The following is a 115,343-nucleotide window of genomic DNA, read 5'->3' on the forward strand; positions in this document are numbered from 1 at the left end:
GGACTGTGTGGAGACCTACCCTGGCCAGGTCTGGCCGGTCCAGGTGCAGCGGGCGCTGCGCGGCCTGGTCCACGAGGCCAACCTCGCCCGCGCGGCCGGCCGACGCGCGGTCCCCGCCGAGCGGCGCGACCCGCTGCTCGCCGAGTTCCGCGGCGCGGTCCGCGTCGGCCTGGCCGCCGTCGCGCCGGCCGAGCGGGGCACGAAGCAGCCGGTCGGCCGGTRCCTGCTCGAATGCCTGCGTGACCGGCACGACGACGTGCTGYGGTTCGTGTTCGACCTCGACGTGTGGCCCACGAACAACCTGTCAGAGCGCGATCTTCGGCCTTTCAAGACCCAGCAGAAGATCAGCGGGCGGCTCACCTCCGCGGCCGCGACCGCCTGCCGCCTCCAGGTCGCCAGCTACCTCTCTACCGCCCGCAAGCACGGCGTGTCCGCCCTGCAGGCCCTACGGCTCGCGTTCCGCGGCACCCCCTGGATGCCGCCCCCAGCGATCACTGCCACCTGACCAACCACCCGCCTGACCCCGCCGCGCCGACCCACCGGCACGGCCCACAGCCACGCCCCCGAACCGCCACCCACAGCAAGATCCCTAAACCAGGTGAATGTTTACGAACCCGGAGGGCTCCGGCGTGCCGGGAATCTGACTGGTCGATGCTGGTGGTGCCGAGCTTCGGGATCTGGTGGGATTTTCGGTGCTGACACTACGGAAATCCCGCCAGATCACGAGCGGCTTGTGGCGCGGCGGCTCAGCCGCCCCCGCCGATGGCGAACGTACGCAGGGCGAGGTCCGGGGCGCTCTTCGTCGCGTTCTCGGGGGGCTCGCCGCAGACGAGGACTGGAAGGTCGCGGGCGATCTCGACCGTGGCGGTCGCGCGCCCCGGACCGGACGGGCCGTCCCAGGTCAGCTCGACGGTCGCGGAACGGCCGCCGGGCGCCACGTCGGTCGTCGCCGATGTGAGCCGGTGATCCAGCCAGGCCCAGCCGAAGCGTTCGAAAAGCTCACGCTCGGCGACCTGGCCCCACATTCCCAGCGCGGTGCTGCCGCGGTAGTGGCCGTGCAGCGGCGGCCTCCCGGCTCGGCGGACGATCGTGTCGAGCACACCGGTGTCGAGATAGCCCCAGGCCAGCCCGTCCGGCAGCGTGAAACCGGTGGCGGCGAAGCGGTGGCCGCCGGTGTGGCTGCAGCGGCGGACGCGCACGTCCGGCCACGCGCCGGCCTCGTCGAGAGCCAGCCGGGTGCCGAGACGCCCGCAGCAGGCGTCCCGCGCGCCGTGCCCGCAGATCAGTACCTCCGGCGGCGCGGGCCACCCCTGGCCGCCCGGTGCCTCGACGAGCCGGGCGATCTCGTCGACGACGTTCCCCTGGTCGACGACGTGATCCGTGCCGGTGAAGCCGCCCGCCGGGGAACGCCGCCAGATCGTCACGCCCACCCGGKCGCGTACGCCGGCTGTGAGCTGGGCGGGCGAGGCCGGCGCCGGCGGCGGCGGACCGTCGATCGGCGGGCGCACGGCCAGCAGCCGGGCCGGTGGCAGCCCGCGCCGGGCGAGCTCGGCGAAGACCGGCAGCTCGCCGACGTCGCGCGGCCACGGCGGCGGCGTCTCGACCAGGATGAACAGGTCGCAGCTGAGCGCCGAGCCGATCGGGTCCGCTCCCTGTGCCTGGGTCCAGGGGGCGCACCGGAAGGACGGGGCGATCCCGGGGGACGTCGCTGGTGACGAGGGGCCGACGGTCACGGTGGTCACCTTCCGTTCAGCCGAGCCCGGCCCGGACGACGGTGTCTCGGGTCGCGGTGCCTCGGATGGCGGTGTCCCGGACGGCGGCGTCCTGGGCCTTGGTGCCCGCGAGGGYCGTGGCGACGCGGCCGCCGCGGTCCTCGGCCCCGCCGGTGCCGGTCACCTCTCGGAACCTACTCACCCAGGGGGTGAGGTAGTCCTCCGCCGCGGCTGTGTCATCCGGCACTGGCAGCCGGAGGCGTACGTCGGTGACTCCGGCCGCGAGCAGCGCGGGAAGGCCGCCCATCGTCGCGTCCAGGTCCGGCGTCCCGTCCGGGCCGGCGACGTTCGCGAGCTTGCCGGCGATCCCGAGCTCCAGCGGGTCGCGGCCGAGCGCGGCGACGGCGTCGCGCATCCGGGGGATCGTCTCGACCAGGTCGGTGGCGCGGTCGGACGCCGGCCCCCATGGGATCCAGCCGGAGGCGAACCGGGCCAGACGGCGCATCGCGCCGGGGTTGACCGTCCCGCTCACCCAGATCGGGACGCCGCCAGGCTGGACCGGTTTCGGGTTGAGGTGGATGTTCTCGAAGGACAGCTCGGGGGAGTGGTGGCTCGCCCGGTGCTCCCGCCACAGCAGCTGGCAGACCTCCAGGGTGTGGTCGAGCAGCCGGCCGCGGCGGGAGAAGTCCAGCCCGGCGGCCTCGTACTCCTCGCGCTGCCAGCCGATCCCCACGCCGAGGTCGAGCCGGCCACCGGAGAGCACGTCCAGCGTGGCGGCGCTCTTGGCCAGCACGACCGGCCTGCGCAGCGCGGCGAGCAGGATGCTGTTGGTCAGGCGCACTCGCGACGTCATCCCCGCGAGGAACGACATCGCCGTCATCGGCTCGAGGAAGTGACCGTTCGGCCCCGTCGGCTGCCCGCCGCCGGCCCGGCCGCCGATCTCGGGCCGCGCGTAGTTCTCCAGGTGCTCGCCGAAGACGACGTGCTCACCGGAGAGCACCACCCGGTCGACGCCGGCCCGGTCGGCGGCGACGACCCGGTTGAGCAGCGGGCGCCACGAGCCGGGGTCCGTCGGCGCCAGGGCCAGGTAGCGGATCGAGAACTGGGCGGCACTCACGCGCCGCCTCCAAAGGCGGCCGGCGTCGCTGACGACCCTGGCGTCGCTGGCGTCGCTGACGACGCCCCGAGCGAATCCGCCAGCGATGCCGGGAGGCCGATGCTGCGCGGCTCCAGGAAGCTCGCCAGCCCCTCCGGCCCGAGCTCGCGGCCGATGCCGGACTGCTTGAAGCCGCCGAAGGGCACCAGCGGGAACGGCGGGAAGTCGGCGTTGATGTTCACGGCGCCGGTGCGCAGCCGGCGCGCGACAGCGAGCGCGCGCGCCGGGTCGGCGCTCCAGACGCCGCCGGCCAGCCCGTACGGCGAGTCGTTCGCGATCCGGACGGCCTCGTCGGCGTCGTCGAACGGGATGACGCACAGCACCGGGCCGAAGACCTCCTCCCGGGCGACCCGCATCGCGTTGTGGACGTCGCCGAGGATCGTCGGCTCGACGTACCAGCCCTTCGGCGGGTCGATGGGCCGTCCGCCGCCGGTGACGACCCGGGCGCCATGCCGCGCGGCGTCGCCGATGTAGCCCTCGACCCGGGCACGCTGCCGCTCGGCGACCAGCGGGCCGATCACCGTCGCCGGGTCGTGCGGGTCGCCGAGCGGGATGGCCGCCGCGGTGACGCCCGCGGCCTCCAGCGCCTCGGCGTAGCGGGACCGGTGGACGAGGATGCGGGTCTGGGCGGCGCAGACCTGGCCGGAGCGGTTCATCCCGATGCCGACGACCATCGGCACGACCGCCGCCACGTCGGTGTCGTCGAGCAGGATGCAGGCGGACTTGCCGCCGAGCTCCAGCGACACCCGTTTGATCTGGTCGCCGCACAGGCTCATGATCCGCTTGCCGGCGGCGGTCGAGCCGGTGAAGGCGATCTTGTCGGTGCCGGGGTGGGTGACGAGGTGCTCGCCGACCTCCCGGCCGCCCGGCACGACGTTGACGACGCCGGGCGGGACGTCGGCGTCGCGCAGTGCCTCGGCGAGCACGAACGTCGACAGCGGCGCCTCCGGCGGAGGCTTGACCACCACCGCGCAGCCGGCGGCCAGCGCGGGCGCCGTCTTCCAGGCGGCCAGGGTGACGGGCGCGTTCCACGGCACGATCGCGCCGACGACGCCGACCGGCTCCTGCGTGACGAGGCCGGCCCGGGGGCCGGCGGTGACGGTCCGCTCGAACGGGAACGCCGCCGCCAGGCCCGCGTAGTAGTCGAACACCGGCCCCACCAGTCCGGTCTGCGACGCCGGGTTGCTCACCGGGCAGCCGATCTCGTCGACCGTCACGGCGGCGATCTGGCCCGCGCGCTCGGCCAGCAGCTTCGCGGCGCGGGCGAGGACCTCGCCGCGTTCCGCCGGTGTCATCCGCGGCCACGGCCCGTCGTCGAACGCGGCCCGGGCGGCGGCGACCGCTCGGTCGATGTCGCCGCCCGTCGCGAGCGGAACCTCGCCGACGACGTCCTCGCTCGACGGCGAGATGACGCCGAACCGGTCCGGCCCGCTCGGCGCGGCCCAGCCGCCGTCGATGAAGAACGCGTCCCGGTACATCAGTCGCTGGTCCACGCCTGATCGCTTCCCCTCGTCGTTCGCCTGGTCAGCCGAGCATGTTGATGCCGCCGTCGACGATGATCGTCTGCCCGGTGATGTAGCTGGCGCCCTCCGAGCACAGGAAGCCGACGACCGGGGCCAGGTCGGCCGGGTGGCCGATGCGCCGCAGCGCCGCGTTGCCGAGGCCCTTCTCCAGGACCTCGCGCGGGACCACCTTCAGCGTCGCCTCGGTGTCGATGACGCCCGGGGCGATGGCGTTCACCGTGATGCCGAACGGGCCGAGCTCGCGGGCCAGCGTCTTCGTCATCGTGATGACGGCGGCCTTCGACATCGAGTAGTGCAGCGAGCGGGGAACGGTCGCGTAGACCGAGGCCGAGCTCTGGTTGACGATGCGACCGAAACTCTGCCCCTTCATGTGCGGAATCGCGGCCCGGCACATGTAGAAGGTGCCGCTGACGTTGATGTCGATCATTTTCTGCCACATGCCGAGGTCGATCTCCTCGGCGATCGCGAAGTCGCGGTTCGCGTAGAGCGCCGCGTTGTTGACGAGGAAGTCGATCGACGAGTGCTCGGCGACGACTCCGTCGACCGCGGCTCGGCAGGCGTCCGCGTCGGAGATGTCCAGGACCAGGGTGCTGGCCGATAACCCGGCCGATAAGAGCTCCTTGGTCATGGTCTCGGCCGCCGGACCGTCGATGTCAGCGACGACGACGTGGGCGCCGCGACCGGCGAAGTGCCGCGCGTACTCGGACCCGATGCCGTGCGCGGCGCCGGTGATGACGGCGACGCGCCCCGTGAAGTCAGTCAATGGGAACCTCTCTCGCTGCCGGCCAGACAGAATGCAAGGGTAACCTTGCATAGAATCCGCCCGCAAGGGATGATGCGTCCCGGCGGACGACGCGAACCACTGACGCCGCGCGGTCACCGGCCGCGCCGGCCCGACCCGGATCCTCGTCCAGCCCAAGGAGACCGTCCCCGTCTCCACCACCCCGCTCGCGCTGATCGAAGGTGACTGATCGTGACTGTTCTTGAGGAGTCGGGGAACGTGGCCGAGCCCGGCCGCGGGCGGGTCGCCGGCAAGGTGGCGATCGTGACCGGCGCGGGCCAGGTGCCGGGGCCGGGAGTCGGCACCGGCAAGGCGACCGCGCTGTTGCTCGCCCGGCACGGCGCCGCCGTCGTGCTCGTCGACAACACCCCCGACCGCGCCGAGGTGACCCGCAAGGAGATCGAACAGGCCGGCGGCCGCGCGGTCGTCGTCGCCGGCGACGTCACGGTCGCGGCGGACTGCGAGCGCTTCACCCAGGCGGCGCTCGACGCGTTCGGCCGGCTGGACATCCTGGTGAACAACGTCGGCGTCTCCCGTCCCGGCAGCGTCCTCGACACGGCCGAGGACACCTGGGACGACCTGCTGCGGATCAACCTGAAGTCCGTCTACCAGGTGTCCCGGTTCGCCATCCCGGCGATGGCCGCCACCGGCGGCGGGTCGATCGTCAACATCTCCTCGATCGGCGCGCTGCGCGCGATCGGCTTCGCGGCCTACTCGGCGGCGAAGGGCGGGATGATCTCGCTGTCCCAGGAGATGGCCGCGGCGCACGGGCCGCTGGGCGTCCGGGTCAACGTCGTCGTTCCTGGCTCGGTGCGGACGCCGCGCACCCAGGGCGCCGCCGAGAGGCTCGGCCAGGACCTCGGCGAGATCCAGAAGACCGCGGCCTCCGTCCTGCCGCTCGGCGCGGTCACCCATGGCACCGGCTGGGACGTCGGGTACGCGGCGCTGTTCTTCGCCAGCGACGAGTCCAGCTGGATCTCCGGCCAGGTGCTCGCCACCGACGGCGGCGCGAGCGTCACCCTGCCCGCCGTCGCCGGCCTGCGCCTCGGGGGTGGGCGGTGACTCCCGAGGAACTGTTCGCCGAGTGGACCGCGGCCTGGGTCACCCGTGACCCGGCCGAGCGGCTGCGTCGTTTCGAGGCCTGCTGCGTCGACGAGGTGGAGTTCGTCCCGCCGGACGAACGGCCGGTCGTGCGCGGGCGCCGCGCCCTCGCCGACCACGTCACCGAGCACACCGCCGCCTGGCCGGACGGGGTGACCGCGGTGCTCGCCGGGCCACCCGTGGGAGACCACGACTGGAGGCGGGCATACGTCCGCTGGATCTTCCCGTCCGCGGTCCTCGTCGGTCTCGACATCATCCGGGTCGAGAACGGAAAGATCGCCACCATGCTCGTCTTCGCCGAGGGGGCCCAGCCGTGACCGGTCAGCCGACCAGCGCCAGGCGCCTCCGGGAGGACCTCGGCCACGTCATCATCGACGCCGACGCGCACCACGTGGAGATCAGCGTCGCGTTCGCCGACTTCGTGCGGGACAACGGCGGCGGGCACCTGCTCGACGACCCGGCGGTGAAGGCACTCGGCCTCGCCGACGGGTCCGGTGAGCGCGTGCCGTCGCTCGCCGAGCGCCGTCGGCTGCACCTGTCGGCCCGCCCGGTCTGGTGGACGCCGAGCGACACCCTCGACTACGCGACCGTCGCCATGCCGTCGCTGTACCACGAGCGGCTCGGCGAGGCCGGGATCGACTTCGCCGTCATCTACCCGTCGCGCGGCATGGTGCTGCTGTCGCTGGAGAACCCCGAGACCCGGGTCGGGCTCGCCAGGCTCTACAACGCCTACGTGGCGCAGGCCTACGCGCCCTACCGGGACCGGCTCGCCCCGGTCGCGGTCATTCCCGCGCACACCCCGGACGAGGGGATCGCGGCGCTGGAGCACGCGGTGTCGCTCGGGCTGCGGGCGGCGCTGATGCCGTCGTTCGTCTGGCGGCCGATCCCGGCGTTCGCCGACGCGCCGCCGCAGTACCGGTCGCGGCTGCAGCGGATCGACAACTTCGGGCTGGACAGCGACCACGACTACGACCCGTTCTGGGCCAAGGCGGTCGAGCTCGGCGTCCCGCTGTCGTGCCACTCGAACGGCTTCAGGTTCACCGGGCATTTCTCGCCGTCGAACTACTCCTACGCCGCCGGGCATTTCGCCGCGGTGGGGGAGGCGACCGCCAAGTCGCTGTTCCTCGGCGGGGTCACGACGCGGTTCCCGGGCCTGCGGGTCGCGCTCCTCGAGGGGGGTGTGGCGGGCGGCGTGCGGGTCTACGGGGACCTGGTGTCGCGGTTCGAGAAGCGCGGCAAGGCCGGGCTGGGCCGGCTGGACCCGGCCCGGCTCGACCCGGCGGAGCTGGCCAGACTGGCGACGAGGCACGCTCCCGAGCTCGCCCACTACCGGCCGGAGCAGCTCGTGCCCGGCGTGTCGGCGGTCGACGGGCAGGTCGACGACTTCGCCGCCAGCGGGGTCACGTCGGTCGAGGAGATTCGGGACGCGTTCGTCCGCGGCTTCTACTGGGGATGCGAGGGCGACGACCCGCTGGTGGGCCTCGCCTATGACGGGCGGGTGAACCCGCTCGGTGCCCAGCTGCGCCCGATGATGGGTTCCGACCTCGGGCACTGGGACGTCCCGTCGTTCACCCACCCGCTCCTCGAGGCCCACGAGCTGGTCGAGGACGGCATTCTCACGCCCGCGCAGTTCGAGGAGTTCACCTGCGTGAACGCGGTGCGGTTCTACGGCGGCACGTCGTCCGAGTTCTTCGCCGGGACCGCCGTCGCCGCCGACGCCGAACGGATCCAGGCCAGGGACCGGGCCGCCGGCGAGCCGGGCGCGCGGGAACTGGAGCACACCGCGTGAACGCGCGGCTCGGCGGACCGCTGGCCGGGCGGGTCGCCCTGGTGACGGGCGCGGCGCAGGGGGCCGGGCGCGGGTACGCGCGCGCCCTGGCGGCCGCGGGCGCGCAGGTCGTCGTCGCCGACCTGTTCGCCGACGCGGGCGCGGAGACGCTCGACCTCATCGAGAAGGACGGCGGGACCGCCCGGTTCTGCCATCTCGACGTCACGGACGAGGGCAGCGCCCAGGGAGCGGTCGCGTTCGCCACGGAGGAGTTCGGCCGGCTCGACGTGCTGGTGAACAACCCGAACCGCTACCGGGACACGACGTACACGCCGCTCGCCCAGATGACGGTCGAGCACTGGGACACGACGATGGCCGTGATGGTGCGCGGGACGTTTCTCCTCTGCAAGGCCGCCGTCCCGGAACTCGCCAGGTCGCCATGCCCGGCGATCGTCAACCACACCTCGTCGGCCGCCTACGGCGTGCGCAACTGGCTCGACTACGGGACGGCCCGCGGCGCGGTCATCGCGATGACGAAGTCGCTGGCGAAGGAGCTGGCCCCGCTGGGAATCCGGGTCAACGCCCTGTCGGTCGGCTCGATGGCGGCCGAGGCGATCGCGCTCGGCGTGCTGGAACGCGAGGAGCAGATGACGGGCACCCCGGAGTTCCGCATGCAGCTCATCGGGCGGGTCGCGACCGAGGACGACGTGGCCGGCCCGGTCGTGTTCCTCGCCAGCGACGCCTCCCGCTACATGACCGGCCAGACCATCTCCTACGACGGCGGCAAGTTCCTCCTGGGTTGAGGCGGGAGGCCGCCTGGCCGCCGGGCCGGCCGAGGACGGAGGGAGGACGTCTGTGGAGCTGACGCCGGCGCGGGTGATGGAGACGCTCGCGGCGTCCTGGAGACCGGACGCGATGAGCGATCCGGTGACAGCCGAGCGCTGGGCGACGCTGTTCGCGGACGACATCGTGCTGGTGGAGCCGGAGTCGCTGCCGCACGGCGGCGTCCACAGGGGGCTCGACGCGTTCCGCGCCGTCCAGGCGGGCATGCGGGAGCACTGGGAGCAGCGCATCGAGGGCACCGAGTACTGGCGGTGCGCGGCGGATCTCTACGCGCTGCGGATCGTGATCCGATGGACGGCGCGGGCCACCGGCCGATCGGTCGTCCTCCCGATGATCGACCTGATCCGGATCCGTGGCGGACAGATCATCGAGGTCGAGGCCTTCGTCCACGACACGAAGGCCCTGCTGGACACGCTGGGATAGCGACCCACCRCATCGCGTGCTGCCCGGCTGGGTCCTCGCCTGCTGGGCGAACGCTAAACGAGCGCTCACTTATTGCTATTCTTCTCGCGGAATGGCCGAGGACCTGTCGGTAGTCCAGGCCACTGACGCTCGTACTGACGCTCGTGAGGTGGAAGATGGACGTGACGGCGACGCCGCCCGGYCCGGCCGAGACCGCGATCGACGACGACTGGGTCGAGCACCACTTCGACCACGAGTCGCGCGCGTTGGCCCAGGACTTCCACCCGACGCTGGCACGTGCCCGGTCGCTGAGCCCGGTCGCGCACAGCGACCAGCACGGCGGCTTCTGGGTCACCACCAGCTATGAGCAGGTGCTCTCCGTCGCCCAGGACTGGGAGACGTTCAGCTCCGCCGATGGCATCACGATCGCGCAGACCGAGAAGCACACGATCCTTCCGGTCACGATCGACCCACCGCTACAGCGCGAGTTCCGCCGCGTCATCAACCCCTCCTTCCGGCCTGTCGTCGTCGCCGAGTGGGAGAAGCAGACCCGTGACCTGGTGAACCGGCTGATCGACGGCTTCATCGAGCGCGGCGAGTGCGACTTCATGGAGGAGTTCGCCCGGCCGCTGCCGGGGCTCGCCTTCTTCGAGTTCGCCCTGCACGCGCCGACGGAGGACCTCGCCCAGGTCAACGAGTGGGCGATGACGACCTCGAAGCCCGTCCCCGAGGCACGCGAGTGCATCTTCAAGCTCGCCGGCTGGATCGTCGAGCGCATCGCCGAGCGGCGTCAGACGGGACCGCGCGGCGACGTGATCGACGCGGTTCTCGCCGCTGAGATCGAGGGCCGGCCGATCACCGACGCGGAGGCGATCGGCACCATCCACCTGCTCATTCTCGGCGGTCTTGACACGACGGCCGGTGCCCTCGGCATGTCGATACTGCGGTTCTGCGACCACCCCGAGATTCCGGAGCTGCTGCGCGCCCGGCCGGAGYTCATCCCGAACGCGGTGGAAGAGCTGCTGCGCCTTGACAGCTCGTTCGTCTCGGTCGCGCGCACCGCCCGCCGCGACACCGAGCTGAACGGTCAGCAGATCAAGGCGGGCGAGCAGGTCCTGATGTACTGGGCCGCGGCCAACCACGACGAGAACGAGTTCGAGGACGCGGAGACGTTCGACGCCGAGCGGCCCCGCAACCGGCACATCGCCTTCGGTGCCGGCCCGCACCGCTGCGCCGGCTCGAACCTCGCCCGGATGAACCTGCGCATCGCCGTCGAGGAGCTCGTGGGCCGTCTGCACGACATCCGGCTGGCGCCCGGCGCCGAGGTCGAGTACCACTCGACCTACAACCGCACCCCCCTCACCGTCCCCATCACCTTCACCCCGGGTGCCCGGCTGTCGCCCGCGCAACCCGAGTAGGCGGGCTTCGGTCAGCTTTGGTCAGCTCCGGCTGGCCCGTCGCGGCGGCGTCGCCGCGGGCGATCAGTTGCCCGCGGCGGAGGGCGGAGCAAGACTCCCCTTGCGCCCGCTGGGCGAGCGCACTGTGACCCGGCTCGGCGGACCTGGTTCGGCGACGCGGTTCGGCGACCGGGTGGTCGCGGCTGGGTCGTGAAAGGTGGATGCGGCGTGAGTGAAGCGTCCGAAGAGCGTGCCGGGCAGTCGAACGACGGGCACTCGAACGACGGGCACTCGAACGACGGGCACTCGAACGACGGGCACTCGAACGACGGGCACTCGAACGACGGGGTGCCCGGAGACGGTGCGCGGATGTTCTTCTACGACTCGAACACGTTGCCGTACCGGAGCAACCAGGAACTCTCGGAATGGTTGCCGGAGGAACAGCGGGAGGTATTCCTCGACGCTGTCGGGCGCGACATGGTCTCGACCACGGTCCTGCTCTCGCCGACCATGACGGTCGTCCGGTCACGGGTCGGTCCCGGTGCCCAGGTCCGGCCGCACCGGCACGGCACGAACCAGCTGACCTATGTGCTGTCCGGCGAGCTCCGATACGGAAGGCGGGTCACCCGGGCGGGCGAGGGCGTCTTCACGCCGAACCAGAAATACACCTGGGTCGCCGGCCCGGAAGGCGCCGAATGGATCGAGATCCACGACGGCGTCCCCAAGCCGTACGACCTGGACTGAGTCACCGCCGTCACCGCCGCGGTGTTCGCGCGCGGCCGGCCTGATCGAACGGACCGCGCGCGAACACCCGGCCCGGCCACCGGCGGCCCGCGCCGTCGGCCTTGGCGCCGGCCACGGATTGCCGTTGACCGGGTCGAAACAGGGGCGCTACTTTTCCTCCCGTCGAATGCAAGATTACCCTTGCATCGTTGCCTGGGAGGCCTGCATGGCGCCGTACCCGACCTCGACGTTCGACCACCTGTCGCCGGCGGTCGCCGGCCCGGCGTACTGGGACGCGGTCCGGGAGCTCGCCGGTCTCGGCCCGCTGACCTGGGTCGAGAGCGGTCACGGCTACTGGGCGGCCACGTCCTGCGACCTGGTGCTCCGCATCGCGCAGGACTGGGAGACGTTCACCTCGACGGAGGGCGTGTCGATCACCCGCCCGGGGTTCGACCTGATGCCGCGGCTGGTCCCCATCGAGCTGGACCCGCCGCGCCAGCGCGCCTATCGCCGCCAGGTGAACCCGCACCTGACGGTGACGTCCCTCGCCCACCTGGAAGACCCGATCAGGGACGTGGCCGACGAGCTGATCGACACGTTCGTGGGCGCGGGGGAATGCGACCTCGCGGTCGACTTCGCCCGCAAGCTGCCGGGCACCATCCTGTTTCGGCTGCTGTTCCACGCGACCGACGAGGACTTCCGCGCCGTCGAACCCGCCGCGCGCGCCATCAGCTTCGAGTCCGACCCCCAGAGGACCGCCGCGGGCGCGGCGACGTTGCGGGCCTGGGCCGCCAGCGTCTTCGAGAGCCGCGACGGCCAGCCGAGGCGCGACGACGTGGTGAGCGCCGTCCAGTGCCTGAACGACTCGGGTGAGACGTTCGTCGACCACGAGTTCCTGTCGGGCCTGCAGCTGCTCATCCAGGGCGGGATCGGCACGTCGGCGAGCGCCATCGGCGCGACCATGCGGATCCTCGCCGAGGACCCGCGCCTGCAGGCGGCCGTCCGCGCCGACCTCTCGCTGGTGCCGGCGCTGGTGGAGGAATGCCTGCGGCTGGAGACCCCGCTCCCGCTGATGTTCCGCACGGCGACCAGGGACGTCGAGATCCTCGGCCGGCCCATCAGGAAGGGCGACAAGGTCGGCCTGTTCTTCGGCGCGGCGAACCGCGACCCCGAGGTCTTCGAGCGCCCGGACGAGGTCGTTCTCCACCGGCCGCGCAACCGGCACCTGACGTTCKGCGCCGGGCCGCACCGCTGCGTCGGCTCGAACCTCGCCCGGCTGCAGGTCCGGGTGGCGGTCCGCCGGCTGCTGGAAAGGCTCGGCCCGTTTCGCGTTCCGGGCGGCGCCGAGATCACCTACTTCAGCCTGCAGGCCCGGGGGCCGGCGTCCATCCCGCTCGTCTTCGAGCCCGCGTGACGCGCGACCATGTGTGCACGGACGGCACCCGCGGGGCCGGCGCCCGCGCCCCGGCTGCGTACGCTGGCGCCGTGACGGCGAGCCAGGGGACCGCGAATCAGGAGACCTCGCGCCCAAAGGCCACGAGCCCAAAGGCCGCGAGCAGGGCCACCCGGCCCGCCGGGTCGCGGCGGACGACCCGCGACCGGATTCTCGAAGCGGCGATGGATGTGTTCGCCGAGGTCGGGTTCACCGGCGCCACGATCAGCGAGGTGGAGCGGCGCGTCGGCCTGGCGGTGGGCACAGGCAGCCTGTACCGGCACTTCCCGTCCAAGGAGGCGCTGCTGACGGCGGCCGTGGACCGCGAGGTCGGCCGCCTGCGCGCCGAGATGGCCGAGAGGCGCGCGGCGATTCCCCCGTCGACGGACGCGGTGGAGCGCCGCCTGCACGTCTACGAGCAGCTGCTCGCGGACATCCGCCGATTCGACCGGCTGTTCCGGCTCATGCTCAACGAGGGTGACCGCGTCCCCGAGCTGCGCGCGGCGATCTGGACGGCGCTGCAACGACCGGTTCTCGCCGAGCCACGGGACGAGGATGTGGTCGACGCGATCGCGGTCGCCGCCCTCGGCGGCTACCACCTGTTCTCGACGATGCAGGGGCACCCGTTCAACGGCGTCGGCCAGGAGCAGTTCCTGCGCACCCTCGTCGACCTCACCCGGCAGCGTGTGCCGGACGCGCCGCACGCGGCCGTGCCCGCCGCCGAGCGGGCCGAGTAGCCAGGTCACCGGGTACCGGGGCATCCCCGGTCCGTTCCGGCCGGGGACATCCCGGCCGTCCCCGCCGGGGATGTCCCCGACGGGGACGGCCTCCGTCAGGCGGAGACCGTGATCGCGCGCTCGGGGCAGTTGTCGGCGGCCTCGCGCGCCTTCGCCTCGAACTGCGGCGGGACGTCGGGGATCGGGACGAAGCCGTGGCCCTCCTCGTCGAGCGAGAAGACCTCCGGGCAGATGTCCCAGCAGCGGGCGTGCCCCTGGCACAGGTGAGGGTCGACCTCGGCCTTCATGGGAGCCTCTCCTTCGCTTTGTCTTCGGCTCGTCGCGTTCTTCGCTGGTGGCGTCCCCGGCCGGCTCGGTCGGGGACGCAGGGTCAGAACGTAGCGGACACGGCCCACGGACCGTCCGGGAAGGCACGGTCGAGCAGGTCCCGCCGCGACGCGGCCAGCCAACGAACCCACGTGGACCTCGCGATCGACTCGGCGGGCCGGTATGACCCGGCCAGGGCTCACCAGCACGGCCGGTGGGCCTCATGCTAACAGAGCGCTCACATACTTACCCTCGCTGTCGCCTGGCCGTGACCACTGTGTGCGACCACCGTCGCCCTGTTGTGCGGTCCTCTTGTAAAGATGGTTTCGGGTGGACGCGACCCGCACCGGGGGCATGCTGGTGGACGTGCTTTTGGTTGTGGAGTGAGCAGTTACTGAGCTAGTGTCCAGCCACCGGCCGGGCGCGCCTGGCGTGCCGCTCGTCGGCGGCCGGCGGCGCGGCACCGCGCCACCGCGCCACCGACAGCGCACGTCATCCGGCGTCGCGCGTCGACGGCGGGGCACGTCACCGGCGGGGCGCACCCGGGCAGGCCACCGCGGCGCGCCGCGCCGCCAGCACGGACAGGAGATGGGCCTCGATGAGGGTCGCCGTCGCGTACGAGCCCGGCAAGCCGCTCGTCCTCGAGGACCTGCCGGTCCCCGCGGTCGGCCCGCGCGACGTGCTCGTGCGCATCACCGCCAGCGGCATCTGCCACACGGACCTCAACGTCATCGAGGGCCGCTCCGCGCTGCGACTGCCGATCGTCCCCGGTCACGAGGCCACCGGGATGGTGGAGGAGGTCGGCGCCGAGGTCCGCCGGGTCCGGCCGGGCGACCGCGTGCTCGCCTCCGTCTCCCCGGCCTGCGGCTCCTGCTGGTGGTGTCAGAACGGCATGACCAACCACTGCGAACGCGGCCCGCTCGTCCAGGCCGCGGCCCGGTTCGACCTCGCCGACGGCCGCACCGCACGCGCGGTCTGCGGCTGCGGCTCGTTCGCCGAGGCGATGGTCGTCGACGAGGCGAGCGTCGTCGCGGTCGAGACGGACCTGCCGGACGAGCAGCTCGCCCTGCTCGGCTGCGGCGTGACCACCGGCGTCGGCGCCGCGCTGAACACCGCCCAGGTCGCCCCGGGCTCGACCGTCGCGGTGATCGGCTGCGGCGGTGTAGGGCAGTCCGTCATCCAGGGCGCCCGGATCGCCGGCGCGGCCGTCATCATCGGGATCGACCTGGCGGCGTCGCGCCGCGAAGCCGCGCTGCGCGCCGGCGCGACGCACACCGTCGACCCGACCGACGCCGACCCGGTCGACCAGGTCAAGGCGCTCACGGGTGGGCGCGGAGCGGACTACAGTTTTGAGGTCGTTGGCTTCCCCAAGCTGATGGAGCAGGCGTTCGCGCTGGCCCGGATGGAGGGGACGGTGACGCTCGTCGGCATGCCGGCTATGGGCGCCACGATCACGCTGCCCGCGATCGGCGCGGTCTTCTCCGGCAAGAAGCTGGTCGGTTCGCCCGTCGGCGGCTCGCAGATCCTGCGCGACTTCCCGCGCTTCATCCGGCTCGCCGAGAGCGGCCGGCTCGATCTCGGGCAGATGGTCTCCCAGCGGATCAAGCTCGAGGAGATCAACGAGGGCATCCGGCTGACGGCTGGCGCCGAGGGCACACGCACCGTCATCGTCTAGAAGAGGTCTGAAAAGGGCGAAGCCGTGAAGGGGCGAGCGGTCATGGCCGCGAGCGGCCGGCGGCGGCCCACGGCCCGGCCCGGCACGCCGGCCTGGCAAGCGGCCTGACAAGGAGGAGCGCATGACCGCGCGGACACTGATCAGGAACGCATCCGTGCTCGCCTGCACCGGCGACGCGGGCGAACGGCCGTTCGACGGCGACATCCTCATCGAGGGCAACCGTGTCGAGCTGGTGACGCCCGGCCGCCTGGACCTGGACGCGGTGTCGGCCAGGGTCGTCGACGTGCGCGGGGCCACCGTGCTGCCCGGTCTCGGCGACGCGCACACCCACATCAGCTGGCCGCTCGACTTCGTCTTCGACCACGCCGGCGTCGCCGCGTCACCGCCGGCGGAGCACGCCCTGGACGTCGCCGCCGTCGTGCGCACCTTCCTGGAGAGCGGCTACACGCTCATCGTCAGCGCGAGCGTCCTGCAGCCACAGGACGACGTCGTCGCCCGCGACGCGATCGAGCGGGGCCTGATCCCCGGCCCGCGGATCGTGCCCGGCAACCTGCTGGTGACGTCCCCCGGGGCGATCAGCGACGGCACCCCGATGTCGGTGGTCGCGGCCGACGCCCRGGAGCTGCGCGCGATCGTCGCCCGGCAGTGCGACGCCGGCGCCCGGGCGATCAAGCTGTTCATCTCCGGCGACGGCATCGTGCCCGAGTTCCCGTCCGACGACGTCTACATGAACGACGAGATGCTCGAGGCCGCCGTCGACGAGGCCGCGAAGTACGGCGCCTTCATCACGGTGCACGCCCGCGGTTCGGCGAGCGTCGCCATGGCCGCGCGCACCGGTGTGCGGCTCATCCACCACGCCTGCTTCCTTGACGACGAGGCGGTGCGCGCGCTGGAGGCCCGCCGCGACGACGTCTGGGTCTGCCCGGGGCTGCACTACCTGTACGCGGTGGTCAACGGCCACGCCCAGCCGTGGGGACTCTCGCCGGAGAAGGTCGAGCTGTCCGGCTACCGGGACGAGCTGAAATCCCAGGTCGAGGGGATACGGCGGCTGCGGGAGTCCGGAATCCGGATCGTCGCCGGTGGCGACTTCGGCCACCAGTGGACGAGGCACGGCACGTACGCGGCGGAGCTCGAACGCTACGTCGACCAGGTCGGCATGACGCCCGCCGAGGCCGTCCACACCGCCACCCGTGACATGGGCCCGCTGGTGGGTCTGGAGACGGGCCAGATCCGCGAGGGCTACCTGGCCGACCTGCTCGTCGTCGACGGCGACCCCACCGAGGACATCTCGGTCCTGCGTGACCCGGCCCGCCGTCGGCTGGTCTTCAAGGACGGTGAGGTCGCGTACGTGAACCCCTCGGTGTACCCGTGAGCGGGGCCATCACCGCGCAGGCCGGCGGCCCTGGCGCCGCCGGGCCCGACCAGGCGGCACCGGCGCCGGTCGCCGCCGAGCCCGCGCTGCTGTCCGGCGTCGAGGCGCTCGCCCGGCTGCTGGTCGTGCGCGCCGAGCTGGACGCGCGCGCCGGCCTGACGACGGCGACCATGGTCTCCGGCTACCCCGGCTCGCCGCTGGGCACCTTCGACCTCACCATCGAGCGTTCCGCCGCCCTGCTCGCCGAGCACCGGGTGCTGCACCGCCCCGGCCTCAACGAGGAGCTCGCGGCCGCCACCGTCTGGGGCAGCCAGATGGGCACCGGCCGGTCGCTGCTGGCCCCCCGGAGCGGCGAGGCGGGCCCAGGGGAACCCCCCGCGGCCAGCATCCCCGGCGCCACCGGCGATCTCGCCGCTGACGTCTCCGCCGGGGACACCCCCGCCGGGGACGTCGGCGCGCTCGACGGCGTGGTGGGCGCCTGGTACGGCAAGACCCCGGGCCTGGACCGCAGCGGCGACGTCCTCAAGCACGCCGGCGCGATGGGCACCGGCCCGAACGGCGGCGTCGTGATGTTCTGCGGCGACGACCCGTCGGCGAAGTCGTCCACCCTCGCCTGCGACAGCCAGTACACCTTCGAGGACGCCTGCATCCCGGTGATCGTTCCCGGCGACCAGCAGGACATTCTCGACCTCGGCGTGCACGCCTTCCGGATGTCGCGCTACAGCGGCGCCTGGGCCGGCCTGAAGATCGTCACCGCCGTCGCCGACGGCATCGGCACCGTCGACGCGGGCGTGGACCGGCACACCCCGAGCGACCCGACCGACCACGCGGTCGACGGCCGGCCATGGCGGCACATCCCGTCGACGGCGGTCGGCCCGCACGCCGCGCCGGGCCAGGAGGAGCAGGTCATCGACCTGCGGCTGCGCGCCGCCGAGGCCTACGCCCGGCACAACCGGCTCGACCGCGTCGTCGGCGCCCCGGCCGGTGCCCGCCTCGGCGTCGTCTGCGCGGGCAAGACCTACTTCGACGTCGCCCAGGCGTTCGCGGACCTCGGCGTCCGGGTGGACCGGCTCGCCGACGCCGGCGTCCGGGTGCTCCGGCTCGCCGTCACCTACCCGCTCGGGCGCGAGACCGTCCTCGAGTTCGCCCGCTCCGTCGACGAGATCGTCGTCATCGAGGAGAAGCGGCCGTTCGTCGAGACCCAGCTGCGCGCGATCCTGCACGAGGCCGGGCTCACGACCCGGGTCGCGGGCAAGCGCGCGACCTCCCGGATCGCCGACCTCCCGGATGGGCTCCGCCCATCCGGCAGGGACCCTGCCGCCGATCCGGCAGGGACCCCGCGCGACGGCCGCCCGCTCGTCCCCACGGCCGGCGAGCTGGACGCGTCGAAGGTCGGCGCCGTCCTGAAGCGGGTGCTGCCCGACCTGGCCGCCGCCCGGGCGGCCGCGGCGACGGCGAACGGCGCCCCGAACGGTTCGCCGAACCGGCGGCTGCTCCCGGTCGTCACGGCCTCGGCGCCGAGGCCGGTCATCACCCTGCCGCTCGTCGACCTGCCCGCGCGCCCGCCGGGCTTCTGCAGCGGCTGCCCGCACAACCGCTCCACGGTCTTCCCGGAGGGCGCGCTGGTCGGCGGCGGGGTCGGCTGCCACGGGATCATGTACTTCGAGGCCCGTCACCTCGGAATGAACAGCATGCCGCCGACGCCGATGGGCGCCGAGGGCGTGCCGTGGCTGGGGCTGTCGCCGTTCGTCGACGATCCGCATCTCATCCAGAACCTCGGCGACGGGACGCTGTCGCACTCGGGCACCCTCGCGATCCGCGCGAGCGTGGCCGCCGGCGTCAACGTCACCTTCAAGATCCTCTACAACACCGCGGTCGCGATGACCGGCGGCCAGGACGTCGTCGGGCTCATGGACGTCCCGGCGATGACCAGGGCCCTGGACGCCGAGGGCGTCGCGCGGGTCGTCGTCTGCGCCGAGGACCCGAAGCACTACGGCCGGCGCRCCCGGTTCGCCCCCGGCACCCGGGTGCTCGGGCGCGACCACCTGGAGGAGGTCCAGGAGGAGCTGCGCTCCGTCCCCGGGGTGACCGTGGTCATCTACGACCAGCGCTGCGCCGCCGAGTCGCGCCGGCTGCGCAAGCGCGGCCTGCTGCCCGAGCCGCCTCGGCGCGTCGTCATCAATGAGGGAGTCTGCGAGGGCTGCGCCGACTGCTCGGTCAAGAGCAACTGCCTGTCGGTACTGCCGCACCAGACCGAGTTCGGCGAGAAGCGCCGCATCGACGACCTGTCGTGCAACCGCGACTACACCTGCCTGGAGGGCGACTGCCCGTCGTTCGTCACGATCACGCCCCGCGGGCCGGGCCTGTTCGCCCGGCTCCGGCCCGGGGGCCCGGCGGCCCGGCGGCCCGGCAAGAAGACCGCCGAACATGTCCGCCCGCACCTGCCGGCCGGCGGCCTACCGGAGCCGGACGCCCAGCCCATCACGGAGAGCTTCGGCGTCTACTTCACCGGCGTCGGGGGCACCGGCGTCGTCACCGCCAACCGGGTGATCGCGTCGGCGGCACAGGCCGCGGGGCTCGCGGTCGCCGGCGTCGACCAGACCGGCCTGTCGCAGAAGGCCGGCGCCGTCGTCTCCCACCTGCGGCTCTCGCCGAAGGGCGCCAGGGACGCCGGGGCGGCAGGCGCGTCCACGGTGGGCGAGGGCGGGGCTGATCTGTACCTGTCCGGCGACATCCTGCAGGCCGCCGCGGCCAAGCACCTCGCGACGGTCCAGCCCGGCCGGACGATCGCCGTCGTCGACGTGACGGTCACGCCCACGGCGAGCATGCTGCAGCGCGACATCGCCGCGCCCGACGAGGCGGCCATGCGCGCGTCGATCTCCGAGCGCGTCGGCGACGACCGGGCCCTCTTCCTGGACAGCAAGCGGATCGCCGAGCAGGTGTTCGCCAACCAGTTGCTGGGCAACATCGTTCTGCTCGGCGCCGCGTACCAGCTGGGCGGCCTGCCGCTGCCGCTGGCCGACCTCGAGAAGGCGATGGGCCGCACCGGCAAGGCGGCGGCCGACAACCGGGAGGCCTTCGCCTGGGGCCGGTGGGTCGCGCACGACCTGGCCGCGGTCGAGGCCGCGCTCGCGGCCGCCGCCACCGCCGGCGCCGTCGAGACCGCGAAGCCGAGCATCTTCGGCCCGTCGCCCGCCGCGCTCGAGACCGCCGGCAGGCTCGTGGCCGAGCGCGGCCTGCCGGCCGGCCTGCCCGACGACCTGCGTGCCCTGCTCGTCCGCCGCGCCGCCCAGGCCATCGACTACCAGGACGCCGGGCGGGCGGCCCGCTTCCTCGGCCTGGTGGCGACCGCCGCCGGGCAGGACGGCGCCGAGCACGGCTGGGCGCTCACCCGCGCGGTGGCCGAGAGCTGGTACAAGCTGCTGACCTACAAGGACGAGTACGAGGTCGCCCGCCTGCACCTGCTCGCCGACCACGCCCAGACCGCCGCCGACCTCGGCATCGACGGCCCGTACAAGGTGACCTACCACCTGCACCCGCCGTCGCTGCGGCGCATGGGGCTGAAGCACAAGCTGCCCGCCGGGCGGCCGTGGGCGGTCATGTTCCACGGCCTGCGCAGGATGCGCCGGCTGCGCGGCACCCCGTTCGACGTCTTCGGCCTCGATCGGGACCGCCGCCTCGAGCGGGCCGTCATCGGGGAGTACGAGGCCCTGGTGACCGGGAGCCTGACCGCCGGGCGGCCCTACGCGGATCTGGTCAGCCTCGCGGAGTCGGCACAGATGATCAAGGGCTATGAGTCGATCAAGGCGGCGGCTGTCGAGCGCTGGCGCGCCCAGGTCGCCGAGCTCGGCCAGCTCGACCAGCCCACGCCGGCCGCCGTCGGCGCGGACGCATGATCAGGCTGTTCCGGCTCGCTCACGAGGACACGGCGCGCGCGGACTGACCGGCGCCCCGCGGGCCGGGCACGGACCACTCGGCACGGACCACTCAGAAGGACGAGAGACACGGAGGCGTTGATGGCCCAGGAGACGGGGACGGCGGCGTTAGAGGTGCGTGGGCTGACCGCGGGCTACGGGGCGCTCGCGGTGATCCACGACGTCACGTTCACCGTCGGCAAGGGTGAGATCGTCGGCCTGCTCGGCCGCAACGGCGCCGGGAAGACGACCACCCTGATGGCGATCGCCGGCTTCCTGGGGAAGTACACCGGCGAGGTGCTCGTCGAGGGCGCCCCGCTGACTGGCCCGTCCTACCGGCGCAGCCGCGGCAAGATCGGGATCATGGTCGAGGGCCGCAGCGTGTTCGGCACGCTGACGGTCCGCCAGAACCTGCAGATGGCCGGCGTCGACGTGGACGAGTCCGTCGAGCTCTTCCCCGAGCTGCGCCCGAAGCTGCCGCTGCGGGCCGGGGTGCTCTCCGGCGGCGAGCAGCAGATGCTGGCGCTCGCGCGCACCGTCGGGCGCCGCCCCTCCGTCCTGCTCATCGACGAGCTGTCGTTCGGCCTCGCGCCCGCCGTCAGCGAGCGCATCCTCGAACGGCTGCGCGCGGTGGCGACGGCGCTGTCCGCCGGTGTCGTGCTGGTCGAACAGCACATCCACTTCGCCGCGAGCTTCGTCGACCGGGCATTGATCATGAACGAGGGCCTGGTGCGCGCGGAGATCCCGGCGTCCGAGCTGGTCGCCCGCGAGTCCGAGATCGAGCGCCTCTACCTCGGCGGCGTCGACGAGGCCGCCTAGCAGGCATCGCGCCAGCTGGTCACAGGCCGCGTTCGCGCATGTGCGGCTGAACGGGCCGCTGAGGTACTGAGCCGGGTGCACCGGATAGATGGCCTCGCCCCACCAGTGTGGCCTTGGCGGCCCGCCCAGCCGGAATCTCAAACCGTGGCGGATAAGCGCGCCTATAGACAGGCTCATCTGACGCACTCCGAACCATCGGGTGCGACCTGTGTCGGATCAGCCTGCTCATAGACGTGCTCATCCGCCACGGTTCGATGTTTTGGCCGGGCTGCGGCGAGCGGCCATCGGCGGGGCCGTGATCCGACCAGGCCCGAACAGCTCCGGCTCCACGGAGTCCGGTCTTCCTGTGTGTGACTGATAACTGTGAGTGCGACGAATGAGCCTTGCGGCCCGCCGGGTGCCGACGCGTAGTCGCCCGGCSTCACGCTCATGAAGGTGCGCCGTCGCCGACGAACACGCGGCCGAGGCCGTCGTCGCCGCGCCTCACCCGCACGGTGGCGTCGCGGTACCTGGCCTCGATGTGGCGCGAGAAGCAGTCGTCGGGCTCGTAGTAGTGCCCGTCCGCGTCGATCGGCGCGTAGTCCACGGCGCCCACCACTCCCGATCAGCAAATAAATAAATGAATACTCATTTACTACAGCCGGTATGTCGCCCGGTCAAGCCGGGTCGGTCGCCGGGTGGAGCGGATCGCGCCCGTCGCCGAGAGCGGATCGCCCCGATGGGTCGCCTCTCGTCCGGTTGCGGCCTCATCCGGCTGCTTATGGTAAGTGAGCATGCACTTTGTGATCGATGATCTTTGAAGGCCGCCGGGCCGGCCAGACGGTCCAGATGGCCTGTCCAGGACCAGGAGGAGCGCCCAGTGGATGAGGCGGTCATTGTCTCGACGGCGCGGACGGCGATCGGGACGGCGAACAAGGGCACGCTCACCGAGGTGAGCGCGTTCGAGCTCGGCACCCGGGCGGTGGCCGAGGCGCTCGACCGGTCGGGGATCGACCCGGCGCTCGTCGACGACGTGGTGCTCGGCGAGTCGCTGTACGGCGGCGGGGACATCGCCCGGTACGCGGCGGTCAACGCCGGCATCCCCAATGTGCCGGGCGTCGCCCACAACCGGCACTGCGCGTCCGGGCTCGCCGCGGTGCAGAGCGCGGCGGCGTCGATCCGGTCGGGGATGGACCGGGTGGTCATCGCCGGTGGCGTGCAGTCGGCCTCGACGAAGCCGCGCGCGCGTTGGCGGATCCCGGGCACCGACGACTGGGACGAGGACTGGCTCGCGTACAGCCACCCCGAGACGCCAGACGCGCCATGCCGGGACATGTCGATCACGGTGGGCTGGAACGCCGCGGTGAAGGCGAACCTCACCCGTGAGGAGATGGACGAGTGGGCGCTGCGGTCGCATCAGCGTGCCGTGGCCGCCATCGACGCCGGCAGCTTCGCTGAGGAGATCTTCCCGCTGGACGTGCCGCGGCGCGACGGCACCACCGTGAGGTTCGCCGTGGACGAGCACCCGCGGCGGAACACCTCGCTGGAGCGGCTCGCCGCGCTGAAGCCGATCCATCCGGAGATCGACGGCTTCAGCATCACGGCCGGCAACGCGTCCGGCGTCAACGACGGCGCGGCGGCGATGGTGCTCGCCGAGCGCCGGGTCGCCGAGCGGCACGGGCTCGAGCCGCTGGCCGTCATCCGCGCGTGGGCGTCGGTGGGCGTGGCGCCGGCAGACACGGGCATCGCGCCGACGATCGCCATCCCGAAGGCGCTGGAGCGGGCCGGGCTCACGATCGACGACATCGCGCTGTGGGAGATCAACGAGGCGTTCGCCTCGGTCGCCGTCGCCACCACCCGCATCCTCGGGCTCGACGACACTCTGGTGAACGTCGCCGGCAGCGGCTGCAGCCTCGGTCACCCGGTCGCGATGACCGGCTCCCGGATGATCATCACGATGGTGCACGAGCTGCGCCGTCGCGGTGGCGGCACCGGCGTGGCCGCCATGTGCGCCGGTGGCGGCATGGCCACCGCCGTCGTCTTCGAGGTGCCCGCTGCGGCCTGAGCTCGGGGGAGTGATCGCCGCGCCGGTCCGGGTGCCCTCCGCGCCCGGACGCGGGCGGTGTCGGCGGCGTCTCCCCGTCCTGGTGGAGTGAACGCACGCTTATCAGGGATACTGAGGTATGACCGGGGCACTCAGCGGATACAAGGTCGTCGAGCTGGCCGGCATCGGGCCCGGGCCGTTCGCCGCCATGATGCTGTCCGACATGGGCGCCGAGGTGCTCCGCGTCGACCGGGCCGACGCCGTTGGCCTCGATGCGCCGCTGTGGGACGTGAACGCCCGTGGTCGCCGCTCGGTGGGCGTCGACCTGAAGCACCCCGACGGGCGGGAGGCCGTGCTCCGGCTGGTCGAGCGGGCCGACGTGCTCATCGAGGGGTTCCGTCCCGGGGTCACCGAGCGGCTTGGGCTCGGGCCGGACGACTGCCTGGCACGCCAGCCGCGGCTCGTCTACGGGCGCATGACGGGATGGGGGCAGGACGGGCCCTACGCGCAGACGCCCGGCCGTGACATCAACTATGTCGCCCTCGCCGGCACCCTCGGCATGATCGGCCCCGCGGGGGCGCCGCCGGTGCCGCCGCTCAACGTCGTGGGCGACTTCGGCGGGGGCGGTCTGCTGCTCGCCTTCGGCATCGTGTGCGCGCTGCTCGAGGCCGGCGGCTCCGGCCGGGGCCAGGTGGTCGACGCCGCGATGGTCGACGGCGCGGCCCTCCTGGCCGGGATGATCCATGGGCTGCGGGCGGCCGGCGACTGGGGCGGGCGGGGGACCAACCTCCTCGACGGCGGCGCCTGGTTCTACGACGCCTACGAGACGGCCGACGCCAGGTTCGTCTCGCTCGGGGCGATCGACCCCCGGGCCCGCCGGCAGCTCGCCGAGCTGACCGGGGTCGATCCCGGCCCGGACGACGACCGCTCGTCGTGGCCGGCCACGAAGACCCGCCTCGCGGCGGTGATCCGCACCAGGACCCGGGATGAGTGGTGCGCCGCGCTCGAGGGCACCGATGTCTGCTTCGCCCCGGTCCTGGATCCGGACGAGGCCCCGGCTCACCCGCACAACCGCCACCGCGGGACCTTCACCGAGGTCGGCGGGGTGGTGCAGCCGGCTCCGGCACCCCGTTTCAGCCGGACCCCGCCGGCGGTCGCCGGCCCGCCCCCCGCCCCTGGGCAGCACACCGAGGAAGCCTTGGCCGACTGGGGATTCTCGGCCGAGGAGGTGGCCCGCCTGCGGGCCGCTGTCGCCATCCAGTAACTCGCTGCGAGGGCTAGCGCCTGATCGGCCTACCGTATAAAGTGAGCGCTCATGCACATAGGACTTGGCCTCCAGTTCGCGGCTCTTGATCGCGACGTGGCTGACGCGGACGTGTACCGGACGGAGCTGGGCCTCGCGTCCCGCGCCGAAGAGGTCGGTTTCGACTCGGTCTGGCTGTCCGAGCACCATTTCTCCGACTACCAACTCACCTCGCAGCAGTCGATGGTGTTGGCCTGGTTGGCTGGTCAGACCAGCCGAGTGAAGCTCGGCACGATGGTCACCGTCCTGCCATGGAACGACCCGGTGCGGGTGGCGGAGAAGTTCTCGGTGCTCGACCACCTTTCCGGCGGACGGGCCATCCTCGGCCTCGGGCGCGGCCTCGGGCAGAAGGAGTTCGTCGGCTTCCGAGTCCCGATGGGCGAGTCCCGCCGCCGGTTCAAGGAGTACAGCGCCGCGCTCCTCACCGCCCTGGAGACGGGCGTGATGGAGTACGACGGCGAGCTCTACCAGCAGCCGCGGGTCGAGATCCGGCCCCGGCCCCTGGCCAGCTTCAAGGGCCGCACGTTCGCCTCCGCGGTGTCGCCGGAGTCGATGGAGATCATGGCCGGCATGGGCGTCGGGCTGATGGTCATCGCCCAGAAGCCCTGGCCCACGGCCATCGAGGAGCTCAAGAAGTACCGCRAGCGCTACTTCGAGCTGAACGGCCACGAGGCGCCGAAGCCGGTCCTCGTGATCGTCGCCGGCGTGAGCGACAAGCAGGCGCAGGTCGACAGGATCCGTGACGTGTACCTCCAGCGCTGGGCCCGGTCGACCGTCGAGCACTACGAGTTCGACAACGTCGGCTTCGCCCAGGTCGAGGGCTACGAGTACTACGCCGGCCTGGCCGCCAACATCCAGAGGCACGGCCTCGAGAAGTTCAACGGCTTCCTCGCCGACCTCCAGGTCTGGGGCAAGCCGGCGGAGGTCACGGAGAAGCTGCTCGAGTACGCGACCATGACCGACGCCGGCGGCATCGTCGTGCCGATGTGCTTCGGCGGCATGCCGGCCGAGGAGGCCCAGGACAGCTTCGAGCTGTTCGCCTCCGAGGTGCTCCCCGAGCTGCGGCGCCACGACGTCGGTGGCGACATCGGCGTCACCTACGACGTCGCGCCGACGACCGTCTCCTGAGAGCGCGCCGTCATGGGTCTGTGTGATGGACGGGTGTGTCTCGTCACCGGTGCCGGCCAGGGAATCGGCCGGGCCTACGTCGAGGCACTCGCCGCCGAGGGTGCGCTGGTGGTGGTCAACGACGTCGCCGCCAGCGCGGTCGACGACGTCGTCGCCGCGGTGCGGGCGAAGGGCGGCGGGGCCGTCGGACACGTCGGTGACGTGTCGACGGCCGCCGGCGCCGACGCCCTGATCGCGACCGCCACCGACACCTGGGGCGGCCTCGACGCCGTCGTGAACAACGCCGGCATCGCCCGCGACAGGATGCTGGTGAACATGTCCGAGGGCGACTGGGACGACGTGCTCCGCGTGCACCTCAAGAGCACGTTCCTCGTCACCCAGCGGGCCGCCCGCCACTGGCGGGAGCGGTCGAAGGCGGGCGACGCCATCGACGCCCGCGTCATCAACACGGTCTCGTCGGTGGGCCTGTACGGCCACGTCGGCCAGGCCAACTACGCCGCCGCCAAGGGCGCGATCGCCTCGTTCACCCTCGTCGCCGCCATGGAGCTCGCCCGCTACGGGGCGACCGTCAACGCCGTCTGCCCCACGGCGCTGACACCGATGACGGAGGCCGTGGGCCTGGGCGAGAGCGACGCCGCCCGTGAGGGCCGGTACGACCCGAAGTGGGTGGCCGCCGCGCTGGTGTGGCTCGCCTCGCCGCTGGCGGCCGACGTCACCGGCCGGGTGATCGTCGCCTCGGGCGTGCGCCTCGCGATCGCCGAGGGCTGGCACCGAGGGCCCACGGGGACGCCGGTGGACGATCCCGCCGCCGTCGACGCCGTCATCCGTCCGCTGCTGGCCGCCGCCGCCCCGAACGCCGACGTCCAAGGAGACATCCCACGATGGTCGAGCGCACTTTCCTGAAGCACCCCGCCGTCGGCGCCCGCGCCGAGAACCCGGCCGGGCGGCCCGCCGGCCGCGGCGACCTCGTCGAGGACGTGACGTGGCCCGGGCTGGACGAGCGATGACCACCTCGGGGCTCGTCGCCTACGGTGCCGAGGCCGACGATGTCGACCCGGGCACCTTCCGCAGGGTGCTGGGCCACTTCTGCACCGGGGTGACGATCGTCACGAGCCTGGATGACTCGGGGTCTCCGGCCGGGCTCGCCTGCCAGTCGTTCACCTCTCTCTCCCTCGACCCGCCCCTGGTGCTCATCTGCCCGGGTCGGAGCTCCACGAGCTGGCCGCGCATCCAGCGGACCGGGCGGTTCACCGTCAACGTCCTGGCCGAGGACCAGCAGGATGTGTCGGTCGCCTTCGGCTCCACCAGCGCCCGCAAGTTCGACGCGGTCCCCTGGCACACCACCGACCGCGGCGCGGTCGTCCTGGACAACGTCCTCGCCTGGGTCCACTGCGACATCGAGGCCACGTACGACGGCGGCGACCACCAGATCGTCGTCGGCGCCGTCCGCCAGATGCACATCCTGCGAGACCACGGGCCGCTGCTGTACTTCCGCGGCGACTACGGCCTGCCGACCCTTCCCGCCCAGAACGGCGCCTCCACCGTCCCGGCGGTGGAGAACCGGTCGGCGTGACCGACCGGAGGCCCGCACCATCCCGACCGCGCCCCGACCGCCGCTGATCTTCCCGGCCCACCATGACCGAGGCGGAGATCCGGGGCGACTAGGGTGGGCGAATGGTGGCGTTGACCAGGCCGGAGGCGGCGCGGCGGGCGGATTCGGTCGACGTCGACCGCTACGCGATCGAGCTGGATCTCACCGAGCCGGGTGAGTTCTTCACCTCCACGACGACGATCGCCTTCACCGCCCGCGAACCGGAGACGTTCGTCGAGCTCTTCTGTGAGGAACTGCTCGAGGTCGTCCTCGACGGCGTGGTCCAGCCGGCCGGGTCGTTCGACGGCGCGCGGCTGCCGGTGCGTGGCCTGGGCGGGCGGCATGAGCTGCTGGTCAGGGCGCGCCTGCGCTACTCGCATGACGGTGAGGGTCTGCACCGGTTCGTCGACCCGGCCGACGGCGGCGTCTACCTGTGCGCGACGTCGTCGGTGGACAACGCCAGGCGGTGGTTCGCCTGCTTCGACCAGCCGGACCTGAAGGCCCGCGTCAGCATGCGGGTCCAGTGCCCGCCCGACTGGACGGTGGTCGGCAACGGCACGGCGAAGCGGACCGGCCCGGGCGCCTGGGAGCTGGCGGAGACCAGGCCCATCTCGACCTACCTCGTCACCCTGGTGGCCGGCCCGTGGCATTCGGTGCTCGGGGAACACGACGGCATCCCGCTCGGCCTGCACGTCCGGCGCTCCCTGGCGGCCGAGCTCGACCGGGACGCGGCCGAGCTTCTGCGGCTGACCGCCGACTCCCTCGACGCCTTCCACGAGCTGTTCGAGGTGCGCTACCCGTTCGGCGAATACCACCAGGCGTTCGTCCCGGAGTTCAACTGGGGCGCGATGGAGAATCCCGGCTGCGTCACCTTCCGCGACCAGTTGATCTTCCGGTCGCGGCCGAGCGAGGCGGAGCTGCTCGGCCGGGCGAACACGATCGTCCACGAGATGGCGCACATGTGGTTCGGCGACCTGGTGACCATGCGCTGGTGGGACGATCTGTGGCTCAACGAGTCCTTCGCCGAGTACCTGTCCCGCCGCGTCACCCCGCTGGTGACGGGCCTGCCGGCGGGACCGGACTTCGCCGCGTGGCGCAAGAGCTGGGGCTACGCCGCCGACCGCCGCGCGACCACCCACCCGGTCGCCGGCAACGGCGCCGCGGACGCCCGCGCCGCGCTGGACGACTTCGACGGCATCTCCTACGCCAAGGGCGCCAGCGTGCTGCGGCAGCTGGCCGCCTACCTCGGCGAGGACATGTTCCTGGGCGGGCTGCGGGAGCACGTCCGCTCGCATGCCTACGGCAACGCCACGTTCGCCGACCTGCTCGCGTCCTGGTCCGCCCACGCGGGCCCCGGGACGCCCACCGGCGCCGACCTCTCCCGGTGGGCCCACGAGTGGCTGCGTCTCGCCGGCGTCGACATCGTCGCCGTCGAGACCGGGCCGTCCGGGGCCGTCGTGCGCCGTCAGCCGCCGGTGTTCGGGCCGGCGGCCGACCGGCCCCATGCCATGACCGTCGCCGTGCTGCCCGGCGGTGGCGCGCCGGCCGATATCGTCCTCGGCGGCACGCCGGTCCCGGTCCCGGCGGCCGGTCCCGGCGAGATCGTGCTTCCGGGTGCCGGCGACGAGACCTGGGCGACGATCCGGCTGGCCGCGGACCAGTGGGAACGCCTGCCCGCCGTCCTGGCCGTGACCGATGACGCCACKGCCCGGTCGGTGGCGTGGAACGCGCTGCGTACCGGCCTGGCCGACGGGCTGGTGTCGCCCGGGCTCGCGGTGCGGACGGTCGCGGCCGGCCTACCGACCGAGCTCGACGTCGTCACCGCGCGACTRCTGCCGTGGATCACCGCCGCGGTCCCCCTGTACGTCGCGCCGGGCCCGGAGCGCGCGGCGGCGATCACCGTCCTCACCGACGCGACCCGGGCGCTGCTCGCGGGCGCGAAACCCGGCGGCAGCGGTCAGCTGACGGCGGCCCGCGGCTGGGTCGGGCTCACCGACGACCTCGACGCCCTGCGCGCCTGGCGCCCGGGCGGCGAGCCGTTCGCGGGCCTGACCGTCGACGACGAGCTGAGCTGGCTGGTCCTGGAACGGCGTGCCGCCCTCGGCGACCTCACGCCCGACCAGATCGAGGCGGCCTACGCCGCGGACCGCACCGCGTCCGGCCTGGTGCACGCGACCCGCTGCCGGGCGCTGCGCCCCGACCCGGACGCGAAGGCGGCGGCCTGGGCGGAGCTCCTCGACCCGGCCAGCGCGCTGTCCCACTACCAGCTGTCCGCGCTGGCCGGCGGGATCTGGGTGGCCGGCCAGGAGGACCTGGGGGCGCCCTACGCGCGGCGGTGGTTCGACGACCTGCCGGCGACCGCCGAGTTCCGGGGCACGATGTCGCTGGTGAGGCTCGCCGAGCTGTCCTTCCCGGCGCTCGCCGTCACGCGCGAGACCCTGGCCTGGGCCGAGCGGTTCGCGACGCGCGCCGACGTCCCGTCCGGCCTGCGCCGAACCGCCTCCGACGGCGCCGACGACCTGCGCCGAGCCCTCGCCGTCCGCGTCGCCGCCAGCGGGGCCTGATCACGCGTCGCGGCGCCGGCGCTGGCCCAGGGGTCAGAGCCGGCGCCGCGCCCATGCCACTAGGCGCGCAGAAGGCGGCCCGGGGCGGTGCCGGGGATCTCCTCACCGGCGGTGCGGGTGGCGACGCCGTTGACCCAGAGGTGCTCGACGCCGGTGCTGCGGACCAGCAGGCGGTCGGCGCCGCCCGGCTGGTCGTGGGCCCGCCGCACGGGAGTCGTGCCGACGGTGTCCGGGTCGAAGGCGACGAGGTCGGCGTAGAAGCCGGGCTGGACGAGGCCGCGGTCGGCGACGCGGAAGACCTGGTGGGGGTGCCCGGTGAGCCGCCAGACGGCGTCCTCCAGGCTCAGCGCCTTGCGCTCGCGCACCCAGTGGCCGAGCAGGTGGGTCGAGTAGCAGGCGTCGCAGAGCTGGCTCGCGTGCGCGCCGGCGTCCGACAGGCCCAGCAGGGTCCGCTTGTCGGCGAGCAGGTCGGCGAGCTCGGCGTCGCCGTCGTTCTCCAGGACGACCCGGAAGCGGGTCGTGCCGGTGTCGGCCAGCGCCAGGTCGAGCATCAGGTCGAACGGCGTGGTGCCGCGCTCGCTGGCCAGCCGGTCCAGCGGGACGCCGACGAGGTCGCGGTGGGTCTCGGTCTCCTCGACGTCGATCTTGTGCCAGCGGTGGCCCCAGGCCGCCAGCGTCGCCGGCCGGGCCCGGTCCCGCCAGGAGGCGTCCCGGTACAGGTCCGCCCGCCGGTCCCGCGGCAGCGCGAGCACCTCTTTCCACTCGTCCACGGCGGCGAGCGGGGTCGGGTCGTCCATGGTGGTCTGCATGACGATCGGCCGGCAGGCGATCTGCGGGTAGACCTCGCCGGGCAGCGCGGCGCCGCGCTCGACGGTGCGCAGCGCGGCGCCCAGCTTCTCCGGCCGGGTGACCAGCGCCGTCCACGTGACCGGGATGCCGTAGCGGGTGGCGATCTCGGAGAACTGGTCGACGAAGAGGCCGGGCCCGATCGAGACGGCGAGCACGCCCTTGCCCGCCTCGCCCAGGACCTCGGCCAGCTGGTAGACCTCGTCGACCTCGGCGAACCGGCTCGGCACGGGCCGGCCGTAGGCGCCGGAGTGCGCGGGCTGGCGGGAGGTGGAGAACCCGATCGCGCCGGCGTCGAGCGCCTCCCGCACGAGCCGGCGCATGGTCGCCAGCTCGTCGTCGGTGGCCGCGCGCTCCTCGCCGCCGGTGACGAACAGGCGCAGCGGGGAGTGGCCGATGAAGACGCCGACGTTGAGGCGCTTGGCCCGGGCGTCGAGCGCGGCGAGATATTCGGGGAACGTCTCGAAGCACCAGTCGATGCCGGCGTTCAACGCCTCCATCGACATGCCTTCGACGTTCTCGAGGAGGCGGACGATCAGGTCGCGGTGCTCCGGGCGGGTCGGGGCGACGCCGAAGCCGCAGTTGCCCATGACGACGCTGGTGACCCCGTGCCAGCTCGACGGGGTGAGGTCGCCGTCCCAGAGGATCTGGGCGTCGTAGTGGGTGTGCACGTCGATGAAGCCGGGCGCGAGCACCAGCCCGCCCAGGTCGACGACCTCGGTGCCCGCCTCGGGCACGAGCTCGCCCGGTTCGGCGACGGCGGCGATCCGGTCGCCGATGACGGCGACGTCCGCCGGCCGGGCCGGCGCCCCGCTTCCGTCGATGAGCGTGGCGTTGCGCAGCAGCAGGTCCATCGAGGCTCCATCGGTCATCCGGCGAACCGAGCACACACAAATTAGCAAACACTCGCTCACTTATCGACCGATGTGCGCTCGTCACCAGTCGGCGGTGCTTTCGGCCGCTCTGCCGGCCGTGCTCTGCCGGCCGTGCTCTGCCGGCCGTGCTCTGCCGGCCGCGCTCCGTGGCCGCGCGTTCAGGATCCGCCGACACCGGCCGCTAACGGGACGGTTCGTGCGTTCTGATGTACCGCCGGCGACAGTTTTCGACTTCTTTACCGCGCCCCGCCATACGGTCCGGACCGCTGACGGGGGTCGCGGTATAGGAGATCTGACATGACGCAGGAACCCACGCCACCGCCCGTCGAGCCGCCGGTGCTCACCCGCCGGGGGGTCTCCTCGCTGGCGCTCGCCGCGGGCGTGTCCGGCCTCGTGCTGGCCGCCTGCGGCGGTGGCGACTCGGCCGCGACGGCCACGGGGAGCACCTCCTCGCCGGCGACGAGCGGCACCCCCTCGAACACGCCGTCCCCCACCGCGACGAGCCCGTCGCCGTCGCCGTCGCAGAGGCCGTCGGCGAGCCCGGCCGGCCAGCCCCAGGGCGGCGGCGCGCAGCCACCGCCCCGCCAACAGCAGCCACCGGCGCAGCAGCAACCGCCCGCCCAGCAACCGCCCGCCCAGCAACCGCCCGCCCAGCAGTCGCCAGCGCAGCAGCCGCCACCGGCGACGTCGGCGAAGCCGGCTGGCACGCGGCTGGCCAGCGTCGGCGACGTCCCCTCCGGCGGCGGCGTCGTGCTGGGCGGCCAGAACATCGTGCTGACCAACACCGGCGGCGCGATCCACGGCTTCTCCGCCACCTGCACCCACCAGGGTTGCACGGTCGGCGGCGTCTCCGGCGGCACGATCAACTGCCCCTGCCACGGCAGCCGCTTCGACGCCTCGTCCGGCGCGGTCGTCAGCGGCCCCGCCTCGCGCGCGCTGCCCGCCGTCCGCGTCGTCGTCCAGGACGGCGCCGTCTACAAGCCCTGAGTCGAGCGGGTGCTGTACGTGCCGCCCCGGCCCCGACCTCGGGTGATCGCTTTCTATGCCCTCCCGTGGTTACCAGCGGGCCAGATCGTGACCAACCGGGAGGCACGAACACCGATCTAGACCAGGCGACGGGCGTCGGCCATGGTGCGGACGGCCGGTACGCCGGTGGTCGCGAGCCAGCCGCCCGCGGCCAGCATGCAGACCGCCGCGGCCACCAGCACCGGCCTGGTGCCGAGTGCCACAGCCAGAAGACCGCCGAGCAGGCTGCCGACGGGGAGCGTCCCCATGACGATGGTCCGGGCGCAGGCGTTGACCCGGCCGAGCAGCTCGCGGGGCACGATGGCCTGCCGCAGGCTGATGTGGTTGACGTTGTAGAGCGGCACCACCACGGCGCCGACGGCCATCCCCGTTCCCGCGGTGACGAGGGCGAGCCAGCGCGGCCCGCCGGCCAGGGAGAACAGCAGCGCGCCCGCGCCCTCCGCGATCAGCCCGAGCACCAGCGCCCAGCCGAGGCCCGTCCACCGCGTCAGCCGGCCGACGAACAGGGATGTGGCGATCCCGGCGAGGCCCTGGACGGCGAACAGCAGGCCGATGGCGGCGGCGGACAGCCGCAGCTCGCGGGCGAGGAAGATGACCTGCAGCGCGGCGCCGACGCCGGAGAACAGGTTCAGCGTTCCCCCGGCGATCGCCACCCGGCGCAGCATGGGGTGCCGCAGCAGGAACCGCGCGCCCTCGGCGATCCCGAGCGAGCCGGCCGCGGTGCCGGTGCCGGTGGCCGGCTGGCGCCGGGCCGTACGCACACTGAGCAGGATCAGCGCGGCGGCCGCGAACGAGGCCGCGTCGACGCTCATCGCCGTGGGCGCGGTGAGCGCGACGACGAGGAAGCCGGCCATGGCCGGACCGGCGGTCTCGGCGAGCCCGCGCAGGCCCATGCCGTCCGATGGAGCGGCCGACTGATCGGCGGAATCCAGGAGATCAACGTGACCTGGTGACAACCCCGCTCGCCCGCTCGCCGGCTCGCTCGCTCGCCCGATGCCGCCCAACCGGCCATGGGATCGGCTCACAGGGCTGGCACCCTCCCCGCCAACAGTCGAGCGTCGGCACGGGATGGTAGATCACCGCCACCGTGTCGTCGCGGTCGCGAATCCGGCCAGATCGCAACCGCGACGACACGGTCTCGGCGATCATGAATGCTTCTGGGCGAGGCGGACCGGCGCCACGGGGCTAGAGCTGGCGGACGATCTTGGCGGCCAACAGGGCGTCGACGTCCTCGGTGGGGAAACCGAGGTCGGACAGAACGGCGACGCTGTGCTCGCCGATGCCGGGAAGCGCCAGGGTGGGACCATCCGGCGGCGGCTGGCCGAGGCGGGGGAGCGGGCCGATCTGCTCGAAGTGGCCCCACTCCGCGACCTCGTAGGCGGCGACGCGGCCGAGCTGCCGGTTGAGCGGGTCGTCGAGGACGCCGCGGCGGAACTCGTCCCGGCTCAGCGGCCTCACCACCTCGGCCAGCAGGCCCTCGGCGCGCAGGCGGGCCACCCAGGCCGCGGCCGTGTCGCCCGCGAACGCCTTCTCCAGGAGCGTCTCGGCCTCGCGGGCCGCCGCGTCGTGGGCGCCGCCGCGCAGTGGGGCGTACGTCGCCAGCCGGCCCCCGGCGGCCGGCGGCTCGCCCCCCGCGAGCAGCGCGCGCAGACGGGTCCAGGAGTTCTCGTCCGGCAGCACCAGCGCGAACCAGTCGCCGTCGCCGGCCTGGTAGAGGCGGTAGCCGGGGCCGTAGCCCGTCTGCGCCTGGTCCAGGGCGGGGCCGGCGACGAGGGCGCCGTCGCGCAGGAAGGACCCGCTCTGCAGCAGCATCCCGGCCCCGAGCAGGCTGGTCGCGACCTGCTGCCCCTCGCCGCTCACGGCCTGGGCGTACAGGCCGGCGAGAATCCCGTCCGCCGCCACCCAGCCACCGGTCACGTCGATGGGGATCCAGGTCGCCGCGATCGGCTCGTTGCCGTCGCCGCCGATCGCCTGCTCCAGACCGGTCACGGCCTGCATGAGCGCGTCGTTGCCCGGCTGCCTCGCCCGCGGGCCGGTGGGCCCGAAGGCGCTGGCGTGGCAGTAGACCGCGCGGGGGTTGAGCCGGGCGACGTCGGCGGCGCCGATGCCGAGCCGCTCGGCGACGCCGACCCGGAAGTTGTGCAGGACGACGTCGGCCTGGCGGATCAGCCGCTCGACCACGGGCCGGGCCTCGGGGGCGGTGATGTCGATCGCGATGCTGCGCTTGCCGCGCTGGCAGGCCGCGACGGCATAGGCGGCGGCGCGCATCGCCTCGCCCTCGGGCGGCTCGACCTTGATGACCTCGGCGCCGAGGTCGGCGAGCACCTGGGCGGCGAGCGGCCCGGCGACGAACGCGGAGAAGTCGACGACCCGCACGCCGCGCAGCGGCGCCGCGTTCCCGCCGGTGCCGGTGCCGGTGCCGGTGCCGGTGCTGGTGGCGTCCGCGGCGCCGGTGGTATCGGCGCCGATGGCGGCGGCGGCACCCTCGGTGGAGTCCTCGGGCGTCGTCTCCGGCGTGGCCCGGCCCGTCGTGGCCGGGATCTCGGGCGACTCCCGCGTCCACGCCTCGGAACCGGGCAGCGGGCCGACCGCGATCGGGGAGCCCAGCATGACGTCGGAGCGACCGTCGTGGTCGCGGGCGACGGCCAGGCCGATCTCGGCGAGGTGCGGGTCGCGCAGCGCCTCGCCGGGGCCGAGGACCGGCTCGCAGGCGATGCCGGCGCCGCGCAGCCGCTCGATCCAGACATCCCTGGGCTGGAGGGCGAACGGGGCTCGCCAGCGCTGGGCGCGGTCCTGCAGCTTCCCGGTGGCCTGGTCGGTGTAGTAGCCCTCGACGCTCGGCTCGTCGCCGAGGACCTCGATGAGCTTGGCGTACATGCCCTTGCCGCCGAACCAGACCTGGATCAGCTCGCCGTCCGCGCAGCGGTACAGGAAGTTCGGGAAGGTCGAGCCAAGTTCCCAGTAGCTCTCGATCTCGGGCCGCGCCCGCTCGGAGCGCCCGATCATGCAGCCCAGCGTCGCCAGCATCCCGTCGTAGAGCGACGTCTCCGCCCAGCCGCCGACGCCCGTCGTGACGCGGCGGCGCAGCAGCGCGAGCACGGAGGCGGTGAGCAGGGTGGCCGTCCCGATGCCGGGGGCGCGGACGTCGACGAAGATCGGCCCCGGTCGGTGACCGGCGAGCTGGGCGCAGAAGCCGGACCGGGCCTCGACGAGCAGGCCGTAGTCCTCGACGGTTCCCGTCGAGGTCCGGCTGGGGCGACAGCGGGCGTAGACGAGGCCGGGGTTGGCGGCGCGCAGGCCGAGGTGGCCGAGCCCGCGGCCCTCCACCAGCCACTCGGGGCCGTAGACGAGCGCGGCGTCGGCCTCGGCGAGCAGCGTCCGCACCGCCTCGGCGTCGTCGGTCCGGACGATCCGCTTGTCGCGGTGCCAGGCCTCGCCCCAGGGCACCTCCGCGTCGATCTCCGGGCTCGCCTGGCCGACGACCCGGACGACGTCCGCGCCGAGATCCGCGAGCAGCCTGCCCGGCACGCCGCCGGCGAGACCGAGGCCGAGCTCGCTGGTCCCGACCGCGACCTCGACGACCCGCAGCCCGGCCAACGGGCCGGCGGCCTCTGTCCCAGCGGTCACCGAGGTCCGGGTACCCGCCGTCGTCACGGCGACACCGTCCCTGAAGCCGCGGCGACGGGACTACCCGAGCCGGCCGGCGCAGGCGGCGCGGTGGGCAGGGTCAGGCGGGGGAGGACCTCCTCGGCGGCGAGCTGAACGACCTCGAGAGTGTTCTCGTGCGTCGCCGGCGAGATGATGATGTGGCGCACGCCGACGTCGACGTACTCCTGCAGCCGGGCGGCGACCTGCTCCGGCGTGCCGGCGGGGGCGATCCGGTCGAGCATCGCGGACGGCTTGTCGCCGTAGGCGCCGCCGAGGAACGAGGCGACGTCGGCGCGGGCCTGGTCACCGTCGCGGCGGACCGAGCAGTAGACGTACATCATCCACTCGAAGCCGTCGAGGTCGCGGCCCGTGGCGGCCGCCTCCGCGTTGATCGTCTCCACCGACCGGGCGTACGCGTTCGGTGACATGAGGTAGGGCATCCAGCCGTCGCCGAGCCGGGCCGCGCGGCGCATCGCCGGGGCCTTGCGGCCCGAGACGAGAAACGGCGGTCCGCCGAGCTGCCCGGAGGTCGCCATCCGGTCGCCGGGCGGCGGGGCGACCGGGCGCAGCGTCACGTTGTCGACATCGAAGAACTTCCCGTGGTGGCTGACCTCGTCGCCCTGCCAGAGCTTGCGCAGCAGTGTCATCGCCTCGTCGGTGCGCGCGCCCCGCTCCGCGATCGGCACCCCTACCGAGGCGAACTCGAGCGGGAACTCGCCGCCGACGCCCACCCCGACCGACACCCGCCCGCCCGAGCGGGCGTCCAGGTCGGCGAGCTGCTTGGCCACCACCACCGGCTGGTAGAGGGGCAGCACCAGGATCGAGGTGCCCACCCGGACCCGCTCGGTCCAGGCCGTCATCAGCGCCAGCCGGGTGATGACCTCGCCGGTCCCGGTGGGCGGGAGGATGTGGCCGCCCTGCCAGACGGACTCGATCGGCAGGCGCTCCACGGCCTCGAGCCAGCCTCGCTCCGGCTCCGGTAGGGCGGCTGCGCCGAAAACGATGCGGTCAGGCAACCGGGGCTCCTTCGCGACATGCCGGCGCGGCGGCTCGCGGGCCGCCGGCCCGGCGGTGCTCTGTGGTGAAGCGGCTCTGTGCGGTCCAGCGGCTCTGTGTGGTCCAGCGGCTCTGTGCGGTTGCGGTCAAGCGGCTCTGTGGTGAGGCGCCGCCGGGCGGGCACACCCGGGCGAGACCGTGCCCGGGGCGCCGGCCGGGCGGGAATCCCGCGCGTGGACCGGCGGCTTGACGCTAGATTGCGAAGTGAGCGTACACTCCACAAGTCGTCCTCGCCACCGCTCCGACAGCTCCGACAGGCCGGACGACCAGGGCGGACCAGCACCGACCCGAGGGGACCCGTGACCGCGACCGTAGGCATACCGCCCGCCGTCACCGAGGAGACCGCCGCCTTCTGGGCGGCGGCGGCCGAGGGCCGCCTGCTCGTGGAGCGCTGCGCCGACTGCGGGGCCGAGTCGTTCCCGCCGTACGGGATGTGCCGATCCTGCCGGAGCCGGGTGGTGGAGCACGTCGAGATCACCGGGCGCGGCCACGTCTACAGCCTCACCGTCAACTACCAGCGTTGGATGCCCGGTCTCGAGGTTCCGTACGCGTTGGTCCTGGTCGAGTGGGCCGACCATCCGGGTGTGCGGGTGTTCGGCCGGCTGCGCGGCTGCCCGCCCGAGGACGCGGCGGTCGGGATGACCGTCGAGGTCGGTTTCGAGCCAGGACCGGGCGGCTACGCCGTTCCCAGCTTCGTCGCGGTAGCCGACGGCGCCTCCGGCACGGCAGGTACCGCCGGCACCGCCGGCATTGGCACTCGYCCCGACGACGGTGGGGAGTGAGCGGGATGGGCGGCGAGCTGTTCGAGCGGCGGGCGGTCATCTCCGGCGTCGGCCAGTCGGCGATCGGGCGCCAGGTCGACCGCTCCGGGTTCCAGCTGACGATCGACGCGATCCTCGCGGCGGTCGCGGACGCGGGGCTGACCCTCGACGACATCGACGGGCTCGCGATGTTCCCCGGCGGCGGCAAGGCCAACGTCCCCGGCTACGCCAACGGCGACCTCTACGAGATCCAGGACGCGCTGCGGGTCACGACATCCTGGCGACAAGGAATCGTCGAGGGGATGTGCCTGCCGTTCTACGGGCCGGCCATGGCCGTCGCGACCGGGCAGGCCCGCCACGTCGTCATCTGGCGCACGGTCAAGGAGGGCAGCGCGGCCCGCAACGCGGGCGGCCGCCCGGCGTACGGCTCGACGAACCCGACCGCGGCCGGGCCGCTGGCCTGGYTGCTGCCGGTCGGCGCGCTCTCGCCCGTCTGCCAGATCGCCCCGTACGCCACCCGGTACATGCACGAGTACGGCGTCACCCGCGAGCAGCTGGCCTGGATCCCGGTGACCCAGCGTGCACACGCCGCGCTCAACCCGGACGCGGTCTACCGCTCGCCGCTCACCGTCGACGACTACCTGGCGGCCCGGATGATCTCGACGCCGATCTGCCTGTACGACTGCGACGTCCCCGCCGACGGCGCCACCGCGATCGTCGTGTCCGCCGCTGAGACGGCAGCCGACCTGCGGGCGCCGGTCGCCATCGAGGCGATGGCCGGCGTCGTCGACGGGCGGCCGAGCTGGGAGCAGTGGGAGGACATGGGCCGAGTCGGCTACGCCACCGCGGCCGCGATGTGGGCGCGTACCGACCTGCGGCCGGCCGACGTCGACGTGGCCGAGATCTACGACGGCTTCGCCATCGAGGCCGTGTGGTGGCTGGAGGCGATGGGCTTCTGCGGGCGGGGGGAGGCCGGGGCGTTCGTCGAGGGCGGCAGGCGGATCGGGCTGGGCGGGGAGCTGCCGCTGAACACCTGGGGCGGTCAGCTCTCCGGTGGCCGGCTGCACGCCGCGTTCGGCCACACCGCGGAGGCGGTCCGCCAGCTGCGCGGTGAGTGCGGCGAGCGGCAGGTCACGGACGCGCGGGTCGCGGCCGTCACCAGCGTCGGCGGTTACGAGGCCGGCGCCGCGCTGCTCACCCGGATGCCGTAGGGCGGGCGCGGCGCGGCGCGGCGCGGGGCCGGCGACGGAGACGCCGGGCGGCGCGCAGCCGCCGTCCGGTTCGGGAGACATCGAGGAAGAGGAGCGGCAACATGGCCGGTCGGGTCGAGGGCAAGGTCGCGATCGTGACGGGGGCCGGCTCGACGCCCGGCCCGGGCGTCGGCACGGGCAAGGCCAGCGCGGTGGTGCTCGCGCGCGAGGGCGCGAGCGTGCTGCTCGTCGACCTGTTCGCGGACCGGGCCGAGGAGACCCGGAAGCTGATCGAGTCCGAGGGCGGCAAGGCGGAGGTCTTCGCCGGCGACTGCACCAGGGCGGCCACCTGCGAGGCGATGGTGAAGGCCGCCGTCGACGCGTTCGGGACCGTCGACATCCTCGTGAACAACATCGGCATGGCGTCGGTCGGCACGGTCGTCGACATCACCGAGGAGGCCTGGGACAAGGCGCTGGACATCAACCTGCGCACGATGTTCCTGGCCTGCAAGTACACGATCCCGGTGATGGCGGCCCAGGGCTCCGGCTCGGTCGTCAACATCGCGTCGATCTCCGGCCTGCGCGGCGACGGCACGATCGCCTACTCGGCCGCCAAGGGCGCGATGCTCGCGATGACCGTCGAGATGGCCTACGCCCACGGCCGCGAGGGCATCCGGGWCAACGCCATCGCCCCCGGCCACATCGTCACGCCGATGGTGCTGTCGATCCCCGGCCAGTCCTCCGACTATGTCGACACGCTGCGCAAGGAGGCCGGCCTGCTCGGCACCGAGGGCACCGGCTGGGACGTCGCCGCGGCGGTCGGCTTCCTCGCCAGCGACGACGCCCGCTGGGTCACCGGCGTCACGCTGCCCGTCGACTCCGGTGTCCTGACCGTCACCCCGCTGGCCATGGCCAGGCGCCTGCGCGCCATCCCCGACTAGCCTTCGGGCGCCCCGAGGGGCGCCTGGTGAGACAGGTCAGAGCCCCGTCCCGGATCTACCGGCACGGGGCTCTGACCTTCTCGGGCTCTGGATCCAAATACGCGGCGGGACTGTCAGGACTTGGCGGGCTCGAGGTCGAGGTCGAGGTGGAGGGCCGGGGCGGGTTCGGCGGCGTGGCCGTCGGCGAGCTCGGTGACGGTGGCTGCCCGGCGCCGGGGCACGAGCAGGGAGCCGAGCGCTCCGGCGCCGGTGACGGCCGCGCCGACGAGGAGGGCGACGTGCAGCCCGTGGGTGAAGTCGACGGCGCTGGCGTAGCCGCCGGCCGCGGCGAACACCGAGGCCAGAATCGCGATGCCGAACACCCCGCCGACCTCGCGGACGGCGTTGTTGGTCCCGGACGCGACGCCCTCGTACTCGGGCGGCACGGATCCCATGACCACGTTGGCGACGGGGACGAAGAACAGGGCCATGCCGATGCCGGCGATGACGAAGGCGGGCACCAGCGTCAGAAACGTCGTGTCGGGGGTCAGGTCGGCGCGCATCCACAGCAGCCCGCCGGTCATCATGGTCAGCCCGGCGATCATCAGCGGGCGCCCGCCGATGCGGTCGGACAGCGGACCGGCGATCGGCGCGACGAGCAGCGGCATCGCGGTCCAGGGCAGGGTGCGCAGCCCGGCGCCCAGGGGCGAGTAGCCCATGACGTTCTGCAGGTACTGGGAGAGCAGGAAGATCGAGCCGAACATCCCGAAGGAGAAGAAGACCGAGACGGCGTTGACCGCGGCGAACCCCCGCCTGCGGAACAGGCTCAGCGGCAGCATCGGGGCGCCTCCGGTCCGCTCGGTCCGCAGCTCCCAGGCGACGAAGGCGGCGAGCCCCGCCACGCCGGCGACGATCGCTCCGAGGACGCCGGCGCTGGTCCAGCCGTGGTCCTGGCCGCGGACCAGGCCGAGGACGATCCCGAACAGACCCAGGCTGACCAGGACGGTGCCGGCGACGTCCAGCCGGCTGGAAGCCTCGCGGCTCTCGGTGAGGCGGGCGAACGCCAGCGGGATCGCGGCGAGGCCGAGCGGCACGTTCAGCCAGAAGATCCACTGCCAGGCGGCGCCCTGGGTGATGGCCCCGCCGACGAGCGGTCCCAGCGCGATGGCCAGGCCGGACACGGCGCCCCAGACACCGAGGGCGGCGCCCCGGCGCGCAGGGGGGACCGCGGCCGACAGCAGGGTCATCGACAGGGGCAGCACGATCGCCCCGCCCACGCCCTGCACCGCCCTGGCGGCGATGAGAGCGCCGACGCTCGGCGCCAGCGCGGCGGCGGCGCTGGCCACGGTGAAGATCGACAGACCGATGGCGAAGAGGCGGCGGCGGCCGAGGCGGTCGCCCAGTGCCGCGGCGGGCAGCAGGAGGACGGCGAACGTCAGGGTGTAGGCGTTCACCGTCCATTCCAGCTCGGCCAGGCTGGCGTGCAGGCCCTCGCGGATCGACGGCAGCGCCATCGTGACCACCAGGTTGTCCAGGGAGGTCATGAACGCGGCGATGCACGTGACCACGAAGGTCCAGGTGAGACGGCTCCGGTCGGTGGTCATCGGTTTCCCTTCGAGGTAGTGATTGACCACTAGCTTGTGCTGGCGCAAAGAAGCGCATGCTGCTCAGCGAAGGTGCGTGTGGGAGCGGAACCCCTGACGGGAGCGGGCCCGGGTAACGACTGTCGATCTATGCCCGAGAGACGACTGGGCGCTTCTTACTCCGGCGGGAGACGATCCTGATGTTCAGTCGACATCGGCATCGGGCTCCGGCTCGCCGGCCGAGCCCATGAAGCCTCTGGCGAGGGCTTCCTTGGTGGCCTTCATGTCCGAATCGGGCCCGTCGGGCGGGCAGATGATCTGGGCCCAGCGCTCGTCGACGGCCGGCAGGTCCATGGCCGCGGAGACGTTGCAGAGCATCCCCATGGCGAAGAACGCGCGCAGCACGTTGACGTCCAGGCCGGCGAGGCGCTCGACGGTGTACCACAGGTCGCGGAACCCTCGCCGGGTCACGACCCGGATGTCCGGGTCGCCGCAGGCCGCGTACGCCTGCATCTGCATCAGCAGGTAGCTGGACTCGGCCAGCAGGCCGTTGTAGGCCTTGGCCATGGCGGTCAGGGCCTCCTCGCCGGTCAGCTCGCCCGCCGCGCTCTCGAACGTGGTGACCGTCCGGGCGAACGTCTCCTTCACCGCCGCCAGGAACAGGCCCTTCTTCGAGCCGAACAGCCGGAACAAATACGGCTGGGAGATACCGACCGCCGCGGCGATCGCCTCGGTCGACGTGCCCTCCAGGCCGCCCCGGGCGAACTCCGTCACGGCCGCCGCGAGCACCGACGCGCGGCGCTCGTCCGCAGTCTGCCTCGTCCCTGTAGCCATGCCTCGAAGTTAGTGTCCAATCACTTCCCCGTCAACTGTATTTTTGGTTCGCTCCGTGCCCGCACGGAGCGAACCGCGTTACAGCAGTTCGAGGATGGTGGCGTTGGCCTGGCCGCCGCCCTCGCACATGGTCTGCAGGCCGTACCGGATCCCGTTGTCCCGCATGTGGTTGACCAGCGTCGTCATGATCCGGGCACCGGAGCCGCCCAGCGGGTGGCCCAGCGCGATCGCGCCGCCGTTCGGGTTCAGCGCCTTCGCGTCGGCGCCGATGTCGGCGAGCCAGGCGAGCGGGACCGGGGCGAACGCCTCGTTCACCTCGAACGCGCCGATGTCGCCCAGTCCCAGGCCTGAGCGCGCGAGGACCTTCTGCGTCGCCGGGATCGGCGCGGTCAGCATGATGACCGGGTCCGAGCCGGCGAGTGCGACGCTGTGAACCCGGGCGATGGGGGTGAGCCCCAGCTCGGCGGCCTTCTCGCTGGTCATGATCAGCAGCGCGGCCGAGCCGTCGGAGATCTGCGAGGAGTTGCCGGCGGTGATCACGCCGCCCTCCTCGGCCGGCTTGAAGACCGTCTTCAACTTGGCCAGGCCCTCGACGGTGCCGCCGCGGCGGATGCCCTCGTCCCGGCTGATGACGGTGCCGTCGGCCAGCGTCACCGGCACGATCTGCGCGTCGAAACGGCCGTCGTCCTGCGCGGCGGCGGCCTTCTCGTGCGAGGCGATCGAGAACTCGTCGCACTGGGTGCGCGACAGGCCCCAGCGCTCGGCGATCATCTCCGCGCCGACGCCCTGGTTCGGGAAGACGCCGTCGTACCGGGCCAGGTACCGCTCGCCGAGGGGGGACTTGTCGAGCAGCGAGGTGCCCATCGGCACCCGGGACATCGACTCGACGCCGCCCGCGATGACGATGTCGTAGTGGCCGGCGACCACCCCGGCGGCGGCGAAGTGCACGGCCTGCTGGGACGAGCCGCACTGCCGGTCGACGGTGACCCCGGTGACGGTCTCCGGGAAGCCGGCGGCCAGCGCCGCGTTGCGGCCGATGTCGAAGGTCTGCTCACCGACCTGGCCGACGCAGCCCCACACGACGTCCTCGACCAGCGCCGGGTCCACGCCCGCCCGCTCCACCAGGGCGGCGAGCACGAGCGCCGAGAGATCGGTCGGGTGCACGCCCGAGAGCCCGCCGTTGCGCTTGCCGACCGGTGTCCGGACGGCCTCCACGATCACCGCGTCACGCATGCCAGCCGCTCCCGTCGCCGTACTGGGGGTTGTCTCTTGTTACACCGTAGTGACAGTCGGCACCGCGGTCGCCTGATCCGCCGCCGGGACTGGTCGGTTCACCCCGCCTGGACGCATACCGGCGCGGTGCCGGATGCCGGCGCGGTGCCGGCCGGGCGGGTGGGCCTCTCTGGCCGTCCTGGTAGCGATATCAATAAGTAAACGTACACTCACTTGCTGTGGGCGGCATCCCGCCCCGGACGGGGCGGGCGGGCGCGGCGGCCCGTTGGTGGACCCCGCGGCGAGCCGAGCGGGCCCGTGGCCAGGCTGGCGGCTCGCGGCTCGCGGCTCGCGGGCCGGTTCCGGCCCGGTGGTGCCGTGGCCATGGACTATTAGGGTGGTGAGACGTGTCTGACTCCGCCTCGTCCTCTTCCGCCTCGTCTCCTTCCGAGGCGGTGGCCTCCGCGCCGCCCGCCGCGGTCTCGCCGTCGTCGACCCGCGTCGGGTGGATCGGCACCGGCGTCATGGGGGCCGCCATGGCCGGGCACCTGCGGCGTGCCGGCTACCCGCTCACCGTGACCACCAGGACTCGGGAGCGCGCCAAGGGGCTGCTCGACGAGGGCGCGACCTGGGCCGACACCCCGGCCGGGGTCGCCGCGGTCAGCGACGTGGTGTTCTCGATGGTCGGGTTCCCCGAGGACGTGCGCGAGGTGCTGCTCGGGCCGGAGGGGGCGCTCGGCGGCGCCCGGCCGGGCGCGGTCCTGGTGGACATGACGACCAGTGAGCCCGCGCTCGCCATCGAGGTCGCCGAGGCGGCCGCCGCGCGCGGCGCGCACGCGCTGGACGCGCCGGTCTCCGGTGGCGACGTCGGCGCCCGCGGCGCCACTCTGTCGATCATGGTCGGCGGCCCGGCGGACGTCGTCGAGGCGGTTCGCCCGTGCCTCGACGTGATGGGGAAGTCGATCATCCGGCAGGGCGGCGCCGGCACCGGGCAGCACACGAAGATGGTCAACCAGATCCTGATCGCGTCCACGATGGTCGGCGTGACCGAGGCGCTGCTCTACGCCTACCGCTCGGGCCTGGACGTCGAGCGGGTGCTCGAGTCCGTCTCGGGCGGGGCGGCGGGCAGCTGGTCGCTGTCGAACCTCGCGCCCAGGATCGTCGCCGGCGACTTCGCCCCGGGGTTCTTCGTCGATCATTTCGTCAAGGACCTGGGCATCGCCCTCGCCGAGGCCCGGCGTGCCCGTCTCGCCCTGCCGGGCCTCGCCCTCGCGAGCCAGCTTTACGTCGCCCTGCAGGGCCAGGGTCGAGGCCGCGACGGCACCCAGTCGCTCGTCCACGCGCTCGCGGCCCTGTCCGGCCAGTCCTTCCCGCCGTCGGCGGCTCCTGGGCCGGCTTCCTGAACCGGCCTCCGAGCCTGAACCGGCCTCCGAGCCTGAACCGGCCTCCGAGCCTGAACCGGCCTCCGAGCCTGAACCGGCCTCCGAGCCTGAACCGGCCTCCGAGTCCGCGTCCGTGACCGATGATGGCCCTGTGACGTCGGGTTCGTGACGTTAAGTAATTAGGCGGCGACCGGTGCTGTGCTTGCGCGGGCGGGTCGGGCCCGGGAGTATGAGTTGACGCTGATGTTAGAACCCCGGCCGGCGCCGGCCGTGTGCGACTGGAGGCACTGGATGACCGCGGTGATGCAGGGCGTGCGGATCCTCGAGGTCGCGGAGCACACGTTCGTCCCCGCGGCGTCCGCGCTGTTAGCGGACCTGGGTGCCGACGTCATCAAGATCGAGCATGTCGAGCGGGGCGACGCGATGCGCGGCCTCGCCAGCTCCGGCACGGTCAGCATCCCCATGAACGTCCACGTGCTGTTCGAGCACTCGAACCGGGGGAAGCGCAGCCTCGCGCTCGACCTGACCTCGCCCGAGGGCCTCGACATCGTCTACAAGCTGGCCGCCACCTCGGACGTCTTCCTCACCAACAAGCTACCGCGGGTCCGCAAGAAGCTGAAGATCGAGCTCGACGACATCCGCGCGCAGAACCCGAACATCATCTACACGAGTGGCACCGGCCAGGGCGAGCGCGGTCCGGAGGCCGACCGCGGCGCGTACGACTTCCTCGCCTTCTGGCAGCGTGCCGGCGTCGCCATGGGAGCCACCCCGTCCGACTCGGACACCCTGGTCGGCCCGCCCGCGCCTGGCTTCGGCGACTCGATCGGGGCGATGACCATCGCCGGTGGGATCATGGGCGCCCTCTTCCACCGCGAGCGCACCGGCGAGGCGACGACCGTGGACGTCTCGCTGCTGAGCACCGGCATGTGGGCCATGGGTCAGGCGCTCGCCCTTTCGGTGCTCACGAAGACGCCTTGGCAGGGTCCGCCGTCGGGCCATCGGAGCAACCCGCTGGTCGGCAGTTACCGGACCAAGGACGGGCGCTGGCTCGGCTTCTCCTGCCTGCAGGCGGGGCACTACTGGCCCGAGGCGTGCGCCAAGCTGGGCCGCCCCGAGCTGGCGACCGACCCGCGCTTCGCCGACCACGCGTCCCTGATGGAGAACAGGGTCGAGGCGAGCGAGATCCTCGCCGCGGAGTTCGCGACCCGCCCGGTCGAGGAATGGCGGGAGCGGTTCGCGGACTTCTCCGGGCAGTGGACGGTCGTCCAGAGCACGCTGGAGGCCGCGACCGACCCGCAGAGCGTGGCGAACGGCTACGTCCAGGACCTTGAGAACGCCGCCGGGACCCCGTTCCAGATGACCGCCGTCCCGGCGCAGTTCGGCGGCGAGCCGGCGCCGACGCGGCGGGCGCCCGAGTTCAACGAGCACGCCGACGAGGTCCTCGGTGAGCTCGGCCTGGACTTCGAGGCGGTGCTGGACCTGAAGCTGCGCGGCATCGTCGCATGAGCACGGCCGCCGCTGAGGTCATCCCGGTCAGCATCGGCGGCCGGATTCGCCAGCTCGGCGCCGAGCAGCCCGACGTCCCCGCGTTATGGTGCGTCGCGCTCGACGGGGCGGAGTCCTCGTTCACCTGGGAGTGGCTGGACCGGCGGTCGAGCCAGATCGCCGGGGCGTTCGGGGCGCGCGGCGTCGGCGTGGGAGACCGCGTCAGCCTTGGGCTGCGCAACTCGCCGCAGATGGTGGTGGCGGCGTTCGCGGCGTGGAAGGTCGGGGCCGTGCCGGTGCCGGTGCGCTGGGACGTGCCGGACTGGGAGCTCGCCCGGGTCCTGGAGGTCATCGCTCCCAAGGTCCACCTGAGCGCGGCGGACCTCGACTGGATCGACGCCACCGCGGGCGACCCGGTGCCGGACCTGCCCGAGGTCACCGCTCCGCATCTGCAGGGCATCTGCAGCAGCGGGTCGACGGGCCTGCCGAAGGTGATCGTCAACGAGCGGCCGGCGATCTACGACGCCCGGATGGCGATCCCGGTGGTCGCCGCCTGGCGGACCGTGGCCCCGACCCAGACGGTCCTGGTGATGGCGCCGATGTACCACGCCAACGGGTTCACCACGCTGTACAACCTGCTCGCCGGCGACCGGCTGATCGTGCTGACGAAGTTCGACGCGGCCAAGGCCGTCGACGCGATCGAGCGCCACAAGATCTCACAGTTCACCGCGGCGCCCACCATGCTTCAGCGGATCGCCGACCTTCCCGGCGTCGACGCCCGCGACTTCTCCAGCATCGAGTGGATCACGCAGGGCGCGGCGCCGATGCCGCCGTCGCTGGTGCACCGCTGGGCGAAGCTGATCGGCCCGGAGAAGATCTTCATGATCTACGGAATGACCGAGGGGCTCGGCTTCACGGCGCTGTTCGGCGACGAGTGGATGGGTCGCCAGGGCAGCGTCGGGCGCGGCATCCGCGGCACCGAGGTCCGGATCCTCGACCCGGCGGGCGACGAGCTGCCGACCGGGGAGATCGGCGACGTCTACCTGCGTAGCGGCGCTGGCCTCAACAGCGTCGGCGGTTACCACTACCTCGGCGCCGCCCCCCGGATGCGCACCACCGAGGACGGCTTCGCCACCGCCGGCGACATGGGCCACCTCGACGAGGACGGCTACCTCTACCTCGCCGACCGGCGCGTGGACATGATCATCACGGGCGGCGCGAACGTGTTCCCCGCCGAGGTCGAGGCGGCGCTCATCGACCACCCGGCCATCGCCGACATCGTCGTCATCGGCCTGCGCGACGAGGAGTGGGGCCGACGGGTACACGCCCTGGTCGAGCCCGCCGACAAGGCGAACCCGCCGGCCGAGACCGAGCTCATCGCCTACGCGAAGAGCCGCCTGACGACGTACAAGGTCCCGAAGACGATCGAGTTCCTCGACGCCATCCCACGCAGCGAGGCGACGAAGGTCAACCGGGGCGCCCTCGTCGCCGCGCGCGGCGGCTGAGCCGAGCCGACGACATCCCGCCGGTCTCGCCGGTCCCGCCAGCGGGACCGGCGGCGTGACCCGGGTGCGGCTGGTTACCCCGAGATCCCGATGCCCTCGTAGCTTCCCAGCATCTCCGGGTCCGGCAGGGCCATCTGCAGGTAGACGGACAGGTGGGTGATCTTTCCTGCCTCGTCGAAGTCATAGACCGTGGCCGAGTTGACGACGCTGGTGTGGTCGCCGACCCGGCTGCGTTCCTCCAGCTCCAGGAGCACGACCCCGCCGGCCTCGGTGATCCGCCGGAACGAGCACTCCCACTCGGAGGTGCTGGCCCAGGCCGTCAGGAAGGCGGCGTACTCGGGCCAGCTCATGACCTCTTTGAAGTTGCCGACCCGCTCGAACTCCGCCACGTTGACCAGCGCGGCGACGGGTGCCCAGCTGTCGACGGTGAACCCGGGCTGCTTGGCCGCGTCGACCATTGTCTTCATGAGTCGCGAGTACTCCAGGACGACGCGCGATCGGCCGGTGTAGTCACCGATGACCTCGTCGACGTCGCGTAAGGCGAGCGCCATGGTTTCTCCACTGATTGGTCGAGGAACGAACGCACCGCACCGCCCCCCTGCCGACGGCGCGACGCCTGGCCCGGAGCATTCCGGGCCAGGCGTCGAGGGAGGGGACAGGGGGGTCAGGTGGACAGGATGGCGACGCCGGCGGTGCCGGGAGCGCCGTAGAGCTGGCCGTAGCCGACCCGCGGGCTGCCCGGGACCTGGCGGTCGCCGGCGGTGCCGCGCAGCTGCCTGGTCAGCTCGTAGACCTGGCGGAGGCCGGAGGCGCCGATCGGCTCGCCGTTGGCGATGAGGCCGCCGTCGGTGTTGACCGGGAGGCTGCCGCCGATCTCGGTGGCGCCCTCGGCGTACAGGCGCTCCTGCTCGCCGTCCTTGCACAGGCCGTTCTCGGCCAGGTGGATCACCTCGGCGCCCGCGTCGGTGTCCTGCAGCTGCGCGACGTCGACGTCCTCGGGCCCGATGCCGGCCATCTCGTAGGCGGCCCGGGAGGCGTAGACGGTCGGGGCCTCGTCCCGCTCCAGCGGCAGCCACGGGCTGTGGACCTCGAACGCGCCGAGCCTGCGGGTCCGCACGACGGAGGCCTTCAGGTAGATCGGGTTGCTGGTGTACTTGTGCGCGGCGCTGGCCTTGCACAGGATGACGGCCGCCGCGCCCTCGTCCGGCGAGCAGAACATGTACTGCGTCAGCGGGTCGTTCACCATCCGTGCGCCGAGGATCTGCTCCTCGGTCATGGGGGTGCGCCGGAACGCCTCCGGGCTGATCGCGCCGTTGCGGTAGTTCTTGGCCGCGACCTTCGCCAGCGTCGCCGGGCTGATGCCATGGTCGTACATGTACCGCTGGATCTTCATGGCGAAGAACTTCGGCGTGAGGAACAGGCCGGTCTCGCCGTACCAGGCCGGTAGTCCGTACTCCTCCGAGTAGGAGGCGAAGGCGCCGGTCGGGTGCTTGTCCATGCCGATCGCGATACCGAGGTCGTACTCGCCGAGACGGATCGTGTTGGCCGCCTGGGTGAGCGCGCTCGCCGCGGTCGCGCAGCCGTTGTAGACGTCGGTGATCGGAATTCCGGTCAGGCCGAGGAAATTGACGACCGCATCCGGGTTGTCGACCTCGAAGCTGCCCGCGAAGCCGAACTGGATCTGCTTCCATTCCAGGCCGGCGTCGGCGAGTGCCGTGCGCACCGCCGCCGCGCCGAGGTGAATGGCGCTCTGGCCGGGGAACCGGCCGAAGGGGGTCCTGCCGACTCCGATGATCGCGACATCGTCCATGGCGGCCGCCTCAGCTCTTCTCGACGGACTGGGGGACGGGACGGAAGGCGTACGTCAGCACCTCGGTGCCGTCGGCGTCCGTGGCGAAGGGGACGACGGCCAGCTCCATCTCCTGGCCGATCTCCAGCGGCTCGTCGACACCCACCGTGAGCCGGGCCTCGATCCGGGCCTCCGGGAGCTCGATGTAGCCGACCCCGTAGCCGACGAAGTCAGCCGCCGGCTCGGTGCCGAGGTAGGGCGGGTTCTTCGGCTGGAACCGCTGCCGGGTCCACGTCCACAGCGTGCCCCGCGTGGACAGCCGGGTCTCGGCGACGTCCAGGGAGCCGCACTTCGGGCAGTTCGGGTAGGCGGGGAACGCGATCAGGCCACAGGCCTGGYACTTCGACCCGATGAGCCGGGGCTCGTCCGACGGCCAGTCGAACAGGCCTTCCGCGACGACGCGCTGAGCCAAGGTCGCCCCCTTCGTCAAATTTGATACCGGCGTCAGTATTTGGCGCCGGCGTCAGTATAAGGAGGCCTTCGGGCGTCCACCACCGTTGTGGAGATCCTCTCCAGCTGGTCGGGCCAGCCCTGTCGCTCGCTGAAATTATGTCGCCATGCCCGAACCGATCGATCGTCTGCGCGCGCCCCACCACATCTGGGGCGAGGTGTCCGACGGGTGGCGGCTGGTCGACCAGCCCGGCCTGTCCGTAGTGGAGGAGCGCGTCCCGGCGGGTGCGGGTGAGGAATGGCATGTCCATGCCAGGGCACGTCAGTTCTTCTACGTGACCGAAGGCGAGGCGGTCATGCGCACGGCCGAGGGCGACGTCGCGCTGGCCCCTGGCAGGGGCACCGAGATACCTGCCGGGCTGCCGCACCAGATCTTCAACCAGGGGCCGGGCGACGTCCGGTTCCTCGTGATCAGTGCGCCGAGCACCCGTGGCGATCGCGCGGCTGTGGCGCCCCCACCGCCGCGAGGCGAGGGGCCCACGGGAACCGACTGACCCCCGGGCCGCCGCTCGGCAACGCTGACGAGCGGCGGGGTCGGGGGGGCGGCGGTGCTGGCGGGCGAGCCGGGCCGGGCCGGCCGCCAGCACCACCCGGCGGGGCGGGGCTCAGAGCAGGATCGGCAGCTTCTCGTAGCCGCGCACGGTGCTGGTGTGCAGCCGGTGCACGTTGTCGTGGTCGATCTCCCAGGTCGGGAACCGCTTCAGGACCTCCTCCAGCGCGACCCGGCCCTCCATCCGGGCGAGCGAGGCGCCGAGGCAGAAGTGCGGGCCGTGGCCGAAGGAGACGTGGCTGTCGAACTTGCGGCGGATGTCGTACGTGTCCGGGTCGGCGTACTTGCGCTCGTCCCGGTTGGYCGCGGCGGTCAGCAGCAGCACCTTGGAGTGCTCCGGGATCGTGACCCCGTGCATCTCCAGCTCGCGGGTGGTCGTGCGGCCCTGCACGGGGGAGGGGGCCTCGAACCGCAGCGTCTCCTCGACGGCGCCCGGGAGCAGCGACGGGTCCGCGGCGAGCGCGGCGCGCTGGTCGGGGTGCTCGGCGAGCAGGGACGCGGCCCAGCCAAGGAGGCGGGCGACGGTCTCGGTGCCGGCGGAGACGAGCAGGTTGGTGAAGTCGGTCGCCTCTTTGGTGGTCAGCTTGCGGGTGCCGTCCGTGGTCTTGATCTCGGCCTCGGTCAGCGCGGTCATGACGTCGTCGCGCGGCGCCTTGCGGCGGGCCTCGATCGTCGCGCCGAAGATCTCGTGCAGCTGGATCTGGGCCCCGAAGGAGATGTCGTTGACCATCCCCTTCTCCGGGTCGATGTAGAAGGTCTTGTCGATCAGCTTCCGGACCTCCTCGCGGTCCGCCGGTTCGACGCCGATCAGCTCGGAGATGACCATCGACGGCAGGATCGCGGAGAAGTCCTGGACGAAGTCGAAGCCGCCGCTGCCGACGTGCTGGTCGAGCAGCTGGGCGCACAGCGTGCGGATGTGGCTCTCCAGTGCGGCGATCCGGCGCGGGGTGAAGCCGCGGGACACCAGCACGCGCATCATCGTGTGCGACGGCGGGTCCGTGAAGATGATCATGCCGTTGTCATACGGCTGGTCACCCATGATCTCGAGCACGGTGCCGTAGGCGGAGCTGAAGGTCGCCGGGTCGAGGCTCGCGTCGTCGACGTCCTTGAACCGGGACAGCGCGTAGAAGTCGAACTTCTCGTTCCGGTAGACCGGCACCTCGTCGCGCATCCGGTGCCACACCGGATACGGGTTGGTGTCGATCACCGTGTCGTACGGGTCCCAGTACAGTTCCGTCACGTCCGCGACCTTCATTCGGGAGACAAACCGGATTCGGCTGACAGCGGCAGCGCCCCATTGCGGCGCTGCCGCCGTCCGGCAGGTGTCGTCGGCGAGCGGCCGTCAGCCTGGGCCGGGCCGCGCCAACCTGCTGACGCCGAGTTGCCGGGCCTGTCCTGACGCGCTCCCTCGACACCACTATGGCACAGAGTGCCGCATTCCTCAGAGCTTGGGGATGACCTCGTTCTCCAGCAGCCGCAGGCTCCCCCAGGCGATCTCCGGCGGGATGCCGCCCATCAGCGGATTGATGACGCACAGTGCGAACGGGCCCTGCGCGCGCAGCTCCTCGGTGAGCTCGGCCGGGGTGAGTACCCGGTACTGGCCGGTCGAGCGCAGCGCCTCGGTGGACTCGGCCGAGGCGTAGACGCTGGTCGCGGTGCCGCTGCCGCCGGACGTGAGCCAGGCCCYGTACGCGTTCGACTCGTGCAGGGCGTGCGGCGCGATCTGCGCCCAGCCGGCCTCGACGTCCTGCGCCAGATGGAAGAAGGAGCCGGAGCGCCCGCCGAAGCGCGGGCCGGGGTCGGGACGGCCGAGCCTGACGAGCTCGTCGCGGTAGTGGTCCCAGGTGGCGCCGTCGGTCGGGGTGAAGCCGATGTCGAGGCGTGCCGCCCGCCGGGCCGCGCCCTCGGAGCTCCCGCCCATGGTGATCGCCGGGCCACCGGGGGAGAAGGCGGCCGGCGTGACCCGCACCGTGCGGCCGCGGTACTCGAACGGCTCACCGGTCCAGGCCTGGCGCAGAGTCTGGATGACCTCCGTGACCCGCTTGGCGCGCTCCTTGGGAGAGATGCCGAACATCTCGAACTCGGCGGGTACGTAGCCGCCGCCCAGCACCAGCTCGAGCCGCCCCCTGGACAGGTGGTCGAGGACGGCTGTGTCYTCGGCGAGGCGCAGCGGGTCGTGGAACGGCGCGATCAGCGCCGCGATCATGATCTTTATCTTGCTGGTCCTCGCGGCGACAGCGGCCGCTATGGTCAGCGGACTGGGTAGATAGCCGTCCTCGGCGCCGTGGTGCTCGGAGAGACCTACGCTGTGGAAGCCCAGCCGATCGGCCCACGCCGCCATCTCTAAGGCGGCTTCGTAGCGCTCGGCCATGGATGTCCCGGCGATGGCCGGGTTGCGGAAGTCGAACCGCATTGTGAAGATCGCCACGTGGCTGCTCCCATCTGTGGCGGCCGTCACATCCACCGACCGTCACGGGGCGTGAGTGTACCAACATTGACGTCGGCGTCAGTAATGTCTGTGGGTCGAGCAGTGAACGAAATCTCGGGGACAGTGGCCGCCGGGCGCGTGAAGGAAGATCATCCTCGCGCGCCCTCTGGCCTTCTAGAAGGGTTGGAAACGTGGACCTGAACGGACGCGTGGCGATCGTGACCGGCGGCGGCGGCGGTCTCGGCGCGGCGACGGTGCGCCATCTCGTTGGTCTTGGCATGAAGGTCGTGATCTTCGACAAGTTCGGTGACGCGGCGGAGGCTGTGGCCAAGGAGTTCGACGAGGGGCAGACCACCGCTGTCGGCGGCGACACGACGGTCGACGAGGACGTGCAGGCCGCGATCGCGGCGGCTAAGGCGCTGGGCACCGTGGTGCTGCTGGTGAACGTCGCCGGCGGCGGCGTCGGCGGCGGGCGGACCGTCGGGCGGGGTAACAAGCCGCACGACAAGGACGCGTTCATCGCCACGATCGACATGAACGTGAACGGCACCTTCAACATGACCCGCCTCGTCGTCGCGGGCGCCTTCGGCGACAACGAGCCGGACGAGTCGGGCCAGYGTGGCGTCGTCGTCAACGTCGGCTCGATCGCCGGCCTGGAGGGCCAGGCGGGCCAGGTCTCCTACGGCTCGGCGAAGGCCGCGATCCTGGGCATGACGCTGCCGATGGCGCGCGACCTCGCGCCGATCGGTGTCCGGGTGTGCGCCATCGCCCCCGGCACCATGGGCACGCCCAAGATGATGGGCATCCGGCCGGAGATGCTGGAGATCCTTACCAAGGACATCCAGTTCCCGAAGCGGCTGGGCCGGCCGGAGGAGTTCGCGCTGCTGGTCGAGTCGATCGCCCGTAACCCGTACCTGAACGGCGAGAACATCCGGCTCGACGGCGCGCTGCGCTTCCCGCCCAAGTAGGCGGTACGTGTTCACCGTCGACGCGGTCCTTGGTTCGCTGGCGTTGGAGCCGGCGGGCGAGGACCGCTACACCGCGGGCAGCGTCGCCTCGCCCAACCCGGTCGTCTTCGGCGGGCAACTGCTCGCCCAGTCGATCGCGGCCGCGCTCGCCGGCCAGGACGGAAAGACGGTCAAGACCCTTCACACGGTCTTCGCCCGCGCCGGCCGGCCGGACACTCCGCTTGATGTCGCCGTGGCGCGGCTGCACTCGGGGCGCAGCATGGCCAGCAGCGCGGTGACCATCAGTCAGGGCGGCAAGGTCATCGCCCAGTCGACCGTCCTGCTCTCGGCGGATGATCCCGACTTCATCCGGCACGCGGACGCCGCGCCTGCCCATGAGCCGCCGAAGCCGGGGGACGTCGTGGGCGCCGGCCATGGGGAGGGCTCGACCGGCGAGCCGGGTGCCTGGCAGGTCCGGGTCGTCGGCGACGTCGACATCAGCGACCCGGACGCCGTCGGGCCGGCGGAGCTGGACGTCTGGACGCGCTGGCCCGGTGCCCCCGACGACCCGCTGTCCGGCCAGGCACTGCTCGCGTTCGTCACCGACGGCTTCCTCATCGGGACGGCCATGCGCCCGCATCCCGGCGTGGGGCAGGCACAGTCGCATCGCACGATCTCGACGAGCGTGCTGTCGCACACGATCACCTTCCACGAGCCGGTGCCCGCCGGCGACTGGCTGTTGCTCGCGCAGCGCAGCCCCTACGCGGGCCGGGGTCGTGGCTACGGCCGCGGTGACGTCTTCACGACCGATGGCGGACTGGTGGCCTCATTCGTGCAGGACAGCATGATCCGCCCGATGGCGCCCTCGCCGGCCGGCGGCCACCGCCTCTGATCCAGAGGACTCAGGCCCTTCGCTCATGAGCCGCCTGGCCCATAAACGAAGGCCCTGAACGGCCCACGAGCTGTCCTGGGCGGCCGCGAACGGTGACGCCGCCGGAGCCGGCCGGCTCCGGCGGCGTCGATCGGGGCACGAGGGGCCGTATGGGCCTAGTCTTGACATCGACGTCGAAATTTCTAAGCATGGGCCCGCACCGCCGCACGCCAACCCGACCGAACGCTGTGGGCCCCCGTTCCGCCATGCCTGAGAAGGAGCGCTGTTGACGTGCACGAAGCGGTGATTGTTTCGACAGCCCGGACGCCGGTGGGCACCGCGATCAAGGGTTCCCTGCTCGACGTCGACGCGTTCGAGCTGGCGACGCTGGTGGTCGGCGAGGCCGTCCGCCGCGCCGGCATCGACCCGGCGGTCGTCGACGACGTCGTCCTCGGCGAGGCCCTGTACGGCGGCGGCGACATCGCCCGGTACGCGGCGATCGAGGCGGGCCTCGTCAACGCCCCTGGCGTCGCCCACAACCGGCACTGCGCGTCCGGGATGGCCGCGATCCAGACCGCCGCCGCCTCGATCATGACCGGCATGGACCGGGTGGTCATCGCCGGCGGCACGAACTCCTCGTCCACGTCGCCCCGCTCCAGGCGCCGCAAGCCGGGCACCGACGACGTCGAGGACTGGTACTCGCCCACCCACCGCAACACGCCCGAGGCCCCGAACTACGACATGTCGGTCACGGTCGGCTGGAACGCCGCCGTGGCGACGGGCCTGACCCGCGAGGACCTGGACGCCTGGGCGCTGCGGTCACACCAGCGCGCGGTCGCGGGCATCGACGCGGGCGCGTTCAAGGAGGAGATCGTCCCGGTCGAGGTGACCCGCCGCGACGGCACGGCCTTCTCCTTCGACACCGACGAGCACCCGCGCCGGGACACGAGCATGGAGAGGCTCGCCCGGCTCAAGGTGCTGCACCCGGAGATCGAGGGCTTCAGCATCACGGCCGGCAACGCGTCCGGCTCGAACGACGGCGCCGGCGCGGTGGTGCTCACCTCGCGCGAGTTCGCCGAGGCGAACGGGCTCGAGCCGCTCGCGGTCATCCGTGCCTGGGCCTCCGTCGGCGTCCCGCCGGCCGAGACCGGTCTCGCGCCGGTGAAGGCGATCCCGAAGGTCCTCGACCGCGCCGGCCTGTCCATTCAGGACATCGCCCTCTGGGAGATCAACGAGGCGTTCGCGTCGGTGCCGGCCGCCGCCTGCCAGCTGCTGGGGATCGACGACGAGATCGTCAACTACCTCGGCAGCGGCTGCAGCCTCGGCCACCCGATCGCGATGACGGGTGCCCGCCAGGTCATCTCGCTGACCCACGAGCTGCGCCGGCGCGGCGGCGGCAAGGCCGTGTCCGCGATGTGCGCGGGCGGCGGCATCGCCAGCGCCATGGTCATCGAGGTCCCGGCCGCCTGATCCCGGCGGCGCGTGGCCAGCGCGCGTAAAGCACGCGAAGAACGGCCGCCAGGTTCAACCTGGCGGCCGTTCTTCGCGTGCTCGCGGGGAGAGGGAGGAGAGACCGGTCCGGCCGGGCAGCCTTCGGGGCCGCCCCGGGGCTCAGGAGCTCTCGGGCTGGGTGGGTACGTGTATCGGGAGCGGCTGCGAGCGGCGCGCGTCGACGACGACCGACTTGAGCGCGGCGCCGCTGCTGACGACGGTGTGCACCACGTTGATCAGGTCCTCGATCTGGACGAAGTCGGCGTTGACGTAGTCCCGCTGGAACCAGATCGGGTGCACCGCGCCCGCGAGCTCAGGGTCCCAGCTCATCGGGAACTCGGTGCTGGAGCCGCCCTCGCCGCCGACGCAGTTGCCGACCGTGACCCGGGTGAAGCCGATGGTCGGGTACTCGACCCGGTACGCCTCGATCAGCTTGTCCAGCGCGGCCTTGCTGACCGCGTAGGACCCGAGGCCGGGCCACGGCTCGGTGACCGAGCCGGCGATGGACGACAGGTAGGCGACGACGCCCTTCGTCTCGGTCAGGTACGGGATCGCCGCCGCGGTGACGTGGGCGGCGCCGATGACGTTGGTGTCGAACACGTGGTGCCAGTCGGCGCTGTCGGTGTCGACCAGGCGCTTGAGGACGCCGATGCCGGTGGCGTAGACGACCGAGTCGATGCCGCCCAGCGTGGCCGCGGCCTCCTCAACCGCCGCCCTGACGGACGTCTGGTCGGTGACGTCGCAGGAGACCGCGACCGCGCCGGCGCCCGCCTCCGCGACCGCGTCGTCCAGCCGGTCCTTGCGCCGGGCGAGCAGCGCGACCTGCTGGCCGCGCTGGGCGAGGGCGATCCCGATGGCGCGCCCTAACCCGCTGGAGGCGCCGACCACAACTGTTCGCATCGTGTACCCACCTTCGATGGTGATGTCGTCGAGGTTGATGCCGTGTGGCGACAGCGGTTCCCGGGTCCGCGGGGACCCTGGGCGCCGGCCGGGCCATGCCGCGGCGCCCGGTTCGTGGGCTTCCTGGCCAGCTCGGCAGCCGGGTAGCCCGCGGGGGACCGGTCGGTCGTCAGCGTTGCCCCGCCTCGACGCCCAAGACGTGATTTTGGTGGAGGTCGGCGGAGCAGCGTAATTGTACGACGTTGACGTCAGAGTCGGAATTATCAGGCCAGCCTGGGACGGGGCGCTCGATCATGGGCGCTCCGTGCCGGCGAGGCCGTCTCGGTGGGTGCGCGCCGTCCATAGGCGAGATCGTCAGTGAGGCCGCGGAAGGGGCTGGGGGCGTCGAGGGTGAGCCCCTGGTGGCGTCAGGTGGTGGTCCCGTCCCCGGATCCTGCCCGGTGTGCCCGCCCGACGGAGCCGGTCGCCGACGTTATTCGGCGGCGCCCGCCCCCGCCGGCCTCTCGCGCAGGTTCAGCGCGTTCAGGAAAAGGTGCGTCAGCTGCTCGACGCCGTCGTCGAAATCCGGCTGGAAAAGACCCTGAACGAGCCACATCTCCGCGAAGCGGGTCACCATCGCCCCCAGCGCCGAGGCGGCGATCGCCGGATTGATAGTGGGGTCGATCCAGCCCTTTCGCTGGAGCTGCGCGATCGAGTTCGAGACGCGCTCGCGGTCGTGCTGCTCGTGCTCGAAACGCATCATGTTGAGATGCGTGTCGTGACGGCAGACCTGCTCGATGACGCCGATGATCTTGGCTTCCCGCCGGTAGTCCTCCAGGAACCGGCGGTTGCCGGCGCGGATGCGTTCCTGCGGGGACGCGGTGGAGGACGGATCGAAGATCGCGGTGCTCAGCGGGGCGTGCAGCAGATCCGAGAGCGCCATGGCGACCTCGCGGAAGATCTGTTCCTTGGAGTCGAAGTAGTGGTAAAAGGAGCCGTGTGACAGGCCGGCGCGCTCGGCGATGTCGGAGATGCGCGCCTCCAGGAAGCCGTCCTCCTCGAACACCGCCTTGGCCGCCCCGAGCAGTCTGGCTCTGGTGGCGACGCCCTTGCGTGAGCGCGGACCGTTTGGTTTTTCGCGGTCGGCCGGCACTGCCGTCGCCAATGCCCGCTCCTGTTCTGCTTCCACTCCGCCGGCCGAAAGCGGYCGGCGGAAGGCCGATGATGGTGGCGCCTCCCCGTCGGGTCACCGTACCGGTAGGTGGCGATACGGGTAGGTAATGATACCGATGGGCAGTGATAACCGGTTCTAGTCTACGTGTGATCGCCTGGCGAGTGATGTTGTCGCGCCCCGTGACCTCCCCGTGTCGGGGCGTCCGGACCTCATGGCTGTTTCGACGTCGACGTTGAAAACGTGGTACCACTCACGAGGCAACCCCGTAACCTCGCACGCCCTCCCGCCTGCCACGACGCGACTGGCCCGCCCGGCGTCCACGGCCGGCGGTCCTCAGTCGACAAGGAGCCGCGATGCCGCCTCTCCCCGCGCTGGTCCCGGCGACCGAGTGGTTCTGGAAGTCCGGCGCCGACGGCATCCTGCGCATCCAGGGCTGCGACGACTGCGGCACGCTCGTGCACCCCCCGGTCCCGGTCTGTCCCTCGTGCCGGAGCGGCGCCGTCTCGCCGAAGGAGGTGTCGGGCCGGGCCAGCGTCGTCGGCTACACCGTCAACGTCCAGCAGTGGCTGCCCGACATGAAGCCGCCGTACGCGGTCGCCGTGGTCGCGATCGAGGAGAGCGACGACGTCCGCCTGACCACCAACATCGTCGGCTGTGAGCCCGCCGAGGTGCACATCGGTCAGCGGGTCCGGGTCACCTTCGAGCAGCGCGAGGACGTCTGGCTGCCGCTGTTCGAGCCGACCGGCGAGCCCGACGAGACCCGGGACAGGGTCGGCGAGCCGAACCTGCCCGCGCCGCGCGCGCCCCTGTCGCCCCGGCGCTTCGAGCACGACGCCGTCCTCAGCGGCATCGGCCGCTCGAGGATCGGGCGCCGGCTCATGGTCAACCCGCTGTCGCTGACGACCGACGCGTGCCTGAAGGCGATCGCCGACGCGGGGCTCACCCCCGAGGACATCGACGGCCTGTCGACCTACCCCGGCGTGTCCGCCATGGGAATGAGCGAGGGCGGTGTCACCTCGGTGGAGGAGGCGCTGCGCCTGCGCCCGACCTGGATCAACGGCGGCGGCGACCTGCCCGGTCAGACGGGCGCGATCGTGCAGGCGATGCTCGCGGTGTCGGCCGGCCTGTGCCGGCACGTGCTGTGCTTCCGGACCGTGTGGGAGTCCACCTACCGTGAGCTGCGCCTTGGCGGGATGCCCGGCCGGGCCACCGGCCTGAACACCGAGTGGCGCCACCCGTTCGGCGCCATCTCGGCGGCGAGCTGGATCGCCATGCAGGCCAGCCAGTACATGCACCGCTACGGAGCCTCCCGGGAGATGCTCGCGGCGATCGCGCTCAACGGCCGCGCGAACGCCGCCCGCAACCCGGAGGCGATCTACCGGGCCCCGATGACCATGGACGACTACATGTCGGCCCGCCTCGTCTCGACGCCGTTCGGCCTCTACGACTGCGACGTCCCCTGCGACGGCGCCGTCGCCGTCATCGTCTCGGCCGCCGACGCCGCGCCGGACCTGCCGAAGCCGGCCATCAAGGTCGAGGCCGTCGGCACGCAGATCAACGAACGGATCTCCTGGGACCAGGGCACGATGACGCACGAGCCAGTGGTGCTCGGCCCGGCCGCGCACCTGTGGACCCGCACCGACCTGACTCCCGCCGACGTCGACCTCGCCTGCCTGTACGACGGCTTCACCTTCAACGCGATCTCCTGGCTCGAGGGGCTGGGCTTCTGCGGCTTCGGCGAGGCGCAGGACTGGCTGGACAAGGGCCGGCGGATCGCCCTGGACGGCGACCTGCCGCTCAATCCGCACGGCGGCCAGCTCTCCGAGGGCCGGCTRCACGGTTTTGGATTCCTGTACGAAGCGATCACCCAGCTGCGCCACGAGGCCGGCCCCCGCCAGGTCGCCGACGCCCGCACCGCGGTCGTCTCCACCGGCGGCGGCGCGCCCGGCGGCGCGTTCCTTCTCAGGAGGGCAGACTCATGACAACGACGTCCAGCGACACCGCGTTACCGCAGGCCCCGCTCCGCGTCGTCCAGTGGGCGACCGGCAACATCGGCACCCGCTCCCTGCGCTCGATCATCGAGCACCCCGGCCTGGAGCTCGTCGGGCTCCTCGTCTACAGCGACGCGAAGGCCGGCAAGGACGCCGGCGAGCTCGCCGGGCTCGGCACGACGACCGGCGTCACCGCGACCACGAGCGTGGACGAGATCGTTGCCCTCGGCGCCGACTGCGTCGTCTACATGCCCGCCACCCTCAACGCCGACGAGGTGTGCCGGCTGCTGGAGTCCGGGGCGAACATCGTCACCACCCGCGGCGAGTTCCACCGCCCCGTCAGCATGGAGCCCGCGCTGCGGGCCCGGGTCGAGAAGGCGTGCGCGGCCGGCAACACGTCGATCCACAGCACCGGCTCCAGCCCGGGGTTCATCTCCGAGGCGATCCCGCTGGTGATGTCCTCGATGCAGCGCCGGCTCGACCGGCTCGTCATCAACGAGTACGCGAACATGTGCAAGCGCGACTCGCCCGACATGATCTTCAACCTGATGGGCTACGGGCAGCCGCCGACGGCGTTCGACGACCGGCGGGCGGCGTACCTGGCGGAGGCCTTCGGACCGTCGATGTCGATGTTCGCCGACGCGATCGGCGCCCCCCTGGAGGAGATCACCGCCTCCGGCAAGGTGGCCGTCGCGAGCCGGGACATCGAGATCGCCGCCGGGACGATCGCCGCCGGGACGGTGGCCGCGCAGCGCATCACGGTGACGGGCCTGCGCGGTGGCACGCCGTTCCTGGAATTCAACGCGAACTGGTTCTGCTCCACCGAGCTGGACCCGGCCTGGGAGCTCGCGATCGACAACGGCTGGCGGGTGACCGTCGAGGGGGACGCCCCGTTCGACATCACCCTGCGCTTCCCGCTCAGCCTTGACGAGATGGGGGCGATGACGCCCGGCTACACCGCGCATCGGCCGGTCAACGCCATCCCGGTCGTGGTCGCGGCGCCGCCCGGCATCCGCACGACCGTCGACCTGCCGCAGATCATCGGTACCCACCTGCGCTGACGACCGAGCGGACCTTCCGGCCGGACCGGCCGCGCCCCGCGGGGCGCGGCCGGTCCGGCCGGTGGCCGCGGTCCCGCGGGTGCGCGGCCGGCGGGACCGGACAGGTCTTGACATCTCTGGCGGAGCGGTAGAACGTGCGTGCACCATCCTGACAGTGTTCAAATGCGGGTGACGCCAGGCGAGCCCGCCTCCACTGCTCGCCGCGCCTGCCGCCCGCCGCCGAGGCGGCGGATGGATCGCGAACAACCGCGCTAGACGCGATGAACCCAAGGACTGTGATGACGCCGACAGCCGTGGCTGACCTGTACTGGGACCCCTTCGACAAGACGATCGACCTCGACCCGTACCCGATCTGGCAGCGGATGCGGGACGAGTCGCCCGTCTACCGCAACGAGCGGTACGACTTCTGGGCGCTTCCCCGCCACGCCGACGTCGACGACGCCCACCGCGACGCGGCGACGTTCAGCTCCGCGTACGGCACCGTCCTGGAGATCATGACTCCGGTGCCGATGCCGCCGGCCTTCCTGATCTTCTCCGACCCGCCGATCCACAACACCCTGCGGGTCCTGGTCTCCCGGGCCTTCACGCCGCGGCGGATCTCCGCGCTGGAAGGCACCATCCGCGAGCTGTGCGCCGAGATGCTCGACCCACAGGTCGGCGGCGGCGGCTTCGACTACGTCCAGGACTTCGGCGCGCAGCTTCCGTCGAAGGTCATCTCCGCGTTCATCGGCGTCGACCCGGCGGACCGCGAGGAGATCCGCAAGACGATCGACAAGACGTTCCACCACGACGAGAACTCCGGCATGAGCAACGAGATCTCGCGCGCCGCGACCGAGAAGCTCAAGGCCTACTGGCGGGACCAGATCGAGATCCGGCGCCAGGCCCCGCGCGATGACATGATCACGAGCCTGGCCGAGGCCGAGATCAAGACCGAGGACGGTCCGCGCCGCCTCACCACCGAGCAGGCCTCGACCATCGCGCAGGAGATCGTCAGCGCCGGCACGGAGACCGTGGCCCGCCTGCTCGGCTGGTTCGGCTCGGTGCTCGCCGACCACCCCGACCAGCGCGCCGAGCTCGTCGCCGATCCCGGCCTCGCGCCGAGAGTCGTCGAGGAGCTGATGCGCTACGAGGCGCCGTCGCCGGTCCAGGGCCGGATGACCACCCGCGAGGTCGAGCTGCACGGGGTGACGATCCCGGCGATGTCGAAGGTGCTGCTGCTCACCGGGTCCGCTGCGCGTGACCCGCGCAGGTACACCGACCCGGACCGGTTCGACCTGCACCGCACGTTCGACAGCCACCTCTCGTTCGGCCACGGCATCCACTTCTGCCTCGGCGCCAGCCTCGCCCGCCTCGAGGGCCGGATCGCCATCGAGGAGACGGTCCGCCGCTTCCCTGAGTGGGGCATCGACCGCGACCGCGCCGTCCGACTGCACACCAGCACCGTCCGCGGCTACGAGAAACTGCCGTTCGTCCTCTGACCGCCGACGCCGGCGCGGCCACCGGGTCCCGGGCCGCGGCCGGCCGCACTCGTGGCATCTCGGGGCCCAACCGGGCACGTCCGGCCGCTGCGCGCGGCCGGCGGCCGAGAAGGGAGACCTGGTGAAGGCTGTGGTGGTCGGGGCGTCGAGTGGGCTCGGGAGATGCATCGGCGTCGACCTGGGCCGCCGCGGCGACCAGGTGGCGCTGTTGGCGCGCCGCCGCGAACGGCTGGTGGACGCGGCGAAGGAGGCGGGCCCCGGCACGCTCGCCATCGCCTGCGACGTGACCGACGAGGCGAGCTGCCAGGCGGCCGTCGAGGAGGCCGCGGCCGGCCTCGGCGGCATCGACGCCGTCATCTACAGCGCCGGTGTCGGCCCGCTGTCCCCGGTCGAGCAGGTCGGCGCGGCCACGTGGCGGCGCGCCTTCGACACGAACGTGACCGGGGCGGCCCTCGTCACCGCGGCCGCGCTGCCCCACCTGAAGGCCTCCGGCGGGGTCGCGGCGTACCTGTCCTCGATCAGCGCGTCCCTCACTCCCGTGTGGCCGGGGTTCGCCGCCTACGCGGTCAGCAAGGCGGCCCTCGACAAGCTCGTCGAGGCCTACCGTGTCGAGCATCCCGATGTCGGCTTCACCCGCGTCGTCGTCGGTGACTGCGCCGGCGGCGATGGGCCCAGCCAGAGCGAGTTCCCCGCCGACTGGGACTTCGACTACATGGCGAAGGTCCGGCCGCTGTGGGTGAGCCGCGGCTACCAGACCGGCGCCCTGCTCGAGGTCGACGAGCTGCTGCGCGTCCTCGACGGTGTCCTGCGCTGCCGCGGCAGCATCCCCACGGTCACGGTCATGCCCCGCCAGCGAGCCTGACCCTCGGCCCAGCGCCGGCCGCGGTTCGACGGCCTAACGGTCGCATCTGGCGGGCCTCTGCCGCGATTCTGGATGGCGTCGGCCCCACCGGGCAGGGCGGCGGGGGGTCGGCGGTGAGGAGAGCGCATGGCGGTCGAGATCGGGTTGACTCCCGACTCGCGATGGGAGATCGACGTTCCGGGCCTGGCCGCGGCCGCCGCGGGGGCGGGCTTCACCTCCGTCGGCATGGCCGCCAGCTTCCGGTCCCCGAGTTCTGCCGGCGGGCCCACGAGTCCACCGCCCGCTTCTGGCGTTGACCGGTCAGTACCCGACCGTCGCTCGGCCGGACGGCCGGCCTGTCGAAGAAAGACAGAGGTTCTCGTCCTGTGGATGCTCCCTACGACCTGACGGGCCGCGTGGCGATCGTGACGGGGGGCGGCACCGGCATCGGCGCCGCCACCGCCCGGCTGCTGGCCGCCCACGGCGCAGACGTCGTCATCGCCTCCCGCACCGTCGCGGACCTGGAACGCACGTCGACGGCGGTGCGCGACGCCACCGGCCGCCGCTGCCTGCCGGTGCCGACGAACATCAAGGACGAGGAGCAGGTCGTCGCCCTCGTCGAGCGCACCGTCGCGGAGCTCGGGCGCGTCGACATCCTCGTCAACAACGCCGGCGGCACCCGGATGGGCCCGCTGCGGACGCTGCCGACCAAGGGCTGGGACGCCAGCTTCGACCTCAACGTCCGCGCGGCCTACTTCTGCACCCGGGAGGCCGGCCGGCACTTCGTCGAGCAGCGCTCCGGCGCGATCGTCAACGTCTCCTCCGACGCCGGCGTGTACGGCGTCAGGGGCGGGGCGCACTACGCGGCGGCGAAGGCGGCGCTGCAGATGTTCACCAAGGTCACCGCCGCCGAGTGGGGGCACTACGGCATCCGCGCCAACTGCGTCGCCGTGGGCGGGATCGCCTCCGAGCGGGCGGCCGCGGCCTGGGACGTCGCCGGCATCGACCCGGGGGACATCGCCGCGGGCACCCCGCTCGGCCGGGTCGGCCAGCCCGACGAGGTGGCCCAGGCGATCGCCTTCTTCGCGAGCGACGCGGCCTCCTACATCACCGGCCAGGTCCTCTCCGTCGACGGCGGCCACCACATGGGCGGCCTCCAGGACACCTGAAGCGGAGCCGCTGGGCGGACTGGCTGGGCGGACTGGCTTGGTGGAGTGGCCTTAGAGGACGCCGCGGGCGGTGAGGGCGGCCACGACGCGTTCGCCGGCGGCGCGGAAGTCCGCGACGCGCTGGCGGGCGGCGCCCTCGCTGTCGCCCGCGACGATGGCGTTCAGGACCCGCTCCATCTCCGCGACGACGTCGTCGTGCGTCAGGCCGCTCTCGATGCGGAACACCCACGGCAGGAAGCCGGCGAAGGCGCGCAGCTCGGCTCGCAGCCGCCGTGAGCCGCCGGCGCGGTGCTGGGCGCGCAGGATCTGCTGGACGATCTCGCTGACGCGATCGATCGGCTCGGTGGCCTTCAGGTCGGCGATCAGCTGTTCCAGCTCGGCGATGACGGCCGGGTCGCGCTGGTTCGCCAGCCGCGAGACGGCCACCCCGGACAGCAGACCCATCACCTCGAAGTCGTCCAGCACGGACTCGGCGTCGAACGGCTCGACGAACACCCCGCGGTGCGGCCGGATCGAGACGATCCCGTCCCGCTCCAGCATGACGAGGCCCTCCCGTACCGGGCTGCGGGACAGGCCGAGCGCGTCGCCCACCTCGACGAGGTCGACGCGCTGCCCGGAGCGCAGCCGCCCTTCGAAGATCTCCTCGAGGAGATAGTCGACGACGGCGTTGCTCGCCTTCGTGAGCTTGACGGTTCGGCTGGGCGGCACGGTCTGGTCCTCGCGGTGGTGACGGATGGTGTTCGGTGGCGTGAGCCGGGCGGCATGGACAGTATGCGATCTTTGGCGGTGGCGCGTCCGCGGTGGTGGTGCCCGGCTGGTCTCCCCTGTATACGGCCGTCGGCGGGCGGGACGGGTGTGAGCGTGTCCTCCGTCCCACAGGGCATGGCGCGCTCCGCCCCGCCGACCGTAGATTGCCGTAGTGAATTATGAATCAATTCGTCCGGGCCATCGCCCACGAGCCGTCACGGGAGTGTCGAGTCCATGCTGATCGAGCTGAGCTCGGAGCAGGAGATCCTGCGTGACACCACGGCGCGCTACCTGGAGCGGGAGGCCGCGCCGAGCGCGCTGCGCCGGCTGCGCGACGACCCGGAGGGGTTCGGCCGTGACTACTGGCGGGCCGGCGCCGAGCTCGGCTGGACCGCCCTGGTGGTCGACGACGAGCTCGGCGGCGGCAGCGTCAGCGGCGCGCCCGTCACCGACCTGAGCCTGATCGCCTACGAGTTCGGCACCCACGCGGCGCCGGGCCCGCTGGTCGCGACGAACGTCGTCGCCGCGGCGCTGTCCCGCGCGCTGACGGCCGCCGCGGCCGCCGGTCGGTCCGACGAGGCCACCGGGCACGCCGAGGTCCTCGACGCGCTGCTGGCGGGCGAGACGGTCGGCGCGTGGTGCCTGGCCGAGYCGGCGCCGCACGACCGCCTCGGCACCGTCACCCTCACCGTCCGGGCCGAGGGGGACGAGGTCGTGCTCGACGGGGTCAAGCGCCCGGTCGAGGCGGCGGCCTGCGCGAGCCACCTGCTGGTGACCGGCCGTACCGGCGACGGGCTCACCCAGGTGCTCGTGCCCGTCGACGCGGCCGGCGTCACCGTCACGCCGATGCGTTCCCTCGACCTGACCCGCCGGTTCGCCGTGGTCACCTTCGACGGGGTGCGGCTGCCGCGCGCGGCCGTCGTCGGCGAGCTCGCCGGGGCCGACGAGGACGTGCGCCGCCAGCTCCAGCTCGCCCTGGTGATGCTCACCGCCGAGACGGTCGGCACGCTGCAGCGCGCGTTCGACATGACCGTCGAGTGGGCCTTCGACCGGTACTCGTTCGGCCGCCCGCTCGCGTCCTACCAGGCGCTCAAGCACCGGTTCGCCGACATGAAGATGTGGCTGGAGGCGACGCACGCCGCCGTCGACGCCGCGGCCGCCGCCGTCGACGCGGGCTCGTCGCGGGCCGACGAGCTGGTCAGCGTCGCCAAGGCTCTCGGCGATCCCGGGGTCGAGCTGCTGCAGGACTGCGTCCAGCTGCACGGCGGCATCGGCATAACCTTCGAGCACGACCTGCACCTGTTCCTGCGCCGCGGCGCCGTGAACCGTTCGCTGTTCGGCGCGCCGGCCGAGCACCTGGAGCGGGTGGCCGCCATCGCGGTCGCGCAGGCCGCCGCCCCGCCCGCCGACACCCAGCCGCGGGAGGCGCCCGCGGCCTCGCGCGGCGCCGCCCCGTCCGCGCCGCGTACCGGCGGCGTGGCGGGCGACGTCGAGGACCTCGACAGCTTCCGGGAGCGGGCGCGCCGGTTCATCCAGGGCAACCTCAAGCAGGACGAGACGGTCCGCACGATGCGGCGCAACGCGCCCGACGAGCAGGAGCTCGCCGAGGTGGCCGACGACCGCAAGCTGCAGCGAATGCTGTTCGACGCGGGCCTGGCGGGCATCACCTTCCCGCGCGAGTACGGCGGCCAGGGACTGACCGCCGCGCATCAGGAGGTGCTGAACCAGGAGCTGGCCGGCTACGAGTACCCGAAGCATCTGCAGGTGCCGACCCTCTCGCCGTGTGCCGCGGTCATCCTCGAGTTCGGTACCGAGGAGCAGAAGCTCCGTCACCTGCCGGCGATCCTGCGCGGCGAGGAGATCTGGATCCAGTTCCTCTCCGAGCCGAGCGGCGGGTCCGACGTCGCCGGGGCGCTCATGTCGGCGGTCCGCGAGGGCGACGAGTGGGTGCTCAACGGCTCGAAGATCTGGAGCACCGGCGCCTGGTGGTCCGACTGGGCGCTGTGCCTGGCCCGGACGAACTGGGACGTGCCCAAGCACCGCGGCCTGTCGGTGTTCATGCTGCCGATCCACCAGCCGGGGATCGAGATCAACCGCATCGAGATGCTCAACGGCTCCCAGGAGTTCTGCCAGGAGTACCTCACCGACGTCCGGGTGCCCGACAGCGAGCGCCTCGGCGACGTCGACGGTGGCTGGACCGTCGGCACCCGCTGGATGATGCACGAGCGGCAGGCGAACAGCTCGCCGTTCGTGACCAGCCCGCGCAACACCCGGCGGGGCAGCGCCGGCCTGGACGCGCCGCTCATCCCGATCGCCGCCCGGCTGGGCCTGCTCGACGACCCGCGGACGCGGGAACGGATCGGCGAGGCGCGGCTGCTGTCGGTGGTGCGCGAGCAGCTGAACCGCCGGCTCGCCACCGGCATGGCCACGGGCCGGATGCACGCCCAGTCGTCGGCGATCGGCCGGCTGTTCGCCGGCCACCTCGGCACCCGCCGCGACACGATCACCTACGAGATCGCCGGCGCCACCGGCGCGGCCTGGACCGACGACGACCCGGCCGCCGAAAGCGGCGTGGGCTACCTGATCCGCACGATCAGCACCGTGGCCGGCGGCACCACCGAGATCGCGCGCAACGTCATCAGCGAGCGCGTGCTCGGCATGCCGCGCGAGGCCGCCCCCGACCACGGCGTCCCGTTCCGCAACGTCCCCCGAGGGGGCCGCAGCCGCTCCTGAGGCCGAGCCTGGGACTGGCGTCCCTTGCCGTCGCCGGGCCGGTGCCCGGCGACGGCAAGGCCTTCGCGAGGAATACGATCCAGAAACAACCCAGGTGGCATGCCGCGTCGAGTGGTGAAGGCCAGCCGGGGTGTCCGTCAACGACTCCAAGGGATCCGGACGGCCACCAGGCGGGTGGCTCGTACACAACCTGCGGAGATCCCCAGGCAGGCAGCGCGAGGAGGGCGGATGGGCGAGGTCGCGGTCATCACCGGTGCCGCGGGCGGGATCGGGGAGGCGGTCGCGCGGCGGCTGGCGACCGAGGGCGTCCGCTGCGTGCTGGTGGACCGGAACCCGGCGGTCGAGGACGTCGCCGCCTCTCTCGGCGGCGCCGCGGTGGTCGGCGACCTGACCGACCCCGAGCTGTCCCTGCGGATGGTGGCGGCCGCCGGCGAGCGGTTGGACCTGCTCGTCCTGAACGCGGGGATCAACTCGGTCGACAAGGACCCGGCGACGCTCGACCTGGACCGGTACCAGGCCGTCGTCGGGGTCAACCAGCATTCCGTCGTGTACGGGCTGCGCGCCGCGCTTCCGGTGATGCGCGGGCAGGGGACCGGCTCGATCGTGGTCACCGCCTCGCACGCCGCGCTGGCGGGCATCGAGCAGGACCCGATCTACACGATGACCAAGCACGCCGTCATCGGCCTGGTCCGGGCCCTGTCCGGGCCGCTGTCCCGCGAGGGCATCCGGCTGAGCGCCGTCTGCCCCGGCCTCGTCGACACACCGCTGACCTCGCCGGCGCGCGACCGCTTCCAGGCCGCCGGCATTCCCATGCTCTCCGCGGACGAGGTCGCGGCCGCGGCCGTCGAGCTCCTCCGCAGCGGCGAGCCCGGAACCGAGCTCGTCGTCAGCCCCGGCCGCGCCCCGGCCCGGTACGTCCTGGCACCGATTCCGTGACGCCGCCGTCGTCCCGACCGCCACGACGCGCGGGCGGTCGGGACGACGGCGGCGCCGGTCGCGCCTGCGGGTCACCCGGGGCTCAGGCGACGGCGGGCATGATCTCCTCGGCTATCCACTGGGTGTAGTCGTAGTACTCGTCGATGTGGGTGAGGCTGGGGATGGGGACGGAGCTCATGGTGACGCCGAGCTCCCTGAACCAGCCGAGGCGGTCGATGATCTGCTGTTTGGACATGCCCGGCCGGGCGTCCGGGTCCTCGTTCACCGTGTGGCCCTCGCCGACGCGCGCGGTGCCCAGGCCGTAGTACACCTCGGCGAGCCTGCCGTTGTAGTCGGGCTGGGACCTGATGAGGTCGAGCCGGTCGGGGATGCTCTCGGGTTTGGTGAGAAACGGCCACCAGCCCGTCGCGTAACGGGCGACGCGGCGCAGCACCGGGTCGGCGTCGCCGCCGAACCAGACCGGGGGGTATGGCTTCTGGACAGGCTTGGGCTCGAACGCGACGTCGGAGAACGAGACGTACTTCCCCTCGAACGCGGGCTCCTCCTTGGTCCAGAGCTCGAGGATCGCCTGGATGTACTCCTCGGCGCGGGCGCCGCGCTCGTGGAAGGGGACTCCCAGGATCCTGAACTCCTCMTCGAGCCAGCCGACGGCGAACGTGACGGTCACCCGCCCGCTGGACAGCCAGTCGATGGTCGAGAGCGCCTTCGCCGTCACGATCGGATGCTGTAACGGCAGGATGGCGATGCACGAGTTGACGCGGATCGTCTCGGTGGCCCCCGCCCAGTAGGCCATCGCCGGATAGGCGCTGAAGTAGTGCGGGCCGGACAGGTCGACGTGTGCCCTGGGAATGATGTGGTGCTCGGGAACGGCGATCATCGCGTAACCGAGCTTCTCGGCCCATTTCGCGAGGCGCGTCTGGTCCGCGCCCGTCACCGCGGCCTCCCACGGCTGGCAGGTGGCCTTCAGCCGCAGAAGATGCGGCATGGCAAATCCCAGTTTCACGAAACCTCACCTCGTCCGGAGTTCGTCGCCGCGAAAAAAGATCAGGCGGGCCACGCACTGCTCGGCGCGGCCCCACCTTCCCCACCGATTGGCTGGTGAGGGCTCGACGCACATCGGTACGTTCGAGCCCTCACCGTTGGGAAGCCAATCGGCGGGGACCCCTCGGACGGGTTGGTGCAGAAAGCGGTACCTCGGTTAGTTGTTCGCGGTGTCGGCGGAGTCGAAGTAGAGATTCTCCAGCCGGTCCACCTGGTCGGCGAGCTCGCTCGACGACCCCGAGAGCGCGATCCGGCCGCGGGCCAGGACGACGACCTCGTCGGCCGCCGCCATGGCGAGCTTCGCGTACTGCTCGACGAGGATGACCGAGCAGCCGTGGTCGGCCGCGATGGCGCGCACCGACTCGAAGAGGCCCTCGACGATGAGCGGAGCGAGGCCGAGGCTCAGCTCGTCGACGAGCAGCACCCGGGGCTGCTGGATGAGCGCGCGCGCCATGGCGAGCATCTGCTGCTCRCCGCCGGACAGCGCGCCCGCCGCGAGCTTCCACCGCTTCTCGAGCGCGGGGAAGGACGCCAGCATGTCCCGCGGCTTCGGCCCGCCGCGCCGCGCCGCCACCCTCAGGTTCTCCTCGACGGACAGGCTGACGAACAGCGACCGGTTGTCGGGGACGAGGACGATCCCGGCCCGGTTCGCCGCCGCCGGCCGACCGCCGCGCAGCTTCGCGCCGTCGACCAGGATGTTGCCGCTCTGCGGCGCCAGGAGACCGGCGAGCGTGAGCAGCATCGTCGTCTTGCCGGCGCCGTTCGGCCCGAGCAGGGCCAGCACCTTGCCGGGGGCGAGGGCGAGGTCGACGTCGCGGAACGCCGTCGTGCTGCCGCGGCCGCCGGTCAGGCTGACGGTCTGGAGCCGGGCGGTCGTGACTCCGGCGGGGGAGGGGGAGGAGGTTTCGACCGTCGCGGTCATGCCGTCACCGCCGGGGACTCGTTGGCCGTCTGCTGGATGCCGTTCGCGGAAGCCGGCTCCGCGCTGACCGCCGGCTCGGAAGTGCTGTGGGCGTTGCCGAGGTACGCGTCGGCCACCACGCGGTTGCCGCGGATCTCGGCCGGGGTGCCCTCGGCGATGAGCTTGCCGAACTCGAGGACGTAGATGTAGTCGCAGACGCCGAGCACGAGCGCGACGTCGTGGTCGACGAGCAGGACACCGGCGCCGCCCGCGGCGATGCCACGGATGCGCTCGCCGAGCCAGGTCGACTCGGTGCTGTCCAGGCCGGCGGCGGGCTCGTCGAGCAGCAGCACCTTGGGCCGTGAGGCACAGGCCCTGGCGATGGACACCAGCTGGCGTTCGCCCTGGGAGAGCTCGCCGGCCTGACGGTCGGCGCGGTCGGCGATGCCGGTCACGGCGAGGGCGGCGGCGAGACGCTGGTGGCGTTCGTGGCCGCGCACGCCGCTGAGGGCGGCGGACACGTTCTCCTCGACGGTGAGCTCCTCGTAGAGCTCGATCGACTGGAACGTGCGCGCGAGGCCCCGGTGCACCCGGACATGCGAGGCGAGCTTGTCGACGCGCTGGCCGCCGAGGGTGACGGTGCCCGACGCGCGGGCGAACCCGGTGATCGCGTCCATGGCACTGGTCTTGCCAGCACCGTTCGGGCCGATGAGACCGATGATCTTACCGGGCTCGACACGCAGGTTGATGCCGTCGACCGCGGTCACACCGCCGTAGCGGACGGTCAGTCCGGACACCTCCAGGACCTCGCCGTGACCGCCGGCCGGCGCCGTCGCCTGGACGCCCGCCGTGGTAGCCGAGCCGGCCGTGGCCAGGGGCGCGGACGTGGTGGCCGTGAGCGTGGCCGGGGCGGCCAGCGCCGTGGAGTCTCCAGCCGCAAGGCCGCCCGCGGGGACACCCGCCAGTGCCGGAACCGGGGCGCCGGTCGGTGTCGCTGGGCGCCTGCGTTCCAGGAGTGCTCTGACCTTGTGGACGAGCTTGTGCGCGTCGCTGGCGAGGCCCTCCGGGTGACCGACGAGGGCCGCGAGCAGACCGATGCCGCTGATTACCTGGAACCAGTCACCGAGGTTGAGCAACCGGTCGAACGCGAAGAATATGAGGCCGGTGCTGGCGATCAGGCCGGCGTTGACGGCACCAAAGACCGACGTGATGCCGGCCAGGTAGGCGACGGTCAGCAGCGAGAGGCCTCCGACCGCGGAGAACGAGTCGAACGTGACCACGCCGCGCCGGTAGGCCAGCAGCGCCCCGCCGAGGCCGGCGATGAACGACCCGATCGCGAAGCTGATGACCTTAATGCGCACGACGTTGATGCCGATGCCGGCGGCCGAGCGCTCGTTGGCCCGCACGGCGAGCATCGCCGAGCCCAGCGCGCTCATCCTTAGCTTGGCGACGCCCAGCGCCACCACCACCAGCACGAACAGGCAGAGGAAGCCGAACTCCAGCCTCGGGAAGGCGTGCCCGGAGCCGATACCCAGGTTCAGACCGAAGATCTTCGGATCGGAGACCTTCCCGCCCGAGGTGGACACGATCTGGGTGTTGCGGAACCAGACCGCCTCGATCGCATAGGCGAGCGCGAGCGTGACAACGCCGAGGGTCAGACCGCGCAGCCGCAGCGCCGGCAGGCCGATGACCACACCCAGGACCGTTGCTCCCAGCGCCGCGAGCAGCGGCGCGAACGGGAACGGGATGTGCCAGCTCTGGGTCAGGTTCGACAGCAGGAACGCGCCCGCGCCGGCGAGCGCCAGCTGAGCGAGCGACACCTGGCCGGCGTATCCAGTCACGACGATCAGCGACAGGCCGATCACCGCGGCGATGATCGTGCCGATGACGGCGGCACGCGCGGTGCCATCGGAGACGAGCAGGGCGATGGCGCCGACGGCGGTGCCGGCGATCGTCGGCAGCAGCAGCGAGCGTGGCCGCGGGGCGAGCCCCAGCGACTGGCGCACCAGGCCGCCACGCACCGGCATTCCCCGGCCGGTGACCACCAGCGCGATCACGATGACGATCAGCGGCACCAGCTCGGCCGAGCCGGTCCTGGGCATCCAGGAGTGCTGTGCGGCGAGAGAGAGCGCCTCGGCCTGGACCATGCCGATCACGAGGCCGGCGATGACGCTCGGCACCAGGTTCTGGAAGCCGCCGACGACGGCCGCGGCGAGCGCCGGCACGACGAACAGCGTGTAGGTGGTCGGCGCGAGCGGGCTGACCGGGGCGATGAGGATGCCGGCCGCGCCAGCGACCGCGCAGCTGATCATCCAGTTCGTCAGCGCGACCCGCGACGCGGACACGCCGCTGACGTAGGCGCCGGTCTGTGAGGAGGCGRTGGCCCTGGTCAGCAGGCCGAACCGGGTGAACCGGAACACCGCCGTCAGCGCCAGGGTCAGCACGATCACCGCGACGGCCAGGTAGAACCGGTCGGACAGCACGGTCAGCGAGCCGAGGGTCCAGCGCTCCGCCGGGAAGATCTGCTCGACGCTGACCGGCGCCACACCGACCCGGATCACCATCACCTGCTGGATGATGACCAGCACACCCAGCGAGGCCACCGCCTTCGCCAGCGGCGGAGCGTCTAGCAGCTTGCGGAACACCAGGCCATAGAGCAGCGCACCGAGTAGTGCGCCGATCGCCAGAGCCAGCAACGCCGCCGGAATGAACGGCATGCTGTCCGTTCCGAGGTTGACGGTCGTCGGCAGGCCCGGAATCGGGACGAGTAATTCGCCCTCTCGCAGGTCGGCGTAGGTGTAGGCGACGTAGAGAGCGATCGCTCCGGTCGCAAAGTTGATGACCCCCGAGCTTCGGTAGGTCAGCACCAGCGCGAGCGCGAGCGCGGCGAACACTGCGCCGTTGCCGAGCCCGAGCAGGAGCGAGGCGATGTGTGACATGGAGGAGTCTCCCGACGTCATCCCAGGGAGCACCGCTTCCGCGGTTGGCATCCCAGGTCAGGACCGCGTTGAGCGGCGGTTCTCGGGTCAGGGCCGCTTCCGCGACCTTCGACCAGGACAGCCCGCTGTCACGGGGTGTCCTGGGTCAAGGCCGTGGCGCGGCGGTGGTGGAGTTGGGCATGCAGCTGTTCAGTTTTGGCGGTCCTATGGAGTTCTTGATCGGTTCTGTTCAGTTCTCGATCGGCGACTGGCTGAGCGGCTTGGATCTGGCCAGGTGGCCTTCGTCGTCACGCGCAGCGTTCAGGCCATTGCCCACAACGACGGTGGGCGAGTCCGGATGGGCGTTACCGCCGCAGCGGAAACGTACGCCGCTCGTACCGGCAGGTCGTCGCCGGGCGCCTTCTTGATCGCCACGTTGATGCCGCCTGGAGCGAGGCCAGCCGTCGAGGGCCTCTCGACGGCCCTACGGAACCCGGCCATCGGGGTGAGTATGCCGATCACGACCTTGTTGCCGGCGGCGATGTCATGACCGTAGGTCTCCGCTGGGGAGCCCTTCGTGTGCGGCATGCCATCCCTATCTGGCGATCCTGTGAGGTCGAGGAGCGGCGTGCGGCCCGCCGGGGGGTTCGAGCGCACCGTGAACATCATGTGTCGGGCATCACAGCGGCTGCTAGAGGCTAGTGAATACATGCTCGACACCGTTCCGTCAACGGTTTGCCCAGAGCGAACACCTTCCGTCCCACTTCAGTGACGTTCCGGACGGGAGCCGGGACCGGTCCGCGAGCCGCCCGGTCGCAGGCGTCTGAGTGAGCGTTCACGCAGTGGGTTCGCCCACCCTGGCTGACGCCGCGCGGCCCGGCCGGCGCGACGGTCGCTGTCCGTGGACAGCCACCTCGTCCGCGCGGCGACCCTGGCCGCCAGGCCCGAGCGCCTGGTGCGCCGCGGGCATCGCGTCTCCCCGGGCGCGGCTCCCCGGAGAGGTCACCATTCCCGATCATGCTGAGTCCGATCGTCGGCCGGTTGTGCGGCGTGGGCCAGGGCCTGTGGACCGCCTCGGCTGCGGGGTCGGGTGCCGAGGCGGTTGCCCGAGGGGCAGGTTTCGACGATCGTGTCAGAACGTGATCCCGCTCGCCACCGGTAGGGCCGATGACGGGGGTCGTGACCGTCGCCACCCGCCTGGCCGACCATGCACCCGGCAGGTAGGTGCATTATTAATTAACTTTGACGGAACCGACAGAGCCCCCAGGGGAGGCCCGATGTCCGGCCCCGACATCCCGGTGTTTGACGCAGACAACCACCTGTACGAGACGACGGACGCGTTCACCAAGTACCTGCCGGCGCGCTACAAGAAGGCGATCGACTACGTCGACGTCCACGGCCGCACGAAGATCGTGGTCCAGGGGACGATCAGCGAGTACATCCCCAACCCGACCTTCGAGGTCGTCGCCCGCCCGGGCGCGCAGGAGGAGTACTACCGCAAGGGCAACCCGGACGGTAAGTCCCGCCGGGAGATCTTCGGCAAGCCGGTGAAGGCGATCCCGGCCTGGCGCGAGCCCGCCGCGCGCCTGAAGCTGATGGACGAGGAGCAGGGCCTCGCGCGGACCCTGCTGTTCCCGACGCTCGCGAGCCTGCTCGAGGAGCGGATGAAGGACGACCCCGAGCTGACCCACGCGGCGATCCACGCGCTCAACGAGTGGCTCTACGAGACCTGGCAGTTCAACTACAACGGCCTCGACCGTATCTTCACCACCCCGGTGATCACCCTGCCGATCGTCGACAGGGCGGTCGAGGAGCTGGAGTGGGTCCTGGAGCGGGGCGCGAAGGTGATCCTGGTCCGGCCGGCGCCGGTGCCCGGCTACAAGGGGCCGCGCTCGTTCGCGCTGCCGGAGTTCGACCCGTTCTGGGCCCGGGTCCAGGAGGCCGGCATCCTGGTCGCCCTGCACTCGTCCGACTCGGGCTACTCCCRCTTCACCGGTGAGTGGAGCGGGGCCGCGACCGAGCACCTGCCGTTCCAGCCGAACGCCTTCCGGATGCTGCACTCGTGGCGGCCGATCGAGGACGCCGTGGCGTCGCTGGTCATCCACGGCGCCGTGTCGCGCTTCCCGCGATTGAAGATCGCGGTCGTGGAGAACGGTGCCTCGTGGGTCGCGCCGCTGCTCAAGACCCTCAAGGACCTCTACAAGAAGATGCCGCAGGACTTCATCGAGAACCCGGTCGAGGCCCTGAAGCGCAACATCTACATCAGCCCGTTCTGGGAGGAGAACTTCGCCGAGCTGGCCCAGCTGCTCGGTGAGGAGCACATCCTCTTCGGCTCGGACTACCCGCACCCGGAGGGCCTGGCCAACCCCATCAGCTACATCGATGATCTCAAGGGCCAGCCCGAGCCGTTCATCCGCAAGGTCATGGGCGAGAACCTGGCCAAGCTGATGAACGTCCCGGTCGCGCTGCCCGCCACGGTCTGAGCCGAGGCGCTAGGAGCCCCGCGGCCGCGGGGCTCTCGGCGGGCGGCGCTTGTAGGGCCGACAGCCCGGGCGCGCGCCCGGGCCGTCGAGGCGCCGGTGCGCCGGCGCCTGGCATGGGCTTCCGGCCGGTCGCGCCCGCTGGCCCGTTGTACTGGACAGTCCATGAAATCTTGATTCCCGTCAGGCGAGAATGTAGCTTCCAGCACGGGGAAGCGCTGGTAGCGGAGCGCCCGGAATCCATCCGCCGCGCGTCCTCGGCGAGGATCGGCAAGGACGCACCACGAGAACGAACCAGGAGAGGGCGAGGGAGCTGCCGTGAAGGGCTTACTGATCGACGGGCAGCTGGTCGAGGCGCCGAGTACGACGGTCTCGCTCAACCCGACTACGGGTGAGGTTCTCGGCGAGGCGCCGGACGCGACGGTCGAGCAGGCGGTGGCCGCGGTGAAGGCGGCGCGCCGGGCGTTCGACACGACGGACTGGTCGACGAACGTCGAGTTCCGGGTGCGGTGCATGAACCAGCTGCACGAGGCGCTGGTCAAGCACCGCGAGGAGCTGCGCGAGCTGACGATCGCCGAGGTCGGCCACCCACGGGTGATGACGTACGGCGCGGCGCTCGACATCCCGATCGACATCGTCAAGTACTACGCGGACCTGRCCGCGAGCTACTCGTTCACGGAGGACCTTCCGGAGAACGAGTCCCACGGGATCAAGAACCGGCGCTGGGTGGAGAAGGAGGCCGCGGGCGTCGTCTCCGCGATCATTCCCTACAACTACCCGACCCAGATCGCGATCGCGAAGGTCGCTCCCGCCCTCGCGGCCGGCTGCACCGTGATCCTCAAGGGCGCGCCGCAGACTCCGCTGATCACCCTCGCGCTCGGCGAGATCATCGCCAACGAGACCGACATCCCGGCCGGCGTGGTCAACGTGATCACCTCGCCGTCGGTCGAGGTGGCCGAGGTGCTCACCGGCCACCCCGACGTCGACATGATCAGCTTCACCGGCTCGACACCGGTCGGTCGACGGATCATGGAAGTCGCCGCCAGGACCGTCAAGAAGGTGTTCCTGGAGCTCGGCGGCAAGTCGGCGCTCATCGCCGTCGACGACGCGGACGCCGACTTCCTCGCCCTCGTCGCGACCATGACGATCTGCTCGCACGCGGGGCAGGGCTGCGCCGTCACCTCCCGCCTTCTCGTACCCACCTCGCGCAAGGACGAGTTCGTCGAGAAGGTCAAGGCCGCGATCGAGAACGTCAAGATCGGTGACCCGGCGCTGGAGGAGACCTACGTCGGCCCGCTGATCAGCGCCGAGCAGCGCGAGAAGGTCGACGGGATCGTCCAGCGGGCCATCGCGGCCGGTGCCACGCTCGTCGCCGGTGGCAAGAGCCTCGACGGGCCCGGCTACTTCTACGCCCCGACGGTGCTGGCCGACGTCGACCAGGACAGCGAGATCGCCCAGGACGAGGTCTTCGGCCCGGTTCTGGCGATCATCGCCTACGAGGACGACGACGACGCCGTCGCGATCGCCAACAACTCGATCTTCGGGCTGTCCGGCACTGTCTTCGGCGCCGACGACGACCGGGCGATCGCGATCGCCCGGCGGATCCGGACCGGCACGGTGAGCGTCAACGGCGGCAACTGGTTCGCTCCCGACTCGCCGTTCGGCGGGTACAAGCAGTCCGGCATCGGCCGCGAGATGGGCGTGCCCGGGCTGGAGGAGTTCCTGGAGCGCAAGACCCTGGCGGTGCCGGTCAAGTGAGCGCGGCGGAGCTGACCGAAGGACACGGCCGATGAGCAGCAGACCCCTGGAAGGCATCCGCGTCCTCGAGGTCGCCATGTACGGCTTCGTGCCGTCGGGTGGCGCGGTCCTCGGGGAGTGGGGCGCTCAGGTCATCAAGATCGAGCATGCCGTGACCGGTGACCCGCAGCGCGGGCTCACAYAGATCGGCAAGATGAAGGTCGACCCCGCCGGGCCGAACCCGAACATCTGGCACAGCAACCGGGGCAAGCGCAGCGTCGGCCTGGACATCGCCAACCCGCTCGGCAGGGAGGTCCTGCTGGAGCTGGCGGCGCAGGCCGACGTGTACCTGACGAACCACCTGCCGAAGGTGCGCAAGAAGCTGCGTGTCGACGTCGAGGACATCCGCGCCGTCAACCCGAAGATCATCTACGCGCGCGGCAGCGCCCTGGGCCCGCGTGGGCTGGAGTTCGACAAGGGCGGGTTCGACATGACCGCCTTCTGGGCGCGCGGCTCGTCCGCCGCGAGCCTGACGCCACCGGGCACCGACGGGGTCGTCAACCCGCCGGGGCCGGCGTACGGCGACACGATCTCCGGCACGAACCTCGCCGGCGGCATCGCCGCGGCGCTGTTCCGCCGGGAGCGGACCGGCGAGCCCTCCATCGTCGACGTCTCGCTGCTGGGCAGCGGGATCTGGTCCATGGGCCACGGGGTCGCGTTGTCGAGGTTCGTCAACATGGCCATGGAGGGCGTCGTCCCCGGCGAGCACGGCGCGCCGACCAACCCGCTCTCCGGTCTGTACAAGACCAGGGACGGCCGGTACATCTCCCTGGTCATGCTGCAGCCCGCCCGGTTCTGGGCGGACGTGTGCCGCCACGTCGACCGGCCGGAGCTGGCCGACGACCCCAGGTTCGCCACCGCGGAGCTGATCGGCCAGAACACGGCCGAGGGCGTCAAGCTGCTGCGGGAGGCGTTCGCGACCAGGACCCTCGCGGAGTGGACCGAGCGGCTGGCCACCCTGTCCGGGCCGTGGGCCCCGGTGCAGGACTCGCTCCAGGTGAGCGCCGACCCGCAGGTCAGGGCCAACGAGTACGTCATCGACGCCGGGGAGATGGAGCTCGTCGCCAACCCGGTCCAGTTCGACGTCACCGCGCCCGCCGCGGCCCCGGCGCCGGACTTCGCCGCCCAGACCGAGGAGGTCCTCCTCGAGCTCGGCTACGACTGGGACCGCATCATCGCCCTGAAGGAAGCCGGCGCCGTCACCTAATTGGCCGACACCCCGTTCCCGGAGACCGCCATGCGGCTCTCCGGGAACGTCGGGGATAGGGTTGGGGCGACGCGTGCCGACTGGCATCGCGCCGACCGTGCGAAAGCCGACATGCATGCTGAAAGGGGGCCGCCCGGATGGCTGCCCCCTTTTGTCCATCGTGGCCGTGTTCTGCCCATATTTTTTTGTGCTTCCGTGGGCTCGAGCGGTCGCGAATCGGGGGAATCAGGGCCGGTCAGGGCATCGATGCCCGTACCACGACCCTGTCGGACAGCTGAAGAGGTCTCATGCCCGCAAACGAGTCACGGATCGAGTCGTCGCTGGCCGACCTCACCATGACCAGCCTCGCGGACCTGCGTGTGAGTGACGACGAGCGGCTACGGGCCGCGGTGACCCGCCTGCTTGACCGGGTCGCAAGCCCGAACGACCAGTTCGGCGGGTACCGGCGCAGACGCTGATGGCCCCGAAACGATCCCTCTCTCCCCGGCGTCCGGCACTCGCCGAACCGCTGGCCTCGCCGAGCCACCCAGGGCTTTTTCTGCCCGGCGGCGGTCTTCTCGGCGTCCACGAGTTGTCCGAGGCCGAGTTCGACGAACTTGCGGCCGGTATCGACAACATCGCGGTACTGCGTCGGCTCGCGGCGGCCGAACGTAGCCACCGCCGTGTCGTACTGCGGGCGCTTCTCGACGAGGCCGCGCGCCATCCCGGCCTCACCGGTCCGCTGGCCTCAATGGACGATGCCTGGGATCTGCTGGTGCGTGCCGAGGCTGTCGATCCGGTCGAGGTCGCGGCAGTCGTGGACTACCCACTCACCGGCGTCTGGGCGACTCTTCTGCTCAGGCGGTTGTGCGGGGCGCGTCACGAGGACGCGCCGCTGTGGGTGGAGGCAGGCGGCCTGCATGTGCTCGCGGCCGCCGCCGCGGTGCGCGTTGGGCTCACCTTCGAGCTGGCGGTGCCGATACGTCACGGGACCGTTGTCATGCCGACTCTTGGGTTGGTGCGACTTCCGTATCGCGAACCCTGGGAAGTCGCCGTCGTATCCGCGGTTGATGGCGAGGCTCGTTTGAGCGGATGTGGGAGCGAGGTAGCGCCGCCGCCGGCCGCCGGGTGGACAGGGCAGCCCGACCTGCCCGCCGCCGAGGCGCCTTTCTCGGCCTCGACGGCGGGTCCATGGGTGCCGCCGTCGACGATCGGAAGTGTCCACGGCGATATACGGATCGACGTCGTGCTCGACGACATCGACCCCTATCGGCGCATCAGCCCTGTCGCGTGGCCGGCCCCGCTCGGCGAGGCGGAGCTCGACCGCTGGCGGAAGGTCGTCGAGTCCGGCTGGGCACTGCTGGTACGTGATCATCCCGTGCAGGCGGACGCGGTGGCGGCGACGCTGCGGGTGCTTGTCCCCATGGCGGCGTCCCCTCGGTTCCTGGCCCGCAGCGCCACCAGCGGGGACGCGTTCGGCGCCGCCCTGCTGTCCGAGCCAGAGGACGCCACCCAGCTGGCCGTGACCCTCGTCCATGAGCTCCAGCACGCCAAGCTCGGCGCGTTGGGGCACCTGGCGGACCTGCATGGCGCCGACAGTGATGACCTTTTCTACGCGCCCTGGAGGGAGGATCCGCGCCCCCTTGGCCCCCTCCTTCAGGGCATCTTCGCGTTCTTCGGGGTAGCCGGGTTCTGGCAGCGTCAGCGGAAGGTGGCGACCGGTGCTGAGGCCGGCCTCGCGCACTTCGAGTTCGCCCTGTGGCGGGCCAGCGTCGACCGGGTGCTGACCGACCTGCGTGACTGCGCGGGACTGACGGCGCTGGGCCATCGTTTCCTACGGGGCGTCGCGACCACGTTGGACGCCTGGCCCACCCAGCCAGCGCCGGCGGAACCGCTACGGCTCGCGCACGCGGTCGCGACCGACCACTACGCGGGCTGGCGGCTGCACCATTTCCGGCCTGATCCGATGGCGGTGGCCGCGCTGGCGGCCGCCTGGAACGCTGGTCGGGCAGCGTCTCCTGGTGTCGCGCTGGCGCGGCCCGCGCTGGTCAGCGACCTGGCGGTCAGTGGGTTGGAGGCCCGCGCGGTACTCGTGCGTCATCAGCTCAGCGACCAGGCCACCGTGGTGGGCTGGCGCCACGCCGGTGACGTCAACGACTGGGTGCACGGCGCGGTTCAGGCCGACGTCGACTGGATAACCGGCGACCCGACGGCCGCGATCGCCGGCTTCGAGCGGGTGCTGACGGACGTCGCGTCGTCCAGTGACGCGCACGCCTGGAGCGGCCTGGGTCTCGCGGCCTTTGACCTGGGCGATCTGGCCGCCGCCAGGGCACTCGCGCACGTGCCCGAAATGGTGCGCGCGCTGCACCGTGAGCTGACCGCCGCCGGCTCGGCGCCCGGCCGCCTCGAACTCGCGCGTTGGCTCGGCTTCGTGCTGTAGAGGCTCTTGTCGCGGTCGCCGCGGCGCGCCGAACTCAGAGCGGCATCGGGTCGATGTCGCAGTCGGAGCGCAGCCACTTGCCCGCGTTGAGGGCAGCCTGATGGTCTTCCCCCAGCACCTCGTCCATGGTTCGAAGGACTTCGGCCTGTAGCTCGTAGGCCTCGTTCGTGTGGTCGAGCGCGCGCAGGTCCATCGCCAGGTTCGCGCGGACGGCGAGCGTCGCCGGATGGCGCGGGCCGAGCAGCCGGGTCGACAGCGCGGCGATCTCGACGTCGAGGTCGTGGGCCTCCTGGAACTGAGCCATGGCGTAGAGGTCGCTGGCCAGGTTGGTACGAGCTACCAGATAGGACGGGTGCTCCTCGCCCAGGATCTCACTCAGTGCGCTGGCGGCGTCCTCGTTGTGCGAGTGGGCGAGATCGACGTCGCTGGAGTGCCGCAGGGTGATCGCGAGGTTGACGAGCGCGGCGATCGTGTGCGGATGCCGCTCCCCGAGGACCCTGCGGTACCCGTCGAGCGTGGCCTGACACAGATCACGGGCCTCGGTCAGGCTGCCGGTGTGGCGCAGGTCCATTGACAGGCACAGCGACGCGRCCAGCGTGTCGGGGTAGTCGTCGTTGTATCGGGTGGCGAACAGGCGCCGGACGTCGCGGGAGATCTCCAGCGCGCCATGGTGATCGCCCGCCCGCCGCCGGGCCACGGACAGGTTGCGCCGCGCGCGCAACAGGTTCGGGTGACTCTCGACTTGCGGTCCCATGACCCGTCGATACGACTCGACGAGGTTCTCCTGCTCGTTGCGCGCGTCGAGAACGTTGCCGAGCTCGCGCGTGTCGGAGTTGATGCCGTTGCGGGTGATAAGGCAAAGCACCGCGTCGGCGCCGAAGAGCAGCTCGCTGCTCTCCAGGGTGCGCAGCGCCAACTGCTTCGCCTCGTCGAACCGACCCAACAGCCGCAGGGCGACCGAGAGGTTGTGGGCCGCCTCCAGGGTTTGCGGGTCGGCCGGGCCAAGGTTGCGGACGTACCTGTCGTGTGCCTCCCGCGACAGCTCATAGCCCGCGCCGAAGTCGCCCTGGACCCGCCGGTCGGCGGCGACGGCGCCGAGCACCTCCAGGGTGACCTCGTGATCAGGGCCGTAGGCGCGGGTGCAGGTCGCCAACCGCTGGGCGTTGAGGCGGGCGGCCTCGGCATAGTCGCCCAGCAGGAACATCATGAACGTGAGCTGCGCGCCGGCGTCGATGGTCTGGCGGTCCTCGGGGCCCAGCGACTGCGTCCACGCGTCGTGGGCGACCTGGGCCAGCTCCCGCGCGGCCTCGTGCTCGCCCCACTGGTAGAGGTAGCGGATCTCGTTGAGCACGACCTCCCGCACCCAGGGGTCCGAGCTGTGTACCGCGCCGGTCGCCAGCAGGTGCGGGTAGAGCTCGGCGTATCGGGGCCAGTTCTCCCGGCTGCCGGGGGCGGCCGGGTCGCTGGCCACGAGCAGCGCCTGTGCCCCGCGGCGCATCGTCTCGCGCTCGTCCGGCGTCATCCGGTCCACCAGGACCTTCTGGACGAGCCGGTGCATCTGGAAGGAGTTTGTCCGGTGGTCGATCCGGAGMAGCGAGTACCGGGTGACCTCGCGGATCGCCCGGCCGAGCGCGATCGGGTCACGCAGGACGTCATCCAGCTCGGGCACGATCGTCGTCGAGCGCGCCAACGTGAACAACTGGCGGGAGATGCGCTCCGGCGCCAGGTAGGCACAGACCTGCAGCAGCTGCAGCGCGGCGGGGTTGCTCTCGGCGATGCGGTCCAGCGACACGCTCCAGGCCCCGGCCACCGACTGCTCCTGGCGGTCGCGCGCACCCGTCCCGCTTCGAGTGGCTGTCCCGGACGCGTCCTCCGTGCGCATCAGCTCGCTGATCTTGGTCTCCAGGAGGTCCAGATACTCGTCCGCCGGCATGCCAGTCTCGACTCGCCAGGTCRCGGCCTGCTCGATGGCGAGCGGCAAGTCGCCAAGTGCTTCAGCGAGCTGATCGGCCTCGTCGTGAGACAGTGATGTGCTGCGGCTTTGGAGCAGTTCGATGCTTTCGGATCGAGTAAAGACCGCGACTTCCAGAGATCGGGCGCGGCTCGCCCATCGAGTATCGCGAGAGGTGACCAGGACACGTCCCTCGGAGCCGACCGTAGGGAAGTATTCGATCACGCTGTCCGGGTCCTCGGCGTTATCGAATACCAGTAGCCAGCGGCCGTAGGGCTTGCCCGCGCGTAGTGCGTCGAGGGCGGCCGTCGGTGCGGTGTTGGCCTCTGCGGTCACATTCAGGCCCATCGCCTGCGCCAGGTCGACGAGACCCTGCACTACCTGTGCGTTAAGTTCGGCAGGAATCCACCAGATCAGGTCATACGAGTTCTGGTACCTGTAAACATACTCAATGGCCAGCTGGGATTTCCCGGTACCTCCCAGGCCGTATAGCGCCTGTGGGACGATCGCGGTCGCTCCTTCGCCAAGTTGAAGGTGCAGGTCGTGCAACAGGTCCGTGCGACCAGTGAAGTGTGGGTTGCGCTGGGGCAGCGGTCCAACGATCACCGGCCAGCGGGTTTCRCCTTTTTGGGACTGCGGCCCAGTGACGGCTGGCCGCGAGGATGCGTGTTCGGGAGCCGGTCGCTCTGAATGGTCCATGTCGTCAGAGCGGCATGGGGTCGATGTCGCAGTCCGACCGGACCCAGCTAGCGGCGTTGCGAGTGGCACGGTGCTCGATGCCAAAGACCTGGTCCATCTCCTGCAGGGTCTCGTTATGTGTGTCCTCGGCTTCGTCCGTCCGGCGGAGGGCACGCAGGTCCATCGCCAGGTTCGCCCGAGCGGCCAGTGTGTTCGGGTGGCGCGGTCCGAGTAGCTGAGCGGACCGAGTGGCTACGTCCCTGTCGAGGTCGTGGGCCTCCTGGAACTCACCGAGTGCGTAGTGGTCGCTGGCCAGGTTGGTCTGTGCGACGAGGTAGGAGGGATGTTTCTCCCCGAGGGCCTCGCGCAGTGCCGCGACGGCGTACGTGTCGTGCTGGAAGGCGGTGGTGACATCACCGGCCAGCCTCAGGGTGATTGCGAGATTGACGAGTGCGGCGACGGTGTGCGGATGGCGGTGCCCGAGCACGCGGCGGTAACGCTCCAGAGCGTCCTGACAGAGTTCTCGAGCCTCGGTGAAGTTGCCGATGTGGCGAAGGTTTGTCGATAGACACAGGGAGGCGGACAAAGTGTCCGGGTAATCGTCGTAGTAGCGGGTGGCGAACAGCCGCCGTACGTCCCGGGAGAGGTCCAGCGCCTCCTGGTGGTTGCCTGCCCGGCGCTGTGCGATGGACAGGTTTCYGGTGGCGCGCAGCAGGTTCGGATGGCTCTCGGTCTGTGGCCCGAGCACACGCTGGTAGCGGCTGACGAGGTTCTTCTGCTCGTCACGCGCCTCAATGACGTTGCCGATCTCGCGAAGATCGGTGTTGATGCCGTTGCGGGTGATCAAACACGGTGCGGCCTCCGTGCCGAAGATCAGTTCACTGCTGCTCAGCGTGCTAACCGCTAGATCCCGGGCGTCGTTGAACCGGCCGAGCAGCCGAAGGGCCACCGAGAGGTTGTGGGCGGCCTCGAGTGTCTGCGGATCCTCTGCGCCGAGGTTGCGTATGTACCGTGCATGCGCGTCTCGGGACAACTCATATCCCGCGGCGAAGTCGCCCTGGACGCGACGGTCGGCGGCGACGGCGCCAAGGGCGTAAAGCGTGACCTCGTGGTCCTCGCCGTAGACCCGGATGCAGGTCTCGAGTCGTTGCGCGTTGAGCCGCGCGGCCTMGACGTATTCGCCGAGGAGGAACAGCATGTACGTGAGCAGACCGCCCACGTCGATGGTGTGGCGGTCGTCGGGGCCCAGCATCTCGGTCCACACGTCGTGCGCGAGCTGCGCCAGTTCCCGCGCGGCCTTGTAGTCACCCCACTGGTACTGGTAGCGGATCTCGTTGAGGACAAGGTCCCGGGGCCAGGGATCTTCGCTGTGTACGGTGTCGGCGGCGAGGACGTGTGGGTAGAGCGCGCTGTAGCGTGGCCAGTTCTCCTGGCTGACCRGGTCGGCGGGGTCGTTGGCGGCGAGCAGGGCCTGGGCGCCGCGGCGCATGGTCTCTCGCTCGTCGGGTGTCATCCGGTCGATGAGTACCTTCTGGACGAGCCGGTGCATCTGGAACGAGTTGGTTCGGTGGTCAAGGCGCAGCAACGAATATCGGGTGATCTCGCGGATCGCCCGGGCCAGCGCGATCGGGTCGCGTAGCGCGGCGTCCAGCTCCGGCACGATCGTCGTGGTGCGCGCGAGGGTGAAGAGCTGGCGGGAGATGCGTTCGGGCGCGAGGAAGGCGCAGACCTGTATGAGCCGCAGCGCGGTGGGGTTACGTTCGCCGAGCCGGTCCAGGGAGAGACTCCAGGCCGCCGCGACCGACTGCTCGGGGCGGACGATCTGTGGCGCCCCGGTGGTCGGCTCGGACGTCTCGTCCTCGCGCATAAGCTCGCCGATTTTGGTTTCCAGCTGTTCCAGGTACTCGTCGGCTGGCATGCCGGTCTCGACCCGCCAGGTGGCGGCCTGCTCGATCGCCAGCGGCAGGTCGCCGAGCGCCTCGGCGAGCCGGTTCGCCTCGTCGTCGGACAGCGAGGTGTCGCGGCGCTGGAGCAGCTGCATGCTCTCGGGGCGGGTGAAGACCGCCACCTCGAGTGAGCGTGCGCGGCTCGCCCACCGGATGTCGCGGGACGTGACGAGAACCCGGCCCTCGGAACCGATGGTCGGGAAGTACTCGATGATGCTGTCGGGATCTTCGGCGTTGTCGAACACAAGCAGCCAACGCCCATAAGGCCTGCCCGTGCGCAGCGCCTCCCTTACGGCAGGCAGGGCGGTGTTGGCCTCGGCACCGACGTTGAGCTGCATCGCCCGCGCCAGGTCGACCAGGCCCTGCACGACCTGTGCGTTGCGTTCCGCTGGGATCCACCAGACCAGTTCGTACGCGTTCTGGTAGCGATACACGTATTCGATGGCGAGCTGTGACTTGCCCACGCCACCCATGCCATACAGGGCCTGCGGGACCACGGCGGTCGCGCCCTCGCCGAGTTGGCGGTGCAGGTCGAGCAGGAGTTCGGCCCGGCCCGTGAAGTGCGGGTTGCGCTGCGGTAGCGCGCCGACGATGGTCGGCCACTCGGGTTCGCCGCCGCGTAGGACGGACTCGCTCGGCACCGTTGTCGCGGATGCGGGAGTCGCGCCTGCGTTCGCGTGAGTCGCGGCGGGTTGGGCCACGGATTCTGAGCCCGCCGCGGCGGGGACCGTCGATGGCCGCGCTCGATCCTGGGAGACTGGATCAAGGGGAGCAGGCCGAGGCGTAGGTGTGCGGTCGCTTGCCATGTCGTCGCTCAATGTCATGACCCAGACCTTGTCGGTTGTCTCCACTGAAGGTGGGCCCTGCGTGCCATCCATCAGCGGCGGCCGTTGAGAGCCAATAGCAACGCCGAGCGCATGGGATCGGCGAAGAAAACGGCCGGCGACGCTGCCGAGCACGGCCTCCTCGACGGCCAGGAGCTGCCGATTGCGTGTCGTAAGGGGTGGAATGGCCACGTACTCCGGTCGCGAGCTGTCCAGCACGGCGCCGACATAGCGGGCAGCGTCCTTGTCGTCGAGCACGTTCGCGGCGGCGCGCAGCACCCGTAGCGCGTCTGACCGGCTGCCGTGGGCCATCAGCTCGCTGCGCACTTCCTTCTCGAACCTGAACGGGAACGTGTTCGCCATGTCCTCGCCAGCGCTACCGGATCCCGAGGGCATGAGGAGTCCGCCGGCCAATACTTCCGAGAGATGGCCGCGTCCTGCTGAGCGCAGCATGTCCAGTACGAGCCGTACCGTCGGCCAGGTAAGGGGAGCGGCAGCAAGTTTGACCGCCAGATCGAAGGCGATGGGTGAGGCGAGCCGGCGGAACCGGCGAACTCGCTCCCGCGCTGTCGCCGCCTCGGATGTCGGCGTATCGGCCGACGGCCAGGCGCTCGCCGACGAGGGCCCGTGGGCCGGCGGCGGGGGCGCGACCAACAGCGCCGGGAGCTCGGTGGCACGCTCGCGTCCCACCATCTCGGCCCATCGCCCCAGCCAGTCTGGCGCCAGTTCGACCATCGGTACCGGCACGGCGAGTGCGGTCTGTCCAGGGGTCAGCCCGGACGTCGGCTCACCCCATGGCTCGCTGAACTGCCACCGTGGCCCTTTTCCGTCGGAGCCGCCGCGCGGTGGCAGCATCCTGAGCCGATGGAAACGCACCCCGCCCCATCGCCAGGCCCGTTCGGGGAGCAGGTTGATCAGGGCGACAGGCCCGGTACGGGCCCACCGCCGCAAGGCCGGCTCGACCGCTCCGGCGCGCCAGGCCGGCCCTAGGGTGTCCGTGAGGACCCAGACGATGCGTCGCCCGGATGGTTCGATCAGCGACGTCGCCGGCAGGGGAGCGGCGCTGCGGGCCGCGCGCAGTGTGACCCCGCGAGCATCGTCCGCGGCCGTGTTCAGGTAGCTGATCCGCACGTCGCGCAGCCCGGACTGCTCGAGCAACTCGACAAGCCCTGGGACGGTGTCGAGCCACAACGTCATCGACGCGCCGTCGTCGACGACGAGATGGATCTCGAAGCGCTGTTCCAGCTCAGCACGGTGAACCGGTAGGCCCAGCCCATCCTGGGCCAGCCGCTCGGCGGTGGCGGTCTCGTCGACCTCCCAGCGGTCGATGGCCGGGACAGCTACCTGCAGCGGGCGCAATGCCCGCTGGAACGAGAGTGGGTCTGTCACCGGCCGCTCGGCGGGCGGCTCGAGGCTGTACCAGCCTTCGGCAAGCCGTCTCGATCCGGTGATGATGCTCAGGCCGATGGACTGGTCGACGACGTCAGGCGGTGTCGGCGAGATGACCTCGTCGACTGCTTCGCCACCGGCCTGTTCGACAGATCGTGAGAGCGCATGCGGTGCGTCTGCTGGCCCGACGGTGGGCGAGACGGCCGGCCGATCCGGCGTGTCGATCCGTTCCCAGAGGAAGAGCGTCTCGGCGATGTGACGCGCCGGCCGCACGCTGGTGGCTGACCGGTCGCCTTGGCCGGCGCCTGTGCCGGGTCCTGCCTGGTTCTCGCCTTCCGGCCGATGGACGTCGGTCACCAGGTATCCGGCGAGGGGGAGAGCTCGTGCCAGACCGCGTTCAGCAGATCGAGCCAGCCTGACTCGTCGCCTTCAAAGGCGCCGGCGGCGGCCAGATGCGCCGCGTTGAGGAGCTGGTCGGCGGCGAGTCCGCTCACCTGCTCCCGTCGCTGTTCGAATTTCGCGATGAGGGTGGCGCGGTCGGACGAATCCGCCGGGAAGTGCGCCGCCACCAGGGACGCGAGGCGGCCGGTCGACGGATGCGGGAGGTTCAGCAGCGTGCATCGGCGGCGGAACGCGGGCGAGAACTCGCGCTCCTGATTGCTCGTCAGGACGACGATCGGGAACGCGTTGCAACGCACGACGCCTTCCTTGACGAGCGCTGTACGACGTGGATCGTCGGTATGCACCTCGACCTCAGGCGTGGAACCGGCGACACGGGCGAGCTCGGAGATACTGAACTCGCCGTCCTCGAAGATGTTCAGCAGGTCGTTCGCGAAGGCGTAGTCGCTCTTGTCGAGTTCGTCGACGAGCAGCACCCGTGGCAGTTGATACGGCAACAGCGCCGTGCCGAGCGGACCAAGTTGGACGAACTGCCCGATCGAGGTGTCGGTCACGGCACGGGCCGGCCGCTYGCCGCCATCGGCCACCGGTATTTCCCGCGGCTGAGGCGGCGTGCCCACGGGACGTGCCTGCGCGCGGCCGATCGCGTCGTAGTCGTAGAGGCCCTGCTGGATTGTCGTTCGACTCGTCACCGGCCACCGAAGAACTCGGCCAAGTCCCAGCTCGCGGGCGATCAGATAGGCGAGGGCGGACTTGCCCGCGCCGGGCGGACCAGTGACCAGCAACGGCCGGCGTAGATAGATGRCCGCGTTGACGAGCGATATGTGCACCTCGTCGAGCAGGCGTGACGGCGTGGCGCCAAGGCGTCGGACCGCCTGTCGGTCGTCGTTCGGTGGGGGCGGCAGCAGTGGCTCGCCGTCGAAGGCACGCCAGCGCGGCGGAGCCGGCCAACGCGTGTTCCGGTCCGCGCTGTCCAGTGGTTGCCCGGTGCCACGGAACAGCCACCACCGCGGTTCGGCGGCGGCGCGGTCGACGTCGGTGCTCACGTGTCGTCGCCCCCTGAAACGTCAGTGAAACGGTCTGGATCATCCCACAGGAGTGCCAGTTGTCTGCCGAGATGGCTGGACCGCTGGGCGACTGCCACGCCCTGCGCCGCCAGCCGGAGTCGTTGAGCGCTCGCTGGCAGATCCGCGGCTCGGCCCACTGCCATGAATGCGTGCAAGGCATCCTTGGCCGTCGGGTCGCCGTTGGCTCGGCTCCAGACGATGCCCGCGACGCCTTTGCGCAGGCCGGCGACCAGCTCGGTCAACCCCCGGCTGCCAGGTAGTGGTGGCTCGCTCAGTACCAGCACCGTCAGCTTTTCCTGGGCCTCGAGCTGTGCCTCCAGTCCGAGCTGGTCGGCGTCGAGCGCGGTCGTGCACCAGAACGTCACCGTAGTYGCCGGTAGTTGCACGTGGCGCCAGCGCGCCCGCCACGCGCGGTGGCATTCAGGCATGTACATGCGTTCAAGACTACGTAAGGTGACCGAATAGTCGAGTGCGAGTGGTGTCGCTGGGCCGTGCCTCTGCGCCCTGAGCCACCACTCGACCTCAAGGTCGAGCAGGTCGAAAGGCAGGGCGAACTCGAGCGCCAGCGGCGCGGAGGCGTCGCGCAAAGTGGTCTCGATGTCACGAACGAGCGTGCTCACGGCGGCCTCAAGGTCGTCGCGACCGAGTCGGTCGCGCCGTCCGCTGTTGCTGACCGCGCGGATCGGGTGATATCGCTCCAGGCACCAGCACAGGTCGTAGCGTCCGTCTACTGGGCCAGCCTGTTCCAGCCTCATGACCAGGTGTATCGGCGAGTTCTCCGCCTGCTCGACCGGGTGTGTCTGGGGAAGACGGCGCGGGTCGAACAGGTCGTAGCCCGCCTCCGCCCCGATCCTGCGAATCCACGCTTCGACGAGCCGCTCGACGCGAGGGGTCAGATACTGCTCGGTGATGAGGYGGACAAGAAAGACCAGGTACGGTTCGGTCTCGTGTGGGCGTCCAGCACGGTCGACCAGATGGACAAACAGGTGCCATGCGGACGAGCAATGCCACGGCGGGGTGGCCGCGCGATAGCCGGTGGCTTCCTGGAACGCGGCCAGCACGTCCGCGATCGCGACGGAGGCAAGCTCGGCGCGAAGGCTCTTCCAGACGTCGACTAACTGGGTCTGCTGGATCCGTCCGGTGCGTCCCGGGCGGGTGCTCTGGTTGGTGGTGACATGCCAGGGAATCAGCGCCGTCGCCGCGGTGTCGACGACCTCCCAGGACTGGACCAGGTGGACCAGCTCGGCGTGTACCGCGCTGCGCCGCGCGATCGATCCCACGGCGTCTCGCAGCGCCCCCAGCCCGGCTGGGTCTCGGGCGCATTCTTCGACGAGTCCCATGAACCAGTGCCGCGCGATCGAGTGGTCCGGAACCTGCGGCGTGAACTGGGTCCGTTGACGAGTCGTACGGAGCAGAAGACGCCTGCTCTCGTCGGTCTGAAAGGCGTTGACCTCCTCCAGGAGGTCGACGACCTGGTCTTCGATCTCGGCCCGGAGCGCGCGGATGCGCGCTGCCCAGGCGTCGTCCTGTTCCGGCACTGATCCCCCGACTGGCCGTGTCATGGCGCGACTGACTACGTGATTGCGACGCACGTGTCAGTACATCTTGTTACCACGCGGCGCGTTGAGGCGATCAGATCGTCAACCTGACGGTCCGGGATATCTATCGATATCGGTAGATAAACCCTTTTAAGGTGAATGCGCCAGCGAACACCTCGAGGCACGGGCCAGTGCCACGGCCCGCTGTGGGCGGCCTTGAGGAGTCGAACCTGGCGGACCGCGCATTGGCCGGCGGACGGGACGCCGTCAGGAACCGGACGGCGCTGACATCACCTGTCGCGCGTCACTTGTCGCGCAGACGGTTCAGCACCTTGTCGACCTCGGCCCAGTGCGCGTCGGAGACCCACAGGTCGCCGAAGGCCTCGGCGGCCTCCCGCGGGCCGACGGTGCCGGACATGACGCGCTTGGTCTCGGCGGCCGGGTGGTGGGCCAGGGATTTCGCCAGCGCGCGCCAGCCGGCGTCGAACTCGGTGCGTGGAAGGACCTTGTCGACCAGGCCCAGGCGGGCGGCCTCGGCGGCGTCGACGACGGCGCCGGAGCCGGCGAGCATGAGGGCCCGGCCGCGCCCGACGACGGCCGCCAGCCGCTCCGCGCCGCCCCAGCCCGGCATGATCGCCAACATCGCCTGGGTGAAGCCGATCCGGATGTCGTCGGCGGCGACGCGGATGTCGGCCGCGACGGCCACCTCGGCCCCTCCGCCCAGGGCGTGGCCGTTGATCGCGGCGATGACGGGCCCGCGGAACGCGGCGATCCGGTCGCACAGCCCGCGCATCCGCAGCGCCATGTCGACGGCGCCTTCCTTCGTCCGGATCCTGGCGAGCTCCTTCAGGTCGCCGCCGGAGATGAAGGCGCGGTCGCCGCCGCCGGTGATGGCCAGCGCGTGCGCTCCCGACGTGTCGACGGCGTCGAGCACCTTCTCCAGCTCGTCCATCGTGGCCCGCGAGATGGCGTTGCGCGCTTCGGGCCGGTCGACCGTGACGACCGCGAGGCCTCCGTCGATGTCGAGATCGATCACTATGCCTTCTCCGTCGTTGGTACTAACGTTCTCCGCAGGTGAGAGTAGCTGTCCCGCGGGTGGTCCCGCAGGAAACGGAGTGTGCTGCAGCATGCGTACCATCCCCGCCGAGCTGGTGAAGCGCTACGAGGCCGAGGGGTGGTGGACCCGGGAGACGCTCGGTGACCTGTTGGCGGCCGGGCTCGCGGGCGCTCCCGACGCCCAGTTCCGGGTCCACTCGGACGTGCGGCCGTACGAGGGGAAGCTTGGCGACGTCGAGCGGCTCGCCGCCGGCTCGCCGCGGGGCTGCGGGCGCGCGGGGTGGGCCCCGGTGACGTCGTGGCCGTCCAGCTCCCCAACTGGGTGGAGGCGGCGGCGACCTTCTGGGCGTCGACGTTCCTGGGCGCGGTCGTCGTGCCGATCGTGCACTTCTACGGCCGCAAGGAGCTTGGCTACATCCTGCGCACGGCCCGGCCGAAGGTGTTCGTGACCGCGGAGCGGTTCGGCCGGATGGAGCTGCACGAGGACCTGTGCGCCGAGGTGCCGATCGTCGGCGTCGTCGACCGGGACCCTGGCCGGCGCGGCGCGACCGTGGACTTCGTAGACCTGCTCGCGGACGAGCCGCTGGCGGGCGTGCTCCCGGTCGACCCGGCATCACCCGCCGTGATCGCGTTCACGTCGGGCACCACCCGCGACCCGAAGGGCGTGGTGCACAGCCACCAGACGCTGGTCTTCGAGACCAGCCGCGGCCCCGACCTGTGCCTGGGCTACCTGGACGACGAGCTGACGGCGAAGGCGTTCGACGACGAGGGCTGGTACCACACCGGCGACGTCGGGACGCTCGACGCGGACGGCTACCTCACGATCGTCGACCGCAAGGCCGACTTCATCATCCGCGGCGGGGAGAACATCAGCGCCCTGGAGGTGGAGGAGGCCCTGCTCACGATGCCGACCGTCGCGGAGGCCGCGGTCGTGGCCGCCCCTGACCCGCGTCTCGGCGAGCACGCCGCCGCGGTGCTGCGCCTCGCGCCCGGGCACGAGGTGCCGACGTTGGCCCAGATGCGGGCGCATCTGGAGGCGGCAGGTCTGGCCCGGCAGAAGTGGCCGGAAGAGATCCACGCGGTCGCCGACTTCCCGCGGACCGCCAGCGGCAAGATCCAGAAGGCGGTCCTGCGCCGGGACATTGCGGCCGAACAGGTGGGAGAATAGGATTCTCGCATTCAGCAAGGAGAGATCTCGCGCTGCCGCGCTTGCTTTCTCGGCCCGCCGCGCGGACTCGCGCGAGACCGGGAGGTTGTTCGCGGTGGACGGCACCCTCACCAGGCTGACCGACGGCCACCGGTGCCTCGCCCGCCTGTTCATCCAGGCCGAGGGGGGGCGCCCCGGCCGACCACGCCGAGATGAGGAGCACGTCGAGATGCCGAGGACGTCGAGGTGACAGAGAACGTCAGGGTCGAAGGCGACCTGCGGATCGCGGGGACCACGGACAGCCCGACCTTCCAGGGCCTGCCGTGGGACACCATCCCGGAGATGGTGCTCAGCACGGCGGAGCGTTTCGGTGACGCCGAGGCGCTCGTCGACGGTGACCTGCGTCTCACGTACGTCCAGTTCGCCGAGCGGGTTCGTCGGGCGGCCGGTGCCTTCGCCGAGTCCGGCGTCGGCAAGGGCGACCGGGTGGCGATCTGGGCGCCGAACTCGGCCGAGTGGGCGATCGCGGCGTTCGGGCTGCTGACCGCCGGCGGTGTCCTGGTTCCCGTCAACACCCGCTACAAGGCGGCCGAGGCCGCCGACATCATCGTGCGCAGCGGGGCCAAGGCCGTGCTCACCCAGCCCGGCTTCCTCGGTATCGACTACGCGGTCCCGGACGGGGTCGCGAACATCGACCTGAAGTCGGACTTCCTCACGAGCGGCTCGCCGTTCGAGCGGGAGGTCGACGGCGGGGACATCGCCGACATCATCTTCACCTCAGGCACCACCGGGCGCCCCAAGGGCGTGACGATGAACCACCGGCAGACGCTGYGGCTGTATTCCGAGTGGTGCTACCAGGCCGATCTCCGCGAAGGCGACCGGTACCTGATCGTCAACCCGTTCTTCCACACGTTCGGCTACAAGGCAGGGCTTGTCGCGTCACTCATTCGTGGCGCGACGATTCTGCCGTTGGCCGTCTTCGATGTGGACAAGGTCGGCGAGCTGGTCGAGCGGGAGAAGGTCACCATGCTCCCCGGCGCGCCGACCATCTACCACTCGCTGCTGGAAGCCTGCGGCCCGCACCTGGCCGAAGGAGACGCAGCCTGGCACGACCTCTCATCCCTGCGCTGCGCGGTCACCGGCTCGGCCGACATCCCGGTGGAGCTCATCCGCCGGATGAAGGCCGAGCTGCCGTTCCAGCACATCATGACCGGCTACGGCCTCACCGAGGCCGGCACCGCCACGGCCTCCCGTCCCGGCGACTCGTTCGAGTCGATCGCGACGACCGTGGGCGCGCCCTGCGACGGGATCGAGGTCGCGGTCGCGGGTGACGGTGAGGTGCTCATCCGCGGCTACAGCGTCATGCAGGGCTACTTCGACGACCCGAAGGCCACCGCCGCGACCGTCGACGCCGATGGCTGGCTGCATACCGGCGACCTTGGCTCCCTCGACGAGCGGGGCTACCTGAAGATCGTCGGCCGCAAGAAGGACATGTTCATCGTCGGCGGGTTCAACGCCTATCCCGCCGAGATCGAGGGATTCCTGCTGGAGCATCCGGCCGTCGCCCAGGCCGCCGTCATCGGCGTGCCCGACGCGCGGCTGGGAGAGGTGTGCAAGGCGTTCATCGTCCGGCGCGCGGGCGCCGAGGTGACCGCCGAAGAGGTCATGTCCTGGTCCAGGGAGCGGATGGCCGGATTCAAGGCACCGCGGTCCGTCGAGTTCCTCGACGCCCTCCCGTTGAACGCGACGGGCAAGGTCATGAAGGACCAGCTGCGCTGATCAACAAGTCGAAGAGTCAGAGCTGAAGAGTTAGGTGGAGAAGATGGCGCGGTTCGGCGTGATGATCGGGCCTGAGCGCGGGGACTCCGTGCGTAAGGCCGCGCGGATGCTCGACGACGTCCGCTGGGCCGAGGGCGCGGGGATGGACACCGCCTGGATCCCCCAGGTCCCGACGGACTTCGACGCGCTGATCACCGTCGCCCTGATGGGCACGGTGACCGAGCGCATCGAGCTGGGGACCGCGGTGGTCCCGCTGCAGCCGCAGCACCCGATCGCGCTCGCGCGGTCCGCGATGTCGGCGCACGCCGCCACGAACGGCCGGCTCGCGCTCGGCGTCGGGCCGTCGCACCACTGGATCGTCAAGGACATGCTCGGCCTGCCCTACGACAAGCCGGCCGCGTTCACCCGCGACTACCTCGAGGTGCTGAACGCCGCCCTCGCCGGCACCGGCGGCGCCGACGTCGAGAACGACACCTTCACGGTGCACAACCCGCTCGACCTCACCCCGGTCAAGCCGCTGCCGGTGCTGGTCGCCGCCCTCGGCCCGGTGATGCTGCGGATCGCCGGCGAGAAGGCGGACGGCACCGTGCTGTGGCTGGCCGACGAGCGGGCCATCGGCGAGCACATCGCGCCGAGGATCACCAAGGCGGCCGAGGAGGCCGGCCGCCCGGCGCCGCGGATCGTCGCGGGCATCCCGGTCTGCCTGTGCCGGCCGGACGAGGTCGACGAGGCCAAGGCGCGCGCCAAACGGGTCCTCGGCGAGGCGGAGGTCTCCCCGAACTACCAGCGCCTGCTCGACCAGGGCGATGCCGGCGACGTCGGCGACCTCGCCGCCGTCGGTGACGAGGAGATGATCGTCGCCCGGATCAGGCGGTTCCTCGACGCCGGCGTCACCGACCTCTCCGCGCGCCTCCTGCCGATCGGCGACAACCGCGACGAGCTCGTCGCCTCCAAGCGCCGCACCCGCGAGGTCTACGCCCAGATCGCCGCCGACCTTCGGGCCTGAGCCGGACCGCGCGACCCCTCGGTCGCCCGCACCAGCCCCCGCACCAGCCCCCGCGCCGGCGGCCGGGCCCGCGGCTTGATCGCGGTCTCAGCCCTCCGGTGGTCACGATCCGACCCGCGCTGGGCAACCCATGGCAGGACACAAACAGCGATCACCGAGGTTGGTGTGTCGGGCCATGATGGTGGGTGGCCTGACCTGGTTGGGGTCGGCGAGGTGGCTGGGCGGGCGCTGTGCCGAGGCGCGTCAGCGCGTGACGCGCGCGCTCGCCGCGCGCACGAAGGGAGCGCGGTGACGGAGCGAGCTCGGGAAGCCGGGACCGGTTCCGGTTCCGGTTCCGGTTCTGCCGCTGGCCAGGGGCCGCTGGCGGGAATCAGGATCCTCGAGGCCGGCCACATCCTGGCCGGCCCGTACGCCTCGATGGTGCTGTCGGACCTCGGCGCCGAGGTCACCAAGATCGAGCCGCCGACGGGTGACATGTCGCGGCAGGTCGGCGAGGCCTACTTCGCCAGCCTCAACCGCGGCAAGCGCAGCGTCGTCGCCGACCTGACCACGAGGGAAGGCCAGGACCGGCTGCACGAGCTGGCCGCGGGCGCGCACGCGCTGATCGTCAACCAGCGGCCGTCCGCGATCCGCAAGCTCGGGCTGACCTACGAGGCACTGCGCCCGTACAACGAGAGGCTCGTCTGCGTCGCGATCACCGGCTACGGCCTGCGTGCYGGCGACGACCCGGCGTTCGACTACATCATCCAGGCGGCCACCGGCGTCGCGGCGCTCACCGGCGAACCGGCCGGCCCGCCGACGCTGCCCGGTTACACGGCCGCGGACAACTCCGCGGGCCTGACCGCCGCGCTCGGCCTGCTCGCCCAGATCGTCTCCGGCCGGGGCGGGCAGGTCGAGGTGTCGCTGCGCGACGTCATGCTCTCGCAGCTCAACTACAAGGCGTCGGCGTACCTGAACGAGGGCACCGAGCCGGTGCGGCACCCGTTCGGCGCGCACTCGTACTACGTGCCGGCGCAGCTGTTCCCGACCGCGGACGGCTTCGTCGCCATGTTCCTGACGCACGACCGCTCCTGGCGGACGTTCGTGGCGGAGGCCGGGATCCCGCCGGAGGAGGTCGCGGCCTTCCCGACGATGGCCGACCGGGCCGCGAACCGCGAGAAGGTGGTGGCGGTCGTCATCAGGGCGCTGGCCGCGGACACCGCGCGCGGCTGGGAGGCACGGCTGCGTCCTCAGGGCATCCCGATCGCCGCGGTCCGTACCCTGCCCGACGCCCTGGCAGAGGCCCCCGAGGCCGTCGTCGACGCGGGTGGCGGCTTCCGCCTGATCGGCAGCCCCATCCGCGTCGACGGCTACGAACCGAGCTACGGCCCGCCCCCGGCCCTCGGCGAGCACGGCACGGCCTGAAGCCCAGGGTCGGTCACTCGTACCTGACGACGACCTTCTCCGACTCGGGGAGGCCCTGGCAGGTGAGCACGTAGCCGTCGGCGACCTCGTCGTCGGTCAGTGCGTCGTTCACCCGCATCGAGACCTCGCCCTCCTCGACGTGGGCCATGCAGGTCGCGCAGGTGCCGGACTCGCAGGAGAACGGCGGGGTGAGCCCGCCGCGGCGCGCGCTCTCCAGGAAAGTCTCGCCGGGCCGGCGGGGCAGCGTCACCTTCTTGCGGCCCAGAATGATCGTGACCGTGCCCTCGAGGACCTGGCTGGCCGCCGAGCCGGAGCCCGAGCCCTCGGCCCCGGTGGCCGCGGCTGTCTCGTCCTCCTCCGGAGGCAGCGGGGCCGTCACGCCGAACCGCTCGATGAAGATCTTCCCCGCCGCGGGGATGGCCGCCTCGACCAGGTCCATGAACGGCGTCGGGCCGCAGATATAGACGTCGGCGCCGGCGTCCTCGCCGAGGAAGGCGCGGACCGCCTCCGCGTCCAGGAAGCCCTTCTCAGCGTCCAGGTGGCGGGTGACCGACAGCCGGTCCGGGTACCGCTCGGCCAGGTCGGTCAGCGCCTGCCAGAAGATCGCCGCYGGCTGGTCCCGGTCGGCGCACAGGAGCCGGACCCGGCGGTTCGTCGTGGCGAGCGCGCTCTTGGCCAGGGAGATGACCGGGGTGATCCCGCTGCCGCCGCAGAAACCGATCAGCGGCGCGTCGGTCTCGCGCAGGCAGAAGACGCCGTGCGGCCTCGTCAGCTCGACCTCGTCGCCCTTGGCCAGGTTGTCGATCATCCAGTTGGACACCCGGCCGGCGGGGACTCGTTTGACGGTCACCGCGAGTTCGCCGTCTKTCTCCGGCGCGCTCGACATGGAGTAGCTGCGCAGCACTTCCTGGCCGTCGATCGTGACCTTGAAGGTGCAGAACTGGCCCGCGCGGTACTCCCACGGCCCCGTGACCGGGGCGAGCGCGAACGTCCGCGCGTCGGCCGTCTCCTCGATCACCCGGGTCACGGTCGCGCGCTGGAACAGCGGAGGTCTCGGCATGGGACGACATCCTCTGGTATTAAGGTTCTAACTAGACGAGAATACAGTTTCCACCGACGAGACGGGAGCCTCTCCATGGTGGTCCTCGTCTTCGAGGAGCAGGAGTACAGCCGAGCCCGGCTGGACGCCCTGACCGGCCAGTTAGCCCATCGGCTCGCCGTCGGAGGGGTCCGCGCCGGTGACCGCGTGGYGCTGATGTCGTCGACCCGTCCAGAACTCATCATCGCTGTACGGGCTGTCTGGCGCCTGGGTGCTTCCGTCGTGCTGCTCAGCCCCGCGTGGAAACGCGGTGACGTCGAGCACGCCCTGGCCGTCAGCCAGCCGGCACACGCCGTCGGCGACCACCCGGTGCTCGCCGAACTGACGCCGATGCTCCACCTGGACGAGCTCGTCGAGCTTACCGAGCCCACCGGGGCGACGGCTCCCACCGGGGCGACGGCTCCCGCCGAGGCGCCCACTCCCACCGAGACGGCGGCTCCCGACCCCACCGCGGACGCGCTGTTCGTGTTCAGCTCCGGCACGACTGGCCTCCCGAAGGCCGTGCGGCACACCCACGGCTCCTTCGCCGCCGCCGTCGGACACTGGCGTGAGGTGCTCGGGATGACGGCGGCCGACCGTATCCAGGTCGCGACCCCGCCGTCGCACATCCTCGGCATCCTGAACATCGTCACCGCGCTCGAGACCGGGACCTGGATGCGGCTGCACCGCCGCTTCAGCCTGGACGCGCTGCTGCGCTCGATCCAGGACGACCGGATCACCATCGAGATGGCGGTCGCCCCGATCGCGCTCGCGATGGCCTCACACCCGGACCTGGAGTCGTTCGACCTGTCGTCGCTGCGCTTCGTCATGTGGGGCGCGACCCCCATCACGGCCAGCGTCGCCGAGACCGTCACCCGCCGGGCCGGGGTGCGGTGGCTGCCCGCCTACGGCGCGAGCGAGCTGCCCGTCCTCGCGTGCAACCCGCTTGAGGGCGCCCGGCTGGACAGCGTCGGGAAGGCCGCGCCGGGAGTGATCCTGCGCGTCGTCGACCTGGAGACCGGCAAGCCGGTCGGCCCGGCGGAGACCGGCGAGATCCAGGCCCGCTCGCCGTCGCTGATGGCCGGCTACCTGCCAGCGGAGGCGAACGCGGAGGCCTTCGCCGACGGCTGGTACCGCACCGGCGACGTCGGCACCATCGACGCCGACGGCTGGGTGCGGCTCACCGACCGGCGCAAGGAGATGATCAAAGTGCGCGGCTTCCAGGTCGCGCCCGCCGAGGTCGAGGCGGTGCTGCACGGCCATCCGGCGGTCGCCGACTGCGCTGTCTTCGGCGTCCCGGACCCCGTCGCGGGCGAGGCGATCGTCGCGGCCGTGACCCGGGCGTTCCCCGCGGGCGGGGGACAGCCGGGCGGCGGCGAGTCCGGCGGTGGCGATGAGCCGGGCGGCGGTGGCGCGGCGGGTGGCGAGTCCGATGAGGCGCTGGCCGAGGAACTGACCGCGCTGGTCGCGGCCCGGCTGGCCTCCTACAAGCGTCCGGCGCGGGTCGTGTTCGTGCCCGAGATCCCCCGTCTCCCGTCCGGAAAGGTCCTGCGCCGCGTCCTGCGCGACACGACCCTCACCCCGAAGTCCCCGCGGGGTACCGGATGACCGCGACCCCACGAGCGAAGCGAAGCGGCTGGGCCGCAGCGAAGGCGGGAACAAGCCTGGGGTTGGGCGGGAAGGTTGTCATGGTTCGCTCCGTGCGGGCGCGACGCTGTGACATTGGTTCGCTCCGTGCGGGCGCGGCGCTCCGCGGCCGTCCTCGCCTGGCGGCTCGGACGACCACTCCGCGCCGCGTCCTCCTCCGCGAACGTGCCCTGCGGCGACCTCGCTGCGGCCCGGCTATGGTCGCTTCGCTCCATGGCCGGGCCTCCGCGAGGCGCGCCTTCGGGCCAGCCGGGTTGCTTTGCGCTGGCCCGCCACCGGTCCGGGTTCGGCTGCTGGCCGGACGTGAATCTGACCCTGTGCACGAGCGCAGGGAGGTGCTCTGCGGCATGAGTCAAACCCGGGTTCGTCACGTTCCAGCGGCGGGCGACCGTGCCGGCCCGGAGGCGCGCCTCGCGGAGGCCCGTCCCCGAGCGAAGCGAAGGGGCGCTTTCCACGGGGGCCGGTCCCGGCCGGTGACGTTAAAGCGCTGCGTGACCGTGCTGGCCCGGAGGCGCGCCTCCGCGGAGGCCCGGCCCCGAGCGAAGCGAAGGGGTTGGGCCGCAGCGGAGGTCGCCGCAGGGCACGTGAGCGCAGGAGGACGCGGCGCGGAGGTCCCGTGGGAGCGAAGCGAGTACGGGGCCGGAGCGCCGCGCCCGGACGGAGCGAACCAGAAACAAGGAGCAGCATGGACGTTCGTCTGACGACTGAGCAGCGCGAGCTGCGGGACGCGGCCGCCCGGCTCGCGGATGATCTCGGCCCCGGGTCCGTGCTTGACCTGGCCGACGACGACCGGGCGGCGCGGCTGGAGAAGGCGATCGCCGCGACCGGCTGGCGGACCCTGCGGTCCGACGGCGCCTCCGGCGTCGAGGTCGCCCTGGTCGTCGAGGAGTTCGCCCGCGGCCTGATCGACGTGCCGTTCGTCGGCCCGGTGCTGGCCGACGACCTGTACGCGCGGCTGACGGCGGCGGGTGAGTCCGTGCCCGAGGGGCTCGGGGCGGCGGCGGCCGGCGCGGCCACGGTCGGGGTGGACGGCATCGCCGTCGACGCCAAGGGCCTGCGCGGCCTGCTCACGCTCGAGGGCACCCAGGTGCTCGCCGGCGGTGTCGGGGCTACCGTCGAGGGTGTCGACCTGACCAGGCTCACCGGCGAGGTCGCCGGCCCGCTCACGGCGGTCGGCGAGCTGGACACCGAGGCGACGCTGCGGTGGCACGCGCTCGCGCTCGTCGTGACCACGGCCGACATGCTGGGCGCGGCCCGCGGCGCGCAGACCCTCGCCGTCGAGTACTCCAAGGTGCGCCAGCAGTACGGCCACGCCGTCGGCTCGTACCAGGCGGTCGCCCACCTGCTCGCGGAGGCGCTCGCCCTCGTCGAGGGGGCGGTGAGCGTGTTGCGGCACGCGGCGTGGGCGGTCGACGAGCTGTCGGCCGCCGAGGCCGTCCAGGCCGCACTCGTCGCGAAGATCTACACGGAGCGCGCCGCCCGCACCATCTGTGAGACCTCGATCCAGGTGCACGGCGGCATCGGCAACACCTGGGAGTGCCTCGCGCATGTCTTCCTGCGGCGCGTRCTGACGTCGGCCGAGCTGTTCCCGGCCAGTCTTGAGGAGATCGACCTTGGACTTTCGTGACTCCCCGGAGGAGGCCGCGTTCCGCGCGCGGCTACGGGCATGGCTGACCGAGCACGCCGGTGATTTCAAGGCGTCCGGCGACGACTACTGGCACCAGGCCGGGCGGTGGCACACCGCTCTCTATGAGGGTGGCTTCTTCGGCCTGTCGTGGCCGAAGCGGTTCGGTGGGCACGACCTGCCGCCGGTCTACGACGTCATCCTCGACGAGGAGCTGGCCATCGCCGGCGCCCCGCCGCGGCCCAGCCTCGGGTATCTGGCGCACGGCCTGGGCCGGCACGCCAGCGAGGAGGTCCAGCAGCGCTTCCTGCCCGGAATGATCAACGGGACCGAGCGGTGGTGCCAGGGCTTCAGCGAGCCGGGCGCCGGTTCCGACCTCGCCTCGCTGACGACCCGGGCCGAGCCTGACGGCGACGAGTACGTCCTGCACGGCCACAAGATCTGGACGAGCTACTCCGACGTCGCCGACCTGTGTCTGGTGCTCGCCCGCACCGATCCGGACGTGCCCCGGCACAAGGGCATCTCCGGCTTCATCGTCTCGATGCACCAGCCGGGCATCGAGCAGCGGCCCCTGAAGATGATCAACGGGGTGTCGGCCGAGTTCGGCCAGGTGGTGTTCGACGGCGCCCGGGTGCCGGCCGCCAACATGGTCGGTAAGCCCGGCGACGGCTGGAAGCTCGCGATGACCGTCGTCGGCCACGAGCGCGAGCCGTCGACGCTGGGCTTCTCCGCCCGCTACGGCAAGCTCGTCCGCTCGCTCGCGAAGACGGCCGACTCCGCCGGCGGGAAGGTGCCCGACGACCTGCGCTGGGCGGCGGTGCAGGCCGAGATGCTGCGGCTGCACGTGCGCCGGCGGCTGTCCGAGCAGCTCGACGGCGTCACACACACCTCGGACGGCTCGCTGGACAAGCTGCTCATGACCTGGGTCGAGCAGTCCGTGGGCCACGCGGCGCTGGCCGTCACCGGCACCAGGGACCCGGAGAACCTCGCGGCCTATCTGTACAGCCGCGCGCAGAGCGTCATGGGTGGCACGTCCCAGATCCAGAAGAACATCATCGCGGGCCGCATCCTCGGCCTGCCGACGAGCTAGCCGCTCGACCCCACGGCCGGTGGCTGGCGCCCGGCGGCTGGTGGCCGCCCGGGTCTCCAGCCACCAGGCCTGAGGGGAAACGGCCGTCAGGCCTGAAGGGAACACAGTGTCGGACAACCTGTACGACCTGCCGGACGAGATCCAGGTCCGGGCCGACGGCCCGATCCGGATCATCACGCTGAACCGGCCGGACCACCTGAACGCGGTCAACCACGAGCTGCACCTCGGCCTCGCCAAGGTGTGGACGCTGCTGTCGGAGGACCTGGAGGCCAGGGCCGCGGTGCTCACGGGCGCCGGGCGGGCGTTCTCGGCCGGCGGTGACTTCGCCTACCTGGAGCGGCTGCGGAAGGACCCCGACCTGCAGCGGCTGACGATCATGCATGGCCGGGAGCTCGTGCTCGGCATGGCGCGCTGCCGGGTGCCGGTCGTCGCCGCGGTCAACGGGCCGGCGGCCGGCCTCGGCTGCAGCCTGGTGGCGCTGTCCGACATCGTCTACCTGGCCGAGAAGGCGTACCTGCTCGACCCGCACGTGCAGGTCGGCCTGGTCGCGGCCGACGGCGGCCCGCTCACCTGGCCGCTGCACACCAGCCTGCACTGGGCCAAGGAGTACGCCCTCACGGGCGCGAAGATCCCGGCGGAGCGTGCCCTGGCGATGGGTCTGGCGAACCACATCGTCGCCGACCCGTTCGCCGAGGCACTCGAGTGCGCGAAGAAGATCGCCGGTCTGCCCCGCCAGGCCGTGGAGTCGACGAAGCGGCTGCTGAACATCCACCTGGAGCGGGCGGTGTCGGCGAGCCTCGACTACGCGACGAACGCCGAGGAGCAGTCCTTCAAGACGGAGGACTTCGCCGCCATCGTCCAGAAGCTCAGCGCGGGCAAGGGGTGACGGCCGATGCGACGCACGGTCTACGGACCTGAGCACGAGGCATTCCGGGCCGCGGTCCGGACCTTCTTCGAGAAGGAGGTGGTCGCCCACTTCGACGAGTGGGAGGAGCGCGGCATGCCGCCGCGCGACTTCTACAACAAGTGCGGCGACCTAGGCATCCTCGGTCTCGGCATCCCGGAGGAGTACGGCGGCGGCGGCGCCTCGTACCTGTTCAACGCGGTCGTCGCCGAGGAGGCCGGCCGCCTGGGCCTGGGCCTCGGCCCGCTGCGCATCCACTGCGACATCAGCGTGCCGTACTTCGTCGACCACGCGAACGAGGAGCAGCGGTCCCGCTGGCTGCCAGGCCTGGCCAGCGGCGAGCTGGTCTGCGCGCTGGCCCTCACCGAGCCGGGCGCCGGCTCCGACCTCGCAGGCCTGTCCGCCAGCGCCCGGCTCGACGGCGACGAGTACGTGGTGAACGGCTCGAAGACGTTCATCACCGGCGGCCTGAACGCCGACATCTTCCTCACCGCGGTGAAGACCGACCCGACCCAGCGGCACGCCGGGCTGTCGCTCCTGGTGATCGACGCGGACGCACCCGGCGTCTCCCGGGGCGCGCCGATGAAGAAGATCGGCCTGCACATCCAGGAGGCCTGCGAGATCTTCTTCGACGACGTCCGGGTGCCGGTGGCGAACCTGCTGGGGGAGGTGGGCCAGGGGTTCACCTACCTGACATCCCACCTGCCGCAGGAGCGGATGTCGATCTCCGTCAACGCCCAGGCCTCGGCGGCGTCCGTCGTCCAGCAGACCGTCGACTACGTGAACGGCCGCAAGGCGTTCGGGAAGACCCTCAGCCACTTCCAGAACACCAAGTTCGTGCTGGCCGGCTGCGCGACCGAGGTCGAGGCCGGCTGGGCGATGCTCGACCGGGCACTGACCGCGCTCGACGCCGGCGAGCTGACGCCGACGGACGCGGCGAAGGTCAAGCTGTTCGTCACCGAGATGCAGGGCCGCGTCACCGACGCCTGCCTGCAGCTGTTCGGCGGGTACGGCTACATGACGGAGTACCCGGTCGCCCGGGCCTGGGCCGACGCCAGGGTCGGCCGCATCTACGGCGGCTCCAGCGAGATCATGAAGACCATCATCGCCAAGGACCTCGGCCTTTGATCTGATCGGCGCGAATCCGGATCATGCCCAGGACTTGCGTGACGACTCACCCCGCGGCCAGGGAGCCGTAGACGAACGCCCCGCCTTCCGGTGCAACTGCCAGGAGGCGGGCGTTCGTTATGTTCAGCTCAGCTGGTGGTCGGAGAAGGTTGCCGAAGCCGACCGTCGGCGAGTGGTCTTCGAACTAAACCCGAATGGCGATGATTCATGTAGGTCGCCGAGCCTGCGATCAGGCGCCTGGGACTGAGAGTTCAGCCGGCTGGCGACCTGTCCAACCGGTAGAGAACCTGGTCCTTCCACGGCCCGACGCTGCCGTGCCCAGTGACCGTGAAGCCGAGCTTCTCAGCGACCCGCTGGGAGGCGAGGTTGGCGGGGTCGATAATGGAGATCAAATGGTCGTCTGGCAACGTCGACCAGCCCCAGGCGATGGCTGCAGTCCCGGCCTCGGTCGCAAGGCCCTGGCCCCAAAGGTCTCGGCGGATCGACCAGGCGGCCTCGACCGCAGGCCATTCGAAGGCGGCATATAGTCCAGCGCGGCCGATGAACTCGCCGGTCGCCCGAAGCTCGACGGCCCACATCCCGTAACCGCGCAATGCCCACATGCCGATCAAGTGGCTTACCAGGCGCCAGGTTCCGGCGGTGTCGAAGGTACCGCCATTGTGGCTCATCGTCTCCTCGTCGGCGTTCATCGCCGAGTAGGGGGCGATGTCATCCGGGTCCCAGGCGCGAAGGAGTAGCCGGTCGGTGGTGACGGTGGGGATCGTGAAGGACGCGCCCGCCGTCGACGGAGGGGCAGTCATGACGTCTGGCCGGCGGTGAGGGCGAGCATCGCTGGCGCCTCGCGAAGCCGGCCACGCAGCTCGGCGACGGCCTGGACCGACCGGTGCGGTGCCATGACGCTGGCGAGCTCGCCGGCCCGAGCCCACACGCTGTACGTCGGGCGATCGGCGACCATGTCGAGTGCCCGGGAGACCGTGTCGGCCGCCGCGGTGATGTCGGCTCCGAGCAGTGCGCGGGAGTGGGCAAGCAGCGCGTTGGCATGCATTTCATAGGGCGCGTCAGACCTGGTGTCATATGCGGTGACGGACCCGGCTGTGATCGGCAAAGCCTCCTCGTGCCGGCCAAGTCGTGCGAGGGTGCCGCCGGCGATGAGCATTCCCCAAGCAGTGCTGTAGGGCTCGCATGACGGCTCGGATGCGCTGGGAATCGGCGACCGCTCCATCAGTTCCAGGGCACGCATCGCCCCCGTGTCGTCTCCGAGGGCGCCGAGCGCGCGCGCCTCATAGGCGGCGAGGACCGCCGTGTCGTAGGCATACCCCCAACGGCGGCCGTCGACAGCGACCGTGGCGGCCTCTCGATAGTCCCCGGCATAGAAGTGGAGAGTGCTCCACATGCCAGTGACGGCGGAGGAGAGTGCCGGATCGCCGGTACCAACGGCGTGTTCCTCGGCTAGCTCAAGGAAGGTGGCCGATCCGGCTGTGTCACCCGTGTTGAAGAACAGCCGGCAGAGTAGGTAGGCGAGTTGGCCGGCCGCGACGCGGAACGCGGGGCGGAGGCGGTCCGACTTCCAGGCRTCCGCGACGATCCCCTCGGCGAGGCGCCAATGTCGCCCGACGACGGGGATCAGCGCTGAGTGCGGAGTGACTCCGTACGTGTCAGTCACGGTGCGGACGGTGTGCTGGAGAAGAAGCAGGTCACTGCGGCCCGGGGTCGTCCGGCCGGTCCGGATCCGGACGGTTAGCTCGCCGGCGCTGGCAGCCAGCCCCGCAAGAAGGTCTCTACGGTCCGACGGACTCACCTCCGGTAGCTGCCCGCCTATCAATGTCTGCCTGCGGCGGCCAAGCTCGCCACCGGTTCGGTAGTACGCGTCGAGTCTCTCGACCAGGTCTCGCGATGGCAGGACGGTGCCGGTCTCGGCCCGTGAGATAGCCGTCCGATCGTGCAGAATCGCTGCCGCCAGCGCGGCCTGGCCCTTGTCGCCGCGCAGTTCGCGGATCCGCGCGGCCAGTTCCGCACGACCATCCTGCCCCATGCGAACCCCGCTTTGCCTGTGCGGACTGTGCTGACACCGCACATCACAGCACAACACGGTTGCACGTCTAGCGACTATTCGAACACTGCCTGACAGTGGTCTGAAGCTGCTCACTGCCTGAGAAGTCGGGCCGTTCCAGCTGCCGAGGCTCCGCCCGGCTCAGACCCGACCCGTCGAACGAACCCACTCCGCTCACCGGCTCGCGCCCGCCTGGGTGTCGCCACCCCGGGTGGGCGCGACACGATCAGGAGATGCCATGACGACACTCGCACCCGCCCCCCGACGATCAGGACGCGACCTGGTCGACGATGCTCTGTTCGCTCGGTTGACGACCCGCATCGTGGCCGACCACCCGGAGTACGCCGATCTGGCCGAGCGGATCGTCGACCAGACCCTCGCGTTCCTCGCCACCAGCGCGGGCAGTGCCACGCCCATGTCCCCTTCTCACCTGGTCGACATTGGGTGGCACACTTTCGTGCTCCACACCCGCGAGTACGCCCAGTTCTGCGCCCGGGTTGCCGGGCGGCTCATCCACCATGTGCCGGAGCACCCGTCGGAGTGGGGGATTACGGTCCTGACCGTGTCGAGGATGTTGCCCGCCATCGAGCGGGCTGGCTTCTATGTCGACCGCGCTCTGTGGATCGGCGAGCACGGCGACTGCGAGATCAAGAACTGCCACCAGTGCCATGCCACCTGCCACGACAGCCCCTGACAGGAGCCGGCACTGCGATTCCAATGGGACGACCTCCCCGCCCAGGCACGTGCCGCCGTCGAACGGCGGTACGGCCCTGTCCGCACGGCGACGACGGCGGCGGATGGCCTCACGGTGGGCGTCGCCTCCCGGCTCGACACGGACACCGGGCCGGTGTTCCTGAAGGCCGCACCGCTGCGCTCCCCGGCGATCGGCCACTACCAGCGAGAGGCCGCCGTGAACGCGGCCCTACCCGCAGGCATCCCAGCGCCGCGACTGCTGTGGTCAGGTGAGGTCGCCGGCTGGCTGCTGTTGTCGTTCGGACACCTCGACGGCCGAGACGCGGACTTGGCACCCGGCTCGCCCGACCTGACGCCTGTGCTGCGGACAGTGGGCGAACTCGCCGACCGGCTGACGCCGAACCCGTGGGACCGGGCACCCAGCGTGGCGGAGAGGTTCACCGCGTTGCGTGAGAAGGCCGATGAGTTGCTGGCCCAGTGCCCGGGTGAGTTCCCCGTGCTGGAGGCCGCAGCGGCCGGCTTCAGCCTCGCCGCGGTCGACGGCGGCACGTTGTTGCACGCAGATCTGCACGCCGGGAACTTCTTCGTCACCGCCGACGGCGTGTCGGTGATCGACTGGTCATTGGCGAGCCGGGGCGCCCCGTGGGTCGACGTCGCGATGCTCGTGCCCCGGCTCGTCGCCGCGGGGCACGGTGTCGCTGGGGCCGAGAGCCTCGCCGGCACAGTGCCTGGCTGGAAGGCTGCTCCGGAAGGTGCAGTGACCGGCCTGGCGGCGGTACGGGCGCTGTTCGCGGAGCATCAGGCCCGGTCCGGCCCGCCGCGATTGCGCGCGGCGCGTGCGATCGCGGCGGTGGTGGGGCGGGCATGGGTCGAATATCGAATCGGCGCCTTGTAGGACTCCGAGACGGATCCGCGTCGCGACGGACAATGTGGTTGTGATGGTCATGGGGCGATCACGGGGGCCAGGGCGCCGCGCACGGCGGCGGTGACGTCGGCGTCCGACGCGTCGACGTACATCTCCGAGGGCGGGCCGGTGTCGACATAGCCGTAGCTGGTGTAGCTGATCGTGCTGGGGCAGTTCGGGCCGTTGACCTGCACCCTGAGGTCGGACACCAGGCGCCCGGTCTGGACCTCGTAGACGCGGATCGGCACCGCGATCTTCTTGAATGCCACGTCCTTGGAGCCGAACACGCCGAAGTGGGTCTCGTACGAGCAGGTCCGAACCGTGTCGCCGTACTCTTTCGCGCCGGCGCAGACCACGAGCACCGCGTTCGCGACGTCGTCGGTCAGCCACTCGGCGGGCAGCTGGCCCACGTAGGTGTTGTCGCCGCGCAGGAGGGTGCGGTACGGCCCGTCGCCACCGTGCGGAGCCGCGCCACTGTAAGGCGCCGGGTTGGAGCAGTAAGCGGGCTGCCCGCCGCCGGAGCCGGTTCCCAACAGCTCACGGACGTGGGCCAGCTCGACCTGCTGGGTCGCCTTCCGGATCCCGTCGGTCGCCTTGCCGGCGAGCTTGTCACCCGGGTACTGGTCGAGCAGCCGCTGGTACTGGGTGCGCGCCGGCTCCCAGTCGCTGGAGGCGAGGAGGCTGTCGCCGCAGCCGACGATCGCCGCGGGGGCCAGCCGGGGGACGACGCCGGAGGCGCGGTCCAGCAGGTCGCCGGTCGGTTTCCTCGCGCGCAGGCCGTCGAGGATCGTCTCCGTGTCGCAGGCGTCGTGGACCGGGAGGCGGTCGAGGAACCCACTCAGGACTCCGTCGACCAGGCGCTCATGGTCCGGCGCGTCCGCGAGAATCGCCGACAGGCCGGTGAATCCCTGTGCCAGCGCGCCCTTGTCGCCGTCGAGTGCGTCGTCGAACTGGGCGGCGATGGCTCGAAGCCGTGCGCAGACCTTCCCGGTGGCGTCGCCGCTGACCGCTCCGGGAGCGTCGGCCAGGTAGTGGGCCGCCGACCTCCGGTCCAGGGCCTCCGTGGCCCGCGCGCAGTCGCCGTCCCGGACCGCCCCCGCCACGTCCGCGTTGATCCGCGCGACGTCGAACCGGAGCAGGGCGACGGCCGCGAGCACCGGGAGCGCGAGCACGAGCGCGGTGATCAGTGGTGTTCTTCCGCCGGCCCGCCGCCGGCGCCGCGGCCACCCACCCGCCAGGAACCAGCTATGCGCGATCTGGGCCAGCCACCACGCCAGGAAGACAAGCTCGAACCACACCGTCTGAAACGCCGTGGCGAGGAGGATGACGAGGACGAACGTCACCAGGCCGACGGCGACTGCCAGGCGCCGCCAGCCCAGCATCACGTACCCGACGCACAGCAGGGAGGCATTCCCGATCGCGACGGCTAGCGGGCCGCGGTTGAGGGGCAGCGAGCCGCGCTGGTCGGAGGCGTGGCCCAGGGGACCGGTACCCGTACCCGCGGATCCGCCGTCTCCGGGCGCGTTCGACGAGCCGGCGCCCCCAGGCAGATCCATGGGTCCCCCCACTGGCGATCCGTTCGCTCCGTTCCGCGCACATATCGTCCCGGATACGGCGCAACGGTGACGAGGCGAACGGACCACGTTGCTGTGTCGGGAAGCGGACGGCCACGGTCTGGCGCCAGAGCTTCCATAACGGGCACGGAGGGGCTAAAGGGCTGACCGAGGTGGACCCAAGGCCGGAGCACTCGCGTCAGGCCGGGCTCCGGGCAGGCCGGGCTCCGGRCAGGCCGGGCTCCGGTCAGACCAGGCTCGCGTCAGACCGGGCTCCGGTCACGCTGAACTCCTGTCAGGCGGTGCCCTCGGCGGAGGGGGTGCCCTCGACGAAGGGGTAGATGCGGGTGAAGTCGACCCCCGGCTCGGCCGCGGCGAAGCGCTTCCAGATGTCCTCGGTCGTCGCCCCCACGGTGTCCGGAGCGGCGGCCTCGCGGACCTCGGCCAGGTAGAGGCGGACGTCCTTGGCCATGAGGGTGTTGGCGAAGCCGGAGCCGTAGCGGCCGGTGAGGACGTCGTTCGGGAACTTGTCGTCGGTCGCGGCGCTGCGGCCGCTGGAGGTGTTGAGGACCTCGATCATGGTCTTCATGTCGAGGCCGGCCCTGACGCCGAACGCGACGGCCTCGCTGGTGGCGGCCAGCGCCGTGGCGGACAGGAAGTTGTTCGCGAGCTTCAGCGCCTGGCCGAGGCCGGCGCGGTCACCGACGCGGCGGATCTTGTCGGACAGCCCGGTGAGCACGGGGTAGACGGCCTGGACGGCGTCGTCGGGGCCCGCGTACATGACCGCGAGCTTGCGGGCCCTGGCGCCGGCCACGCCGCCCGACACGGGCGCGTCGACGTAGCCGATGCCCGCGGCGGTGAGCAGCTCGGTGATACGGCCGGCCGCGGCGACACCGATCGTCGACGTGTCGATGATGTGGGCGACGCGGCGCTCGGCCGTGCCGGCGATCTCGGCGGCGACCTTCTCGGAGACGGTGCCGTCCGGGAGGCTGAACACGACGATGTCGGCCTCGCGTGCCACCTCGGCCAGGTCGGCCGCGAACCTGGCGCGCTCGGGCGCCCGGTCCGGGCCGGCCACGTCGTAGGCGATGACGTCGAAGCCGTACCTGACGAGATTGTCGGCGAGCGCGGCGCCCATGTTGCCGAGGCCGACGAAGCCAACGGTGGGGGAGGCCATTGTCACGCTCCCTCGCCGGACGCGGACCCGCCCGGAGCGGCCGGAGCGGCGGTGGCGGCCGCCTCGTCCGCCGCGCGGGCGGCGCGGACCTCGCGCAGGGAGCGGCGGGCGGAGATCGCCGCGGGCGCGCCGCAGTAGGCGGCGACCTGGAAGAGCAGCTCGTCGAGCTCGGCGTCGGTCACGCCGGTGCGCGCCTGCGCGCCGGCGTGCAGGCGGAACTCCTCCATCCGGCCGAGAGCGGCCGTCATCGCCAGGACCAGCAGGCTGCGGTCCCGGTTGGAGAGGGCTCCGCCACGAGTCCAGACGCCCCAGGCCTGACGGGTGATGTGGTCGGAGAACTCGCGCGCGACCGGATCGGTCTCGCTCGTCTGCGCGTCGACGTAGGCGTCGCCCAGCATGGCCCTGCGCAGCGCGTACGCGTCGCTCAGCGCGTCATCCACGGTCCGTGCTCCTTCGCTCTGGCCCAGGAAGATCGTTCTAGCCCAGGGAGAGGCTGATGGTCTTGGTCTGGGCGTAGTCGTGCAGGGCCTCGAGGCCCTTCTCGCGGCCGTAGCCGCTGCTCTTGTAGCCGCCGAACGGCGTCTCGATGGTCAGCGGGCCGCCGTTGACGGCGACCTGGCCGGCCTGGATCCCCTCGGCGAGCCGCAGGCCCCGGGCGACGTCACCGCTCCACACGCTCGCGACCAGGCCGTAGTCGGAGTCGTTCGCCATGGCGAGCGCGTCGGCCTCGTCGGAGAACCGGCGGGTGACGAGGACCGGCCCGAAGACCTCCTCGCGGGCGAGCGGGTGCGTCGGCGGGACGTCGGCGTAGACGGTCGGGCGCACGTACTGACCGGCCGCGCCCGGGCCGTCGTCGTAGGCGGCGCCTCCGGTCAGCGGGGTGAGGCCATCCCGCGCGGCCTGGGCGAAGGCGGCGAGCACCTTGTCGAACTGCGCCTCGGTGATGATCGGCCCGAAGTCGACGCCCGGCCGGAGCCTCTCGAGCCGTTCGACGACGCGCGCGACGACCTCGTCGTGGACCGAGTCCTCGACGAGCAGGCGGGTCGTGGCCGAGCAGACCTGGCCGGAGTTCGCCTGGATCGCGCCGGCAGCCGCCGCGGCGGCGCGGTCGAGGTCCGCGTCGGCGAAGACGACGACCGGGGACTTGCCACCGAGCTCCAGCGTCACCGGGATCAGCCGGTCGCCCGCGACCCCGGCCAGGTGGCGCCCGGTGAGGACGGAGCCCGTGAACGCCACCTTGCGCACCAGCGGGTGGGCGGCCAGTGGGCCGCCGACCTCGGGTCCGGTGCCGGTGACCACGTTGAGCAGCCCGTCCGGCAGCCCGGCCTCGGTCGCGAGCCGGGCGAGGCGCACCGTCGATGTCGAGGTGAACTCGCTCGGCTTGGCGACGACGGCGTTGCCGACGGCCAGCGCCGGGGCGAGCGCGCGGCTCGCCTGGTTCAGCGGCAGGTTCCACGGGGTGATCGCGCCGATGACGCCATAGGGCTCGAGCCGGGTGTAGGCGTGCGCCCCGGCGCCGAGGTCGATCGTGCGGCCGTGCAGCGCGCGCAGCACACCGGCGTAGTACCGGAAGTACGCGACGGACATGTCGATCTCGAGCTTCAGCTGGCCGTCGGTCTTGCCGGTGGTGGCCCGCTCCAGCTCGGTGAGTTCCGCCGCCCCGGCCGCCATCGCGTCGGCGACCGCGTGCAGGACGTCCGCGCGTTCGGCCGCCGGCCGGGCGGCCCACGCGGGCCAGGCGGCCGACGCCGCGGCGACGGCGAGCTCGACGTCGGCCGCGGTGCCGGCGGCGATCTCGTCGCCCGGTTCGCGGGTCGCCGGGCTGCGGGTGGGGAAGTAGGCCCCGCCCGCGGGGGGCACCGCCGCGCCGTTGATCCAGTGCTCGTGCCGCCGCGGCGGCGCGGCGGGCGCGCTCGTCGCGCCGGTGGCCGTGCCAGTGATGTCGGTGATGCTCACCGGGCTACCTTCCCTTCCACACCGGCAGGCGGTGTTCGGCGAACGCGCGGGCGCCCTCCTGGGCGTCCTGGCTCGCGAACACCGCGTCGATCTCCGCCGGGTCGGCCCAGCGTCGCTCACGCATCATCTTCTTCGTGACCTCGACGCCGAGCGGGGCCGTTGGCGGCTGTACCCGTCGCCAACGCCGCTGCCTCGGTGAGAACTTCCTCGACCGCCCGTCCGTCGGGGCGTCCGACGGCCCCGCGTCGGCACGTGGACCGTCCCGGGCGCCGCTGGTCGAGTCGGTTCTCGTATAGGGAAACTAGCTTCTCGTCCTGCGAGAATCAACCGCGCAATCGATCTTCGGTGCCGTGGCGCCCCCACACCCGGCCCGGTTCGCGCTGGTCGAGGRCTCGCCGCCGCCG

General features: G+C 71.7%; 92 protein-coding genes and 2 pseudogenes. 57 read left to right on the top strand and 37 right to left on the bottom strand.

The annotated features are described in order from the left end of the window. On the top strand, positions 1-505 hold a 505-nt coding region (locus BL253_RS11710; protein ID WP_158230350.1), incomplete at its 5' end, for an IS66 family transposase. Positions 506-746: 241 nt separating this feature from the next. On the opposite strand, the gene BL253_RS11715 is transcribed toward BL253_RS11710, so the two are convergent. From BL253_RS11715 to BL253_RS11730, 4 genes are read right to left on the bottom strand one after another with little or no spacing between them, the layout of a single operon-like run. Continuing rightward, on the bottom strand, positions 747-1,733 hold the full coding sequence (locus BL253_RS11715; RefSeq protein ID WP_076816554.1) for a sucrase ferredoxin: 987 nt from the start codon (positions 1,731-1,733) through the stop codon (positions 747-749). A 16-nt stretch (positions 1,734-1,749) separates the two neighbouring features. Continuing rightward, positions 1,750-2,829, bottom strand: coding sequence for a TIGR03619 family F420-dependent LLM class oxidoreductase (locus BL253_RS11720; RefSeq protein ID WP_241834723.1), 1,080 nt, complete (start codon positions 2,827-2,829; stop codon positions 1,750-1,752). Further along, positions 2,826-4,361 carry an aldehyde dehydrogenase gene (locus BL253_RS11725; protein WP_096335978.1) on the bottom strand — a complete coding sequence of 512 codons (1,536 nt, stop codon included), beginning with the start codon at positions 4,359-4,361 and terminating at the stop codon, positions 2,826-2,828. The genes BL253_RS11720 and BL253_RS11725 overlap by 4 nt, the downstream gene beginning before the upstream one ends. 31 nt (positions 4,362-4,392) lie before the next feature. Beyond that, complete coding sequence (locus BL253_RS11730) at positions 4,393-5,154, bottom strand: SDR family NAD(P)-dependent oxidoreductase (protein WP_076816314.1); 762 nt, start codon at positions 5,152-5,154, stop codon at positions 4,393-4,395. 210 nt (positions 5,155-5,364) lie between these two features. On the opposite strand from BL253_RS11730, the gene BL253_RS11735 reads away from it, so the two are divergent. The 9 genes from BL253_RS11735 (at position 5,365) to BL253_RS11775 (ending at position 13,575) form a co-directional block, all read left to right on the top strand. Next, positions 5,365-6,234 (top strand): SDR family NAD(P)-dependent oxidoreductase, encoded by an 870-nt coding sequence (locus tag BL253_RS11735; RefSeq protein WP_076816316.1) that lies wholly within the window; start codon positions 5,365-5,367, stop codon positions 6,232-6,234. Next, positions 6,231-6,590 (top strand): nuclear transport factor 2 family protein, encoded by a 360-nt coding sequence (locus BL253_RS11740; protein ID WP_076816317.1) that lies wholly within the window; start codon positions 6,231-6,233, stop codon positions 6,588-6,590. The genes BL253_RS11735 and BL253_RS11740 overlap by 4 nt, the downstream gene beginning before the upstream one ends. Further along, complete coding sequence (locus tag BL253_RS11745) at positions 6,587-8,062, top strand: amidohydrolase family protein (protein ID WP_076816319.1); 1,476 nt, start codon at positions 6,587-6,589, stop codon at positions 8,060-8,062. The genes BL253_RS11740 and BL253_RS11745 overlap by 4 nt, the downstream gene beginning before the upstream one ends. Beyond that, positions 8,059-8,844, top strand: a complete 786-nt coding sequence (locus tag BL253_RS11750) for an SDR family NAD(P)-dependent oxidoreductase (RefSeq protein WP_076816320.1) — start codon at positions 8,059-8,061, stop codon at positions 8,842-8,844. Before BL253_RS11745 ends, BL253_RS11750 begins: the two co-directional genes overlap by 4 nt. A 52-nt stretch (positions 8,845-8,896) precedes the next feature. Further along, positions 8,897-9,307 (top strand): nuclear transport factor 2 family protein, encoded by a 411-nt coding sequence (locus BL253_RS11755; RefSeq protein ID WP_241834724.1) that lies wholly within the window; start codon positions 8,897-8,899, stop codon positions 9,305-9,307. A gap of 155 nt (positions 9,308-9,462) precedes the next feature. After that, positions 9,463-10,704 carry a cytochrome P450 gene (locus BL253_RS11760; RefSeq protein ID WP_076816322.1) on the top strand — a complete coding sequence of 414 codons (1,242 nt, stop codon included), beginning with the start codon at positions 9,463-9,465 and terminating at the stop codon, positions 10,702-10,704. Between the two features lie 207 nt (positions 10,705-10,911). Beyond that, positions 10,912-11,427, top strand: coding sequence for a cupin domain-containing protein (locus BL253_RS11765; protein ID WP_241834725.1), 516 nt, complete (start codon positions 10,912-10,914; stop codon positions 11,425-11,427). A gap of 205 nt (positions 11,428-11,632) precedes the next feature. Then, positions 11,633-12,820 (top strand): cytochrome P450, encoded by a 1,188-nt coding sequence (locus BL253_RS11770; protein WP_076816324.1) that lies wholly within the window; start codon positions 11,633-11,635, stop codon positions 12,818-12,820. 188 nt (positions 12,821-13,008) lie between these two features. Beyond that, positions 13,009-13,575, top strand: coding sequence for a TetR/AcrR family transcriptional regulator (locus BL253_RS11775; RefSeq protein WP_420801648.1), 567 nt, complete (start codon positions 13,009-13,011; stop codon positions 13,573-13,575). 95 nt (positions 13,576-13,670) lie between these two features. Here the strand turns inward: BL253_RS11775 and BL253_RS11780 are convergent, their stop codons facing one another. Beyond that, complete coding sequence (locus BL253_RS11780) at positions 13,671-13,862, bottom strand: ferredoxin (RefSeq protein ID WP_076816327.1); 192 nt, start codon at positions 13,860-13,862, stop codon at positions 13,671-13,673. A 617-nt stretch (positions 13,863-14,479) separates the two neighbouring features. Between BL253_RS11780 and BL253_RS11785 the strand changes: the two genes are divergently transcribed. The 4 genes from BL253_RS11785 (at position 14,480) to BL253_RS11800 (ending at position 21,661) form a co-directional block, all read left to right on the top strand. Continuing rightward, a complete protein-coding gene (locus BL253_RS11785; RefSeq protein ID WP_076816329.1) occupies positions 14,480-15,556 on the top strand; it encodes a Zn-dependent alcohol dehydrogenase in 1,077 nt (358 codons plus the stop codon). Positions 15,557-15,677: 121 nt separating this feature from the next. Next, complete coding sequence (locus BL253_RS11790) at positions 15,678-16,928, top strand: metal-dependent hydrolase family protein (RefSeq protein ID WP_076816331.1); 1,251 nt, start codon at positions 15,678-15,680, stop codon at positions 16,926-16,928. Then, positions 16,925-20,824, top strand: a complete 3,900-nt coding sequence (locus BL253_RS11795; protein ID WP_076816332.1) for an indolepyruvate ferredoxin oxidoreductase family protein — start codon at positions 16,925-16,927, stop codon at positions 20,822-20,824. The genes BL253_RS11790 and BL253_RS11795 overlap by 4 nt, the downstream gene beginning before the upstream one ends. A gap of 120 nt (positions 20,825-20,944) precedes the next feature. Continuing rightward, positions 20,945-21,661 carry an ABC transporter ATP-binding protein gene (locus BL253_RS11800; protein WP_076816334.1) on the top strand — a complete coding sequence of 239 codons (717 nt, stop codon included), beginning with the start codon at positions 20,945-20,947 and terminating at the stop codon, positions 21,659-21,661. A gap of 427 nt (positions 21,662-22,088) precedes the next feature. On the opposite strand, the gene BL253_RS11805 is transcribed toward BL253_RS11800, so the two are convergent. Beyond that, entirely contained in the window at positions 22,089-22,247 is a 159-nt protein-coding gene (locus BL253_RS11805) for a hypothetical protein (protein ID WP_241834726.1), read from the bottom strand. Positions 22,248-22,520: 273 nt separating this feature from the next. Between BL253_RS11805 and BL253_RS11810 the strand changes: the two genes are divergently transcribed. The 7 genes from BL253_RS11810 (at position 22,521) to pepN (ending at position 30,270) form a co-directional block, all read left to right on the top strand. Beyond that, positions 22,521-23,705, top strand: a complete 1,185-nt coding sequence (locus tag BL253_RS11810) for a thiolase family protein (RefSeq protein ID WP_076816335.1) — start codon at positions 22,521-22,523, stop codon at positions 23,703-23,705. Positions 23,706-23,823: 118 nt separating this feature from the next. After that, positions 23,824-24,948, top strand: coding sequence for a CaiB/BaiF CoA transferase family protein (locus BL253_RS11815; RefSeq protein WP_076816337.1), 1,125 nt, complete (start codon positions 23,824-23,826; stop codon positions 24,946-24,948). Between the two features lie 51 nt (positions 24,949-24,999). Next, the gene (locus BL253_RS11820; protein WP_076816339.1) at positions 25,000-26,115 is read left to right on the top strand and encodes an LLM class flavin-dependent oxidoreductase; all 1,116 of its coding nucleotides are present in this window, start codon (positions 25,000-25,002) and stop codon (positions 26,113-26,115) included. A gap of 12 nt (positions 26,116-26,127) precedes the next feature. Beyond that, positions 26,128-27,018 (top strand): SDR family NAD(P)-dependent oxidoreductase, encoded by an 891-nt coding sequence (locus BL253_RS11825; RefSeq protein ID WP_076816340.1) that lies wholly within the window; start codon positions 26,128-26,130, stop codon positions 27,016-27,018. Beyond that, a complete protein-coding gene (locus BL253_RS44730; RefSeq protein ID WP_274535203.1) occupies positions 26,997-27,122 on the top strand; it encodes a hypothetical protein in 126 nt (41 codons plus the stop codon). The genes BL253_RS11825 and BL253_RS44730 overlap by 22 nt, the downstream gene beginning before the upstream one ends. Next, on the top strand, positions 27,119-27,688 hold the full coding sequence (locus BL253_RS11830; protein ID WP_076816342.1) for a flavin reductase family protein: 570 nt from the start codon (positions 27,119-27,121) through the stop codon (positions 27,686-27,688). Before BL253_RS44730 ends, BL253_RS11830 begins: the two co-directional genes overlap by 4 nt. Before the next feature lie 101 nt (positions 27,689-27,789). Continuing rightward, entirely contained in the window at positions 27,790-30,270 is a 2,481-nt protein-coding gene (gene pepN / locus BL253_RS11835) for an aminopeptidase N (protein WP_076816344.1), read from the top strand. 59 nt (positions 30,271-30,329) lie between these two features. Here the strand turns inward: pepN and BL253_RS11840 are convergent, their stop codons facing one another. Next, the gene (locus tag BL253_RS11840) at positions 30,330-31,970 is read right to left on the bottom strand and encodes an N-acyl-D-amino-acid deacylase family protein (protein WP_076816346.1); all 1,641 of its coding nucleotides are present in this window, start codon (positions 31,968-31,970) and stop codon (positions 30,330-30,332) included. A gap of 318 nt (positions 31,971-32,288) precedes the next feature. Between BL253_RS11840 and BL253_RS42890 the strand changes: the two genes are divergently transcribed. Further along, complete coding sequence (locus BL253_RS42890) at positions 32,289-32,978, top strand: Rieske (2Fe-2S) protein (protein ID WP_076816347.1); 690 nt, start codon at positions 32,289-32,291, stop codon at positions 32,976-32,978. Positions 32,979-33,094: 116 nt separating this feature from the next. On the opposite strand, the gene BL253_RS11850 is transcribed toward BL253_RS42890, so the two are convergent. The 3 genes from BL253_RS11850 to BL253_RS11860 all read right to left on the bottom strand — a co-directional run bounded on the left by BL253_RS11850 (position 33,095) and on the right by BL253_RS11860 (position 37,681). Then, a complete protein-coding gene (locus BL253_RS11850) occupies positions 33,095-33,910 on the bottom strand; it encodes an MFS transporter (protein ID WP_076816349.1) in 816 nt (271 codons plus the stop codon). A 292-nt stretch (positions 33,911-34,202) separates the two neighbouring features. After that, positions 34,203-36,671 carry a CaiB/BaiF CoA-transferase family protein gene (locus BL253_RS11855; protein ID WP_076816351.1) on the bottom strand — a complete coding sequence of 823 codons (2,469 nt, stop codon included), beginning with the start codon at positions 36,669-36,671 and terminating at the stop codon, positions 34,203-34,205. After that, a complete protein-coding gene (locus tag BL253_RS11860; protein WP_076816352.1) occupies positions 36,668-37,681 on the bottom strand; it encodes an LLM class flavin-dependent oxidoreductase in 1,014 nt (337 codons plus the stop codon). Before BL253_RS11860 ends, BL253_RS11855 begins: the two co-directional genes overlap by 4 nt. A gap of 339 nt (positions 37,682-38,020) precedes the next feature. Between BL253_RS11860 and BL253_RS11865 the strand changes: the two genes are divergently transcribed. The 3 genes from BL253_RS11865 to BL253_RS11875 all read left to right on the top strand — a co-directional run bounded on the left by BL253_RS11865 (position 38,021) and on the right by BL253_RS11875 (position 40,613). Next, the gene (locus tag BL253_RS11865; protein ID WP_076816354.1) at positions 38,021-38,503 is read left to right on the top strand and encodes a Zn-ribbon domain-containing OB-fold protein; all 483 of its coding nucleotides are present in this window, start codon (positions 38,021-38,023) and stop codon (positions 38,501-38,503) included. Between the two features lie 5 nt (positions 38,504-38,508). Then, on the top strand, positions 38,509-39,693 hold the full coding sequence (locus BL253_RS11870) for a thiolase family protein (protein ID WP_076816356.1): 1,185 nt from the start codon (positions 38,509-38,511) through the stop codon (positions 39,691-39,693). A gap of 101 nt (positions 39,694-39,794) precedes the next feature. Continuing rightward, positions 39,795-40,613 (top strand): SDR family NAD(P)-dependent oxidoreductase, encoded by an 819-nt coding sequence (locus BL253_RS11875; protein ID WP_076816357.1) that lies wholly within the window; start codon positions 39,795-39,797, stop codon positions 40,611-40,613. Positions 40,614-40,726: 113 nt separating this feature from the next. Here BL253_RS11875 and BL253_RS11880 read toward each other — a convergent pair whose 3' ends face one another. The 3 genes from BL253_RS11880 to BL253_RS11890 all read right to left on the bottom strand — a co-directional run bounded on the left by BL253_RS11880 (position 40,727) and on the right by BL253_RS11890 (position 44,242). Then, the gene (locus BL253_RS11880; protein WP_076816561.1) at positions 40,727-42,196 is read right to left on the bottom strand and encodes a DHA2 family efflux MFS transporter permease subunit; all 1,470 of its coding nucleotides are present in this window, start codon (positions 42,194-42,196) and stop codon (positions 40,727-40,729) included. Positions 42,197-42,379: 183 nt separating this feature from the next. Next, entirely contained in the window at positions 42,380-43,009 is a 630-nt protein-coding gene (locus BL253_RS11885) for a TetR/AcrR family transcriptional regulator (RefSeq protein WP_076816359.1), read from the bottom strand. Positions 43,010-43,087: 78 nt separating this feature from the next. Continuing rightward, positions 43,088-44,242, bottom strand: coding sequence for a thiolase family protein (locus BL253_RS11890; protein WP_076816361.1), 1,155 nt, complete (start codon positions 44,240-44,242; stop codon positions 43,088-43,090). 386 nt (positions 44,243-44,628) lie between these two features. On the opposite strand from BL253_RS11890, the gene BL253_RS11895 reads away from it, so the two are divergent. The 3 genes from BL253_RS11895 (at position 44,629) to BL253_RS11905 (ending at position 48,593) form a co-directional block, all read left to right on the top strand. After that, on the top strand, positions 44,629-45,624 hold the full coding sequence (locus BL253_RS11895) for an NAD(P)-dependent oxidoreductase (protein WP_081438246.1): 996 nt from the start codon (positions 44,629-44,631) through the stop codon (positions 45,622-45,624). 270 nt (positions 45,625-45,894) lie between these two features. Further along, a complete protein-coding gene (locus tag BL253_RS11900; protein ID WP_076816365.1) occupies positions 45,895-47,109 on the top strand; it encodes a CaiB/BaiF CoA transferase family protein in 1,215 nt (404 codons plus the stop codon). Beyond that, entirely contained in the window at positions 47,106-48,593 is a 1,488-nt protein-coding gene (locus BL253_RS11905; RefSeq protein WP_076816366.1) for a class I adenylate-forming enzyme family protein, read from the top strand. Before BL253_RS11900 ends, BL253_RS11905 begins: the two co-directional genes overlap by 4 nt. A 74-nt stretch (positions 48,594-48,667) precedes the next feature. Here BL253_RS11905 and BL253_RS11910 read toward each other — a convergent pair whose 3' ends face one another. From BL253_RS11910 to BL253_RS11920, 3 genes are all read right to left on the bottom strand, one after another. Continuing rightward, the gene (locus BL253_RS11910; protein WP_076816368.1) at positions 48,668-49,144 is read right to left on the bottom strand and encodes a hypothetical protein; all 477 of its coding nucleotides are present in this window, start codon (positions 49,142-49,144) and stop codon (positions 48,668-48,670) included. A gap of 113 nt (positions 49,145-49,257) precedes the next feature. Further along, a complete protein-coding gene (locus BL253_RS11915; RefSeq protein WP_076816370.1) occupies positions 49,258-50,403 on the bottom strand; it encodes a thiolase family protein in 1,146 nt (381 codons plus the stop codon). Between the two features lie 10 nt (positions 50,404-50,413). After that, positions 50,414-50,854: a Zn-ribbon domain-containing OB-fold protein gene (locus BL253_RS11920; RefSeq protein ID WP_076816372.1), complete on the bottom strand. Its 441-nt coding sequence runs from the start codon at positions 50,852-50,854 to the stop codon at positions 50,414-50,416. A gap of 145 nt (positions 50,855-50,999) precedes the next feature. Here BL253_RS11920 and BL253_RS11925 point away from each other — a divergent pair, with 145 nt between their 5' ends. Beyond that, a complete protein-coding gene (locus BL253_RS11925; protein WP_076816373.1) occupies positions 51,000-51,386 on the top strand; it encodes a cupin domain-containing protein in 387 nt (128 codons plus the stop codon). A 111-nt stretch (positions 51,387-51,497) separates the two neighbouring features. Here the strand turns inward: BL253_RS11925 and BL253_RS11930 are convergent, their stop codons facing one another. Then, on the bottom strand, positions 51,498-52,682 hold the full coding sequence (locus BL253_RS11930; RefSeq protein WP_241834728.1) for a cytochrome P450: 1,185 nt from the start codon (positions 52,680-52,682) through the stop codon (positions 51,498-51,500). 201 nt (positions 52,683-52,883) lie between these two features. Next, positions 52,884-53,870 (bottom strand): LLM class flavin-dependent oxidoreductase, encoded by a 987-nt coding sequence (locus BL253_RS11935; RefSeq protein ID WP_198946247.1) that lies wholly within the window; start codon positions 53,868-53,870, stop codon positions 52,884-52,886. Between the two features lie 191 nt (positions 53,871-54,061). Between BL253_RS11935 and BL253_RS11940 the strand changes: the two genes are divergently transcribed. From BL253_RS11940 to BL253_RS11950, 3 genes are all read left to right on the top strand, one after another. Then, the gene (locus BL253_RS11940) at positions 54,062-54,838 is read left to right on the top strand and encodes an SDR family NAD(P)-dependent oxidoreductase (RefSeq protein WP_076816377.1); all 777 of its coding nucleotides are present in this window, start codon (positions 54,062-54,064) and stop codon (positions 54,836-54,838) included. A gap of 7 nt (positions 54,839-54,845) precedes the next feature. Next, entirely contained in the window at positions 54,846-55,709 is an 864-nt protein-coding gene (locus BL253_RS11945) for an acyl-CoA thioesterase (protein WP_076816378.1), read from the top strand. A gap of 270 nt (positions 55,710-55,979) precedes the next feature. Beyond that, positions 55,980-57,158 (top strand): thiolase family protein, encoded by a 1,179-nt coding sequence (locus BL253_RS11950; RefSeq protein ID WP_076816380.1) that lies wholly within the window; start codon positions 55,980-55,982, stop codon positions 57,156-57,158. A 141-nt stretch (positions 57,159-57,299) separates the two neighbouring features. Here the strand turns inward: BL253_RS11950 and BL253_RS11955 are convergent, their stop codons facing one another. Beyond that, positions 57,300-58,079, bottom strand: a complete 780-nt coding sequence (locus BL253_RS11955; RefSeq protein WP_076816382.1) for an SDR family oxidoreductase — start codon at positions 58,077-58,079, stop codon at positions 57,300-57,302. Positions 58,080-58,551: 472 nt separating this feature from the next. After that, complete coding sequence (locus BL253_RS11960; RefSeq protein WP_076816383.1) at positions 58,552-59,223, bottom strand: TetR/AcrR family transcriptional regulator; 672 nt, start codon at positions 59,221-59,223, stop codon at positions 58,552-58,554. Between the two features lie 362 nt (positions 59,224-59,585). Here BL253_RS11960 and BL253_RS11965 point away from each other — a divergent pair, with 362 nt between their 5' ends. From BL253_RS11965 to BL253_RS11990, 5 genes are all read left to right on the top strand, one after another. Then, on the top strand, positions 59,586-61,214 hold the full coding sequence (locus tag BL253_RS11965; RefSeq protein ID WP_076816385.1) for a thiolase C-terminal domain-containing protein: 1,629 nt from the start codon (positions 59,586-59,588) through the stop codon (positions 61,212-61,214). Beyond that, positions 61,211-62,284, top strand: coding sequence for an NAD(P)H-dependent amine dehydrogenase family protein (locus BL253_RS11970; RefSeq protein WP_076816387.1), 1,074 nt, complete (start codon positions 61,211-61,213; stop codon positions 62,282-62,284). The genes BL253_RS11965 and BL253_RS11970 overlap by 4 nt, the downstream gene beginning before the upstream one ends. A gap of 278 nt (positions 62,285-62,562) precedes the next feature. Then, positions 62,563-63,762: a cytochrome P450 gene (locus BL253_RS11975; RefSeq protein ID WP_076816389.1), complete on the top strand. Its 1,200-nt coding sequence runs from the start codon at positions 62,563-62,565 to the stop codon at positions 63,760-63,762. A 121-nt stretch (positions 63,763-63,883) separates the two neighbouring features. Next, entirely contained in the window at positions 63,884-64,624 is a 741-nt protein-coding gene (locus BL253_RS11980) for an SDR family oxidoreductase (RefSeq protein ID WP_076816391.1), read from the top strand. 365 nt (positions 64,625-64,989) lie between these two features. Further along, positions 64,990-65,772 carry an SDR family NAD(P)-dependent oxidoreductase gene (locus tag BL253_RS11990; RefSeq protein ID WP_076816395.1) on the top strand — a complete coding sequence of 261 codons (783 nt, stop codon included), beginning with the start codon at positions 64,990-64,992 and terminating at the stop codon, positions 65,770-65,772. 51 nt (positions 65,773-65,823) lie between these two features. Here BL253_RS11990 and BL253_RS11995 read toward each other — a convergent pair whose 3' ends face one another. Further along, on the bottom strand, positions 65,824-66,480 hold the full coding sequence (locus BL253_RS11995) for a GntR family transcriptional regulator (protein ID WP_076816396.1): 657 nt from the start codon (positions 66,478-66,480) through the stop codon (positions 65,824-65,826). Between the two features lie 273 nt (positions 66,481-66,753). Here BL253_RS11995 and BL253_RS43670 point away from each other — a divergent pair. From BL253_RS43670 to BL253_RS12005, 4 genes and pseudogenes are all read left to right on the top strand, one after another. Further along, positions 66,754-67,896, top strand: a pseudogene (locus tag BL253_RS43670) (acyl-CoA dehydrogenase family protein); the annotation flags it as partial. Positions 67,897-68,025: 129 nt separating this feature from the next. After that, positions 68,026-68,364 (top strand): annotated as a pseudogene (locus BL253_RS45110) (acyl-CoA dehydrogenase family protein); the annotation flags it as partial. Positions 68,365-68,385: 21 nt separating this feature from the next. Continuing rightward, a complete protein-coding gene (locus tag BL253_RS43675) occupies positions 68,386-69,252 on the top strand; it encodes an acyl-CoA dehydrogenase family protein (protein WP_338013709.1) in 867 nt (288 codons plus the stop codon). Positions 69,253-69,480: 228 nt separating this feature from the next. Next, positions 69,481-70,188 carry an SDR family oxidoreductase gene (locus BL253_RS12005; protein ID WP_076816400.1) on the top strand — a complete coding sequence of 236 codons (708 nt, stop codon included), beginning with the start codon at positions 69,481-69,483 and terminating at the stop codon, positions 70,186-70,188. Positions 70,189-70,270: 82 nt separating this feature from the next. Here BL253_RS12005 and BL253_RS12010 read toward each other — a convergent pair whose 3' ends face one another. From BL253_RS12010 to BL253_RS12025, 4 genes are all read right to left on the bottom strand, one after another. After that, complete coding sequence (locus BL253_RS12010) at positions 70,271-71,191, bottom strand: TIGR03619 family F420-dependent LLM class oxidoreductase (RefSeq protein ID WP_076816401.1); 921 nt, start codon at positions 71,189-71,191, stop codon at positions 70,271-70,273. 195 nt (positions 71,192-71,386) lie between these two features. Further along, on the bottom strand, positions 71,387-72,151 hold the full coding sequence (locus BL253_RS12015) for an ABC transporter ATP-binding protein (protein WP_076816403.1): 765 nt from the start codon (positions 72,149-72,151) through the stop codon (positions 71,387-71,389). Beyond that, entirely contained in the window at positions 72,148-75,069 is a 2,922-nt protein-coding gene (locus BL253_RS12020) for a branched-chain amino acid ABC transporter permease/ATP-binding protein (RefSeq protein WP_076816405.1), read from the bottom strand. Before BL253_RS12020 ends, BL253_RS12015 begins: the two co-directional genes overlap by 4 nt. A 300-nt stretch (positions 75,070-75,369) precedes the next feature. Next, positions 75,370-75,636 (bottom strand): hypothetical protein, encoded by a 267-nt coding sequence (locus BL253_RS12025; protein WP_076816407.1) that lies wholly within the window; start codon positions 75,634-75,636, stop codon positions 75,370-75,372. 689 nt (positions 75,637-76,325) lie between these two features. Here BL253_RS12025 and BL253_RS12030 point away from each other — a divergent pair. The 5 genes from BL253_RS12030 to BL253_RS12045 all read left to right on the top strand — a co-directional run bounded on the left by BL253_RS12030 (position 76,326) and on the right by BL253_RS12045 (position 82,951). Further along, positions 76,326-77,531 (top strand): amidohydrolase family protein, encoded by a 1,206-nt coding sequence (locus BL253_RS12030; RefSeq protein ID WP_076816408.1) that lies wholly within the window; start codon positions 76,326-76,328, stop codon positions 77,529-77,531. Positions 77,532-77,846: 315 nt separating this feature from the next. After that, positions 77,847-79,286 carry an aldehyde dehydrogenase family protein gene (locus BL253_RS12035; protein ID WP_076816410.1) on the top strand — a complete coding sequence of 480 codons (1,440 nt, stop codon included), beginning with the start codon at positions 77,847-77,849 and terminating at the stop codon, positions 79,284-79,286. Positions 79,287-79,317: 31 nt separating this feature from the next. Continuing rightward, a complete protein-coding gene (locus tag BL253_RS12040) occupies positions 79,318-80,532 on the top strand; it encodes a CaiB/BaiF CoA transferase family protein (RefSeq protein ID WP_076816412.1) in 1,215 nt (404 codons plus the stop codon). 287 nt (positions 80,533-80,819) lie between these two features. Then, positions 80,820-80,990, top strand: coding sequence for a hypothetical protein (locus BL253_RS42250; protein WP_158230351.1), 171 nt, complete (start codon positions 80,820-80,822; stop codon positions 80,988-80,990). Further along, positions 80,990-82,951: an HEXXH motif domain-containing protein gene (locus BL253_RS12045; protein ID WP_081438247.1), complete on the top strand. Its 1,962-nt coding sequence runs from the start codon at positions 80,990-80,992 to the stop codon at positions 82,949-82,951. Before BL253_RS42250 ends, BL253_RS12045 begins: the two co-directional genes overlap by 1 nt. 34 nt (positions 82,952-82,985) lie before the next feature. On the opposite strand, the gene fxsT (BL253_RS12050) is transcribed toward BL253_RS12045, so the two are convergent. The 5 genes from fxsT (BL253_RS12050) to BL253_RS12070 all read right to left on the bottom strand — a co-directional run bounded on the left by fxsT (BL253_RS12050) (position 82,986) and on the right by BL253_RS12070 (position 93,872). Further along, a complete protein-coding gene (fxsT, locus tag BL253_RS12050; protein ID WP_158230352.1) occupies positions 82,986-85,508 on the bottom strand; it encodes an FxSxx-COOH system tetratricopeptide repeat protein in 2,523 nt (840 codons plus the stop codon). 97 nt (positions 85,509-85,605) lie between these two features. After that, positions 85,606-90,096 (bottom strand): FxSxx-COOH system tetratricopeptide repeat protein, encoded by a 4,491-nt coding sequence (fxsT, locus tag BL253_RS12055; RefSeq protein ID WP_081438249.1) that lies wholly within the window; start codon positions 90,094-90,096, stop codon positions 85,606-85,608. Next, positions 90,093-91,184 carry an AAA family ATPase gene (locus tag BL253_RS12060; protein WP_076816416.1) on the bottom strand — a complete coding sequence of 364 codons (1,092 nt, stop codon included), beginning with the start codon at positions 91,182-91,184 and terminating at the stop codon, positions 90,093-90,095. Before BL253_RS12060 ends, fxsT (BL253_RS12055) begins: the two co-directional genes overlap by 4 nt. Next, the gene (locus BL253_RS12065) at positions 91,181-92,743 is read right to left on the bottom strand and encodes a VMAP-C domain-containing protein (RefSeq protein WP_076816417.1); all 1,563 of its coding nucleotides are present in this window, start codon (positions 92,741-92,743) and stop codon (positions 91,181-91,183) included. Before BL253_RS12065 ends, BL253_RS12060 begins: the two co-directional genes overlap by 4 nt. A gap of 304 nt (positions 92,744-93,047) precedes the next feature. After that, positions 93,048-93,872 carry an enoyl-CoA hydratase/isomerase family protein gene (locus BL253_RS12070; RefSeq protein WP_476644109.1) on the bottom strand — a complete coding sequence of 275 codons (825 nt, stop codon included), beginning with the start codon at positions 93,870-93,872 and terminating at the stop codon, positions 93,048-93,050. A 225-nt stretch (positions 93,873-94,097) separates the two neighbouring features. Between BL253_RS12070 and BL253_RS12075 the strand changes: the two genes are divergently transcribed. From BL253_RS12075 to BL253_RS12090, 4 genes are all read left to right on the top strand, one after another. Then, complete coding sequence (locus BL253_RS12075) at positions 94,098-94,967, top strand: AMP-binding protein (protein ID WP_338013706.1); 870 nt, start codon at positions 94,098-94,100, stop codon at positions 94,965-94,967. A 225-nt stretch (positions 94,968-95,192) separates the two neighbouring features. Further along, on the top strand, positions 95,193-96,725 hold the full coding sequence (locus BL253_RS12080; RefSeq protein WP_274535204.1) for a FadD3 family acyl-CoA ligase: 1,533 nt from the start codon (positions 95,193-95,195) through the stop codon (positions 96,723-96,725). 43 nt (positions 96,726-96,768) lie between these two features. After that, positions 96,769-97,731, top strand: coding sequence for an LLM class F420-dependent oxidoreductase (locus tag BL253_RS12085; RefSeq protein WP_076816570.1), 963 nt, complete (start codon positions 96,769-96,771; stop codon positions 97,729-97,731). A gap of 360 nt (positions 97,732-98,091) precedes the next feature. Continuing rightward, positions 98,092-99,135 carry a CaiB/BaiF CoA transferase family protein gene (locus tag BL253_RS12090; RefSeq protein WP_076816571.1) on the top strand — a complete coding sequence of 348 codons (1,044 nt, stop codon included), beginning with the start codon at positions 98,092-98,094 and terminating at the stop codon, positions 99,133-99,135. A gap of 13 nt (positions 99,136-99,148) precedes the next feature. Here BL253_RS12090 and BL253_RS12095 read toward each other — a convergent pair whose 3' ends face one another. Continuing rightward, positions 99,149-100,195 carry a ferredoxin--NADP reductase gene (locus BL253_RS12095; protein ID WP_076816421.1) on the bottom strand — a complete coding sequence of 349 codons (1,047 nt, stop codon included), beginning with the start codon at positions 100,193-100,195 and terminating at the stop codon, positions 99,149-99,151. Positions 100,196-100,270: 75 nt separating this feature from the next. Here BL253_RS12095 and BL253_RS12100 point away from each other — a divergent pair, with 75 nt between their 5' ends. The 5 genes from BL253_RS12100 (at position 100,271) to BL253_RS12120 (ending at position 106,606) form a co-directional block, all read left to right on the top strand. Continuing rightward, positions 100,271-101,821, top strand: a complete 1,551-nt coding sequence (locus BL253_RS12100; RefSeq protein WP_076816422.1) for a class I adenylate-forming enzyme family protein — start codon at positions 100,271-100,273, stop codon at positions 101,819-101,821. 724 nt (positions 101,822-102,545) lie between these two features. After that, a complete protein-coding gene (locus tag BL253_RS12105; RefSeq protein ID WP_076816424.1) occupies positions 102,546-103,487 on the top strand; it encodes an acyl-CoA dehydrogenase family protein in 942 nt (313 codons plus the stop codon). Next, positions 103,474-104,574 (top strand): acyl-CoA dehydrogenase family protein, encoded by a 1,101-nt coding sequence (locus tag BL253_RS12110; RefSeq protein ID WP_076816426.1) that lies wholly within the window; start codon positions 103,474-103,476, stop codon positions 104,572-104,574. Before BL253_RS12105 ends, BL253_RS12110 begins: the two co-directional genes overlap by 14 nt. Before the next feature lie 106 nt (positions 104,575-104,680). Then, complete coding sequence (locus BL253_RS12115) at positions 104,681-105,460, top strand: enoyl-CoA hydratase/isomerase family protein (protein WP_241834729.1); 780 nt, start codon at positions 104,681-104,683, stop codon at positions 105,458-105,460. A 6-nt stretch (positions 105,461-105,466) separates the two neighbouring features. After that, positions 105,467-106,606 carry an acyl-CoA dehydrogenase family protein gene (locus tag BL253_RS12120; protein WP_076816428.1) on the top strand — a complete coding sequence of 380 codons (1,140 nt, stop codon included), beginning with the start codon at positions 105,467-105,469 and terminating at the stop codon, positions 106,604-106,606. Positions 106,607-106,857: 251 nt separating this feature from the next. On the opposite strand, the gene BL253_RS12125 is transcribed toward BL253_RS12120, so the two are convergent. Together BL253_RS12125 and BL253_RS12130 are read right to left on the bottom strand one after the other, a co-directional pair. Next, positions 106,858-107,406, bottom strand: a complete 549-nt coding sequence (locus BL253_RS12125; protein WP_076816429.1) for a GNAT family N-acetyltransferase — start codon at positions 107,404-107,406, stop codon at positions 106,858-106,860. Then, a complete protein-coding gene (locus tag BL253_RS12130; RefSeq protein ID WP_076816431.1) occupies positions 107,403-108,638 on the bottom strand; it encodes a helix-turn-helix domain-containing protein in 1,236 nt (411 codons plus the stop codon). Before BL253_RS12130 ends, BL253_RS12125 begins: the two co-directional genes overlap by 4 nt. A 256-nt stretch (positions 108,639-108,894) precedes the next feature. Between BL253_RS12130 and BL253_RS12135 the strand changes: the two genes are divergently transcribed. Together BL253_RS12135 and BL253_RS12140 are read left to right on the top strand one after the other, a co-directional pair. Then, a complete protein-coding gene (locus BL253_RS12135) occupies positions 108,895-109,350 on the top strand; it encodes a glycine-rich domain-containing protein (RefSeq protein ID WP_076816433.1) in 456 nt (151 codons plus the stop codon). Between the two features lie 114 nt (positions 109,351-109,464). Then, complete coding sequence (locus tag BL253_RS12140; protein WP_076816434.1) at positions 109,465-110,244, top strand: aminoglycoside phosphotransferase family protein; 780 nt, start codon at positions 109,465-109,467, stop codon at positions 110,242-110,244. 47 nt (positions 110,245-110,291) lie between these two features. Here the strand turns inward: BL253_RS12140 and BL253_RS12145 are convergent, their stop codons facing one another. The 4 genes from BL253_RS12145 to BL253_RS12160 form a co-directional block, all read right to left on the bottom strand. Next, positions 110,292-111,809: a tetratricopeptide repeat protein gene (locus tag BL253_RS12145; RefSeq protein ID WP_081438251.1), complete on the bottom strand. Its 1,518-nt coding sequence runs from the start codon at positions 111,807-111,809 to the stop codon at positions 110,292-110,294. Between the two features lie 292 nt (positions 111,810-112,101). After that, complete coding sequence (locus BL253_RS12150) at positions 112,102-112,983, bottom strand: NAD(P)-dependent oxidoreductase (protein WP_241834730.1); 882 nt, start codon at positions 112,981-112,983, stop codon at positions 112,102-112,104. Between the two features lie 2 nt (positions 112,984-112,985). Further along, positions 112,986-113,423, bottom strand: coding sequence for a carboxymuconolactone decarboxylase family protein (locus BL253_RS12155; RefSeq protein ID WP_081438252.1), 438 nt, complete (start codon positions 113,421-113,423; stop codon positions 112,986-112,988). 37 nt (positions 113,424-113,460) lie between these two features. Further along, entirely contained in the window at positions 113,461-114,939 is a 1,479-nt protein-coding gene (locus BL253_RS12160) for an aldehyde dehydrogenase family protein (protein WP_241834731.1), read from the bottom strand. Positions 114,940-115,343: the final 404 nt, after the last annotated feature.

This window comes from Pseudofrankia asymbiotica, from assembly GCF_001983105.1.
Lineage (GTDB): Bacteria > Actinomycetota > Actinomycetes > Frankiales > Frankiaceae > Pseudofrankia > Pseudofrankia asymbiotica.

Bases quoted from the DNA above. Each gene is read 5' to 3' on its own strand.
- BL253_RS11780 (WP_076816327.1), bottom strand. From the start codon at position 13,862: ATGAAGGCCGAGGTCGACCCTCACCTGTGCCAGGGGCACGCCCGCTGC.
- BL253_RS11785 (WP_076816329.1), top strand. From the start codon at position 14,480: ATGAGGGTCGCCGTCGCGTACGAGCCCGGCAAGCCGCTCGTCCTCGAG.
- BL253_RS11800 (WP_076816334.1), top strand. From the start codon at position 20,945: ATGGCCCAGGAGACGGGGACGGCGGCGTTAGAGGTGCGTGGGCTGACC.
- BL253_RS11815 (WP_076816337.1), top strand. From the start codon at position 23,824: ATGACCGGGGCACTCAGCGGATACAAGGTCGTCGAGCTGGCCGGCATC.
- BL253_RS11825 (WP_076816340.1), top strand. From the start codon at position 26,128: ATGGGTCTGTGTGATGGACGGGTGTGTCTCGTCACCGGTGCCGGCCAG.
- BL253_RS44730 (WP_274535203.1), top strand. From the start codon at position 26,997: ATGGTCGAGCGCACTTTCCTGAAGCACCCCGCCGTCGGCGCCCGCGCC.
- BL253_RS11830 (WP_076816342.1), top strand. From the start codon at position 27,119: ATGACCACCTCGGGGCTCGTCGCCTACGGTGCCGAGGCCGACGATGTC.
- BL253_RS11840 (WP_076816346.1), bottom strand. From the start codon at position 31,970: ATGGACCTGCTGCTGCGCAACGCCACGCTCATCGACGGAAGCGGGGCG.
- BL253_RS42890 (WP_076816347.1), top strand. From the start codon at position 32,289: ATGACGCAGGAACCCACGCCACCGCCCGTCGAGCCGCCGGTGCTCACC.
- BL253_RS11850 (WP_076816349.1), bottom strand. From the start codon at position 33,910: ATGGGCCTGCGCGGGCTCGCCGAGACCGCCGGTCCGGCCATGGCCGGC.
- BL253_RS11880 (WP_076816561.1), bottom strand. From the start codon at position 42,196: ATGACCACCGACCGGAGCCGTCTCACCTGGACCTTCGTGGTCACGTGC.
- BL253_RS11885 (WP_076816359.1), bottom strand. From the start codon at position 43,009: ATGGCTACAGGGACGAGGCAGACTGCGGACGAGCGCCGCGCGTCGGTG.
- BL253_RS11890 (WP_076816361.1), bottom strand. From the start codon at position 44,242: ATGCGTGACGCGGTGATCGTGGAGGCCGTCCGGACACCGGTCGGCAAG.
- BL253_RS11900 (WP_076816365.1), top strand. From the start codon at position 45,895: ATGACCGCGGTGATGCAGGGCGTGCGGATCCTCGAGGTCGCGGAGCAC.
- BL253_RS11905 (WP_076816366.1), top strand. From the start codon at position 47,106: ATGAGCACGGCCGCCGCTGAGGTCATCCCGGTCAGCATCGGCGGCCGG.
- BL253_RS11910 (WP_076816368.1), bottom strand. From the start codon at position 49,144: ATGGCGCTCGCCTTACGCGACGTCGACGAGGTCATCGGTGACTACACC.
- BL253_RS11915 (WP_076816370.1), bottom strand. From the start codon at position 50,403: ATGGACGATGTCGCGATCATCGGAGTCGGCAGGACCCCCTTCGGCCGG.
- BL253_RS11925 (WP_076816373.1), top strand. From the start codon at position 51,000: ATGCCCGAACCGATCGATCGTCTGCGCGCGCCCCACCACATCTGGGGC.
- BL253_RS11955 (WP_076816382.1), bottom strand. From the start codon at position 58,079: ATGCGAACAGTTGTGGTCGGCGCCTCCAGCGGGTTAGGGCGCGCCATC.
- BL253_RS11970 (WP_076816387.1), top strand. From the start codon at position 61,211: ATGACAACGACGTCCAGCGACACCGCGTTACCGCAGGCCCCGCTCCGC.
- BL253_RS11975 (WP_076816389.1), top strand. From the start codon at position 62,563: ATGACGCCGACAGCCGTGGCTGACCTGTACTGGGACCCCTTCGACAAG.
- BL253_RS12005 (WP_076816400.1), top strand. From the start codon at position 69,481: ATGGGCGAGGTCGCGGTCATCACCGGTGCCGCGGGCGGGATCGGGGAG.
- BL253_RS12025 (WP_076816407.1), bottom strand. From the start codon at position 75,636: ATGCCGCACACGAAGGGCTCCCCAGCGGAGACCTACGGTCATGACATC.
- BL253_RS42250 (WP_158230351.1), top strand. From the start codon at position 80,820: ATGCCCGCAAACGAGTCACGGATCGAGTCGTCGCTGGCCGACCTCACC.
- BL253_RS12045 (WP_081438247.1), top strand. From the start codon at position 80,990: ATGGCCCCGAAACGATCCCTCTCTCCCCGGCGTCCGGCACTCGCCGAA.
- BL253_RS12070 (WP_476644109.1), bottom strand. From the start codon at position 93,872: ATGCTGCAGCACACTCCGTTTCCTGCGGGACCACCCGCGGGACAGCTA.
- BL253_RS12085 (WP_076816570.1), top strand. From the start codon at position 96,769: ATGGCGCGGTTCGGCGTGATGATCGGGCCTGAGCGCGGGGACTCCGTG.
- BL253_RS12120 (WP_076816428.1), top strand. From the start codon at position 105,467: ATGCGACGCACGGTCTACGGACCTGAGCACGAGGCATTCCGGGCCGCG.
- BL253_RS12125 (WP_076816429.1), bottom strand. From the start codon at position 107,406: ATGACTGCCCCTCCGTCGACGGCGGGCGCGTCCTTCACGATCCCCACC.
- BL253_RS12135 (WP_076816433.1), top strand. From the start codon at position 108,895: ATGACGACACTCGCACCCGCCCCCCGACGATCAGGACGCGACCTGGTC.
- BL253_RS12145 (WP_081438251.1), bottom strand. From the start codon at position 111,809: ATGGATCTGCCTGGGGGCGCCGGCTCGTCGAACGCGCCCGGAGACGGC.
- BL253_RS12150 (WP_241834730.1), bottom strand. From the start codon at position 112,983: ATGGCCTCCCCCACCGTTGGCTTCGTCGGCCTCGGCAACATGGGCGCC.